This is a genomic window from Acetanaerobacterium sp. MSJ-12, from assembly GCF_018917875.1.
Taxonomy (GTDB): domain Bacteria; phylum Bacillota; class Clostridia; order Oscillospirales; family Ruminococcaceae; genus Bittarella; species Bittarella massiliensis.
On record NZ_JAHLPK010000010.1, the window covers coordinates 1 to 114987 of the forward strand.

Here is a 114987-nt window from a genome sequence, read left to right on the forward strand (position 1 = left end):
GCTTGACCTTGTGAAGCAGTTCTCATTCAGTCTATTCCCCTTTATTCAGTTTTCAAGCTGTATTTTTGCAGAAGGAGCCGGGCGGAAGTCCGGCGGGCTGCGAAGCAGTTTATTTAGGCACCATTAGCTCAGTTGGTAGAGCAACTGACTCTTAATCAGTGGGTCCCGGGTTCGAGTCCCTGATGGTGCACCAAAAGCGATTGTAGAGTGAGTTGACGGGGACATTTTTCGTATTTTGCGAAGCAAAATCAAAGTCCTTGAGACTTTGAGGAAAATGTCAAAATCAATTGCTCTGCAATTGATTTGGCCCGTTGGTCAAGCGGTTAAGACACCGGCCTCTCACGCCGGTAACGGGGGTTCGATTCCCCCACGGGTCACCAGGAATAATGACGGCGAAAGTCGTTCATTATATACAGACAGATGCAGTGCTTTGCGAAAGCAAAGACAAAGTTCGGTGGACTTTGAGGCAGATGTCAAGGCCACTTGCAGAGCAATTGGCGAAGTCGGTGTTGATGGCGCGTAGGATCCACCCGTTCCCATCCCGAACACGGAAGTTAAGCTACGCAGCGCTGAAGATACTTGGTGGGAAGCTGCCTGGGAAAATAGGGCGATGCCGACACAAATATTCCTCCTTAGCTCAGTTGGTAGAGCATGCGGCTGTTAACCGCAGGGTCGTTGGTTCGAGCCCAACAGGGGGAGCCAAAAGTAGAGCACCCAAACAGGTGCTCTTTTTTTGGCTCCGGACCAGTCTCCTTCTGATCAAAAAGGGAAAAGCCCCCGCACTGTCATGACAGTGCGGGGGCTTTTTTGGTGCTGTGCCAATCCGCAGCGCGCCAGTTCAATCTTCTATCTGCCCGCTGTCAGCTTCTCTGTCTTTTGATAGGGGGGCGTGAGGAGCGCCGCTGGACAGTTTTTTTGGAGAGGGTGCCGCCTCACCGCAGTTATGTATAGTGCCGAAAACCCGGCTCAATCCGACCCTTCGCCCCCTCTGTTTATCAGGTACTCTTTACTTTTTGCGGGCCAGGATCAGCAGGAAGCTGGGCTTGTGGTACTCCTTCTCAAAGAAGGGATACTGCGCCACCAACTCGGGAGAGGGAAGGGGCTCTTCCATCCGCTCGACGGCGAGCCCGGCGTCCGTCAGGGCGTTGATGAGCTGTGAAAAGGTGCGGTGGTACTTGACCACTCCGTCCACAAACCAGGTGATCTCTCGCTTTCCCGGGCGGCCGTAGTCGTTTAGAGGATGGTAGAGGGCCCTTCCATCTTCCCCATATACCCAATAAGGGGCGGTCTCGTCGATGTGACAGGTGCCGATGGGGTGTTCTTGAGAGAAGAGGAAAACGCCGTCGGGCCGCAGACAGTCGGCCACACTCTTTGCCAGGGCGGCGAAATCCTCCACATAGTGGACGGCCAGCGAACTGAGGATCAAGTCAAAGCGCTGTCCCAGCTCCCCGATTCGGCTCATGTCCATCTGCTCAAAGCGAATCCCGCGGCCCCCGTTTTCCCGCTCTGCGGCCGCCAGCATCCGTTGGGAGAGGTCGATCCCCGTCACCGAGTGGGCACCCCGCTGCGCGCAGAGGGCGCAGACCTCCCCAAAGCCGCAGCCCAGGTCCAGTACATCCTTTCCCGCGGGATCCGGCAACAGGGAAAGGAGAGCTGGGTGTTCCAGCAGAACATTGTAGTTGACCGGGTTTTCCCGCAGAGAGCGGTATCCCTCGTAAAAATCGGGGTGGTCATAGATGTTTTGCAGCTTGTCCATAACAGCCTCCTCCGTCTTGGTGTTTAGCCGAGTAAAACCAAGTATAGCACAGCGGAAAAGAAAAGGGAAGCGAAAATATCCGATAGGCACAAAAATGAATGTACTAAAAAAGAAAAAATAGTGAATGATTGCACTTGTCCTCTCTTTCCTGTATACTAATTTCTATCGGGCTTTTGGGGGCGCGGCGCTCCAAAAGGCCGAAGGCGATACCTGTCCGGTCCGTGTGCCGGCCCGATCTGCAAGGAGGATACAGATGCAGCTATTCAAACGGCGGCTGGGGGGAGATCCCTCCGCCCACCCGCCCTATATTCCCGGCGACCTCACCACCGGCCCGCCGGGGAAAACCCTCTTTTTCTTCATGATCCCCATCCTCATCGGCAACATCTTTCAGCAGTGCTACAACCTGGCCGACACCATCATTGTAGGGCAGTTTGTGGGGGCGGGCGCCCTGGCGGCAGTCGGCGGGGCCGGCCCCATCTTTTATATGGGAACCATTGTCTCCTCCAGTTTTTCGGTGGGGGTTGCCGTTGTCACCGGCCAGTTTTTCGGTGAAGGCCGCCGCAGAGAAATCAAGGACATCTTCAGCACTTCGGTCCTCTTTACGGTCGTCACCTCCATCCTCATCAGCGTTTTAGGGGTCCTTTTTACCCCTGCACTCCTCCGCTTTCTCAACACACCGGAGGACGTCTTTGCCGACAGCGTCACCTATCTCACCATCATTTTTATCGGCTTTCTCTTCATCTTCCTGGTCAACATCGGCGGCAGTCTTTTCAACGCCCTGGGCGATTCGAAAACGCCCCTTTACTGCATGGCTGCCGGGGGCCTTCTCAACATTGTCCTCAACCTCTGGTTTGTCATTGGCTTTGGCTGGGGGGTCTTTGGCGTGGCCCTGGCCACCGTCATTGGGCAGGTGTTCACCTGCGCCATCGGTTTTCCCCTGCTGATGTGCCGCATCGCCCGCCTGGGCGACGGGCAAACAGGGCTGCGCCACGGGTTCGGCCGCTTTCGGGCCGACCTGCTGGGGCTGATCGTCAAGCTGGGGGCCTCTTCCGCCCTGCAGGGGATCGTCCTCTCGGTGAGCGGGCTGCTCATCCAGGGCATCATCAACAGCTTTGGCAGCCTCTATATGGCGGCCTACACCTCGGCCCAGAAGATCGAGCTCTTCCTCACCCTCCCCATCTACAACCTGCACAACGCCCTCTCCAACTACAGTGCCCAAAACATCGGCGCCGGCCGGCTGAACCGGGTCAAGCAGGGGTATCGGGTGAGCATCCTCTGGTCGATGATCTTCTGTGCCGCCATGGCGGTCATCCTCTTTTTGTTTGGGGGGAATCTCATCGGCATCTTTATCAAGGCCGAGAGCGATGGCGCTGTCATCCAGGTGGGGACCCAGTACCTGCGGATGCTCTGCATCGCCTACTTCCCCATGTCCTTCATGTTTATGAGTGAAGGGCTGCTGCGGGGGGCGGGCGACGTGCTGGCCGTCTCCTTCATCACCGCCGGAGGGATGCTCTTTCGCATGATCGCGGCATACAGCTTTGCCTCCCTCCTCGGGTTTTATACGGTGGCAGTGGCCTACTTTTTCAGCTATACCTCCGAGTCCATCCTGGCCTACATCCGGGTCCGCTCCGGCCGATGGCGGGAGAAAGCCGTCACCGGTGGCGTGTCTCCTGTGGCCGAGGGGAACGACGCCCTCTGACATACCCAAATCTTTAGAAACAACTGTCAAGACAGAGAAAGCCCCCTGCTCATTGCGAGCAGGGGGCTTTCCCCGGAAAGTATGAAAAAGTGGCGCCAAGTGCCATCTGGTCGGCTGGTTTTAGTGGAGGGTCTCCACCGAAATTTTGTCGTAGTTTTTGTTGTAGGTGACCTCCTGCTTGCTGATCTTCTCCTCCAACAGGTCGTTGAAGAGGGCGTCCTTGCAGGCGGTCACCAGGGAGTCGTGGTTCTCGTCGATATAGCTCTGGTCGATGGGCAGCTTTTTGATGATGTGATAGCCGTACGAGGTCTTGACCACGTCGCTGATCTCTCCCTCGGCCAGGGCAAACGAGGCGTCTTCAAACTCCTCCACCATCTCGCCGGGGCCAAAGTAGTAGCCGTCCTCGGTCAGGCCGGGGTCCTCGTTGTACTGGCTCACCAGGGTGGCAAAGTCCTCGCCGCTGCGGGCCCGCTCCAGGATCTCCTGGCTTAAGGCCTCGGCGTTCTCGGTCTCGTTGGTCACCAGGACATGGCTCACGTGGGCGTATCGCTTCTGCAAGAACTCGCCCAGCACCTCGTCGGTGACCTCCATGGTGCCGCCCTCGCCAAAGAGGTGGTTTTCGACCTTTTGTTGCAGGTAGCTGGTCTGCATCAGCTGCAGGTAGAGGTCCTCGGTGAGGTAGGCGGATGTCATCGCCTCCTGAAAGGCCTCTTCCGAGTCGTAGCTCTCTTTGACAGAGGCCAGCTGGCTGTCGGCGCTGGCCTTCTCCTCATCGCTGAGGGAGAGGCCGTACTCGTCCGCCAGGGCGCGGATGGCGCGGTTGGACTGCAGCGCCTTGAGCACGTAGTCGGAGAGCTGGGCCCTGACCTCGTCCTGCCCTTCCCAGGCGGTGTCATCGCCGTTGTCATAGCCGTATTTCATGTTGAGGAAGTAGTAGCGGTACTCGTCCATTGAGACCTTGTCCCCGTCGATGGTCATGACCACCGGCATGGAGACGCCCTTGCCGTCCACCACGAGAGGGGAGTTTTTGGCCCCGCAGCCGGTCAGGGCGGCAAGGGTCAGTAGAGAGGCGGCGCCGACGGCGGCGACGCGCTGAAAATGCTGGGAAAGATGCATGTGGTTTCTCCTTTACTCTGTGGTTGGGTACGCCTTTAGCTTACCCAACCAATGTGTAGACTGTGTGAAAAGTGCGAAAATCCTTTGCGAAATGAGCGTCAATCTGCAAAAAAAGCGGATAAACCCCGAGTAATATCCAATTCTGTGGAATTCTGATGGGTGAGTTTTCCACAGCTGTGGAATTCGATGTTGAAAACACCGGTGCCATGGGAATTGTCGCTGCGAGAATTGCGAAAGTTTTCCACACCCAAAGGGCAATTGCAAGAGAACAAAGTTTTTGGTATACTATTTGTAAATATTGCACCAAGACCACCGGCTCTCTGGCCGGGGGAAAGGACTTTTCATGACGCATTACAAATCGACCAGCCGCTCGCGGCGTTTTGCTCTCGTTCCAGTGCTGCTTGCGCTGTTGGGCTCTTTGGCTTTGGCCCTGCCCGCGCAGGCAGCTGACGCCCTCTACCGCTTCACCCACAACGGGCAGGACCTGTTGGCGGTGGGAACGGTCACCTCGGTGGGGGAGGGGAGCATCACCTTTTCCATCAGCGAGATCCCCAAGAGCTCCTCCTCCATCGGCGGCGGGAGCAGCCCCCTGCCCTCCAGTGAGGTCCGCCGCGAAATCAAGGTGGAGAGGGGAGAGGCCTTGCGGGACCTGCAGCCGGGGGACGCGGCCATCCTCTCTTTAAAAAAGAAGATGTGGGGCGGCTTTGTCCTGGACAACGGCGCCTACCGGCTGGACAGCACCGCCCTGCCGGTCCAGGCCTCCACCCTCGCAGGGGAGGAGAACGCCGAGACGGCGGCGGTGACCTTCTTTGTCAACTCCCGCGGGGTCTTTTGCGAGTTTGCCTTTGAGGGGGACGACGGGCGGGTCGCCCTGACCTACAAGGGGCAGGACTACCTCATCTACGACCGGGCGGCCGGGGGGATCCAAAACCCGCAGATACCGGGCACCCCCAACCGCCTGCCCACCGAGCCCAAGGGGGACGACTGGTTTGCCAACTGGCAGTCTCCGGCCGTTCTCATCGGCATTCTGGCGGTGGCGGCCGGCGGGGCGATCGCCCTGCGCGTCCTCTTTAAAAAGAGAAAGCGCAGGCACACCATCTACCTCAAATAGCGGCGGCTGCCGGGCGGAAAGCGAAAAAATGCCGCCAACCTTGCGGGCGGCGGCATTCAAAAGCCTGAGGGGTGCTTTTGAGGAGGATAGTGCAGTCCTAAAAACATTTGCGGCATTGTCTTTAGGCTTGTTCTTATTATAGCCCTGAAGCCCAATTTGTTGTGAATGATATGTTAATAAAAGGTGAAAAAACCTGAGTGATCATTTGAACTTTAGAGAGAGGTGAGAGACGTGGAAAAGGTGGAGCGAAAAAAGCGGGAGCTGCTGGAATTTTTGTACCGCCAGGTGGGGGAGGGCATCCCCCCCTCGGTGCGGGAAATCTGTGCGGCCATGGGCTTCAAATCGACCTGCACCGCCCACAAGTACCTGAAGATGCTCGAGGAGGACGGCGAGATCGAGGTGGTTCACGGCTCAAACCGGGGCATCCGCATCACTGGGCGGCACACCGCCGCCATCCCTCTGCTGGGCACAGTGGCGGCTGGCACCCCCATCCTGGCCCAGCAGGATATAGAGGACTATATCGTCAGCGACCTGCGGGGCGAAGGGCTCTTTGCCCTGCGGGTCAAGGGAGACAGCATGATTGGCGCCGGCATCTTCGAGGGGGACATCATTCTGGTGCAGCAGACCCCTGAAGCCCGCGACGGGGAGATCGTGGTGGCCCTGATCGAGGACGAGGCCACCGTCAAGCGCTTTTATCGGGAGCCGGGCGGCCGCGTCCGCCTGCAGCCCGAAAATGACCGCCTGTCCCCCATCTACCCCGACACTGTGGCCATCCTGGGCCGGGTGGTGCGGCTCATCCGCAATTACTGAAGAAAGTTGACAGAGGAGAGGCTGCCCCAGTTTGTTGCTGGGGTGGCCTCTGCATTTTTAGTGCGTTGTCTGCCCTTTTGTTACGGGCTTTGCCTGCGCGCCGGACAGCGCCGTCTTCTTGTGCTTTGCTGCGGGGAGAGGGTGCTCTTTGCTCTCCCCCTCAGGCTGCCCTGTCCTGTACCGGTAACGGGGAAAGGGAGGGACTTTTTCCCCGGCGAGCGCTGACCACAGGCAAGCACGGGGTGAAGGGCCCCATCACCTCTGGCGGCTGTCGGGAGAGAGCGGGCCCGTGCTGAGATGGGGAAAGGCACGCCGCCCTCGGTATCTTGGGGGGATGTTGCACTTCTCTTTCCACAGGCTTTGTCCTTTGCCCCTGCGCGGCGTCGATGCCGCCTCCTCGCGCTTCGCTGCGGGGAGAGGATCGCGTTTCCCCTACAGCCGTACTGTGCCGGCAGAGAGGAAAGGCCTTTTCCCATGTTGGACCCTGGCTGCAGACAATCGAGAGAGAAGGGAAGCTTTTCCCCCCTATCGCTCTCGCTGGCCGTCGGAAGAGAGTAGACTTGGACTGAGATGGGAGAAAGCCGCGCTGGCCTCTACATTTCGGGGGCTGTGCTTTCTTTTTTGGGGATTTTGCCCCTGCGCGCTGTCCGCGCTGCCTCTCCGCACTCCACTGCGGGGAGAGGTCGGCCTTTTTCCCCCGTGCCCCTCCTTTCCACCCCATGCCGGCGGTGGGGAAAGAGCCCTTTTCCCGGCGGGTTCTGGCAGCGGGCAATTGCGGGGGAAAGGTGTCGACCCTTTCCCCTCACCGGCTGCCGGGGGGGCGGTATGGCCCCTAGCTGAAATAAGGGGAAAGCAGCACTTCTCCCTGCGCTTTTGAGGCCCGTGCCCGCCTGTGAAAAGACGGTACAGCTGATAAGTGGGTAAAAGGAGAAAAGAGAGGCTAGATTTGGCGCTTGCGATGAATTTTTTGACTATTTTTTGTGAGATATTTTTGCTTTTTTAGGCGTGGCGGTGTATAATAAGACAGTTAAAGGGCTTGTACAGCCGGACGAGGGGAGATCACACTTCCGCCGGCTGCTTTTCCTGCCGCGGGCAGCGAGCCAAAACCGTTTGACAGCCAGCCATTCTTGGGGAGGAACACAGTTTGACTAGAAACGATTTGAGAAATATTGCCATTATTGCCCACGTCGACCACGGCAAGACCACCCTGGTAGACGAGATGCTCAAACAGGGCGGCATCTTCCGCGAAAACCAGGTGGTGCGCGACCGGGTGATGGATTCCGGCGCCCTGGAGCGGGAGCGCGGCATCACCATTCTCTCCAAAAACACCTCGCTCTTTTACAACGGGGTCAAGATCAACATCATCGACACCCCGGGCCACGCCGACTTTGGCGGCGAGGTAGAGCGGGTCTTGCAGATGGTGGACGGCGTGCTGCTGCTGGTAGACGCCTTCGAGGGCCCTATGCCCCAGACCCGGTTCGTTCTGGAGCGGGCGCTGGCCCTGGGCCACACCATCATCGTGGTGGTCAACAAGGTCGACCGCCCCGACGCCCGCCCCGAGGAGATCGAGGACGAGGTGCTGGAACTGCTTTTGGACCTGGACGCCAGCGAGGAGCAGCTGCAGAGCACCTTTGTCTACTGCTCTGGCCGGGAGGGGACCGCTTCCCTGGACTACAGCGACCTGGGGGACAACCTGATCCCCCTCTTCAACGAGATCATTGAAAAGGTGCCCGCCCCCAAGGGCGACCCCGAGCTGCCTCTGCAGATGCTGGTCAGCTCCATCGACTACAACGAGTACGTGGGCCGCATCGCCATCGGCCGCATCAAGCAGGGCACCATCAAACAGGGGCAGGAGGTGGTGGTCACCAACTACCACGGCGACCAGACCCCCCGCCGGGGCAAGGTGGTCAACCTCTACCAGATCGACGGCCTGACCCGCGACGCGGTGGACAGCGCCCAGTTCGGCGACATCGTCTGTGTCTCCGGGGTGGAGAACATCACCATCGGCGACACCATCTGCGCCCCCGATGCGCCGGAGCCGCTGCCCTTTGTCAAGATTTCCGAGCCCACCATCGAGATGACCTTCTCGGTCAACGACAGCCCCTTTGCCGGGAGAGAGGGCAAATACGTCACCTCCCGCCAGCTGCGCGACCGGCTCTTCAAAGAGCTGCTCAAGGACGTCTCCCTGCGGGTGAGCGAGACCGACACCACCGAGAGCTTCAATGTGGCCGGGCGGGGCGAGATGCACCTCTCCATCCTCATTGAGACCATGCGCCGGGAGGGGTATGAGCTGCAGGTCAGCACCCCTCGCGTCCTCTTCCACGAGGAGAACGGCAAGCGGATGGAGCCCGTGGAGCGGGTGACCATCGACGTGCCGGAGGAGTGCGTAGGCAGCGTGATGGAGAAGATGGGCACCCGCAAGGGCCAGCTGGTGGAGATGCACCCCACCGGCAACCGGATGCGGCTGGAGTTCCTGATCCCCTCCCGCGGCCTCTTCGGCTACCGCAGCGAGTTCTTGACCGACACCAAGGGCGAGGGCATCCTCAACACCATCTTCGAGGGGTATGAGGAGTACAAGGGCGAGATCCCCACCCGCCAGGTGGGCAGCTTGGTGGCCTATGAGACCGGGACCGCCGTCACCTACGGCCTCTTCAATGCCCAGGAGCGGGGCACCCTCTTCATCCCCGCCCAGACCGAGGTGTACGAGGGGATGATCATCGGCTCCAACCCCAAGGCCGAGGACCTGGTGGTCAACGTCTGCAAGACCAAGCACCTGACCAACACCCGCGCCTCTGGCTCCGACGACTCGCTGCGGCTGACCCCGCCCCGGGTGATGAGCCTGGAGGAGTCGCTGGAGTTCATCTCCGACGACGAACTGGTGGAGGTCACCCCCGAGTCGATCCGCCTGCGCAAGAAGATCTTGAACAATCAGCAGCGGGCCAAGATCACCCACCGCAAATAAGAGAGCGAGCGATTATCTGCTCCGGCGCACAGAAAATCCTGTGCGCCGGAGCTTTTTCTTGCCCAAAAGGGAGAAATTCTGCCGCCGATGCCCCTTTTGGGAGAGGCATCTTGCCAAGCAGAGGGCTTTTCTGTATGATAGAGAAAGGAAAGGGGAGATCGGTTTGCGTCGGGAAAAATCGTGTGGCGGGGTGGTGTACACCAGGGAGGGCGGCCAGCTTCGCTTCCTACTGATTCGGCATAAAAAGGGCGGCCATTGGGCCTTTCCCAAGGGGCACATGGAGGCCGGCGAGAGCGAGCGGCAGACGGCCCGCCGGGAGATTTTGGAGGAGACCGGCGTACAGGTGAAGATGCAGGGCAAGTTTCGGGAGAGCGTGGCCTATGATATCGGCACCATCATCCACAAGACGGTGGTCTACTTCCTCTGCGAGATCGTGGGGGAACCCGAGGTCACCATCCAGGAGGAGGAGATCTCCGACTACGCGTTTTTCGGGCCGGACGAGGTGCCGGGGCACCTGACCTACTCCAACGACAAGCACACCTTTGCCAAGGCCTTACGATATATAAAATCTCGCAATTTGGCTTGACAACGGTCGGCAGCCGGTGTATTATATATAAGCACGTTACAAGCGCCAATAGCTCAGCTGGATAGAGTGTCTGACTACGAATCAGAAGGTCGGGGGTTCGAGTCCCTCTTGGCGCACCAAGCAAGCCGCTCATGATTTTTTTGTGAGCGGCTTGCTTTTTTGTATCTGCCAAAGGGCGTGCGGCAACGCCTTAACTGCCCTGCCCACTGGCACAGAATAGAGAAAAATGAAAAAGAGCCATAGGTTTTTCTATGGCCTTTTGTTTTTGCAGCGGGTTTGAGGCGCATGTTGCAACGAAACCGCTGGAGGCCGTATCTGCTCCCCTTCAAAACAGAAGGGAGACCGGCCGATGGCTTTTTTAGCGGATCTGGGGGGAGCCGGCAGGGCCCTACCGCCATCGCCTTCAGCAGCCGGAAGGGAGGGGAAGAGGAGGCGATTTTGCCTTATGAGAAGAGGGAGTTTTTTGGAGGAGAAGGGAAAACGAGGAGAGCAGCTGCGCTGCAAATGTCAAGTCTTGTCTGCACAGGGAAAAGTCGGTATACTATCTTCTCGTGGCATCACGCGAAAGGACTGATTTTTGGTTTGCAGTTGATTGAAGAGGTATTTACAAAAGAGGTATACGCGCCCTTTGTGCGCTATTGCCAGCTCCACCACCTGCGGGAGATGGAGGACCTGCGCGGGTTCTCCCCGGCAGAGGCGGCGGGGTGGCCGGGGGTGACGCCGGCCTTGCAAAAGCGGGTGGGGCTGCTGTTGAGCACGTACTGGAGCCGCCACCCCCAAACACCGGCCCCCGCCCCGAAAAGGGAGCCGCTGGAAGAGCGGGTGCGGGCCCATTTTGAGGAGAACGCCCACCGGGTGGTCCGGCTCTCTGAACTGACGCCGATTGCCGGCGGACTTGGGCAAAAGGAACTCGCCCGGATGTTGGAGCGGGTGGACTGGTGCAGCTGCCTGGACAAAAACAGCTATTTTTACACCAGCCCCAAAGGGGAGGCAAGCCGGTAAAACCGGTTGCCATCGGTCTGACCTGCTGGTATGATAGAGGGGAAAACAGAGCGGCGGCAGCGCCGCCTGAACGGAGGGAACAGGATGCAGAGAGTGTACTGGATCCGCCACGCCGAATCGGACCACAGCGTTCACAGCGACGCCCTGCGGCCCCTGACTGCCAGGGGCCTGGAGGGGCGGCACAGGGTGGAGGAGTACCTGGCCGGCCACGCAGTGGGGGCGGTCCTCTCCAGCCCTTACCGGCGGGCCTACGACACGGTACAGCCCTTTGCGGCCAGCCGGGGGCTGCAGGTCCTCTGCGACGACCGCTTTCGGGAGCGCCGGGTGGCGGGCGAAGGGGAGTGGATCGAGGACTTCTCCGACTTTTCCCCCCGCCAGTGGGCCGACTTTTCCTACCATCTGCCGGGGGGAGAGTCCCTCGCCCAGGTGGAGGAGCGGATGGTGGAAGGGCTGCAAGACGCCCTGGCCGCCCATCCCGGAGAGGATCTGGTGATCGGCACCCACGGCACCGCCCTCTGCGTGCTGATCCACCACTTTGTGCCCGCCTTCGGGCTGGAGCAGTTTGCCGAAATGGTGGAAAAGCTGCCCTGGGCGGTCTGCATGACGTTTAAAGAGGGGCGCTTTTCCGGGTGGGAGGTCGCAGACATCTCCTATTGAGAGAGGTCTGTTGTTGCCTGAGCGCAGAAAAAGAGGTCTGGGAATCTTCCCAGACCTCTTTTTTTAGATGTTCCGCCGCCAAGGGGAGGGCACGCAAGGCGTTCTCACGCGGTGACGGAGATTTGTTGCAGGGGATTACTCGGAGACCTTTTTCAGGCCCAGGTCTTTGGCAGCCAGCTCCAGAGCGTCTTCCAGGGTCCCGCAGATGCAGGGGAAGGTGCCGGTCATCATCAGGTTGACCATCTTGCCCCAGTCCTCGATGAAGGCGCCGTCTTTGTCGTAGGCCTTTTTGATGACCTTGCCGTCGGGGGTGGTCTCCTCTTTCCAGGTGACCGGGCCGTAGTACTTGTCGACAGCGGTGATCATGTCCTCCTCGTCGTAGTAGGCGTAGACCTTTTTGCCCTTGGCGTAGGCGTAGACGGCCTCCCACACGGTGCCGGCGTCGGGCTCGGAGCCACGGAAGTGCTTGAAGTTGGCGAAGACCAGCTCGCAGCGCTCCAGCCGCTTGATGTTCATCCAGCAGACTTTGTCGGAGGTGACGGGGGGCTCGATGACATCGGGGAACTCCTCATTGGGCAGGGGGGTCAGGCCGTACTGTTTGCAGAGGGCCTGCTTCTGGGCTTTGACCTCTTCAAAATCGGGGTAGAAGCAGTCGGGGCCGGCAAGGAAGGTGTAGATGGGTTTGTCCATGATAGTGACTCCTTTTCTTTTGTTGTATGTATTTGAAAAGCCCGGAGGGCATTTCAGACGAGATTCAGTTCTGCTCTGAGAAGATGGGGTTTTTGCGCAGGTGCTCCCGCAGCTCTTCCCGGGTGGGGACCTGGGCGCGAATGCCCTCTTTGGCGCGGGAGAGGAAGGCGGCGGCCTGGGCGTAGATGGCGGCGCTGTACAGCTCCTCCCCGCGGTTGAGGGCCAGGGCGAGGGCGGCGATAAAGATGTTGCGGTCGCCGTTTTTGTCGATCTCCATCCCCATTTCGGGCTGCCCCAGGGTCAAGAATTCGTTCCCGGTGGCGATGAGCACCCCGTCGGCCCCGTACTTGAGGATGGCGGTGCGGGCCCCCCGCTCCAAGAGGGTGGAGAGGGCCAGGCGGGCGGTCTTGAGATCGGGCTCCTGCCGGCCGGTGAGGGTGCAGACATCCGCCTCGTTGGGGAGGACGATGTCGACAGAGGGGTAGAGTTCCAGCGGCAGCCGCTCCACCGGGGTGGCGGAGAGGAGGACAAAGGCCCCGTGGCGCTTGGCCATGGTCGCGGCCTCGGTCACCGCACAGGCGGGCAGCCGGTTGGAGATCACCACCGTCTTTCGCCCTTCAAAGAGAGATTCAAATTCTGCCAGATCGCCCGGCCGATAGCTGTCGTTGGCCCCGGCGCTGTAGATGAGGGAGGGGGCCTGTTCCCCGCTGACGCGGTGGACAAAGATCATCCCCGAGGGGACGCCTTCTGCGACGGTGATCCCCCGCACGTCCACCCCGCGACTGCGCAGGGTCTCGGTCATGGTCTGGCCAAAGGCATCGTCGCCCACCCGTCCCAAAACGGCGGCGCGTCCCCCCAGCAGCACCGCGGAAACCGATTCGCGCGAGGCGGTGCCGTCGGTCTCCAGCCGGGTCTCGTCGGCCTTGATGGTGTCCCACAGGGTGGGTGCGGCGGGCAGGTAGAGGGAGACCCCCATATTGATGGTTCCCACAAAGAGTATTTCTTCTTCCATACTTCCTCCTCGGCGGCTTTTCGGCGACCGGTCTGGCCGGGCCTGCCGGCAGTCGGGGCGTTCCCCCTGTTACAGGGTGCTCTTGCGCACGGTCAGGGTGTGGCGGAGGCACTCGCTCTCCACTGGCTGACCCTTGATTTTTAGCAGCAGTTTTTCAGCGGCCTTGGCGCCGATCCGGTACAGGGGCTTGGACATGGTGGTCAGCCCGGGGTAGGTGGCGGTGGCCAGGACGCTGTCCTCCAGGGAGAGGATGGCGCAGTCCTGCGGCACCCGCACCCCCCGGTTTTGCAGGGCGTGCTGCACCCCCAGCGCCTGCCCGTCGCAGACGGCGACGATGCCGGTGGGGCCGTATAACTCGTCGGCCAGGGAGTAGCCCAGGGCGAACCCGGCCTGGTAGGTGTTGGGGCCGGTGAGGACCCGCAGGCGGGCGCCGGTGTCCTTCAGGGCGTCGGCACAGCCCTTGTTGTAGGCCATGTCAAAGCCGGGGACAGTGACCAGCACCACCGTTTTGGCCCCCTTTTGCTGCAGGTAGGCCGCCGCCTCCCGCGCCGCGTCGTAGCGGCTGGAGTAGACCGCGGGGAGCCCGGCCATGGGGAAGCATTCGGCCAGCACGGCGGGCAGGCCGCTGGCCTCGGTCTTGCGCTGGGCCTCCTCGCTCAGGTGCAGGCCCAAAACCGCCCCCGCGGCCCCGGTGGAGATCATCTCGGGGAGGACCCGGTCCAAGTAGTCGGCGTCTGTCTCCGCGCAGTAGAGAAGCACCGGCACTGAGGCGGCGCTGGCGGCGTCGCAGGCCCCGCCGGCCAGGATGTTCCAGACCGGGGACATGATGTCCGACACCACCAGGGCGATGGCGCCGGTCCCCTTGCCGGAGAGGGCACGGGCGCTGAGGTTGGGGCGATACCCCAGCTCCTCAGCCGCCCGGCGCACCCGGGCCTTGGTGGCGGTGGAAATGCTGGGGGAGTCGTTGAGGGCGCGAGAGGCGGTGGAGATATTGACCCCCGCCAGCTTGGCCACCTCTTTTAAGGTTGCCACGGGCACTCCTCCTTTCTCTAGAAACAGTTGCACATCTGTGCAATCAGTTGCATTCTGTTCAAAGGATACTCTTTTTTTGCATTTCCTGTCAAGAGGGCAGGGGGCGTTTTTTGCAAATAGCCGACAAAATCGGCATATTGGTCGGAAAGGCGCAATGTTTTTTGTGAAAATATGTATTGACAAAGGGAAGGGGAGAGTGATAAAGTTGACAAGAATAAAAATTGTGAAAGTTGTGCAATCGGTTGCGCAACCGTGAGGAGTTGTATTGCACGTGACCAATCAAAAGAGAAGGAGTGTGACGGCGGTCTTTGTCATCGTCTTTATGATGGCATTTGCCCTGTCCGGCGGGATGTTCAGCACCGCCCTCCCCAAAATCATTGAAACCTACAACCTGTCCCTGGAACAGGCCTCCCTCTTCTCCATCTTCCAAAGCGGGGGAATGCTGCTGGCCAACTGCTTCACCGCCCTGGTGGTGGACAAACTGGACAAGAACAAGATGCTGGGTGTCATGTTCCTGCTGATGGGCGGCTTCCTCTTCTGCATCGGCTCGGTGCCCCCCTTCGTGTTGATCTTGCTGCTCTTTGTCCTCATGGGCATTGTCTCCAACGTGGTCAACAACGCCTGTTCCTCCTACATGTCCGACCTCTACGGCGACCAGCGGGCCCGCTACATCAGCATCCTCCACGCCTTTTTCGGCCTGGGCTCCCTGATGGGGCCCCTCTTCATCGGCCAGCTCACCCGGATGGGCTTTGTCTGGAACAATGCCTACACCACCCTGGGCCTGGTGATCATCTTCATCTCGGTGGCCTACTTCCTGACCATGCTGGTCATCAAGCGTCCCATCCCCGAGGTGCAGAACATCGACGACTCGGGCAAGCGGCTGAAGACCCCCTATAAAAAGATGCTGCGCTCCCCCAAGATGCTCTCCCTCTGCGCGGTGAGCTTTCTCTACGCCGGCTTTCAGGTGTACAACACCTGGCTGCCCACCTATTTGAACAACAAAAACCCCGACCTGTTCCCCATTTCCTTTTGCTCCACCGTGGTGGCCTGCTTCTCGGTGGGGATGATCGTCAGCCGGCTCATCAACGGCTACATCTCCAAGTTCATCTCTGCCCGCAACTACATCACCCTGGTGAGCATCTGCTCCTCCGGCGTGCTGGTGACCGGGTTGCTGGTGGACCAGAAGTACCTCTGGCCGGTGGTGGGCTTTTTGCTGGGGCTGCTCACCGGCGCCATCTACACCGCCCAGTTTGTCATGGCCTGCGAGTACTTCCCCCGCTTTTCCGCTTCGGCCACCGCCTTCACCGGCTTTTCCTCCGCCATCGGCGGGATGTGCTTCAACGCCCTGGCCGGGCAGGTGGCCCAGAGGGTCAACTTCCTGGCGGCCATGTGCATCCCGGTGGTCGCGCTGCTCATCACCTTCCTGGTGCTCATCACCACCAAGCGGATCGTGGAGCGGGCCGACAGCGGCGAAGAGGAAGAGACCCTGACTGCCCAGTAAGCCCTGTTTTTCCGCGGCATCTGCCGCGGGCCACCCCGCCGCGCCCTCTGCCGGCGGGAGAGAGTAGGAGTTGAACGAATCCGTGAGCAACAAAAAGCGCCGCACCATCGCGGCCATCTACGTCATCACCTTCATGGCGGCCTTCGCCCTTTCCAGCGGGCTGTTCAGCAACGCCATGCCCCGCATCATCGAGGGGTACAAACTGACCTTTGACCAGGCGTCCCTCTTCTCCATCTTCCAGAGCGCAGGCATGATCCTGGCCACCGCCCTCACCGTGTTGGTGGTGGACCGACTGGACAAGAACAAGGCCCTGGGGCTGATGTTTTTGCTGATGGGCGGCTTTTTGGTCTGCATCGGCATGGCGCCCCCCTTTGTGCTGCTGCTGGTGGCCCTCTTTTTGCTGGGCACCGTCTCCGGCGTGTTGGACAACGCCTGCGCGGCCTACATCTCCGACCTGTTTGGGGACGAGCGGGCCAAGTACATCAGCATCCTCCACGCCTTCTTCGGGCTGGGCTCGGTGCTGGGGCCGGTCTTCATCGGCACCCTCTTCAAGATGGGCTTTGAGTGGAACACCGCCTACACCACCTTCGGCCTGGTGGTGGTCTTTCTGGCCCTGGCCTACTTTGTCACCATGGCCGTCATCAAGCGGCCCGAACCCGCCGTCTCCGGGGTGGACGAGGCGGGGGTGCGGGTGAAGATCCCCTACAAAAAGATCGTCACTTCCCCCCAGATGCTGGTCCTCTGCGGGATGGCCATCTTCTCGGCGGCCACCCAGGTCTTCAACACCTGGCTGCCCACCTACCTCAACAACAAAGACGCCCTGCTCTATCCGGTGTCCTTTTGCTCCACCATCATGGCCTGCTACTCGGTGGGGATGATCATCAGCCGGGTACTCAACGGCGCCATCCTGCGCGCCCTCTCCCCCCGCAAGTACATCATCACCATGACCTTTTTGGGGGCGCTGGTGCTGGGGGCGGGGCTGACCATCGACCAGAAGCTCCTCTGGCCGGTGGTGAGCTTCCTGCTGGGGCTGCTGGTCGGCGCCATCTACACGGTGCAGATCATCATGTCCTGCAGCTATTTCCCCCAGTTTTCGGCCACTGCCATCTCCTACGCGGGGCTGGCCTCCTCCGTTGGGGGGATGCTCTTTAACGCCCTGGCCGGCCAGCTGGCCCAGCGGGTCAGCTTCCTCTCGGCCATGTGCATCCCGGTGGCGGGGATGGTGGGCACCTTCCTGCTGATGGGCCTCACCCGCCGGGTGGGCAGCCACACCGAGGCGGTGGAGGAGTAACCCCTTTTCTCTCGACCCTTTATCAGGCGTCCCCCTGCATCCGCTTGCAGAGGGACGCTTTTTTGCGCCGAGGAGGAGAGTGTTTGTAAACTTTTTTAAAAAGGCCCCTTTTTGTCTGGAAAATCGATTGACGGGAGGGGGAGAGGCTCGTACAATAGACAGGTGACTGACCAGTCAGTCACCTGTTCTGCCTCTGGGGCCTTTGCCCGGCGCGCCCCCTGCAAATTTGCGCCGGACCCCCGCCCCTGCGGCAGAGCGCCACAGCCCGAAAGGAGCGCGCGTATGCTTTCCAAATTCAGTGTAAAAAAACCGCTGACTGTCTTTGTGGCAGTCATTTTGGTGATGTTGATGGGGGTCATCTCCTTCACCAACATGCAGACCGACCTGCTTCCCAGCCTGGACCTGCCCTATGTGGCGGTGATCACCGCCTACCCCGGGGCCAGCCCGGAGAAGGTGGAGCAGGCGGTGACCAAGCCCCTGGAGAAGGGGCTCTCCACCACCAGCGGCATCAAAGAGGTGCAGAGCATCTCCAGCGAGAACACCAGCATGGTGATTTTGCAGTTTGCCGACGGCACCAACATGGACAGCGCCATGATCGACCTCAGCGGCAAGGTGGACCTGGTCAAGGGCCAGCTGGCCGACGGGGTGAGCACCCCCACCCTGATGAAGATCAACCCCGATATGCTGCCGGTGATGATCGCCGCGGTGGACGCCGACGGGCAGGACGCCGAGGCCCTCTCCCAGCTGGTGAACGAGACGGTCCTCCCGGCGCTGGAGCGGGTGGACGGGGTGGCCTCGGTCAGCGCCACCGGCGTGCTGGAAAAGGAGATCCAGGTCACCCTCGACCAGCAGAAGATCGACGCCCTCAACGACAAGATGCTCGCCCAGATCGACGCCAAGTTGGCCCAGACCAAGGCCCAGCTGGACCAGGGGGAGGCCCAGATCAAGGCCGCCCAGGAAAAGCTGGACAGCGAGAGTGCCGCCCAGGCCAAGCAGTTGGCCGACAGCGCCGCCCAGCTCTCCGACGGCAAGGCCCAGCTGTCCCAGGGCTTGAGCTACCTGGACACCACCATCGCCCAGACCAAGGCCCAGAGAGAGCAGCTTCTCACCCTGCGGCAGAGCCTGCAGGCCTTCCTCGACGGGGGGGAGCAGGCGGGCCCGGAGGCAGAGGCGGCCCTGACCGCCCTGGTGCAGCGGCTGCAGGACACCGGCGTTCTCTCCCAGCAGGAGGCACAGGCCCTGCTGACCGCCCTCACCCAGCAGAGTGGGCAGCTGGCCCAGCTGTTGGGCGAAGCGGTGACCAAGTTGGACGAGGGGATCGCCGCCGCCGACAGCGGCCTGCGGCAGATGGAGGCCCAGCGGGGCCCCCTGGCCGACAAGTTGGAAGCACTGGCCCCGGCCGAGACCCAGCTGGAGGCGGGGAAGATGCTCTTTGCCCAAAAGATCGCCCAGGCCCAGGGGAAGCTGGACGCCACAGCGCAGCAGTTAAGCCAGGGCCGCACCCAGTTTGAGGAGGCGGAGAAGGCCGCCTACCAGACCGCCGGCCTCAGCGGCAAACTGACCCCCCAGACCATTCAGGGGATCTTGGCGGCGGAGAACTTCTCCATGCCCGCCGGCTCCCTCACCGAAAAGGGGGAGAAGTACGCCGTCAAGGTGGGCGACGCCTTCTCCAGTGTGGAGGAGCTGGCGGGGCTGGAACTCTTCACCGTCGATCTGGAGGGCATCGGCACCATCAAGTTGTCGGACGTGGCCGAGGTGGCCTTTGCGGACAACCGCGACGAGATGTACGCCAAAATCAACGGCAACGACGGCATCCTCCTCACCTTTCAAAAGCAGAGCACCGCATCCACCTCCCAGGTGTCCGCCGACATCCGCGCGGCCATGGCCCAACTGCAGGAGGAGCACAGCGGCCTGCACCTGACCGCCCTCAACGACCAGGGGGTCTACATCGACATTGTGGTGCAGTCGGTGCTGCAAAACCTGCTCATGGGCGGGGCGCTGGCCATCCTCATCATCCTCCTCTTCCTGCGCAACTACCGCCCGACCCTGGCCATTGCCGCCAGCATCCCCATCAGCCTGCTCTTTGCGGTGGCGCTGATGTACTTCTCGGGCGTTACCCTCAACATCATCTCCCTGGCCGGTCTGGCCCTGGGGGTGGGGATGCTGGTGGACAACAGCATCGTGGTCATCGAGAACATCTACCGCCTGCGGGGCGAAGGGATGAGCGCGGCCCAGGCGGCTGTGCGGGGCGCGGCCCAGGTGGCGGGGGCCATTGCCGCCTCCACCCTGACCACCGTCTGCGTCTTCCTGCCCATCGTCTTTACCCAGGGCATCTCCCGGGAGCTGTTTACCGACATGGGTCTCACCATCGCCTACTCCCTGGTGGCCAGCCTGATCGTGGCCCTGACGCTGGTGCCGGCCCTCTCCTCCAAGCTGCTGCGCAGACCCGACCAGACCAAGCACCGGCTCTTTGACCGGTTTGTGAACGGGTATGCCCGGCTGCTGGACAAGGCCCTCTCCCATCGGACGGCGGTCCTCTGCGGGGTAGTGGCGCTGCTGGTGGTCAGTGGCATCGGCGCCACCCGGATGGGCACCGCCTTTATCCCCGAGAGCGACACCAACCAAATCAGCGTCACGGTGGAGATGCCACCCGAGACCACCACTGCCGAGACCCGCGCCATGGGTGACCGGGTGGCCGCCATTGTCGGCGACCTGCCCGGGGTGGAGACGGTGGGCGCCATGGAGGGCGGCGGGATGATGAGTTCTGGCGGCAGCGGCAGTGTCAGCATGTACGTCATCCTTTCCGAGGGGAAGCGGCCGGACAGCAGCCACATCGCCCAGCAGATCAAAGACGCCACTGCCGGCCTCGCCTGCGAGGTCACCGCCCAGAGCTCCATGGGAGATATGTCCTCCATGGGCGGCTCGGGCCTCACGGTGCAGATCCAGGGCGACGACCTGGACACCCTGCGCCGGGTGGGCCAGGAGGTGGCCGCCCTGATGGAGGAGACCGAGGGCACCCAGGACGTGGAGGACGGATCGGAGGACCCGGCCTATGAACTGCGGGTGAGCGTGGACAAGAACAAGGCCATGGGCTACGGCCTCACGGTGGCCCAGGTCTACCAGGAGGTGGCCGCGGCCATCCAGTCCGAGACCACTGCCACCACCCTCTCCCTGGAGGACGGCGACTACCCCGTCGTGGTGGTCAAGGACCCAGAGGCGGCCCTCAGCCGGGCCACCCTGGGCGACCACCAGCTCACCGTCACCAAGGACGGGGAGGAGACCGCCATCCCCCTCTCAGACATCGCCCAAATCAGCCAGGAGGAGGGGCTCTCCTCCATCCGCCACGACGGGCAGGTGCGCACCCTCTCGGTCAGCGCCCAGATCGACGCCGAGCACAACATCGGCTTGGTGAGCCGGGAGCTGCAGTCCAAGTTGGACGGCTACCAGCCCCCGGCCGGCTACACGGTGGAATTGGTGGGGCAGACCGAGACCATCAACTCCACCCTCGTCGAGCTGCTGAAGATGGTGGGGCTCGCCATCGTGCTGATTTACGGCATCATGGTGGCCCAGTTCCAGTCGCTGCTCTCCCCCTTCATCGTCATGTTCACCATCCCCCTGGCCTTTACCGGCGGCCTGCTGGCCCTCTGGCTCTGCGGGATGGAGATCAGCGTCATCTCCATGCTGGGCTTTTTGGTCCTCTGCGGGGTGGTGGTCAACAACGGCATCGTCTTTGTCGACTACGTCAACCAGCTTCGGCTGGAGGGCGCCCCCCTGCGCCAGGCCCTGGTGGAGACCGGCGTCACCCGCGTCCGCCCCATCCTCATGACCGCCCTCACCACCATCTTGGGGCTGGGCACCCTGGCGATGGGGATCGGCTCCGGGGCCGATATGCTCCAACCCATGGCGGTGGTCACCATCGGCGGTCTGGCCTACGCCACCCTGCTGACCCTCTTTGTGGTGCCCATCCTCTATGACCTGTTCCACCGCCGCAAAAAGGGCGGCGAGCGGATGCCCGCCGGCGGGGAGGAGGTAGAGCTGTGACCTACAGCGAAAAGGAGATCGCTATCTTCGAGGGGGTGCGCAAACTGGCTTTACAGGGGGCCGACCTGCGGGCCCTCAAGGCCGACGACATCGCCCGGGCGGCCGGTCTGGGCAAGGGCACCCTCTACAACTACTTCTCCTCCAAGGAGGAGATCATCTCCCACACCGTCCTCTACGACCTCTTCCGCCAGATGGACGAGGTGCTGGCGGCGGTGGAGGGGGCCCAGGGCTTTTTGGATAAGTGCCGGGCCGCCCTCACCCGGCTGGGAGAGGTCAGCCGCCAGTCCATGGGGCCCTTTCAACTGCTCCTCCTCTACGGCGGCGTCCCCGACTGGAAGGGGATGGCCCAGGCCTTCTCCAGCGAGATGCAGGCCCGCCGCGCCCAGGTGGAGGAACTGGCCTGGCAGCTGGCCTGCCTGGGGGCGCAGGAGGGCCTCTTCCCCCAGCCCACCGACCGGACCTATGTCTGGCGGGTGTTCACCAGCGCCACCATGGGCTTTCAGCAGCTCGACTGCGCCCCCTGTATGCAGGGCCGCCAGCCGCTGGACGAGGCGGTGGAGGAGGTCTGCCGCCTGCTGGTGAAGAGTTTATCGTAATAATAGTCAATAGTGGAAACAGGCCTTCTTCCGAAGGCCTGTTTTTTGTGGTGACAAAAAGAAAGTTGTTGACAACATGCTTTGTTTGTTTCGCGTTTTTTGGCTATATTTTAAAAACACGCGCAGTATAATAAAAAATATAAACAAAAAACATTTATTTTTAGCTTAAAATAGTATAAAGACATATTTTTGTTTCAAAAAATGTCGAAATATAGGGAAAAGATGTTATAATATATTTCTAATAAGTATATACAAATAAGAAAAAATAGTATGATTTATATAAGAGAGGCTGTGCCCAAAATGAAAGGAGAAGGAAAGATGAAAACCAAGTTACTGCGTGTATTTGCTGCGGCATTGATGCTCGCGATGGTCTCGACTTGTGTGGCTTTTGGCTACAATACAGCGGATGTCAAGTTTACTGACAGTCAAGTCCACTACACGTCCTCTGTAGGCTATGCGGCCAATGCGCAGACATATGGCAAGGTTGATGGTGGGTATGCTGGTATGAACATCAGTCTTTTTAAAAATTCCAGCAGAGTGACAACAAAGTTTATCGATGCAGGTACTTATGGCTGGACTTCTGTTGCGTATGGAACGGCCACCTATTACGGCTCTGGACAAAAATCTGGATCGATGGACTTCGGCCAGGGAACCATCCGCCTGAGCTATAACTAGCACAAAAAGAGTAGTTCCGACATCTTTTCACACTTTAAATGATCATGAGATAAGGTAATGTGAGGTTTGGGCACAGGTCTTTCTTACTGAATGACAAACAGCGTTTGTTGCTGAAAGGATAAGCAATGAAAAAAGTTACAGCTCTTTTGGTAGCGGTGATGCTTTTGCTTTGCGGCTGTGCAAAGTACGATAAAAATGGCCGCGTCCTCACCACCGGGGGGACGTTATATCCCAATGGCGGTCTGGTTGAGGCGGCGGGTGCTGCCAAACAATCGCCGATCCCGGTTATCTTAGATGTTGATGGCGGAGCAGATGATGTGTTGGCGGTGATTCTGGCCGCCAAATGCGAGGGATTGGACGTTCGGGGGATTGCAGTGACCCAGGGCTGTGTGGATTTACAGACGGCTGGGCGCAATGTGCTAATGGCCTGTGCATTTGCCAATCTGGATGTGCCGGTTGCGCTGGGAGCAGAAAAGCCGATGGAGCGGGAGGCAGTGACCGATCCACAGCACCACGGGGCGGACGGTTTGGCCGGTATGCAGTTGCCGCCGACAGAGCGGGCCTTGAGCGAGCTCACGGCCGAAGAGCTTTATTGCCAGGTGGCTGACGAGTGCAGCGGGAGACTGCAAATCATCACTTTGGGGCCGCTTACTAATTTGGGTCAGGTTTTGAAAAGCCATCCGGAACTGATAGGAAAGATAGAGCGGGTGGTGGCTGGCTGCGGTACGCTGGACGGCTTGCCCGAGTTCAATGCCCAAAACGACCCGGAGGCGCTGCAGATGGTGATGGATAGCGGCGTTTCACTGACCTTTCTCGTCAATAATATCTGCGACCGCAGCTTTGTTGAGTTTACGCCGCTGCGCGATGACTTGATTTCTCGTCAAGGTACCTCTCGCTATATCCTCTGTGCGGAAAACCGCCCTAAGAGCAGACTCTCTCAGCTCTATATGGAGATTGGAAAAACTGAGAAGGGAAACCGAATGTACGGGTATTTGGTAGTCGATTGGGTCAATAATGAACAAGCTGCCCAACCACCCGAACAAATGGTGGTCACCGTCAGTTTGGAGGAGGGGGAAAAGGGCGGACAGATGCAATTTGACACCGCTCTGCGTGCGGACGAAGGCTATCCGGTGGTTTTGGAGTCCACAACGCTGCTTTGGGATAAGTTAGAGGAGCTTGCGGAGTGCTACAACAAATAGGCTGGGAGATTTAGCCCGGGCAAGATGATAGGGGGTGACCAGGATGGGTAAAGCCATAAAAAATGAGATTCGCCTATTTAGGCGGACGATTTATCTCCCCATCTTTGCATCCTTGTTACTGCTGGCCGTTCATCTTTATATGGGGAGTTACTGCGTCTCTCCGCCTGTATGGGTAGAACCCGTTTTGGTTGCCCAGCGCAGCCAGAGCTTGGGGTTGGTTGCATTTTTGGGAATACTGGTGCTCTCCTGCTTTTTTTGCGCCAGGTTGCGGGATTCAGGCCTAGAAGAGGCCGTTCGATCGAGTAAGCACGGCCTGCTGCGGTTGCTGGTGTCGAAAGGCGTTGTTTTGCTCGTCTTTTGTGCATTGGTATGTGTCAGCATCTTGATTTACGATTTGGTTTGGATGGGCCGTTTTCACCTGCCCAATGCATTTTTATACAGTGAGTTCCAAGCGGTTTTGCTGCACTATTTTCTTCCGGGTATTGTCGCGATATTGCTGGGTATGGTGCTTTCGCTCTGTTGTGGGCAGTTGGCGGGATACGGAGTGGTTCTGTTGACTGCCTTTTTGGTCTCGCCAGCCTCCAACTTTCTGTTTGTTCGCTTTGCCGAATTTCTGCCGGTGGGACATTTAAAAGATCTATTGGTGTTGTTCCCGGTAGGAGATGACTACTATCCCGACGCGCTGTACGGTTACCCTGGAGAGGGCTTTCGTTTCTTCCAAAACATATTTTGGATTTCACTGTTGTTGCTTCCGATTTTATGGGCGTTGCGGCCCAAGACCGGGTGGAAATTGGTAGGGAGTACGATTTTGCTTGCCCTTGCCATAGGGGCGTTTCCGGCAGCTTTTTATCAAATCGGCTCTTTGAATAAGGCCAACGACGCCATCGCACGGGAGGCGGAGTACACCCGTAGCAGTTATACATACTATGCGGAGAAAAATGTGCGGCAGGAGGATAGAGCGGCAGATTTCTCCGTCTCCAGCTATCGAATGCGGGCCAAAATAGGGCTTCAATTGGAAATGCAGGTCACGATGACCGTCGATCAAAGGCGGAGTACACTGGACTTTACGCTCAACCACAACTACTGTGTCGAGCGCGTTCAAAGTGGCGGGAAAGACCTTTCCTTCCGGCGGGATGGAGATTACCTTTGGGTCCAGGCGGAGGGGGCACAGGAAATCACCCTTTTTTACAAGGGAAGTAATACCACCTACTATGCCAATGGGCAGGGTTGCCTTTTGCCGGGTTACTTCTCCTACTATCCGATGGCCGGCCTTTGGCCGACCTATGACAGTGGAGCGCAGCAGCTGGCCAAAATTCACCCTGATGAGAAAACCCATTTTGAGTTGCAGGTGAGTGCACCATATCCTGTTTTTAGCAATTTAGCAGAAGAGAACGGCGTTTTTATAGGGGAGGCAGAGGCGCTTACACTGGCGGGCAGTCCCTTCGGTTGCATGGAAGAAAAGGGCGGGCGCGGTCACTTTTTCAGCAGTTTGCAGCAAGGCGGCAACTTTGACTGGAAATTGTTTGAAGAGGCGGTGACTCGCTGTGCCGGACAGATGGGAGTGGAAGCGAGGGAGCTGCCGGAACAGTTTGTGGCGTTTATCCTTCCCATGACCCCGACATTGGGTAACTCAGCAGAAGTGTTTTCTGACAGTTTGGTGGTGACCGGACATTGCGACATGGATGCATTGGCGGTGGCCTACCTCTGCAAACAGTACAATATGCAAGGGGAAAAGCGTCCTCTGCTGAACTTACTTGGCGACATAGAAGGCGTGGACAAAGCGGTCTTTCGCTATCGCACCCGACTGGTCCGGTACAGCATGGCGCCCAAAGAGGTTGTTTACCCATTTTTATACGCCAAAGCACAGCAGAGGGTGGGGCCCCAAGAGGCCCAAAAGCAGGTGTACCGGTTTTTAGTGGATGAAGGTGACCGCAGGGATGTCCAGACATTTTTGGAGGAGCTGTGCGGGTTTGGCGAGGCGGTGAAAGAAGATGAAGAGGCATTACAAGCTCCATAAGTGGAAACCGCTGCTGGGCAGCTTGGCAGCCATTCTTTTGGCGGTTTTTCTGTTTGTGGGAACCGATTTGCGCTTTTTCCTGGGGCGCAAACAGGACGCTTTTCTCCATCTGCTCAAAACGGGGAATCCCACCGCAACTGTTCGGGAAGATCTGGGGTTTACTGTTTCCCTCGACCCAGAAAGAGGGCTGAGCAAAGGTGCGGTTCTCGGTGAAGACGGCGAGGGAATGGCAGTGCGGGTCGTCAGCACCAGAGTGGATCAGTTTGATCTATCAATGCTAGATACCAAAACAGGTAACGAGCACCTGCAGTTTGTCTGTGTACTCGATTTTGTGGGAAAGATGCAAGACGGCAGGGCTGAAGTTTTGGCGCCATTTGCGTTCCCGCAGAAGGGCTCGCCCTTTTATGAGAACACGCAGGTGAAGATGGGCGAAGGCAGTCTCTATCTCCCTCAGAAATTTCGCTATCGCACACCTGACGACCCTGATTTTCCGTGGGAACTAAATAGCGATAACATAGAGCTGGTTGTAGGTGAAGAAGTGTTTCACCCGCGATACCGGTTGATTGAGGTGCAGGCTGCCGGTGGCGAGTTGCAGGTGCGGGTGTACTACTCCTTTTTTAAAACAGAGGACGATTTCAGCCGGCTAATTGCCCGTTCTAGAACCCGGGAAATAGAGTTGCGATGCGACTATCTTTACGTCAGCGAGTACAGGACAAATCCAGTGATAAGGGGGATCCTGCAATGATCAGTGCAAAAGGGGTTGGCAAGCGATTTGGTCGAAAGTGGGCCCTGCGAAATGTGGATTTGGAGTTGAACGAGGGCATTTATGGGTTTTTGGGACCCAACGGCGCGGGGAAAACCACCTTCCTCCGCTGCATGATGGGGGTGTACACGCCGACAGAGGGCACATTTTACTGGGACGACAAGCCGGTTTCCTCCAGAAATGATCCAACTTGTCATATGGGGTACCTGCCGCAAAGGTTTGGCGCCTATGGCGAGCTAAAGCTTTGTGAGGTGCTGGAGCATCTGGCGGGCCTGCGCGGTATGTCAATGCGGGGTCTCAACGGGGAAATTGACCGCTGCCTTGCACTGGTTCACCTGCAAGACCGGGTAGAAAGCAAGGTGCGTACTCTGTCCGGCGGGATGGTGAGAAGACTGGGGATTGCAGCGGCATTGCTCGGAGACCCGGAAATACTTATCTTCGACGAGCCGACGGCAGGACTTGACCCAGAGGAGCGGTTGCGATTCAAAACTATTTTAGAGCTGTCTGCCCCAGGAAAGGCGATTCTTCTTTCAACACATATTCTCAGCGATGTGAATGCGGTAGCTGACAGGATTGTCATCATCAACAAAGGCTCGGTTATCTGTAACCTTCCCTCAAAGGATTTGGCGGAGCTGGCCCGCGGAAAGACCTTTGAAGTGACAGGGGAGCCCGATCCTCAAGAGGTGGTGGAAAGCTGGCGGGAAGGGGATGTGCTGCACAGCATAATTGTGAGCAGCAACCCACCTGCAGAAGCAATCCCCACTGAGCCGAGAATGGAGGATGGCTATGCGGCTGCCATTCAAGGGCTGTGATTGGAGTGGGAAGGGAGCTGCGTCGCCTGTCTGTTGAGCTTCTCTTTATGCATTATCGCCTACTGGTGCCTATTTTGGCACTCGGATTGGGCGTACCGTTGGCGGTACAAGGCGTTTTTATGATGCAGGGGACAGAGGCGGCCACCCTTCATCAAACAGCTCAGTTGCTTCGACAGATTCTGCCGCTCTTTTCAGTGTGGTGCCCTGCGTTTGCCCTGCAAAACTATGTGCAGGGGGACAGCTGTGAGCTGTTTCGCGCATATACGGTGCGGCGCTCCCGTCAATGGCGATTGGTGGCGTGGTGTGGACTGTTCTATTTTACGGCAGAAACGGCTCTGTTTTTATGGGTGTGTAGACATTTTACGGGAAGAGGAGCAGCCTTTGTTCTACTGGTTGAATGGGTCTGGCAGCTGCTGTCGCTTCTGTTTATGAGCGGAGCAGTCTACTTTCTCTCCTATACGCTTCACTCGTCCATGACGGCAATGATTGTCGCTGCACTCTATCATTGCTTCTCTGCGGTCATTTCGGTGCTGCCGAGCACATTTCCTGGAGAAATAGGGTTTCCCCTTCTATCGCAAAAGGGAATGGTGGTTTTAGGGGCGGCTATTTTGCTGTGGATGGCAGGCTGGTTTCAGGACCGGCGCTACTCGATAAAAAATTGAAAGGACTGCTCATCATTGATGAGCAGTCCTTTTTCTGATTTCGCGTCAGGCGGCGTCTTTACCCCTCTTCGATCACCCGCAGGATGTCGGCCATGTAGGGCAGGGTCTTGACCCAGTCGCAGAGGACGTGCCACTCGTCCAGCTTGTGGGTCCGGCGGGCAAAGTACATCCCCACCAGGTTTTCGTAGTTGAGGGTCACGGTGCGCAGCTGGTTGTAGCTCTCGGGCAGCAGCTGGATCATCGAATACCAGCAGGTCTTGTCCTTGTCCGCCAGATAGTCCTGCCGCAGCTGCTCCAGCAGGGCGATGACCCCGTCCAGGCAGGACAGGGTGCGCTCGTCCATCCGGTCGCAGCTGAAATCCTCCCGCGAGAAGGGCTTGGCGTGGATCTTGTGCATGGTGGAGGTGGAGTTGGCCACTGTGCCCACCTTGTAGGTGTCGAACTCCTTCCACCAGTAGAGGGGGGCGGTGATGTCCACCGAGACAAAAATTTGGCGGATGAACTTGCGGTGGTCGCTGCCCGAGCGGCAGAGCCGCAGCGCCAGGGAGAGGTCGTTTTCCCCCAGTTGGTAGCTCCCGTCCTCGCCGTAGCAGCTGTCGCCCCGCGCCCAGCTGTTCATGGGGTTGCGGGCGCCCCGCATGGCGTTTTCCCAGTTCATCACCGCAGTGCGTTCCAATAAAATCATGGCCGTATCCTCTCCGTTTCTCCGCCGCCCTGTCTGGCCGCGCGCTTGTTTCTCCCTATTATACTGTGTTTTCCGCCCCAGCGCAAAGGCGTTTTTGAGAGGGGGGACGGCAGACACCTTTCGCGGGGCGGGGGAATAAGCTGGTGTGCGTGTGAAACCGGCGCAGGCCGCGCGCCCGCTCCCCAAACTTCCACCGCAAAAGGAGGAACCCCATTTGGCTACTGGACAACTGAGCTTTTCCGTCTCAACGGCGCAGCAGGCGCTGCCGGTGGAGGCCGTCCAGGTGGTGATCACCAAGGTGTCCGAGGGACAGGTGGTCTACGACCAGACACTGATTACCGACGAGGACGGAAACACCCCCGCCATCGACCTGGAGGCGCCCGACAAGGCCCTCTCCCTCGACCCCGGCTACGAGGGCTATCCCTACGAGGTCTACGACGTGCAGTTTCGCAAGGAGGGCTATGTCCCCGCCGAAGTGCGCGACATCCAGATCTTCGCCGACACCCTGGCTGTGCAGGTGATCGAAATGATCCCCAACGCCACCGACAACTACACCGGCCCCCGACAGGTGAGCACCGTCCCCCAGCACCACCTGACCTGCGAGTGCCCCTGCTTCTCCACCGCACCGGCGGAGAAAAATGTGGAAAACCGCATCCTGCAGGTGCCGGTCATCCCCACCAACATCACCGTCCACCTGGGCCGGCCCAACAACTCCTCGGCCGAAAACCTGACGGTGCCCTTCAAGTACTACATCAAAAACGTGGCCTCCAGCGAGATCTACCCCACCTGGCCGGAAAACGCCCTGCGGGCCAACATCTACTGCCAGATCTCCCTGGCCCTCAACCGGGTCTACACCGAGTGGTACCGCAGCAAGGGCTACAACTTTCAAATCACCAATTCCACCCAGTACGACCAGTACTTCGTGAAAAACCGCAATATCTTCGACAACATCAGCAGAATCGTGGATGAGATCTTCAACGTCTACATCCGCAAAAACAACCGCGAGGAGCCCTTTTACGCCGAGTACTGCGACGGCCGGCAGGTCACCAACTGCCCCGGCCTCAAGCAGTGGGGCACCGTGAACCTGGCCAACCAGGGGTACAGCCCCATCCAGATTTTGCGCTACTACTACGGCAGCGGGGTGGCCCTTTACGAGTCCAACAACATCCGCGACATCCCCCAGTCCTATCCCGGCACCCCGCTGCGGGTGGGCTCCACCGGCACCAACGTGGCCATCATCCAAAACCAGCTCAACCGCATCCGCCGCAACTACCCCTCCATCCCCCTGATCAACCCGGTGGACGGGGTCTTCGGCCCCTCCACTGAGGCGGCGGTCAAGGCCTTCCAGAGGAGCTTTAAGCTCACCCAGGACGGGATCGTGGGCAAGGGGACCTGGTACCAGATATCTTATATCTACGTGGCGGTGAAAAAGCTGGCCGAACTGGGCAGCGAGGGCGAAGATGTGGATGTGCCCGACACCCCGCCCTCCTCGGTCCTCAAAGAGGGGGATACCGGCGTCGGCGTGCAGGCCATTCAGTACATGCTGCGGGTGGCCTCCCAGTTCTTTGCCGAAATTCCCGACGTGAATATCGACGGCATCTTCGGCCCCATCACCAAAAACGCGGTGAAGTCCTTCCAGAGCTACTTCGGCCTCATCCCCGACGGCATCGTGGGCCACGCTACCTGGCAGCAGATGATCGACATCTACAAGCAGGTGGAGCCCGACGTGCCCGACGGCGGCTGCGGCTGCAAGCCCTACCCCGGCACCCCGCTGCGGCAGGGCTCCACCGGCACCAGCGTCAGCGACCTGCAGTTCTATCTCAACGCCATCGGGGTGGTCAACACCCTGATCCCCCAGCTGGCGGTGGACGGCATCTTCGGCCCCGCCACCACCCAGGCCGTACGGGTCTTTCAGCAGCTCTTTGGCCTGGATGTGGACGGCATCGTCGGCCCCGCCACCTGGGCGGAGGTCTGCAACCAGTTTTGCAACCTGCCGGCCAAACCGCCCTGCCCGCCCTATCCCGGCGGGGTCTACCGCAGGGGCAGCACCGGCAATGCGGTGCGCAACATTCAGTTTATGCTCAACGTCATCGCCCTCAACTACCCGCAGGTGGGCCGCGTGACGGTGGACGGCATCTTCGGCGCGGCCACCGAGGCGTCGGTGCGCACCTTCCAGCAGCTCTTTGGCCTCACCGTCGACGGGGCGGTGGGCCAGGCGACCTGGACGCGCATGTGCCAGGTTTACGCCACCGTGTAGCAGCACTCTGCCCGGCCCTCGGGCCGGCGGGCGCTCTCAATATATAACAGAGGTGAATTGACTATGTCTAGTTGTGTCTGCAAACCCTATCCCGGCTATGTGATCGGCATGGGCTCCTCCGGCAGTGTGGTCAGCAATATCCAGTACTACCTCAATGCCATCAAAACCAGCCTTCCCACCATCCCCGCGGTGACGGTGGACGGGGTCTTCGGCTCCGCCACCGAGCGCTCGGTGGCCGCCTTCCAGCGGGCCGTCGGCCTGGCCGCCGACGGCAAGGTGGGTTCCACCACCTGGTTCGCCCTCTGCCGCAAGCTCTGCGTGGAGTCGGTCCACCCGGTGGCCAAACCCTGGCCCGGCAGCGTCTACCGCCAGGGCAGTTCCGGCAGCCCGGTGCGGGACATCCAGCTCTATTTGAGCAACATCGCCGAGAAGTTCCCCAACGTCCAGCGCGAGCAGGTGGACGGGGTCTTCGGCGCCACCACCGATTACTCGGTGCGCATCTTCCAGCAGGAGTTCGGCCTCACTGTCGACGGCGCAGTCGGCCGGAATACCTGGAACAAACTCGTCGAGATCTACAACACCCTGTAAGTCGCCGGCCAGCTCGCCTTTGGCAGCGGCCAGAGCCCCCGAGGCTGCGGTTTTCCGCCCCTCGGGGGCTCTTTTTGCGCCCGCTTGTCGGCCATGACAGGGCGGGGAAAACGTGCTATACTGAAAGGCGAAACAAGTGGGCCGTCCCGGCCCCCAAAAAAGGAGACCGCCATGCGCTACCACCTGCTGCGAAACCCCGGCCACAACCGGGTCTATTTGAAGGAGTCCACCGCCCTCTGCCTGGGGGAGCTGGCCCTCGCCGTCCGCTCATTTGAAAGCCCCTGCAGCCCCCCCGAGCCGGAGGAGCTGGGAGGCGCCCCCGCCCTGGTGTTGGAGAGCGAGCGCCCCCTCGGGGAGGGGGAGTTGGAGCGGCTCTTTGACCTCTCCTTTTGCTATGCCGTCTTTGCCGGCGAGAACGGGTCCCTGCGGGCCCTCGACCGGCCGGGCGCCCCCTATTTTGGGGAGGAGATCAGCACCATCCTCAAGTATCCCGGCAAGACAAACGAGCTCTTTACCCGCTTTCTCATCAACCTGGCCGCCAGTTCCAGCGCCTTTGCCGGGCAGGGGGGACTGACCCTGTTGGACCCGGTGGCGGGCCGGGGCACCACCCTCTTTGAGGCGCTGCGGCTGGGGTACAGCGCCGCCGGGGTGGAAATCTCGTCCAAGTCGGTGCAGGAGTGCGGCGGTTACCTGAAGAAGTACCTGGAACAGGCCCGCTGCAAGCACACCCTGCAAAAGGACCGCCTCTCCGGGCCGAACCGCTCCTTCACCGCCCAGCGCCAGCGCTTTGAGCTGGCGCGCAGCAAGGAGGAGTACGGCGACCCCGCCGCCCGCCGCTCGGTGACCCTGATTGCCGGGGACTCGGCCTACACCGACCGCTATTTCCCCAAAAATCACTTCCACCTGTTGGTGGGCGACCTGCCCTACGGGGTGGCCCACGGCAACCAGGCCGGCGGCCGCTCACAGGGGCGGGGAAATCCCACCCGCAACCCCAGCGAACTGCTGCGGGCCTGCCTGCCCGGCTGGCGCCGGGTGCTCAAGCCCGGCGGGGCGATGGCCCTGTCCTGGAACACCTTTGTCCTCCCCCGCCCGCAGCTGGAGGGGTTGGTGGAGGCCGCCGGGTTCACCGTGCTGCGGGAGTCGCCCTACGACAGCTTCTGCCACCGGGTGGACCAGGCCATCCGCCGGGATGCCCTGGTGGCCCGCAAAGAGGGGTGAGGGGGAGGCCGAACGGCCGCCCCGCGCCCAAGAGGAGGAGACGCCTGTGTCTGTCAAACTGTCCGTCCTGATCGAAAACCGAACCCTGTCCCCCCAGCTGCAGTGCGAAAACGGCTTTTCTGCCTTTGTGGAGGCAGGGGGGCACTGCATCCTCTTTGACACCGGGGACAGCGGCGCCTTTCTGCAAAACGCCCACGCCATGGGGGTGGACCTCTCCCAGACCGAGGCGGTGGTGCTCAGCCACGCCCACTTTGACCACTCCCGGGGGTTTTTGGCCTGGCGGGAAGACTGCCCGGCGCCCGAGGCGCCCCTCTACATCCACCGCTACTTCTTCACCCCCAAGTACTGGGACCAGGAGGTGTCCTACTACTATGTGGGCAACGCCTTCGGGCAGGAGTGGATCAACGAGAAAAAGGTCCCCTGCGCCATGGTCAGCCGGGAGATCCACCCCCTCTTTGAGGACGCGCCCATCTACCTGCTCTCGGGGTTCGAGCGGGTCTGCCCCTTTGAACAGCCCGACCCCACCGCCCTGATGATGCTCGGCGGGGAGTACCGCACCGACGACTTCCGGGAGGAGATGGCCCTGGCCATAGACGACGGGGAGGGGCTGGTGGTCCTCTCTGGCTGCAGCCACTGCGGTCCGGTGAACATCTGCGAGAGCGCCCGCCGCCGGTTGGGCAAGCCGGTCAGGGCCTTTGTGGGGGGCACCCACCTGGTGGCCTGCGACGAGGAGCGGGCCCGGCAGACGGTCGAGTGGTTCGCCGTCAGCGGCATCCCCTTTGTGGGGGTCTGCCACTGCACCGGGGAGGAGGGGCTGGCCCGGTTTGCCGAGGGCTGCCCCCAGAGCCGGGCCCTGGCCTCGGGGTCGGTGCTCGACCTGTGAGACGAGATGCGCGCCCTGCGCTGAAAAAGGAGGAATTTCTGTGATTTACAAACTGTATGGAGACACCTATGCCGTCCGCCTGGAGCGGGGCGAAGAGGTGGTGGCGTCCATCGCCGAACTCTGCGAAAAAGAGGGGATCCGGGCCGGCACCGTCCAGGGGCTGGGGGCCTCCGATGACGCCACCGTCGGCCTGTACAGCATTGCCGAGAAGAAGTACTACCCCACCGAGTTGAAGGGGGACATGGAGATCACCGCCCTCATCGGCAACATCTCCCGCCAGGAGGGGGCGGATGCGCCCTATCTCCACCTCCACATCACCCTGGCCAAGGCGGGCGGGCAGGCGGTGGGCGGCCACCTGAACCGGGCGGTCATCAGCGCCACCAGCGAGCTGTTTGTCCGCAAGCTGCCCGGGGTCATCGGCCGCTTTGCCGACCCGGAGACCGGCCTCAACCTGACCCGGTTCGACTTGGATTGACCCCCTTCTTCCATCAAAAAAGAGCGCCGCGGCCGACGGGCCGGGCGCTCTTTTTTGATGGGTTTTTAGGCGGGGCCCTCGTCCTCCTGCGGGGGGAGGGGGGCGATGGGGCCTGGCACCTTGTAGTCGTTGGGGTCCAGGGGCATCCCCTTCTCCTGCAGCCGCCCGCGGATAAAGACCTTGAAGAGGGTGTAGATGACCGAAAAGGCGGGCACCCCGACGATCATCCCCAGGGGGCCCATCAGGCCGCCGCCGATGACGATGGCCACCATCACCCAGAAGGCCGAGAGGCCGGTGGACTGGCCGAGGATCTTCGGACCCAGGAAGTTGCCGTCAAACTGCTGCAGGGCGATGACGAAAATCACGAACCAGATGCACTTGATGGGGTCGGCGATGAGGATGATGAAGGCCGAGGGCACTGCCCCGATAAAGGGCCCGAAGAAGGGGATGATGTTGGTGACCCCGACGATGACGCTCACCAGGGGGGCAAAGGGGATCTTGAGGAGGGTGGTCCCAATAAAGCAGATGAGGCCGATGATGAGGGAGTCGTTGATCTTGCCGATGAGGAAGCCGCCGAAGGTGCGGTGGCTCAAGGCGGCGACGTAGACCAGCTGGTCGGCGCGCTTGCGGGAGAAGAGGGAGTAGACCACCCGCTTGGTCTGGGAGCAGAACTTCTCCTTTGAAAAGAGCAGGTAGACCGAGGCCACCACCGCCACCAGGGTGTTGATGACAAAGCTGCCGATGGAGATGGAGACGCTCAACAGCTGGGGGAGGGTGGACTTCAAGAAGTCCAGCGCCTGGGACCAGAGCCCCTCCCAGGACTGAAAGAGGTCGGTGATTTTGGAGGGGTCGATGTCGTAGTGCACCAGGGTGTCGCGGACAAAGGTCTCGATGGCGGCGATGCCGTCGCCGCTCTGGTTGATGAGGGTGCGCACGCTCTCCACGATCTGGGGGATGATAAAGGAGATGAATAGGGTCACCAGGGCCAGCCCCAGCAGGTAGACGATGGCCACCGCCACCGCCCGGCGGACGTTTTTCTTTTCGATCTTCTGCAGCCAGCGGCGCTCGATCAAGTTGAGGGGGGAGGAGGCGATGTAGGCGATGCCGAAGGCCGCAATAAAGGGGGAGAGCAGGGAGACCAGCGCCCGAAAGAGGGAGGCGATCTCCTTGAAGTTGGCAAAGAAGGCGAAGAGCAGCACGCCGGAGAGCACCACCAACATGTTGGGCAGCGCCCGGTAGAGGATGTGATAGGCCCGCTTTTTGTTCATGTGTCGGCCGCCTTTCTCGTGAATTTCCCCGGGCAGCGGGCCCGGGGAAGGAAGTCTCTTTTAGTATAAAGGATGGGGCGGCAAAAAACCACCGCATTTTTATGAAGAATTGCCGCCGCCTCCCATTTGGGTGCGCTCTGCGCCCTTGCCATCCGGCTTCATTTTTGATATGATACCTCTAACTCAAAACCGACACACAGACAGCAAGCGAAAAGGAGCGTGCAATTTTGGAAGAGGGCAGTATATGGCTCTACATCGTCTCGCTGGCAGCGCTGGTGGCGCTGTCGGCCTACTTCTCCGCCTCGGAGACCGCGTTTTCCACCGTCAACCGCATCCGTCTGAAAAAACTCGCCAAAGAGGGGAACAAAAAGGCCTCGCGGGCGCTGAAGATCGCCGACCGGTTTGACAGCGCCATCTCCACCATCCTCATCGGCAACAACATCGTCAACATCGCCGCGGCCTCCATCGGCACCCTGCTCTTCACCGGGCTGATGGGCCCCAGCGGCGCCGGCGTCTCCACCCTGGTGATGACGGTGGTGGTCCTCATCTTCGGCGAGGTGATGCCCAAATCGGTGGCCAACGAGTACTCCGAGAGCTTCGCCATGTTTGCCTCCGGCGTCCTCTCGGCGCTGATGAAGGTCTTTTCCCCCTTTGTCTGGTGCTTTGCCAAGCTGAAAAAGGCCCTGTCCAAAAAGCTGGCCGGCCCCATGGGGGAGGCGGCCAACCAGCCCTCGGTGACCGAGGAGGAGCTGAAGGTCATCATCGACGAGATCCAGGACGAGGGGGTTTTGGAGGAGCAGGAGAGCGATTTGGTGCAGAGCGCCCTGGAATTTGACGAGATCTGCGTCAACGAGGTGCTCACCCCCCGGGTGGACGTGGTGGGGGTGGAGCTGGGCGACAGCATCGAGTCCATCCGCGACCTCTTCTTTGCCGAGCGGTACTCCCGCCTGCCGGTCTACGAGAAGAACATCGACAATATCGTGGGCATCCTCAACCAGCAGGAGTTCATCATGCGCCTGGTCAAGGGCCAGCGCTTTCAGGTGGCCGACATCCTGCAGCGGGCCCTCTACGTTCCCCCCACCAAAAAGATTTCGGTGCTGCTGGGCGAACTGCAGCGGGAGAAGCTGCACATGGCGGTGGTCACCGACCAGTACGGCGGCACACTGGGCATCGTCACCATCGAGGATCTGCTGGAAGAGCTGGTGGGCGACATCTGGGACGAGCACGAGGAGATCACCTACGCCGTCATCCCCCTGGGGGAGCACACCTACGAGGTGGACGGCGACCTGAACGTCTACGACATGCTGGACAAACTGGGCTTTGACAGCAGCCGCTTCGACTTTGAGTCGGGCAGCGTCAGCGGTTGGGTGCTGGAGCGGTTGGAGCACATCCCCACACAGGGAGAGCAGTTCTCCTTTGAAAATCTCGACGTCACCGTCACCCAGGTGGACGAACAGCGCATCAACAAGATCACCGTTCATGTCAACCCCCTCCCCGAGGGGGAAGAGGAGTAGCGGTCAAATAAAAGGAAGAGAGCCGGGGGCCGATCGGCCCCCGGCTCTCTCTCTTTTTGTCCCCTGTCAGCGGGTCGGGTAGGTGGTGTAGATCTCCAGGCTCTCGATGCTGCCGTCCATCCCGAAGGAGAACTGGTAGGTGAAGCTGCCGTCCTGCAGGGCCAGGGAGCCGCCCTGGTCCCGCACCACCTCCATCTCCGCGAGGGTCTGGCGCACGTCCTCAGCGGCCAGGCCCTGAAAGTCCAGCCCGTTGATGAGCAGTTTGCCGGGCAGCGGCTCGCCGCCCACCGCCAGCTGCCAGTAGACCGAGCAGAGGGTGCAGGCCTCGGTGGCCTGGGTCTTGTCGGTGGTGTTGCAGAGGCCCCACCCGGCGTACTCCACCAGCTGGCCGTCCTCCCCGGCGCGGGCCAGGTAGTACAGGTCGCTGCTGAAGGTGTAGGGGGCGATGGTCTCGCCTGCAAAGCCCAGCCGCTCCACCTTCTCAAAGCCGGCGTCCAACACCTCTTGCAGGGTGGTCTGCCCGAGCGTCAGGGTGTAGCCGTCCAGCTCGATTTGAGGCGGGGTGCCCTCCAGGGCGGGGGGCTCTCCGCCCTTGCCGCAGCCGGTAAAGGCCCCCAGAACCAGCGCCGCCGCCAGTGCCAGCGGCAAAAACCGGCTGTTCAGTGATCTCTTCAAAGCCATTCGCTCCTTTTTGCGGGGTAAAATCGGGTCCCGGCCGCAGCCGGGAGAATACCAGTATAGCATTTCCCCCGCCCGGCGGGAAGGGGTCTCTTTGGGGGGCGGGAAAAGGGGACCCGCGCTTGGCAGGTCCCCTTTTTTGAATGTCGGTCAGTTGGTCACGTCCCGCTTGGCAAAGGCCCACAGCCCCAGCAGGTAGAAGAGGGCGACAAAGGCCATCATCATGATCCCGCCGTAGAGGGGGTCCAGCTGGAACCCGTAGTTTTGCAGCAGCATCTTGTTCTGGTAGGCGGCGTTTGGCCCCATCAGACCGCCCATGTCCATGTAGGGCACCGGGGTGAAGCGCACAAAGTAGAGCCGCAGGGCCAGGCAGAGCTGAAAGACCAGGGAGTAGCCCATGTTGGCGGCAATGGGCAGGGCCACCGACACGGCGGTGTTGCGGGTGAGGGCCGACAGGCAGAAGGCCAGGCTCCCGGTGAAGAGGATGCCGATGAAGGCGTAGGCCATTCGCGGCAGGCAGTAGGCCCAGAAGTTGTAGCTCACCACCCGGCCGCCGGCAAAGGCCAACACCGGGGAGGCAAAGCCCCCAAAGCCCAGCTGGAGACCGGAGGAGAGCACCATGGCCAGGAACATGGCCAGGTAGAGACCGGCGCTCACCAGCACCATGGTCAGGTACTTGCCCAAATAGACCTTCCAGCGGCGCACCGGCCGGGTCAGCAGCAGGCGGATGGAGCCGGAGGAGAACTCCCGGGCGATGGAGCTGCCCCCCAGGATGACCGCCACGATGGACACCAGCATCCCCAGGTTGAGGATGTTCATGGCCGCGGTGCGGGGGTCCTTTTGCGACTGGTAGAGGGGCGGGACCCCGTTGTCCAACCCGTACTGGAGCACCTGGTTTTCCTCGGTGGACTCCTGGGCGGCCTTCTCCAGGTTCTCCAGGTACTGCTGGTAGCTCATGTTGGCGGCAAACTGCCCGCCTTTTTGGGAGGAGAGGAACTGCTGTTCATCCAGGGGGATCTCGTACTGCAGGGAGAGGTTTTGCTCCATCTGCTGCAAGCTGGCGGAGCGGTAGTCGTCCTCGCCGTAGCCGATCTTGTGGTCCACCCGGTACTGGTAGAGGGCGACCCGGGCCCGCTGCATCTCGGCGGTCTTTTTGGCCGCCTCCGCCTCGCGGGCCAGAAATTCGTCCTTGGGGTCTGCCTTGGCCGCCGCCTCGGCCGCTTTTTGCTGGTTGAGATCGCTCTGGAGGGCGACCTGCTGGGCTTCCAGGTTGTAGCTGGCCACCTGCATGGGGTCGCCGCTGCGCAGCACGGTGAGCAGCCGCTGCACCTTGGTGGCCATCTGTCCGGCCAGGCCCTTGAGTCCCTCCCTGTCCAGCCCGGCTGCCTCGGGGGGCAGCTGCAGGTAGCTGTCGCCCCCCAGGGAGCCCTGGCTGGCCATCTCCACCGCCTTCTGGCTCTGCAGGAGGGCGCTGTACTGGTTGATGAGGTCCATCCGGTAGTCGGAGTAGCGGGTGACCCCCAGCTCCTTTTGGATCAGCAGGGCGTCCCGCTCGGCCTCAAAGTAGGCGAGCATGGACTTGTCGCCGGTTTTCTTGGCCGTGTCGATGCTCTCCTCGTTCCAGCTCAACTGCCGCTCCAGGTATTCCGAGTCGTCCCCGCCGCCCCAGCTGCGGCTGGAGAGGAAGGGGAAGGCCGCCGCCAGCGCCAGCACCAGGGCCAGGATCACCAGCAGGCTCTTTTTGGAAAACTCCTTGATAAACTCGTTGTGGACGAGTGCCGTTATCTTTTTCATCTCTCGCGTCCCCCTTATTGGATCTGGCCCTTGGAGCCGGTGGTGGTTTCCAAAAACAGCTCCTCAAGGGAGGTGCGGTGGGGGATGACCGAGTAGACCTCGACCCCGCTCTCGCAGAGCTGGCGGACAGCCGCGGCCCGCTGTTTGCGGCTGCAGCTGAGCTGTACCCCACCGGCGGTGGGGGTGATCTCCCCCTGGGGGAAGAGGGCGGCCAGCAATTCGGCGGCCCGCTGGGGGTCGCTCACCTCCCAGAGGGTGGGCACCGACTGGTCGCTCTGCCCCGCCGCGTTGCGCTCGGCCCGCAGGTCCCGCACCGCGACGATCTGTCCGGCGTCCACGATGCAGACCCGGTCGCACATCAGCTCCATCTCGGCGAGCTGGTGGCTGGAGATGAGCACCCCCACCTCTTCCTCGTCGGCCAGCTGGCGCAGGGTGTCCCGCAGTTCTTTGATGCCCACGGGGTCCAGGCCGTTGGTGGGCTCGTCTAAAATCAGCAGCTTGGGCCGGTGGAGGATGGCCTGGGCCACCCCCAGCCGCTGACGCATCCCCAGGGAGTAGCGGCGCACCTTGTCGCCGATGCGGTTTTCCAGTTTGACCTGCCGCACCACCTCGTCGATGCGCTCCCGGCTCACCCCCTGACACATGTTGGCGTAGACTTGCAGGTTCTGCCGGCCGGTCAGGTGGCCGTACATCTCGGGGTTTTCGATGATGCCGCCCACCAGCGAGCGGGCGCGTTCGGGGTCTTTGACCCCGTCGTAGGGGCCGATCTGGATGGAGCCGCTGTCCACCTTGAGTAGTCCGAGGATCATCTTGATGGTGGTGGTCTTGCCGGCCCCGTTGGGCCCCAAAAAGCCCATGATCTCCCCGGGCATCACCGCAAAGCTGGCGTCCCGGATGATGGCTTTCTTGCCGATTTTCTTGTGGAGGTTTTGCACCTGTAAAATGGGTTCCACTTGTTCACTCTCCCGTTCCGGCCCCGCACGGCAGCGCGCCGTGTGGGGCGGCAAAATGGATGTACCGCTCCCGCGCTGTGACCAGTATACCCAATCCCCCGCCGGGGGAGAAGGGGAATCAACGCAAAGTAATAACTTCTTCATCAAATGTTCAGAAACGCCCCTTTCCCCAACTTCTGTGGAGAACTGTGTGGAAAATGTGGAAAACTGGTGGGGTGGGGATGGGGTTTGTGACCGCCAATGTGGAGAAAGCGGTTGAAACGGTGGAATTACCCGATGTATAATTGTGGAGAAAGGGGGGAACGGTGTTGGAAACGGCAATTTCTTGGCTTTTACAGGAAGCCGGGCTGGAGCGGCTGCCCTGGGGGGTGCTGCCCTATCTCCCCGAACTGGTGCGCCCGGAACTGCCCTGCCGCCGGGCGGCCCTCATCCCAGATGAGGCCGCCGCCCTGGCGATCTTCGCCTTCCCCTACAAGGTGGAGGCCGCCTTTGGGGGCAACCTCTCCTGTTACGCGGCGGTGGCCGACTACCACAGGGTCTGCTTCTCCCTCCTCCAGGCGCTCTGCGACCGCCTCACCGCGCGCTGGGGGGGCGTCTCCCTCCCCTTTGTGGACGCCTCCCCCTTTGACGAGGTGGGGCTGGCCGCCGGCTGCGGCCTGGGGGTGCGGGGGGACAACGGCCTGCTCATCACCCCCCGCTGGGGCAGCTATGTCTTTTTGGGGGAGATCGTCACCACCCTTCCCCTGCCGCCCCACAGCGGCCCCGACGGGGGCGACTGCCTCCACTGCGGGCGCTGCAGCCGCGCCTGCCCCGGCAGCTGCCTGGCGGGGGGACGGGTGGAGGCGACAAACTGCCTGTCGGCGATCAGCCAGAAAAAGGGGGAGTTGACCCCGGCGGAGGCGGCGCTGGTGAAGGGGAGCTCCCTCCTCTGGGGGTGTGACCAGTGCCAGCTGTCCTGCCCCCTCAACGCCGGGGCGGAGGAGACCTTTCTCGCCCCCTTTTTGGAGGACTGCCTCCCCCGCGTCAGCCGGGAGGAGATCCGCCCCCTCTGCAAGGGGCGGGCCTTTGGCTTTCGCGGCCCCCGCCCGCTGGAGCGCAACTGGGACCTGCAGCACGAGAAGGGGGAGGGCGGCCCGTCGAATTGACGGGGTTTGGGGCGGGTGGTATAATCGCCTTGAACGGAATGCGGCCCGCGGTGGGCCGACAGAAGGGGGAAACGGGCCATGACAACGCTGATGGTGCAGACCGACCGGGTGCTGCACAACCTGCACACCTTTCAAAAAGCGGTGGGGCGCGCGGCGGTGATCCCGGTGCTCTCGGGCAACGCCTACGGCGCGGGGGACACCCAGATGGCCAAGCTCCTCTTTGCCGAGGGGATCCGGCTGGTGGCCGTCTCCCGGCTGGAGGAGGCGGTGCGGGTGAAAAACGCCATCGCCGGGCTGGATGTGCTGCTGCTCACCCCCTATTCCACCGAGGCCGCGGCCGAGGAGATCGTCCGCCACGACATCGTGGCCACCGTCGGCTCCTACGACAGCGCCGTGGTCCTCTCGGGGATCGCCGGCAAGGCGGGCAAAAAGGTGCGCATCCACTTCAAGTTCGACACCGGCAACGGCCGCTTCGGCTTTTTGCCCGAAGAGGTGAGCAAGGCGGTGCAGGCCGCCAAGTACCTGGACAACCTGGTGCTCACCGGGGTCTACGCCCACATCTCCGGCAGCGAGTGCAAAAAGGAAAAGCAGGTGCGGCGGCAGTACGAGACCCTCAAGGAGATGCTCACCGCTCTGCGGCGGGAGGGGATCTCCTACGGGGTGGTGCACGCCGCCGGCACCCTGCCCGCCCTGCTCTACCCCTGGCTGCGGCTGGACGCGGTGCGCTGCGGCAGCGCCCTCATGGGGCGGCTGAGCGGGGTGAAGGACCGCTGGGGCTTTAAAAAGGTGGGGCGGCTGTGCAGCGAGGTCTGCGACGTGCGCTGGGTGCCCGCCGGCTACCACGTGGGCTATGGCCGCACCTACCGCACCAAGCGGCCCACCAAGATCGCCCTGGTGCCCGCCGGTCTGGCCGACGGCCTCACCGCCGAAAATGCCCGCACCCTCCTCACCGGGCGGGGCTTCTTCTCGGCGCTGCGGGCGGCCATCCGCCGGGTCTCCCGCCAGAAGCGGCTCACCTGCGACGTCAAGGGCCGCCCCGCCCGCATCCTGGGCTATGTGGATTACGAGTCCACCATGGTAGATGTCACCAAGGTGGAGTGCGCGCCCGGGGACATCGTCTCCTTCGACACCGTCCCCTCCTCGGTGGACGGGTCGGTCCGCCGCTCCTACGTCTGATGAAAACGACCAAAAGGCCGGCAGAGAGAATTTTCTCTGCCGGCCTTTTTTGCGCTTGAGCGGAGTTTCCACCCTTTTTTAAGGGGGAGATGGTTTCCCTTTTCCCCCTCGGTCAGGGCGTTGATACGGCCCCGGTCTGCCAACAGCCGGGCGGTGCGGTGGGCAAAATCGCCTCGGCCTGGGGCGACACCTTGCGGGTGGGGTAAGCGGGTCGCACCCCCCGGCCAGCGCCGGGGAGCGGTACAGCACTCCACCCGCTGGGGCCGACGCTGCCGGGCAGCCCCATCTCGGTTTTGACGCAGTCAAAGCTCATCTTTGCCGTCTTTAGGGTGTCGGCATCCAGCGCCGCCTCGGTGATGGGCAGAGGGACGCTTGCCCGACATGGTGGGGATTGCAGGCCAACCGGTACGGAATCAGGGGCGCCGGCATAGCGGCCGCCCCCAGGGCAGAGCGGTTTGAATGCCCGTGACCCCCAGGAGAACGCCCGCTCCCACCTGCTGGGGGGCTGCGCAATCAGTTTGGCCGGCGCCCCAGCGCCGAAGGAGCCGCCCAGACGGCGCATCTGTGCAGATTTCAGCCCAAAACGGCCTGACTGGCCCACCGGTCGCAGGCGGGAAAACTGGCCTCGGCGCCCTTTCCCGGGTGGCCCACGATGTCTACCGCGTATAGGTAAAAGGCACCGGCGAGAAACCGACAGATCAGCGGGTCGTAGGTGGCGGGGTTGTCCCTGTAAAAGACCGGGAGGGGCGGCCCCGACAGCTTGTCGGTCCCCGCTAGATGGGCGCGGCCAAAATCAGCCAGGTACAGATTGCGAAAGGGGGCCCCAGCTTTTGCAGCTGGGCGCCATAGAGGGGACAAAGGGGTACACTTAGCCGCGGAGGGGGATGGAAAATGCCTTCCCGGGGATATCTCCTGCCGCAATGGGAAAACTACTCTCCGATTTGTATATTTTGATTTATTTATACTGTTTGTTTTTAAAAAGGGCGCTGTACAGCCGGGGGAGAAGGGCAGCCGCCAAAACGGCCGCCAGAGGGACCGCCCCGTTCCAGGGGGCGGGCAGCAGGGTGGCGAGGAGGCAGGCCAGGCCGCAGGCAAACCAGACGCGCCCCCCAAAGCGCTGGGTGTGGCGCCAGTTTTCCCGGTCGATGAGGGCGGCGGGGGCCTTGACGCCGCGGCCGCTCTCCCGCCTCGCCTTGGGGAGGCCGTTGCCCAACCAGAGCAGCAGGGAGCCCACCGCCAAGTCCGCCAGGGGCAGCAGCAACCGGCTGTCGGCCCGCGTGATCTCCCAGAGTTCCAGCCCATTTCCGGTGAGGAGGAGCTGTCCCCCAAAGAGGAGGAGGGCCACCCCCCAGGAGGGGCCCATCCCTCCCTGGCTGCCGGGGGAGAGCTGGGCGCGGCGGAGCAGGTGAAAGCCAGCGGCCAGGGCGGGGAAGGCCAGCAGGAGCAGCCGGCTGGCCCACCCGCTCACCCCGCTGTCATTCCACTGGACAGGGATGACGGCGGGCAGTAGGGGCAGGCAGCAGAGGGCGGCCGCCAGCATGAGGGCGATGAGCAGCCAGAACCGCCCGTCGCGCCCCTTCACCCCTCGACCTCCTCGCCTCGAGGGGCGGCGACCTCTCGCCCGGTGAGACCAGCTGCCCAGTGGAGCAGCTCCTCCACCACCGAGAGGTCAGCCTGGTAGTAGATGTACGTCCCCTCCCTCTGGGCGCGGCAGAGACCAGCCTCCCGCAGCACCGACAGGTGGCGGGAGACGGCCGCCCCCGAACAGGCGAAGTGGGCGGCGATCTCCCCGGCGGGGAGGGGGCGGTCCCGCACCAGCTCCAAAATTTCCCGGCGGGTGGGGTCGGCCAGCGCCCGCATCGTCTCCTGCAGTCCCATGAAAACACACCCCTTCTTTGAGCCTTTATTTAACTAAATTGTTAAATATAAGGATACCCCCATTTCTCGCCCCTGTCAAGGCGGAGGAGGCGCGCACCGACCCGGCAAAAAGAGGGGCCGTGTGGGCGAAGAATTTTTGCATTTCTGACAAAAACCTATGGCCTTTTGCAGCGGATGATGGTAGAATGGAGATACCAAAGGAAGCACCTTTTATCACCAGTTAAAGGAGGGCCATATCGTGAAACTGATATTTGCTATCGTAAACAAAGACGATTCCAGCGCGGTCCAAAGCGCATTGACCAAGGAGAAGTTCTCGGTCACCAAACTCGCCACCACCGGCGGCTTCCTGCTGGCGGGCAACACCACCTTCATCATCGGTACAGACGACGAAAAGGTCGAGCAGGTGCTGGGCATCATCGAGGAGAACAGCAAGCGCCGCACCCAGATCGTCCCCTCTTCCATCGCCTATGGCGCGGGACTGTCCTCTGCCTACCCCATCGAGGTGACCGTCGGCGGCGCCACCATCTTTGTGACCGATGTCTCCAGATTTGAAAAGTACTGATTTTACATCCGAATTTAAGGGCAATCCCCTGGTTTTGCAAACGCTGCGCGCCATGATCGACGCGCGGCGTTTGCCCCATGCCATGCTTTTTGAGGGCCAGCAAGGGTGCGGTACATACACCCTTGCTGTTTTGTTTGCCGCCCAGGTCCTCTGCCAGGGCCAGCCGGCCGAGCAGGCGGAGCGGATCCGCCGCCAGGTGGAGGAGGGGAGCCACCCCGACTTGCGGGTGGTCACCTCGGGGGAGCGCAGCAGCATCTCGGTGGACGAGGTGCGCGCCATCATCGAGGACATCTACCTTCGCCCCAACGAGGGGGAGAAGAAGATCATCCTCATCGGGGGCGCGGGGGAGATGACCCCCCAGGCCCAGAACGCCCTGCTCAAGGTGCTGGAGGAGCCGCCGGAACACGCCCTCTTCCTCCTCACCGCCGAGAGCCGGCAGGCCCTGCTGCCCACCGTCCTCTCCCGGGTGGTCTGCTTCTCCGTCCTCCCCCCCTCGCCCGAGGAGTGCATCGAGCACTTTGCGGGCCTGGGCCAGGGCGGCGGGGAGACCGCCTTTGCCGCCCACCTCTTCGGTGGGGCCATCGGCTCGGTCGCCCGCTACTTGAGCGAGGAGGAGGGGCCGGCCCTGCAGGCAAAGGTACAGGCGGCCCTCGATTTGCTGGGGGCGCTGGCCCAGCGCCGCCTGTCGGCGGTGGCGGCCGCCCTTTACCGCCCCAAAAACCGGGATGAGATGAGCGCCCTGCTCGAAGAGCTGACCCAGCTGCTGCCCTATTGCCAGCGCTTGGCTTTGGGCAAGGTCCCCCCCTTCCCCCTGCGGATGAAGGCGGACGGGGAAATTGTCAACCTGAACACCGAGGCCCTCTACCGGGAAATCGCCCGGGGCAGGGTCTCCTTACAGCGAAACTGCAACTTGTCGCTCCTGCAGGCCAGTCTCAGCGACCGGCTGGCCCGGGCGGCACACGAAGGAGGGCAGTGATTGCAAGATGGCAGAAGTAATTGGCGTGCGTTTTAAAAACGTGGGCAAGGTATACTATTTCGACCCCGACGGGGTGCAGATGCCCAAGGGATCCCGGGTGATCGTGGAGACCGCCCGCGGCATCGAGTGCGGACAGGTGGCCATGGCCAACCGCCAGGTGGCCGACGGCACCATCGTCAAGCCCCTGAAAAAGGTGGTGCGCGCCGCCACCCAGGAGGACCTGGACAAGCTCGAGCGCAACCGAAAAAAGGAAAAAGAGGCCTATGCGGTCTGTCTGAAAAAAATCGAGAAGTTCCACCTGGACATGAAGCTCATCGACGTGGAGTACACCTTTGACGGCAGCAAGATCCTCTTTTACTTCACCGCCGACGGCCGGGTCGACTTCCGCGAACTGGTCAAGGACCTGGCCTCGGTCTTTCGCACCCGCATCGAGCTGCGGCAGATCGGGGTGCGCGACGAGAGCAAGATGCTGGGGGGCCTGGGGGTCTGCGGGCGGCCGTTTTGCTGCTCCACCTTCCTGGGCGAGTTCCAGCCGGTCTCCATCAAGATGGCGAAGGAACAGGGCCTCTCCCTCAACCCCACCAAGATTTCCGGCACCTGCGGGCGGCTGATGTGCTGCCTCAAGTACGAGCAGAAGGGGTATGAGGAATTTGGCCGCCTCACCCCCCGCCCCGGCTCCCTGGTCAAGACCGCCGAGGGCCCCGGCGTGGTCACCGAGGCAAACGTCATCACCGGGCGGCTGAAGGTCAGCCTGCAAAAGGACGAGGCCGCGCCTCCCAAGGTTTTCCAGAGGGAGGACGTCACCGTCATCCGCGCCGGAAAGGCCCGGGACGGGGGCCGCCAGGGCGGCCATAAAGGCGACAAAAAAGTTGCCGAATAATTCTTGTAATTTCGCGAAAGTATGTTAGAATAGGGGTAACATGAGGGAGGTGGAATTCCAATGGCTTACAAAATCAATGACGATTGCATCAGCTGTGGCGCTTGCGAGGCGGCCTGCCCCGTAAACGCGATTTCCGAGGGCGACGGCAAGTACGTGATCGACGCAGACACCTGCATCGACTGCGGCTCCTGCGCCGGCGTCTGCCCGGTGGGCGCTCCCCAGGCGGAGTAGGAAACAGCACATCATGCATATCAGCGGGCGGCGGGCAGTGATGTCTGCCGCCCGCTTCTCTATGCCCGAAAAGGGGGGCGGGAAGATGGCGAAAACACAGGGGGAAGAGGCGCTGGGCGGGGGCCTCTTCCTGTCGGTGGACGGCGAGCACCGCTTTGGCCTCGACGCCTTTTTGCTGGCCCGCTTTGCCGCCCCCCGCCGGGGCGACCGGGTGGCCGACCTGGGCTGTGGCTGCGGCATCGTCCCCTTTCTCCTCTGGCGGGACTTCCGCCCCACCCGGGTGGACGGGGTCGAGCTGCAGCCGGCGGCCGTCCGGCTCTTCGCCCGTTCGGTGGCCCGCTCGGGAAACCCGTCCCTCTACCCGCTGGAGGCCGATCTGCGCCAGCTGGAGGGCCTTCTCCCCGCCGGGGCCTTTGACCTGGTCACCTGCAACCCGCCCTATTTCCGGGCGGGCTCCGGGCCGGCCGGGGCCTCTGCCAGCGCCCGCCTGGCCCGGCAGGAGGGGGGCTGTACCCTGGAGGAGGTCTGCCGGAGCGCGGCCCGGCTGCTGCGCAGCGGCGGCCGGTTCTGCCTCTGCCAGCGGCCCCAGCGGCTGGCAGAGGTCTTTGCCGCCCTGCGCGGCGCGGGGCTGGAGCCCAAGCGGCTGCGGCTGGTGTGCGGTCGCCCCGGCAGCGCCCCCTGGCTCGTTTTGGCAGAGGGGCGCAAGGGGGGCCGCCCCTCCCTGCAGGTGGAGGGCTGCCTGTACACCCAGGGGGCGGACGGCGCCCCCGACCCCGCCCTAAACAGCCTTTACAAACCCCTGTGAGGAGGAAAACAACGTGTCAAAATTATATGTGGTGGGCACCCCCATCGGCAACCTGGGAGATTTCTCGCCCCGGGCGCTGGAGGTGCTGCAAACCTGCGATTTCATCGCCGCTGAGGACACCCGGGTCACCCTCAAACTCCTCAACCGCTTCGGGGTGAAAAAGCCGATGGTCAGCTACTACGAGCACAACATCCGCGCCCGGGGGGAGGAGATCGTGGACCGGATCCTCGCCGGGGAGAGCTGTGCCGTGGTCACCGACGCGGGGATGCCCTGTATCTCCGACCCGGGGGAGGACCTGGTGCGCCTCTGCCGGGAGCGGGAGGTGGAGATCGAGGTGGTGCCCGGCCCCAGCGCGGTCATCGCCGCCCTGGCCGTCAGCGGGCTGCCCACCAGCCGCTTCTCCTTTGAGGGGTTTCTCTCCACCACCCGCAAAAACCGGCTGGCCCACCTGGAGGAGATCCGCCAGATGCGCCACACCCTCGTCTTTTACGAGGCGCCCCACAAGCTCCTCACCACCCTGCAGGACCTGAAGGAGGGGCTGGGGGACCGCCGGGTCGCCCTCTGCCGGGAGCTGACCAAACTCCACGAAGAGGTGGTGAGGACCACCTTCAGCGGCGCGCTGGAGCACTATGCCGACCACTCCCCCAAGGGGGAATACGTGCTGGTGGTGGAGGGGTACACCCCGCCCCAGCCCGTCCAGGTCGCCCTGGAAGAGGCCGTTGCCCTGGCCCGCCGCCTGGTGGAGGAGGGGCAGGCCCCCACCGCCGCCTGCAAGGAGGCCGCCCGCCAGACCGGCCACCGCAAATCGCAGATCTACACCGCCCTGCAGGAGGGGCGGTAGCGCCCCCGGCAAAGGGGGGAGGAGCGGGCAGACAAAACCGTCTGCCCGCTCTCTTTGCGCCCTCTGCTTCCCATCGTCCCCGGTTCTGGCCCCGCCGGGGGCGACATATAGTAGGGTGAGCGGCGCCGCGCCGGTGCGCCGCCGCCTTTTGGCGAGAGGGGGGATGGGATGGAGCTGCTCTGTTTTTTGGGCATTGCCGCCGCCGTCTTTATCAACGGCTTTACCGACGCGCCCAACGCCATGGCCACCGCGGTCTGCACCCGGGCCCTCCGCCCCGTCACCGCGGCGGCCTTGGGCGGGGTCTGCAACTTTCTGGGGGTGCTGGTGATGTACCGGCTCAATTCCAGCGTGGCCGACACCATCTCCTCCCTGGTGCGCATCCCCCCTGGGGCAGGGCAGGCGGTGGTGCTGGCCGCCCTTCTCACCATCGCCCTCTGGGGCTTTTTCGGCTGGACGCTGGGGGTCCCCACCTCCGAGAGCCACGGCCTCATCGCCGGTCTCACCGGCGGGGCCCTGGCGGTCAACTGGTCGATGCAGTCGGTGGATCTTGCCCAGTGGGCCAAGGTGCTCAAGGGCTTTGTCATCTCGGTGGCCTTTGGCTTCATCGCCGGGTATCTGGTGGCCGCCATCCTCGCCCTGCTGGCCGACGGCCGGGGGCGCTTTCGCACCGAACGGGCTATCGACCGGGGGCAGGTGGCCTTTCTGTGCTGCACCGCCTTTCTCCACGGCGCCCAGGACGGCCTCAAATTCCTGGGCGCCTACCGCTATGCGGTGGGGGAGATCGGCGCCCTGGCCCTGGTCACCGTCTCGGCGGTGATGACGGTGGGCACCCTGATGGGGGGGTTCAAAATCATCAAAAAGGTGGGGATGGACATGGTGCGGATGGAGAAGTACCAGGGCCTCGCCTCCGATGTGGCCTCCTCGGTGGGGCTGCTCACCGCCAGCCTCACCGGGGTGCCGGTGAGCACCAGCCACATCAAGACCACCGCCATTGTCGGCGCCTGCGCCCGCCAGTCGGTGAAAAAGGTCAACGTATCGGTGGTCGTGGACATCTTCAAGGGCTGGCTCTACACCTTTCCCGTCTGCGGGGTGCTGGGCTTCTTCCTCACCAAATTTCTCATCCGGCTGTGAGCATCTCCCGTCATATCCCGCCTGATGAGGGCATAGAGATAGAGGGTATGCGGGCGGGAAGGCGCTTCTCTGCCCGCCCAGATCGTTTTGGGAGAGGAAAAAACAATGCATCTGAAAAGTGAGAACAGGCTCTTTTCCTGCGTGGAGCAGGTGTTGGAGGAGCTGGCGGCCCTCTGCCGGGGCAAACCCGCCCCCCGGGAGGACGGACAGGGCTACCTGATGATCCAGCGGGCGTTCATCCTGCCGGTGGACAGGGAGGACCTCTGCGCCCTCTACAGCCAGCTGCGCCAGTGCGCGGCCCTGGCCCGGGCCCTGGGGGGGCGGCTGCCCCCGTTGGCCCAACCCCTGCTGGACTGGCAGGGGGCCGCCGTGCAGGCGCTGGAGTGCGCCCGCCAAAACGGCCGGGGCAGCGACATCCTCGCCCACCTGCCGAAGATGGAGCGGGACCTAGAGGCCCTCTACGCCCTGGCCGAGGGCCCGCGGGAGGCCCTGTTGGCCGCTGCGACCGCCCAGGCCACCGAGACCCTGGCCCGCATCGGGGTCAAGAAGAGCTGAGCGCAGGGCAGAGCGAACGCGCCCCGGTGAAAGGAAGCCTCCCTTTTCACCGGGGCGTTTTTGTGTTAGAGTAGGGGTCAGAAAGAGTGTGCCGGGCGCCGCCCGGCAGATGGGGGGCAGGGGTTTGAAGTTCATCGTCTTTTCGGACAACCACGGCAAGCTCGGCGGAATGGAGCGGGTCATCCGCAGCCACCCCGAGTGCGCCGTCTACATCCACCTGGGGGACAGCGAGGGCACCTTGCAGACCCTGCGGCAAAACCACCCACAGCTGCAGTTCTGGGCGGTGCGGGGCAACTGCGATTTCGGCAGCGAGGAGCCGGCGGAACAGACCCGACAGGTGGAGGGACACACCCTCTTTTTTACCCACGGGCACCACTACGGGGCCAAGTTCAGCACCGACCACCTCTGGGACAAGGCCCGGCAGCTGGGGGCGGACGTGGTCCTCTTCGGCCACAGCCACACCCCCTGCCAGGAGTACAGGGAGGGGATCTATCTCCTCAACCCCGGCAGCATCGCCCACCCGAAGGAGGGGCCGCCCACCTACGGGGTGCTGGATGTGCGGGTGAGCGGGGTCCTCTTCAGCGTGGCGGAGGTGCGCGGGTGAGCCGGCTGGAGCGGGCCCCCCGGGTCTTTGCCGAGCTGGGCTCCACCAACACCCACTGCAAGGCCCACCTGGCCGACCTGCCCGACGGGGCGGCGGTGCTGGCGCTGCGGCAGACGGCGGGCCGGGGCCGCCGCGGCAAGAGCTGGGCCGACACCGCCGACAGCGGGATGGCCCTCTCCTTTGTCCTCAAGGGCATCGAGCTGCGGCAGGTGGCGGCCCTGCCCCTCTGCGTCGGCCTGGCGGTGTCCGAGGCGCTGGAGGAGGCCGCCGGCTGCCGGGCGGAGATCAAGTGGCCCAACGACCTGGTGGTGGGGGGAAAGAAGGTCTGCGGCATCCTCTGCGAGGGGGTCGTGGGGGAGGAGACGGCAGCCGTCTGCGGCATCGGGGTCAACCTGACCCAGACGGCGGAGGACTTTGCCCGCCGGCAGCTGCCCCACGGGGGCTCCCTCTTGAGCGAGTGCGGCGTCCGCCTCGCCCCCCGGGAGCTGGCCGTGCAGGTGTTGGCCCACTGCGACCGGCGCGTCGAGCAGTTTCTCGCCCAGGGGCTCCCCTCCCTCCTCCCCGCCTACCGGGCCCGCAGCGCCACCCTGGAGCGCACCGTGCGGGTCCTCTGGGAGGGGCGCGAGGCGGTGGGCCGGGCGGTGGACGTGGGGGAGGACGGCTCGCTCCTGGTGGAGATCGACGGGCAGGTCGTGTCGGTCTGCAGCGGCGAGGCCTCGGTGCGGGGGCTCTACGGCTACCGGTAAAAAAGAGAGAGGGGGGAGCGGCTTTTGCGGCCGCTCCGCCCTCTCTTTTTCATTTTTAGCTCATCTGCCGAAGAGCTCGTTGATGTCGTGAAGGGAGTGGTTTTTGGCGATGACCATCACCTTGTCGCCGCTCTCCAGGGTGGTCTCGCCGCGGGGGATGAGCATCTCCTCCCCCCGGGTGATGGTGACCACCACCACGTCCTTGCTCAGGCCGATCTCGGCCAGGGTCTGCCCGGCCTTGGGGAAGTGGTCGGGGATGACGATCTCGTTGAGGGAGGCCGCCCCGGCGTTGAGGCTCATGAGCAGCTTGATCTGGGCGTTGTCCGCCTCGTGCTCGATGACCCGCACGATGTTGTTGGTGGTGCAGACCGGCACGTCCACCCCCAATTTTTTCATCACCCGCAGGTTGCGGGGGTTGTTGACCCGGGCGACCGTCTTCTTGACCCCGAACTTCATCTTCGCCAGCTGGCAGGAGATGAGGTTGTCCTCGTCCCGCCCGGAGACGCTGATGAGGGCGTCGGCCGTCCCCACGTCAGCGCTCTCCAGCGCCTCGATGGTGGTTCCGTCCCCGCAGATGACGGGGATGTCCAGGGCGTCGGCCAGGTGGGCGCAGGTGCGCTTGTCGATTTCTACCACATGGGGCCGGTGGCCGTGATTGAGCAGTGTTTCGGCGAGATAGAGGCCGATTTTCCCCCCGCCAACGATAACGACGTTCATCTTGTTCCCTCTTCTCTCACATTCAGTCGACGATTTTTACGGCGATCAGGGTGTCCCCCGGGCGCAGGGCGATGGGGTTGCGGCAGCACAGTTCCATGGTGGTGTCGCTGTGCAAAACCCCCAGCAGCTGCAGCCCCGCCTCCAGCGACAGGCAGTCGGTCTGCCGGCCCACCTGGCCGGGTTCCACCGGCAGGTAGACATAGGAGAGGGTGGTGGAGCCAAAGGTGGCGTACTGCCGCGCCGAGCCGGTGGTCAGCGACTGGGTGATGGCGTCCACCGTCAGGTTGGTGGGGCAGACGGTGTGCAGCCCGAAGTGGACGAACACGTCCTTGCGGGCGGGGTCGTAGATGCGGGTGATGACGGTGGGCACCGAAAAGAGCTCCCTCGCCACCTGGCCCACCATGATGTTGATGTTGTCGTCCTGGGTGACGGCGGCCAGGGCGTCGCACCCCTCGATGCCGGCGGCCTTGAGGACCTCCTCATCAAAGGGCACCCCGGCCACGGTGATGCCGTCAAAGCTGTCTCCCAGGCGCTCGAAGCGCTCCTCCACCTCGTCCACAACGGCCACGTCGTGCCCGTCGCGCTGCAGCTTTCTGGCCAGGCTCGAACCGACCTTGCCACAGCCGACCACTACGATATTCATCGCTCAAAGACCCTCTTTCTCATATTGCGCAGTCCCTGCCTTGTCTGCAAGTATCCCAATTATAGCACAGCCCCCAGGGGAAGGAAAGCGGGCTTTTTTCCCGAAAAGGGGCAATTTCTCCCCTGGGGGGCGGCTTCTTTTGCCCAAGATGCGCAAAATGCGGGGACACTTCTCCTCTCTCCACATATACTGAGTCAGAGGGCCGTCCGCGGCCCGCCGAAGGGGGGAAGGGAAAAATGGCGATTTGGATCGGGGTGCTCTGCGCCTGGGGCGGTTTTTTGGTGGGGTTTGTCTGCTGTGCGCTCTTTTGCGGCAGCAAGGAGCGCGGCCGGGGCAAGCGGCCCCGGTAGAGCGGCAGACCGGGCGGCACGGCGGGGCCGCCGTCCTTTTGCCCGCCGGGGGGACAGGCCCTAGCGGGGCTGGGGATGGGCGCGGTAGTAGTCTTCCAGCTGGGAGACCGGCACCGAGAAGAGGCGGCAGAAGTTCTGCCAGAAAATCTTGTCCAGTGTCTCCTGGGGCAGCCGCAGGGCGTAGAGGCGCTCGAGCTCGGCGGCGCAGTCCCACATGGGAAAATCGGTGCCGAAAAAGACCTTGTCGGGGCCAAAGCGGTCGATGAGGGCCCGGGCCTCCTTCCGCCCGAGGGCGAAGAGGCTGCTGGAACAGTCCACGTAGACGTTGGGCAGGCAGAGGGCCTGGGCCGCCTCCTCCCAGCGCTGGTAGCCGCCGAAGTGGGCGCCGATGCAGGTGAGCTCGGGCACCGCCCGCGCCACCCGGGCCAACTTCTCCGGACGGGAGTAGTCGTAGCGGGCGTCCCCGGTGTGAAAGAGGACGGGCAGTCCCCGTTCGGCCAGCCGCCGGTAGACCGGCATCATCCGCTCGTCGTCGATGTCAAAGCACTGAAAGTCCGAGTGGAGCTTGATCCCCCGCAGCCCCAAGGCGATGATCCGCTCGATTTCGGCATAGGGGTCCTTCATCTCCGGGTGCAGGGCCCCTAGGCCGATGAGTCGGTCGGGGTGCAAGTTTACCTTGGAGGCGACAAAGTCGTTGATGGAGGACACCTGCTCGGCCTTGGTGGCCACCGAGCAGACCAGAAAGAGGGCCACACCGCAGCGATCTCCCTCCTCCAACAGCTCGTGGGTCATCCCGTCAAACTGCATGTCCAGACTGTAAAACTCCCCGATGGAAGAGGCCGCCTTGGCGGCGATCTTTCGGGGGAAGATGTGGGTGTGGGCGTCGATGATGTACTGGGGCACAGAAAAAACCTCCTTTGGTTGCTCAGCGCTGGGCGCCGGGGATCTGGGGTCGGGCCAGCCAGGTCTCCTTTTGCACCCAGACCGAGCAGGAGCCGCCGCCGACCGGCAGGGTGACCCAGCCGTCAGCCCCCACGGCGATCTCCTCCCCCCGGCCGCCCAGGCAGTCCACCAGGGTCTTGCCCGCCAGGTGTGGCCCGGCAAAGAGCCGCTTTTGCCCGCCGGGGCCGTCGGTCAGGACCGCGCAGAGGCCGGAGCCGGGGTGAGAGGGGTCGCCCTGGCGGCTCCACCCCACCACGTCCCGGTCGTCAAAGGCGTCGATCTGGGGGCCCCAGGCGCAGGTCTGCCGGGCCCAGAGGAGGGCGGAGAGAGGCTGGCCCATGGGGGCGATCCCGTCGTGGGGGATGCCGTAGTAGTCGCCGTAAAAGACGCAGGGCAGCCCCTCGCTGCGCAGGAGGATGTAGGCGTAGGCCAGGGGTTTGAACCACCCCTCCACCCAGGATTCCAGCGCCTGGCCGGGCTGGGTGTCGTGGTTGTCCACAAAGGTGACCGCCAGCTGGGGCGCCCGCTGCACCAGGGCGTTTTGCCCCAGGGAGCCCATGTCGAAATTCCCCCCGCTGTGGGAGGCCTGGCAGAACTGTTGGTGCAGCGGCACGTCAAAGAGGGAGAGGGAGCCGCCGGTGACCCCGATGTAGTGGCAGAGGGCGTCGGCGCTCTGGTTCCAGTACTCCCCCACGGCAAAGACCGGCTTGCCGGTGAGGCGGCGCAGGGCGTGCAGCCAGTCGCGGAAAAAGGTGAAGCGGATGTGCTTGGCCGCGTCGATGCGAAAGCCGTCCACCCCGGTCTCGCTTAGGTACCACAGCCCCCAGCGGGTCAACTCCTCCACCACCTGGGGGTTGCCCAGGTCGACGTCGGCCCCCATCAGGTAGTCGTAGTTGCCGTTTTCCGAGTCGACCTCGCTGTCCCACTCCTTGCCCTGAAACTTGAAGATGGCCTTTTCGCCGGTGGCGTCGTCCCAGTCGATGCCGTCAAAGTGCTCCCAGTTCCAGCAGAAGTCGGAATAGCGCCCGCCCCGGCCGGGGAAGGTGAAGGAGGTCCAGGCCGAGATGGTGCGGGCCGGGCCGGTCTGGCGGTAGCGGTCCACCCAGTCGTAGGGGGTGGCGGACACCTGTTCGGTGCCGTCGGCGCCCATGCGGTGGTCCAGCACCGCGTCGGCCCAGACGGCGATCCCCTCCCGCTGCAGGGCCTGGATCGCCGCCAGGTACTCGGCCTTGGTGCCGTACTTGGTGGCCACCGTCCCCCGCTGTGCAAACTCCCCCAGGTCGTAGAGGTCGTAGACGCCGTAGCCCACATCCTCCCTGCCGGCGGCCCCCTTGTAGGCAGGGGGGAGCCAGAGGGCGGTGATCCCGTCGGCCGCCAGCCGGGCGGCCTCGGCCTCGGCCTGCCGCCAAAGGCGGCCGTCGGCGGGGAGATACCACTCAAAATACTGCATGGCAGTGGGGTTTTTCACAGGGCAACCTTCCTCTCTTGCCGGGGCGCGCGCCCCGGGAAACAATGAAGATATCATACCCCCATTCCCCGCAAAAGGCAACCGCCCGCCCGTTGACAACCGGGCCGCCCGCCCGTACACTAGAGGCAGCGATCGGTTGAGAGAGGGGAGGGGCACAGGTGAAAAAGACCATTTTGCTGGCCGGGTTCGGCACTGCCCGCTGGGCGGATTACGCCCCCGCCGCCGGCGCGCTGGAAGGGGAGCTGGCCGACGCCTTCCCCGGCTGGTCGGTGCGGCGGGCCTTTGCCAGCAGCCGCTTGGCGGCGGCCCTCACCGAGCAGGGACACCCCACACCCCACCTCCCCGCCGCCCTCGCGGAGTTGGCGGCGGCAGGGGGGGCGCTGGCTGTCCTCCCCACCCACCTGGCCGCCGGGGGGGAGTACGACGGCCTCGCTGCCCAGTTGTCCGCCTTGGCCCCCCGGCTGTCGGCCCTGGCGGTAGCCCGCCCCCTCCTCTCCAGCGGGGAGGACTGTATCCAGGTGGCCCGGGCCCTGCTCGAGGGGATTTTGTTGGAGGAGGGCGAGGGCCTGGTGCTGATGGCCCACGGCAGCCGCGCGGCGGGGATGGGCCCCTACCGGCCCCTGGCGGCGGCCCTGCCCCAGCGGGTGGCGCTGGGCGCCATGGTGAACGGCGGCCCCGAGGCGGCGGGGCGACAGCTGCTGCGGGCGGGGTATCGCCGCTGCGCCCTGGCCCCCCTGCTGGTCTGTGCCGGCGGCCACGCCCGGCGGGAGATGGCCGGCCCGGGCCCCGACAGCTGGCTCTCCCGCCTGCGGGGGATGGGGCTGGCCGTCCGCCCCCTGCACCAGGGGCTGGCCGAGCTGCCCGCCCTGCGCGCCCTCTACTGCCGCCACCTGGCAGAAGCCCTGGCCGCCACCGGGCTCGACTCGGTTTGACAGGGGTCGCCAGCGGGTGGTATGCTGATTTCATATGCCGTGAAAAGGGGTTTTGAGAGATGAAGAAAATGGTGCGGATGCTCTTTCACCGGGTGGTGCTGGTGGGAGCGGCCATCCTCCTGCAGCTGGCGCTGCTGGTGGTGATGTTGGTCCGGTTTGAGCGGTACTTTGTCTATTTTTACGCCGTCTGTTTCCTGCTGAGCTTGGTGGTGGTGCTGGGCATCATCAACGGCCGCAGCAACCCCGGCTACAAGATCGCCTGGCTCATCCCCATCCTCCTCTTTCCCATCTTCGGCGGGCTCTTCTACCTGATGTTCGGGCAAAACCACCTCTCCCGCCGGGAGAGAAAGAAGATGGCCCCCCTGCGGGAAGAGGTGCACCAGCTCCTCCCCGCCGAAAACCCGGTGCTGCGCCAGCTGGAGGAGGAGAGCCCCGAGGCGGCCAATCAGGCCAGATACATTGAAAAGTGGGCCTATGCCCCTCTCACCAAGGACAGTTTCAGCGAGTTCCTCCCCTCGGGCGAGAGCAAGTTCGAGCGGATGAAGGCCGAGTTGGAGCGGGCCGAGCGCTTCATCTTTTTGGAGTACTTCATCATCGAGCCGGGGGTGATGTGGGACAGCATCCTCGAGATTTTGGTCCGCAAGGCCGCCCAGGGGGTGGATGTGCGGGTGATGTACGACGACCTTGGCAGCATCATGACCCTGCCCTACCGCTACGACCGCCAGCTGGAACAGCTGGGCATCAAGAGCTGTGTCTTCAACCCCTTCGTGCCGGTGCTCAGCAGCCGCTTCAACAACCGCGACCACCGCAAGATCTGCGTCGTCGACGGCCACACCGGCTTCACCGGCGGCATCAACCTGGCCGACGAGTACATCAACGCCTACGAGAAGCACGGCCGCTGGAAGGACTCGGCCATCCTCCTGCGGGGCCCGGCGGTGGACAACCTGACGGTGATGTTCCTCACCGTCTGGGCCTTCACCCGGGGCGAGACCGAGGACTTTGCCCCCTACCTCTACGAAGCTGGGCAGGGCGGCCCGGTGTCCGCCGGGGACGGCTATGTGCAGACCTTCTGCGACAGCCCCCTGGACGACGAGGCGGTGGGGGAGACGGTCTATCTAAACCTCATCAACAAGGCAAGGCGCTACGTCTACATCACCACCCCCTACCTCATCATCGACAACGAGATGGTCACCGCCCTCTGCATTGCCGCCAAGAGCGGGGTGGACGTGCGGATCATCACCCCCCACATCGCCGACAAGTGGTATGTCCACGCTGTCACCAGGGCCTACTACGAGTCGCTGGTGGAGTGCGGGGTCCGCATCTACGAGTACACCCCGGGCTTCATCCACTCCAAGACCTTTTCGGTGGACGACGAGTATGGGGTGGTGGGGACCATCAACATGGACTACCGCAGCCTCTATCTCCACTTTGAGTGCGCGGCCTGGCTCTACCGCACCCGCAGCGTCCTTCAAATCAAGGAGGAGTTCCTCCGCACCCTGCTGGAGTGCCAGGAGATCACCCTGGACGACTGCCGCAACGTGCCCTGGCCCAAAAAGCTGGGGCGGGCCTGTCTGCGGGCCTTTGCCCCGCTGATGTGACAGAATGGCCCAAAGGCAAAAGGAAGGCCGGACGACCCGCGGGTCGTCCGGCCTTCTCCCTTTGTCGGGCAGCTATTTTTGGGATCCGCCGCCTCCTGTATGCAGCGCAGGGCGTTCAGGCTGCGGGGTAGCCGATATAGGGCAGGGCGGGCTGTCGACGGGGTGGCGATCAGGGCGCGCTGGCCGGTCCCCAGCCGCCAAGAAGCAGAAGGCGATCAGCTCCCGCTGGCGCAGATCGGACCCTGTTCGGGTGCAGTAGTCGCCAAAGCAGTTGGCCGCCAGCCAGCGGTCGATGTGGCGGCTCTCCTCCGGCCCCGAGCGCCAGAAGTCGGCCATCCCCTCGCCGAAGATGTCCACCTGGGCCTGGGTCCCGGCCTCCCGCCGGGTTTCGGCCGCGGTGGTGGACTGGCCGGGCAGGGGGAGGGGGACCCCCTCTTTGAAGAGCGCCTTATTGTGGGCGCACAGAGAGGGGCCGCCCAATCCCAAATAGGCCGTGGCCTGGCAGGCGACCTCCTTCAGCGGTACCGGGGTGAGCCCGGCGGCCAGAGCGTCGGGGGCGGGGACGGCAAGGCAGTCGCACCCTCGCAGCCCAAAAGGGCGGCCAGCACCGCCGGCATCCGGGTGGCGGTGCTGGCCGCCGGGCGAGCCACCTCGCAAAAGGCAAAGTCTGCAAAGAGGGCGGTGAATTCCGGGTCGCGCTCCCCAGCGAAAAGGGGTCGAAACATTCCCTATGAGACATGGCGTCTCCTCCCTTTCGGCAGCTTGTGTTGCCGCCGCTTTCACCACAGCGCCTGGAGTGCGCTCCAAGTCAAGGGAGAGGGGAGAAGAGCGCTCTATTTTCGGCAGCCGCAATCGCGCTGCGGCCGGCGGCAGCACAGCAGGGCGGCGAGCAGGGTGAAGAGGAGGATCAGCCCGCCGAGGATCAGCCAGATGCTGTCGATGCCCGGCCCCGGGGGAACGGTGGCATCCCAGACCGCCTTGAGGCCGTAGGGCTCCACCGCGCTGTCCTCGGCAAATCCGCCGGTGAGGGAGGAGAGCTCCTCCCCGGTGCGGTTAAGGAGAGAGCTGTCGGGCGCCAGGGCGGTGTCCCCCACAGTGTAGCGGTGGTCGGGGTAGTCGGTAAACCAACCGGCAAAGGGCTGTCCCTGGCTGTTGGGGCCGTAGCTCCTGCGCAGCACCATCACCCCGTTGTCGTTCCAGGCGTCATCCCCGCCGGTGCCCGCCGTGTTGTCGTAGAGCAGGGCCGCGTCGGACATGATGAAGGCCATCCGCCCCACCGAGGTCTGGCGGTCATTGGGGTTGGCAGGGGTGCGCCCCCGGGCGTTGTAGACCCCGCCCCCCAGCCCACCGGCGCTGTTTTGGCGGATGGAGCCCCCCTCAAAGAGGAACTGCACCTGCACCTTGTCGGCGGTGGGGCGGGTGAAATAGGGCATTTCGGCGTTGTAGACGCCGCCCCCGTCGATGGTGGCGGTGTTCTCCTCCACCCGGCCCCCTGTCATCCGCAGGACGGTGTCATTTTGGGAGGAGGCGCGCCCGGCGTTGGCGATCCCCCCGCCGTACTTGGCGCTGTTTTGCAGGATGTCGGTCCCCGCCAGCAGGGGCGGGGTGTCGGTGTCGTTGCTGCCCCAGCAGAAAAGCCCCCCGCCGTAGCAGTTTTCGGCGCTGTTTTGGCGGATGGTGCCGCCGGTGAGCTCCACCTGGCCCACCCCGCCAAAGCCGGTGGCGGTCTCGGCCGAGATGCCGCCGCCCCCGTAGAAGGTGCCGGAAGCGGTGGTCTCCTCGGTGGTCAGCACCCGGTTTTCAGCGACCAGGCCGCCGCTCATCCGCAGCAGCCCCTCCCGGCTGGAGATGCCGCCGCCCCAGTAGAGGGCGGTGTTTCTCTGCACCGTCCCCTGTTTGAGGGAGAGGATCCCCTCGGGATAGGGGGAGGTGGAATAGTAAGTCAGGTAGAGGCCGCCCCCCTCTTTGGCGGCGGCATTCTCCTCCACCACCGCCTCGGGGGAGTCGATGACCAGGTTTCCCCCGGCCTGGTAGACGCCTCCGCCGTAGCCCACCTCAGTTCCGCCGGTGGTGGCGGCGCTGTTGCCCGCAATGCGGGCGCTGCCGAGCAGGGAGAGCTGGGCCCTGCCGGCGGCGGGGTCGACGGCGCTGCCAAAGAGGGCAACGCCGCCCCCGCTGGCAGCGCTGTTGCCGGTCAATTCGCCCCCGCTCATGGAGAAGCCCGCGTCCAGCAGGTAGACCCCGCCCCCGTAGTTGGCGGCGCTGTTCTGGGAGACGCTGCCCCCGCTCATGTTCAGCTGGGCGCCCTGGGTCAGGGCAAGGCCGCCCCCGCCCCGGCCGGTGCAGCTGCAGTTTTGCACCAACGCCCCCTCCTGCACCGCGACGGTGGCGCCGGTCCCGGTGGCAAATACCCCGCCGCCGGTGGTTCCGGCGCCCTGCACTAAGCTGTTTTGCAGGGTGCAGCCGCTGGCCAAGGTCAAGGTGGCAGGGGCGCCGACCTGTACCAGGGCAGCGCTTGCCGCCCCGGCGGCCCGATTGCCGTCAATTTGCAAGTTTTCCAGGGTGAGGGAGGCCCCCGGCTGCACCGCCAGCAGTCCACTGGTGGCCCCGGCGGCCCGGGTCAGCCCGCCCCCCTGGGCCGAAAGGGTCTTCTCCCCATTTACTGGCAACAGCTCGGTCACCTGAATGGTCCCTGTCAGCACGATGTCGTCGCTGCCGGGGGCCGCCAGGGCGGCCTTCAGCTCCTCAAAAGTGCCCACCGCTCGCGCTGTCGCCGGCAGGGGTCCCTCTGCAGCCAGGGCGGTTCCCCCTGCGCCGAGACAGAGACCTGCCGCCGCCAAGACAGCCAGGGCGCGCAGTCTTATTTTCATCGTTTCATCACGCCTTTCCGCCGCTCCTGCCCGCAGGCCGGGCGGCCCGATGGTTCACAGTATGTGAGACGGGGGAGAACGGTGCGGCCCCGGCGGTCGGCCCGGAGAGAAGGGAACACAATTTGGTCACAAATTTTTCGCAGGCAGGTCAAAATTATCCCCTATACTAAAAAATCAGTCGGCCGGTCCGCTGGACCGGCGTGAGAAGGGGGAGACGGAAATGCCGATGGGCGGCCTTTGGGGGCGGATCCGCCAGTTTATGGCTGGGCGGCGGGGGGCGGATGGGCTCTCTCTCTTTCTGGTGGCGGTGGGGGCCCTGCTCTCCTTTGTGGGGCAGCTGTTGGGGCAGCGCTGGGTCCTCTGGATCTGCTGGGCGCTCTGGCTGCTTGCCTTCTGGCGGATGCTCTCCAAAAACACCGGGGCCAGAGAGCGGGAAAACCAGTGGTTTCTCGGCTGGTTTTCCCCGGCGGCCAGGAAGGCGGCCCTCCATGCCGCCGAGGCGCCCCAGCGCCGCGCCGAGAAGGAGGCCCGCCGCGCCTACCGCATCTTCAAATGCCCTGGCTGCGGGCAGAAATTGCGGGTCCCCCGCGGGCGGGGAAAGATCCGGATCCACTGCTCTCGCTGCGGCAGGGACTTCGTCAAAAAGAGCTGAAAGCAAAACTGCCACGGAAATGGGTGGCCGTACTGGCCCAGGACATCACACAGACGTAACCTCTCGAGAGACATCGGGATTTTGTGGCCGCATGGCGTCCCACTGCCCCCGATGAAACGGGGGATTTTGGGTGCAAAAGATTTAAAGAGAGAGCGCCGGACAGACTGTCTGTCCGGCGCTCTCTCTTTTTTCGGTTCCGAGGGGCTGTCACGCCGCTTGTTTGCCAGCGGCCAAAGCCCCACTCCTCCCCCGGCCTCGGGAAAATGTCGTCTCATTCCCGCCGTTGCAGGGGGAAAGGGGTGGGCCTGGGGGGCTTTTGTCGCAGCTGCCTGCAAGCGCCGTTTGCCTCTCTCCGGCGCGGTGGATCGACCAAATCCGGCCGCCGTTTTCCGGCGCTCCCTGCCCCACGAGCGGGCGCGGTGTTTGCCCTGTACGGCCGGGCCGCTTTTCTGCCGTTTTTCGGCAGTTACATGTCGTCGTCCAACAGTTGCAGGCCGGCGCCGATGAGGTGGGGCCCGGTGTGGGAACCCAGGGTGCAGTCCACGATCCCCTCGAAGTGGCGCTGGTAGGCGGGCACCTTCTGCCGCAACAGTTTGGCCGCCTTTGCCCCGTCCTCGGGCGCGTCCCCGTGGGCGGTGGCGATGTTGCAGCGCCGCCCGGGCTGGTAGCAGTCGGCCGCCAACTGGGTCACCTGCTCGATGGACTGGGCCCGCCCCCGCACCTTGGCCACGCTGATGAGCTCCCCCGCCGGGGTGAAGGAGATGATGGGCTTGATCTGCAGCATGGTGCCGGCGATGGCGGTGATCTTGCCGATGCGCCCGCCCTTTTGCAGGTACTCCAGGGTGTCCACGCAGAAAAAGACGGTGGTGTTGGCGATGAGGCGGGGGATCAGGGCGCAGATCTCGTTCCAGGTGCGCCCCTCCTCCACAAAGCGGGCCGCCTCTAACACAGTGAGACCGGTGCCCAAACTGCCGCTGCGGGTGTCAAAGGCCGCCACTTCTAGTCCGGGGAACCCCTCGCCCATCAGCTTGACGGCCTGGTAGGTGCCGCTGAGGCCGCTGGAGAAGAGGATGGCCAGCACCTTTTCATACCCCTGCTCCCGCATCTGGGCGAAGAGGCCGAGGATGGTCTCGCCCGAGGGGAGAGAGGTCTTGGGCAGCTCCTCCGCCATCCGCCGGTAGACCTGGGCGGGGGTGATGTCCACCCCGTCGCGAAAGTGCTCCTCCCCAAAGGAGATGGTCAGGGGGAGGGTGAAGATTTGGTGCTGGGCCGCCAGTTCGGCGGGGATGTCGGCGCAGGTGTCGGTGAGTATGGCAATTTTTTGGGGGTTCAAAGGGGACACATCCTTCTTTCGTCGCGCCCTGGAGCGCGGTGTAAAATCGTTTTGAGGGGGGCGCGGAAAAAGGGCCGTCCAGCCCGGGCGGCCGACGGGGACCGCTCTCCCTCTTCCGGTTCCCATCGGCCGGGCGAAAGGGCGCCCCACAGTTATAATTATTCTATATCATAGCAGGATTTTGGGAAAAATCGAGTCAATTCTTAAAATTTTTTTATTTTTCTGTGGAATTGGTCCCCCTTCCCCTTGGGGTGGGGGGAAGGGCCTCCCCGGCGCGCCGTCCCGGTGAAAGTCGGCCCCTCGGCCCGTCCCGGGCGGTGCGGGAAAAGGGGGACGGTTGCCCTTGCCCCGGGGGCGAAAAGTTGGTATCCTGAGAGGCAAAACAGGGCGGGCCCATCGGGGCGGCCCGGGCGGAGAAAGGCGGAAGGGGACAATGGAGCGGGAGTACATTCACCTGGAAAATCTGCGGGAGCACAACCTGAAGGGGGTCTGCCTGGACATCCCCAAACGGGCAATCACCGTTTTTACCGGGGTGTCGGGGTCGGGCAAGTCCTCTCTGGTGTTTGACACCCTGGGGGCCGAGGCCCAGCGCCAGTTGGGGGAGACCTATTCGGCCTACGTGCAAAACCGGCTGCCCAAGTTCCCCCGGCCCAAGGCCGGGGTCATCTCCCACCTCTCCCCGGCGATCGTGGTGGGACAGAGCCGGTTGGGGGGCAGTTCCCGCTCCACCGTGGGCACCGCCACCGACTTACAGCCCCTGCTGCGCCTCCTCTTCTCCCGGGTGGGGCGCCCCCGCGCCGGGAGCGCGGGCTCCTTCTCCTTCAACGACCCTGAGGGGGCCTGCCCCGACTGCAACGGCCTGGGGGTCAAGACCGCCCTGCGGGAGGAATTGCTGCTGGACTTCGACCGCTCCCTCAACGAGGGGGCAATCCTCTTTCCCGTCTTCCCGGCCGGCTCCTGGTACTGGAAGACCTACGTCCTCTCGGGCCTCTTCGACTGCGACAAGCCCCTGCGCGACTACACCCCCGAGGAACTGCAGACCCTCCTCCACGGCAAGCCGGGGGCCAAGGTGGAACTGCCCTCCAAGTCGGGCCCCTTTGTCTTTGACTACGAGGGACTGGTGGAGAAGATCACCCGCCTCTTCATCCTCCGCAAGCAGGAAAACCTCTCCCAGCGGGTGAAGGAACAGATCGCCCCCTTCCTTCACAGCGGCCCCTGTCCCACCTGCCACGGCGACCGCTACTGCCAGCGGGTGCTCGCCTGCAAGATCGACGGGCGCAACCTGGCCGACTGGTGCCGGATGGAGGTGGACGAGCTCCTCCCCCTGGTGCGCTCCCTCAAAGGCGAGGTGGAGGCCCCTATCGCCGCCGCCATTGCCGAAAAGCTGCAGCAGCTGCAGGACGTGGGGCTGGGCTACCTCAACTTAGGGCGGGAGACCGCGACCCTCTCGGGCGGGGAGAGCCAGCGGGTGAAGATGGTGCGCCACCTGGGCAGCACCCTCTCCGACCTGCTCTACATCTTCGACGAGCCCAGCATCGGCCTCCACCCCCGGGACCTGCCCTTTCTCGGCCGTCTCTTTGCCGGGCTGCGCGACCGGGGGAACACGGTGCTGGTGGTGGAGCACAGCCGCGAGGTGATGGCCATGGCCGACTGGGCGGTGGACATCGGCCCCGGGGCGGGGGAACAGGGGGGCGAGGTGGTCTACCAGGGCCCCCCGGCCGGCCTGGTGGGCTGCGAGAGCGCCGCCGGCCGCGCCCTGCGCCAACCCCTGCGGCTGGCACGGCCCCGCCCGCTGGGGGAGTGGCTGCCCCTGGAAGCGGGGCGGGAAAACAACCTGACTGGCTTTTCCACCGCCTTCCCCAAGGGGGCGGTCACCGCCCTCTGCGGCCCGGCGGGCTCGGGGAAGAGCACCCTGGCGCGGGCCTTCTGCCGCCAGTACCCCGAGGCGGTGCTCATCGACCAGGGGGGGATCGGCGCCTCCCCCCGCTCCACCCCCGCCACCTACACCAAGCTCTTCGACGAGATCCGCGCCCTCTTCGCCGCCGCAAATGGGGTGCCCGCCGCCCGCTTTTCCTTCAACTCCAAAGGCGCTTGCCCCGACTGCAAGGGCGCGGGCTACGTCTACACCGACCTGGCCTTTTTGGAGCCGGTGCGCACCACCTGCAAGACCTGCCAGGGCCGCCGCTTTGGGGAGGAGGTGCTCGCCTACACCCTGCGGGGCAAGAACATCGCCCAGGTGCTGGAACTCTCGGTGGAGGAGGCGCTGGACTTTTTCACCGAGCCCAAGGTGGTCCGCTCCCTGCGGCTGCTGCAGGAGGTGGGGCTGGGCTACCTCTCCCTGGGTCAGCCGGTGAGCACCCTCTCGGGCGGCGAGTGCCAGCGCCTCAAGCTGGCCGCCCAGCTGCGCAAGAAAAGCCCCCTCTACCTCTTCGACGAGCCCACCGCCGGGCTGCACATCTCCGAGGTGGAACGGCTGCTGGCCATCTTCCGCCGGCTGACCGGGCAGGGGAGCACGGTGCTGGTCATCGAGCACGACCTGCAGGTGGTCGCCCAGGCCGACTGGGTGCTGGAACTGGGCCCCGGCAGCGGCAGGCGGGGGGGCGAATTGGTCTTTGCCGGCACCCCCGTCCAGTTGGCAGAAGAGAAGACCGCCACCGGCCTCTGCCTGGGGGAGGCCCTCCTGTAAAAAAGGGGTTGACCTTGCCACTGTGGCAAGGTGTATGCTGGTTCCGCGGTTCGAACCAGTACGACGATCGACAGGAGGATGCCATGTACACCATCGGCGAGTTTTCCAGGCTGACCCGGGTCTCGGCCCGCATGCTGCGCCACTACGACCAGTTGGGGCTGCTCCGCCCCGCCCGGGTGGGGGCGGACAACGGCTACCGCTACTACGAGGCGGCCCAGCTGCGGGACCTGCTGCGGCTGTCCCCGCAGGATCTGTCCGGCCGGGTGCGGGCGCGGTATGCCCAGGCCCTTGCCGAGCTGCGGGAGCTACAGCACTCCCTTCGCCTGATGGAGGCGTGCATCCGCGACGCGGAGGGAACCAATATGAGCCAATCGGTTAGCAAGGTCATTGTCATGGAGACGCCGGCCCAGCGGGTGCTGAGCCTGCGCCGCAAAATCGCCATCGGCGAGGTGCACCAGCTCTTTGCCGACCTCTACCGCCAGGCGGCAGAAAAGGGGCTGCGCCGCTGCGGCGTCACCCAGCTGCTCTTCCACGGCGAGGAGTTTCGCTCCGACGAGATGGACGCCGAGGCCCAGGTGGAGGTCTCCGGTGAGGCCGAGGGGGTGTCGCTGCGGCCGGCCATGCGCTGTGTGGCGGCGACCTACACCGGCCCCTACGAGGGGATCCACGCCGCCTATGACGCGGTCTGCAGCTATCTGGCCGCCCACCCCGAGTGGCGGGTCTGCGGCCCCTCGGTCGAGCGCTACATCCGCGACGAGGGGATGGTCTCCGACCCGGCAGAGCTGGTGAGCGCCGTCCTCTTCCCGGTGGAGCGGGCGGAGTGACCGCCCTTTGAGAGAAGAGAGGGGGGCGGCCCGGCAGTTTTGGCTGGGCCGCCCCCCTCTTTGCCGCCCCCAAAAGCGCCGAAAAACCAGCGCGGGCTGTGGCCGTGTCTTGGCGGCGGGGGTATAATGGAAAAAAGAGACCGCCTGCCCCGGCCAGAGCGGGGCGGGCGGCGAGAAGGGTGGAGTGCGAGATGAAGGTCTTGTATCACGTGGACCAGGTGGAAGCCTGGCAGCTGGCGGCGGGGAACGCCCTGAATATGGAGGACTACTGCCGGCGGGAGGGGATCGCCTGCCAGATGGAGCTGGTGGCCAACGGCCCGGCGGTGAAGGGGCTGGTGGAGGCAGCCGCGCCCTACCTCTCCACCCTGGCGGAGCTGGCCCAGGGGGGAACGGTGGTGGCCGCCTGTCAAAACGCCCTGCGGGCCAACCAGATCGACCCCCAGCAGCTGCCCGACTTTGTGCGGGTGGTCCCCGCCGGGGTGGTGGAGATCGCCCAAAGGCAGGAGGAGGGCTTCTCCTACATCAAGCCCTGACAGGGGTTTTGGGCAAAGAGCGCCCCGACGGCCGCATTTGGTCGCCGGGGCGCTCTCTTTTTGTTTAAAAGGGGTTCAGTCCTCGCGGGGGAGGAGGGAGGGGCGGTACGGCTCCCCCGACATCTCGCCGGTGTAGAGGGCAAACTGGTTTTTGCCCCGACTCTTGGCGGTGTAGAGGGCCCGGTCGGCCCGCTGCAACAGGGATTTATAGCTCTGCCCGTCGGCGGGGTAGCGCACACAGCCCACGCTGGCAGAGATGCCGGGCTCCCGCTCGCCCAGCTCCTCGCAGAAGAAGCGGCAGACTTCCCCCGCCTTTTTGGCCAGCAGGTCCTCCCCGTTCATCCCCTCCAGAAAGACGGCGAATTCGTCGCCGCCGATGCGGGCCACCATGTCGGTGGCCCGCAGCTTTTGGGGCAGCTTGTCGGCGATTTCCTGCAGCAGCCGATCCCCCGCCAGGTGGCCCTTGGTGTCGTTGACCGCCTTGAAGTTGTCCAAATCCACAAAGAGGAGGGAGAAGGGCTGCCCCGCCGGGCTGCAGATGGCCTCGGCCACCCGGGCCTCTAGGGCCTGGCGGTTGTAGAGGCCGGTCAGGTAGTCGTGCATGGCCTGCTGCCGCCAGCGCGCCGACTCCCGCTTGAGCTCGTCGATGCTGGAGAGCTTGCCCATGTAGCCGGTGCAGACCTGGCCGCTCTCCCCCTCCCAGAGGGAGCGCATGTAGAGTTCAAACCAGACCCGCCGCCCGCCCCGCACGGTCAGCTGCACCTCGGTGCGGTAGAGGGCGTTTTCCGGGGTAAGGGCCGCCAGTTCCCCCTCGATGCGCCGCAGGTCCGCAGGAGAGATCTGCCCGGCCCGGCGCAGGTGATCCCTGGCGTGGAGGGTGCGCAGGCTGTCGGAAAACACCTCCTGGTACTTTTCAGTGAACTTCACCGAATCGCTCTGCCGGTCGTAGTCAAAGAGGATCTCCCCCGACATCTCCGAAAGCCAGTGGTACTTCTGTCGCTCCCTCTCCAGCAGGGCCAGGGTGCGGTCGCTGAGCTGCTGTGCCTCGGGCGGGTGGTAGCCGCCGGGCCGCCGCAGGTCAATGGGCGGGGCGGAGGGGGTGGCGTCCGACCCGTCCTGCAGGTAGAGGGCCTGGTGCAATTCGTCCGCACAGCGCAGAAAGAGGCCCAGGAGCAAGGGGTTGAAGGCGCCGCACTCCCCGCTGCGGATCATGGACACCGCCACCGGGTGGGGGTAGGGCTTTTTGTAGACCCGCTCGCTCACCAAAGCGTCGTAGACGTCGACCAGGGAGACCACCTGCGCCCAGAGGGGGATGTCGCCGCCGGCCAGCCCGTCGGGGTAGCCCAGTCCGTCCCACCGCTCGTGGTGGTAGCGGCAGATGTCGTAGCAGTAGCGAAAGAACGCCTGTTCCTGAAAGAAGGGGATCCTCTCGAGGATCTCGCAGCCGTAGACGGTGTGGTTTTTCATCTCCTCGAACTCGTCAGCGGTGAGGCGGCCGGGCTTGTTGAGGATGTAGTCGGGGATGAGGATCTTGCCGATGTCGTGCATGGCGGCCGCGCTGGACACCATCTCGATCTCCTCTGCGGTGAGGCGGTAGCCAGGGGACTCGGCGGCCAGCAGCTGCAAGAGCATCCGGGTGGCCTGGCGGATCCGGCGCACGTGTTGGCCCGACTCGCCGCTGCGAAACTCGATGACCGAGCTGAGCATGTCGATGATGGAGGCGTTGGTGGTGCGCAGTTTTTCCGACTGGGCCTTGATGGTCTGCACCTGCTCCTCCACCAGCTGGGCCAGCTGGTTGCGCCCGCGAAAGAGCTCCACCGCGTTGTCCACCCGCTTGCGCACGATGGAGGGGTCAGTGATGGGCTTGCTGATGACGTCCATCACCCCGCTCTCGTACCCCTGCAGGGCGATGTCGGCCGAGGTTTCGGTGGTGATGAGGAAGACGGGGATGCTCTCCAGCAGCCCCTGGCGGGCCAGCTCTTCCAACACCCCAAAGCCGTCGAGCTCGGGCATCACCAGATCCAGCAGCAGGGCAGCCAGCCGGTCTTTCTGCCGGGCGACGGCCTCCAGGGCCTGGCAGCCGTTCTCCGCCTCCTCGATCCGGTATTCCCGGTAGAAGATCTCTCGCAGGATGGCGCGGTTGAGCTCGGAATCATCGACAATCAAAAGGGTGTCGCGGCAGGGTGTCTGCACGGGCAGTCCCTCCTCTCCAGGCAATTTTGGAGGCAGTTTTAGCAGTCGCAGCGGGCGATGGCCGCCAGGACGTCGCGGTGACGGGCGCACACCCCGTCCAGCAGGGGGGAGAGGTCGCTCCCCGCCGCCCCCTGGCGCAAAGCGGCGACCAGGTCCGCGGCGGCCTGCGCCAGTTCGGCAAAGCCCAGGTTGGCGGCAACCCCCTTTAGGGTGTGGGCGGCCCGCTCGACCGCCGGCCAGTCCTCCCCGGCCGCCGCCTTCTCGAGAAGGGACATGTTTTCGTCCTGGGGGAATTTGAGGACGAATTTCTGGTAGAGGGCGCGATTGCCCATAAACCGGCGCAGGGTCTGTTCTTCGTCCGCCACCACCGGGCGCAGGGCCTCCATCAACTCCATTTGAGCCACTTCCTTTTGCCGCCGGCGTCCAGCCGGCAGCAGTTTGTCACCATTATACATCAGATTGTGACAGGTTTCATCTATTTCTTTTGGTCCCCTTGCCCAGAATGGGGGTGCAGGGCGTGAAAGAGGGCGCGAAAGAGGACGGGCGGGTCCACCGGCTTGGTCAGATAGTCGCTCATCCCCGCCAGTTTGGCCCGCTCCACCTCTTCCCGAAAGGCGTTGGCGGTCATGGCGATGATGGGGACGGCGGCCGCGTCCGGCCGGGGCAGGGCGCGAATGCGCTCGGTGGCCTCCAGCCCGTCCATCACCGGCATGCGGATGTCCATCAGCACCGCCCGGTAAAAGCCGGGCGCGCTCTGGGAAAAGCGCTCCACCGCCTCGGCCCCGTCGGCGGCGGTGTCCACCTTTAGACCCCGGCTGTGCAGCAGGGCCAGGGCGATCTCCCGGTTGATTTCGTTGTCCTCCACCAGGAGAAGGCGCTCCCCGGCAAAGGTGGGCTCTTCCTCGCGGTGGGGGCGGGCCTCCTCGCGGCGGGGCTCTGCCGGCGCCAGGGGCAGGGTGACGGTGAAGGTGGTGCCCCGGCCCAGCTCGCTCTCCACCGAGATTTGGCCGTCCATCAGGTGGGTCAGGTTGCGGGCGATGGTCAGTCCCAGGCCGCTGCTCTCTAAGTTGCGCCCGCCGTCGGGCGCCTCCTGCTCAAAGGGCTCGTACATCCGCTTGAGAAAGTCCTTGGACATCCCCCGACCGCTGTCAGCCACCCGAAAGCGGACCGCCGGCTTGCCGCCGGGCCCCTCGACCGGGGCGGCCTCCAGGGAGACGACGCCCCCCTCGGGGGTGTACTTGAGGGCGTTGGAGAGCAGGTTTATCAGGATCTGGTTGAGGCGCAGGGCGTCCCCCAGGTAGGCTGGGGCCAGCTCCGCGGCCGAGATGGAGAAGCGCTGTCCCCGCTCCCGCGCCTGGGGGGCGCAGACGGCCTCGATCCCCTGCAGGAAGGGGGCGGTGTCGAAGGGCTCGCGCGCGATGTGCATCTTCCCGCTCTCGATTTGGGACATGTCCAGCACGTCGCTGATGAGGGTGAGGAGGAATTTGGCCGAGACGTCGATTTTTTCGAGGCAGTCGGCCACCTTCTCCCCCTCTCCCAGGCTGTCCTTGGCAATGCGGGTCATGCCGATGATGGCGTTCATGGGGGTGCGGATGTCGTGGCTCATCCGCGAGAGGAACTCGGTCTTTGCCCGGTTGGCCCGCTCGGCCAGTTCCAGCGCGTCCATCAGGGCGGTGCGGCGGCGCTCCTCCTGCCGCTTGGCCTCGTCCATGTCCTTGAGGTAGAACATCACCCGGCAGCTCCCGGGCTCCCGGCTGAGCTCCTGTGCCTGCATCGAGTACCAGCGGTAGTCGCCGCCCGGCGAGGGGCGGCGCAGGGCCTCCAGGTAGACCTCCTTCCGGCCGCGGGCAAAGGCCCGCTTGAGGGCATCGGGGGCAAAGGACTGCAGGTAGGCCTCCCGGTCGTTGGGGTGCACCAGGTGTTCCACCGTCCAGTGAAAGTTTTCCGCCAGGGGGCGCGGCAGGGGCGACGGGGTCAGAACGCCGTTTTGCCGGCTCCACAAAAAGACCTGGTCGGTCTCCAAGTCCCCCTCAAAGACCGCGTCGTAAAAGGCGCTCACCGCCGAGGAGAAGCGCAGGTCGGCCTCCCGCTGCTGCTCCTGCGCGGTCTTGAGCTGGTGCACGTCCCGGTAGACCAGCAGCACCTTTCGGTCCTCGTCGACGCGGTTTTCCAGGCGGACCATGGTCATCTCCACCCAGCGGTACCGGCCGTCGCGCCCCTTGCGCCGCAGGGTGCGCATCACCCGCTGGGCCCCCTCCGCCAGCTGGCGGCGGATGTTTGCCAGCGAGAAGGCGGCCAGGAAGAGGGGCTGGTCGTCGGGGTGGATCACCTGCCGGCAGTAGAGCGCGTTGGCCGCCTCAAAGGCCCCTTCGGGGGGGATGGGCCCCCAGGTGGCGTCGGATTTGCGCAGCAGATAGCGGTCCTGGGTGACGTTGAGGGTGACGCACTCCTCAAAGAGGGCGGTCACTCCGGTGGTGAACTCCTCTCTGGCCTGCTCCATCTGCTTGCGCGCGTCGATGGTGGCGGTGAGCAGCAGGGCCACCACCTCGCCCCCGGCCTGGCGCAACAACTGCACCCCTGTCATGGCCACCCAGTGGTAGCGCCCGTCGGTCCCCCTGCGGCGAAATTCGCCCCCGACAGAGGTCTGCCCGGCGGCAAAGGTCGCCAGCAGGCCCTCCGGCCCCAGGGTGTGGGCAAAGGCAGCCCGGTCCGACGGGTGGATGTTGGCGAGCACCTGCCGATAGGCCGTCTCCTCCCCGCGGGCAATTGGAGGGTAGGTGCCGCGGCTCTTGGCGTAGACCATCTGGCGGCGGGAGATGTTGGTGCAGATCACCTCGTCGTAGATCTGGTTGAGGGCCACTTCCAGGCTGCCGTCGGCAATCTGCCCCCGGGTCTCGGCCGCCCGCACCTCCTCCACGTCCTGCAGGGCCATCAACAGGGTGTCTTTTTGCCCCCGGAAGTGGGAGAAGGAGAGCTCCTTCCAGCGAAGGGAGCCGTCTCTCTCCAGGGCCTGCAGGTAGAGGGCGCGCGCCTCCTGCCCCTCAAGCCCCGCCAAAATCGACTCCGGCCGCAGCGCCGCCGCCATCCGCTCCCGGTCCCGGGGGCAGACCGAGCGGGCGACAAAGGCGCGGGCGGCTGGCGCAAAGTTCCCCCCGTCCAGGGCGAAGAGGCCGCTGTCGTCCCGGTAGACGCAGTGGCACTGCCAGCCGGGCAGGTCGATGACCGCCAACAGCTGGTAGTCCCGGCTGCCCACAAAGTTGCAGACTTGCTGCAAGAGGGCGCGGCGGCCCTCCTCCTCTTTCAGGCGGCCGATGTCCTGCAGGGTGCCCACAACCTGCACCGCCCGGCCGCCCTGGTACACGGCGTCCCCCTGGTATAAAAACCAGGAGAAGGCGCTCTCGCCGGGCCGGATCACCCGCACCTCGGCCCGGTGGATTTCTCCGGCCATCATCGCCCGCACCTTTTCCAGGTCGTCGGGGTGAACGGCACCCGCCTCTTCCAGGCCTTTTAGGTAGTGGGGGAGCACCTGTTGGGCCCCATCTGCGCCCCCCTTGCGGGCGGTGAAGGTGTCGCTGTCCAGGTCGTAGACAAAGAGGACGTCCGCCGAACGCTCCACCGCCAACTGGTATTGGGCCTGTTCCCGCTCCCTCTCCTGCTGGGCCTCTCGGCGCAGGGTCACGTCCAGCAAAACCGCCAGGTAGATGGGGAAATCGCCCTCTCCGCCCACCCGGCGCCCCTCCAGGTGCATCCAGAAGGGCTGTCCGTCCTCCCTCGCCATCCGGCACTCGGCGCGCAGGGGAAGCCCCTGGCGATGCTGTGCCTCCAGGGTCTGGCGCAGGGCCTCCCGCTCTTCGGGCAGGGCCAGCGCCAGCAGCCCCCGGCCCGCCGCGTCCGCCGGCAGGCCCAACAGGGTGTGAAAGTCGCGGTTTGTCTCCAGCAGGGGCAGTTCCCCCGCCAGCGCGAACTTGGCGATCCCGCCGGGCAGGCTGTCGTAGGTGGCCTCCCGGTCCCGCTCCAGCTGGCGCCGCTCGGTCACGTCCACCGCGGTGCCGAAGTAGATGGGGCAGCCCCCTTTGTCCCCCACGCAGGAGGCCTGGCCGCGGTACCACCGGGTCTGTCCCTCCTGGCTCACCGGGACCTCCAGCTCCACCGTGGCCCGCCGGGCGGCCGCCCGGCACACCTGTGCGGTGAGTTCGTCCCGCAGGGGCGCGGGCAGCTGGGCGAACATCCCCTCGCGGGACTCCCGCTCCCCGACGCCGAAGAGCTCGCGGTAGCGGCGGCTGGCCTCCAACAGGAGCGCCTGCCCGCCCTCCACCAGAAACTTGGCGGTGAGGCCGCCGGCGTTCTCGGTCGCCACCGCGAAGGAGCTCTCCAGCTCCTCCTGCGCCTGCTTTTCCAAATCGATGTTGCGGCAGAGGGTGATCTGCCACTGGTCCTCCCCCTGGGCGCAGGGGAGGGGGAGGACCCGGGTCTCGGTCCAGTGGTAGACCCCGTCGTCCCCCAGCTGCAGGTGCTGCATATAGCGCTCCTGCGCCCCCTCGGCAAAGGCCTCGAGCAGATTTTCCCGGGAAAAGGTGCGGCGGAACTCCTCCCGGTAGAGGGGGTGCATGGTGGAAGCGCCCACCTCGATGAGCTGGTCAAAGCAGCCCTCCTCGGCGGCCTGGCGGGTGTCAAAGTGCTCGTAGGCCACCATGGCGTAGCGGTTTTGGGTCAGATTCACCGAAATCACCATGGGGTAGACCTTGGCCATGACCGCCGTCAGCCGCTCTCGCTCGGCTGCCGCCTCCCGCTGGGCCGGGGTGGGGACCCGAGGCGAGGCGCAAATCAGGCAGGCGGGCTCCTCCCCCCAGAACAGGGGGGAGAAACTCACCTCCATCTCCGGCCCAAAGGGGGTGTCGGCGACAAGGGAACAGGTCTCTGCCGCCTGCCACCCGGCGGGGCGGCGGTCGGCCAGCGCAGGCCAGAGAGCGGCCAGCGGCGCTCCCTTCCCGGCGGCGGGAAGGGCCTTTTGAAACCGGTCGTTGAGGTAGAGGATGCGCCCGTCCTTCCGGGCGGCAACACAGGCAAATAGGCCTGCCAGTTGGTCGAGCAGCGCAGCTGCAGACAGTCCATCCAAAGAAAACACCCCTTTGCTCCGCCCCTGTGGGCGGCGGACTCTCCGGCGCGCGCGCCGGCTGGTTGGCGGATGAGCGGCAAGTCTGTTGAAAAAGCGGCTGCCCGGCTGTGGCAGACGCCCTGAAAAGGGCCTCACAGTGTTCTGTTCCCATTGTACTTCCCCGCCGCATACACTGTCAATTGACCGCCGCGATTTCCCGCTCGGCAAAGAGGCGGTTGCAGCCCCGCCCCCGCCGGTGCTATACTGGGGCAAAACCGGCCCTTCGCCCGCGGCGGCGGGGGGCGAGAGGGGAGAGAGGGGCAGATGCAGTTTGGCCACACCATTCCGCTTCAACGCCGGTTGGGGGTGCGGGGCCTTCCGCCCCCGGCGGCGCAGGACCTGGCTTTTTGCTGGGACCTGCACCGGGTCCCCCTGGCCGGGCGGGAGGGGCTGCTGGGGGTCAACGCCTCCAGCCGGCTGGCCTTTTTTTGCTGGGGCCTGGGCCCCGGGCAGTGGGGCAATCTTCCCGCCTTTGCCCTGGGGCAGGTGGGCCGCCTTTTGCGGTCTGTCGGCGTCCCGCCCGCGGCGGTGGAGCGCTACTTGGCCCTGGCGGGCCCGCCGGTCTGCACCCGCACCCACGGGCGCCGGCCGGTGGCCTTTTTGAACCGAGCGGTGGACGCGCTCTTTGCCACGGGGGTCCAGCCCGACCCTGCCGATCTGCCCCAACCCCTGCTGGAAGAGGCCCTCAACAGCGGGTGTTGCCGGGCGGCGGGCTTTCCCGAAAAGGGGCGGCCCCGCGATTTTTTTCGCGCCGATCTGGCCCGGCTGTTGGGCGGCCCGGCGGATGGGAGAGAGGGGGAGAGACCATATGTTGGTGTCGACTAGAGGGCGGTACGCCCTGCGGGTGATGATCGACCTGGCCGAGCAGGACGGGGAGGAGTTCACCCCCCTTAAAGAGATTGCCGCCCGGCAGGAAATTTCGGAAAAGTACCTGGAGAGCATTGTCAAGGCCCTTGCCGCAGACGGTCTGCTGCGCGGCCGGCGGGGGAAGGGGGGAGGCTATCGGCTGGCCCACCCGCCGGAGGAGATCTCGGTGGGCAGCATCCTCCGCCTCACCGAGGAGAGCTTGGCCCCGGTGGCCTGTCTGGCCCCCGGCCAACAGCCCTGTCCCCGCGCTGCAGGCTGCCGCACCCTCCCCCTCTGGCAGGCCCTCGACGAGCTGATTGCCGGTTACCTCGACGGGGTCTCGGTGGCCGACCTGGCGGCGGCAAGCCGGCCGGCTGCTCCCTGAAATACCCATTGACAAAGGGCGGTTTCAGCGGGTATACTGACACCACCCAATAAACATACCAAGAAAGTAGGTTGATCTCATGGTTCGATTCGCCCGGTTTGCCACAGCCCCCTCTGCCCCCTGCGCAGGGCGCTGTTGTCGCTGCTGTCGATAGCCCCGACGGGGCAGAGCGAACGCACGCCGCAAACGACGAACGGACACAGGAGGTCTACAAGATGAAAAAAATATACCAGTCCCTCGACCAGCTGGTGGGGCGCACCCCTCTGCTGGAACTCACCCAGATCGAGCGGGAGTACAAATTGGAGGCCAAGCTGGTCGCCAAACTCGAGGGGTTCAACCCCGCAGGATCGGTCAAGGACCGCATTGCCAAGGCCATGATCGAGGACGCCGAGGCCCACGGCCTGCTGGGCCCCGGCTCGGTCATCATTGAGCCCACCTCGGGCAACACCGGCATCGGCCTCGCCTCGGTGGCCGCCGCCAAGGGCTACCGGGTCATCATCGTCATGCCCGAGACCATGTCGGTGGAGCGCCGCCAGCTCATGGCCGCCTACGGGGCCGAGCTGGTGCTCACCGAGGGCGCGGGGGGGATGAAGGCGGCCATCGCCAAGGCCAGAGAGCTGGCGGCCCAGATCGAGGGCAGCTTCCTCCCCGGCCAGTTTGAAAACCCCGCCAACCCGGCCGCCCACCGGGCCACCACCGGCCCCGAGATCTGGGAGGACACCGACGGCCAGGTGGACATTTTCGTCGCCGGGGTGGGCACCGGCGGCACCATCACCGGGGTGGGCGGCTACCTGAAGGAGAAAAATCCCGCCCTGCAGGTGGTGGCGGTGGAGCCCGCCTCCTCCCCTGTGCTGGCGGGGGGGAGCGCCGCCCCCCACAGGATCCAGGGCATCGGCGCGGGCTTTGTCCCCCCGGTGCTGGACACCGCTGTCTACGACGAGATCGTCCCGGTGCAGGACGCCGACGCCTTTGCCGCCGCCCGGGCGGTGGGCCGGCGGGAGGGCCTGCTGGTGGGCATCTCCTCCGGCGCCGCCGTCTGGGCGGCCATCCTCCTGGCCAAGCGGGCGGAGAACCGGGGCAAGACCGTCGTCGCCCTGCTGCCCGACACCGGCGACCGCTACCTCTCCACCCCCCTCTTTGGCGGGGAGGAAACACCCCGGTAGCCACCCGGTCAACAGAGTCAAGTCAAAAGACGAGCGCCGCGCCCCACTGAGGGGGCGCGGCGCTCGTCTGTCGACAGGGGGTGAGAGGGAGGAAGTCCCGCCGCCTGAACCGCCGCGGTCCGGGACCCCCGCTGCGCCGGCAGGACCGGCCGTCGGGGCTATCGCTTCGGCCCCTCCCCGTCGCCGTACAGGGCAAAGCCGCCCTTGCTGCTCTGTTTGACGGCGTAGAGGGCCGTGTCGGCGTGCCGGTAAAGGCTGCCGAAGTCCCGCCCGTCCGCCGGGGCCAGGGCGATGCCGATGCTGGCCGAGAGGGGGCAGGCCCCCTCGTCCAGGGCCAGGGGCTGATTGAGGATCGCCAGGATCTCGCGGGCCTTCTGCTCTGCGGCCGCCCGGTCGGGCAGGGCGAGGAAGACGGCGAACTCATCCCCGCCGATCCGCCCCACCACATCCCCCTCTCGGAAGGCGCCCTTCAGGCTCTGGGCGAAGTGGAGGATCACCCGGTCCCCCACGGCGTGGCCAAAGCGGTCGTTGACCTGCTTGAAGTTGTCGATATCCACAATGAAGAAGGCGCGCGGCTGTCGTCCACCGCCCTCCAGCAGATGTTGGATTTTCGCCTGGGTGGCGGTCTTGTTGAGCAGCCCTGTCATCGGGTCTCGCTGGATCTGGTCGAGCACCTGCTTTTCCTGCCGCTTCATGGTGTCGATGTTTTGCCGGTAGGTGAACATGTGGATGGACTGGTCCTCTTTCCAGAGGACGATCTGGGCCACGATCCGCATCCAGTAGTAGTGCGACCCGTCGGTGGAAATCATAAAGTCGTACTGCAAGCTCTCCTCCCCCCGGCGATAGGTGTCGATCACGTGTTCGGGGGCAAAGGTGTCGATGTACCCCTGGCGAAAGTCCTCCCGTATCTGCTTTTCCGCCACGATTTTCAGCGCCTCGTTGTAGGGGGTGCCGGGGGGGACGCCCAGGCTTTCAAAGTACTGCCGGGTCTCCAGGTTGGCCGCCCGGTTGTGGGTGATGTCCAGCTCGTAGATGTTTTCAAACAGCTGCTCGGTGGCCTCTTGAAAGATGGAGCGCCGCGCCTGTTCGGTGGAGCGGGTCAGCTCCACGATCCGCCGGTTGTAGGTGTGGATGATATAGGTGATGGCCAGGGTCACCGCCGCCACCACCAACAGGGCGATCAGCGCCCCCTCCACCATCTTGCCCTGCAGCTGCCGGGTCTGGACCGAGGTGTCGTTTTCCACCAGCAGGTACCAGGAGAGGCTGGGGATGTAGTGGCTGCCCACATAGAGCCGGCCCTCCTCCCCGTCGTACCAGAAGGCGTTGGCGTTCTCCCGGTCGGTGAGCAGGCTCTCCCGCAAGTCGGAGTAGGGGCGCACCGAAAACAGGTCGGTATGCTCGTAGCCGGTGTGGTCGGTGGCCACCTGGATGACGCCGTCCCTGTCCACCAGACAGGCGCGCAGGGAGAAGCGCTCCTCATATTCGCCCAGCAGCGACTGCAGGGTGGAGATGTCAAATCCCACCCCCACCACCCCCAAAGGGGTGCCGCCGCTGTCGGTGATCAGGCAGTTGATGAAGACGGTGATGGCGTCCCCCGCCGCCTGGTCGTTGTCCACGTTGAGGGAGCAGGGCTCGCCGGCGCGCAAAAAGTCGTAGTACCAGGCGTCCTCTTCGTTGCCGGGGGAGAGGATGCGGTCGATCCCGTCAAAGTGGTAGTAGCGGCCGGTGCGCGTCGAAACCAGAAAGACCGAGTCGTAGCCGTACTTCTCCCGATAGCTGTTGAGATAGGCGGTCAGGGTGGCGATGAACTCGGCGTCGTTCCGGCGCGCGCTTTCCTGGGTCAAAAGATCCTGCAGCAGGGTGTCGTTGGCCATGGTCAGCGACACCCCCATGGGCTTCATGAAAATCGACTCGATCTGGCGGTAGATCCCCTCGGAAGTCAGGGCGGTCACCTTTTCGGTGTCCCCTTCAAATACCCCCAGATTGGATCGGTAGCTCACGATCGAAGTGGCCAAAAAGCCCAAAATGATGATGGCACAGACAAAGAGATTGGTCTTCAGCAGCGCGCGGTTTGACGTCTCCCGCTTCATCGACCCCGCCTCCTCTCTTCCCGCTTTTCCCCATTATACATCAAAATAGGGGCGGCGGCGGATGAAAAAGCAGCGGCTTGAAGAAAAAACCGACAAAACGACAGCCAGATGCGGGTGTCCGGACCCGACTAGGGGGAGGCGACCCCCTCCCCGGCGGCAGAAAAATGGCCCGTGGGCCAGCGTGGGGAGAGGGGGGAGGGCCCCCCGAAGATGGCAAATCAAAAAAGCGGCTTGGTCGACCAAGCCGCTTTTTTTGCTCAAGCAGGGTGCGCCCGCCGGTTTCACCCGCGCGTGTGGGACAATGCCCGCCTGCACGTCATTGGCCTACGGCCAGCCCCTCAAGGGTTGCCGGTACGTCCACGAGGAGGATGACCCCCTCCTCTGTCGCGCAGACCTCGCGAATCAACAGCCGGTCGGAGAGCTCGCCGCAGTCCTCCTCCACGGCCCGGGCGGCGGAGAGGTCCAAGAGCACCGGCTTCTCCTCGGTGAGGATGCCGCAGAGATAGTCCCCGTGGCGAAGGAAGACGGTGACCGCGCGCCCGCCCTCCTCCGACCCGCAGCCCTCTTGCCCCGCCAACCGCCGCAGGCTGATGACCGGCGTGACGGTGCCCTTGTGGCTGCAAACGCCGCAGTAGTAGTCGGGCAGGCAGGGAAAGGGGGTGATCTGCACCCCCTGCACCGTCTCTGCCACGCACTCCAGTGCAATGCCGTAATAAAACCTGCCCAAGGGCAGGCAGAACACCTTGTCAGATGGCCGCTCGTTTGCTTGTATCATGTGTTGTATCCCTCCAGCGCCGCTTTGATTAGGTGCTCCGCGTCCAGAAGGGCGCAGATGCTGCCGTCGCCCAGGACACAGCTGCCGGTCATGCCGGTGCGCTGCTTGAAGTGGGGGCCGAACAACTTGGGCAGGGGTTTGGCCACCACGCTGCGCTGGCCGCCGATCTGGTCCACCAACAGGCAGGCCGAGCGGCTGGCCCCGTGGATGCTGAGAAGCTGTTGCGGGCTGTCTGCCGGGCGCGCCAGGGCGTACAGGTCACAAAGGGGGATGATTTGCCGGCAGCGGTCCTCATAGAGCCAGAGTTTTCGGCCGTTTTGCTCCCGGTAGAAGGGGCTCTCTTCTGAAAAGGAGAAGAAGCGGTCCACCTGATAGGCCGGCAGGGCAAAGGACTGCTTTCCCACCCGAAACAGCACCGCGTCGATGAGGGTCAGGCTCAGCGGCAGGTGCATGGTGACCTTGGTACCCTCCCCCTTTTTGCTCTCCATGCGCAGGTGTCCGCCAAAGCGCTCGATCATGTTGCGCACCACGTCCAGCCCCACGCCGCGGCCGGAATACTCAGAGGCGGTCTCCCGGGTGGAAAAGCCGGGGAGAAAGCAGAGTTCCAGCAGCTCTTCTTCGGTGTAGCTCTCCTCCGCCCGCCGCAACAGCCCCTTTTGGCGGGCGCGCCGCCGCAGCTGCTCCATGTCGATGCCCCGTCCGTCGTCGCTGACGGTGCAGACCACCTCGCCCCCCATGCAGGCAAAGCGGACCTCCACCTGTCCGGCCCTCTTTTTTCCCAGGGCCTCCCGCTCTTCAGGCGGTTCGATGCCGTGGTCGATGGCGTTGCGCAGCAGGTGCATCATGGGCTCGAAGATGCCGTCCACGATGTTTTTGTCCACCTCGACATCCTGGCCGTCGACGACGAAGGAGACCTCTTTTTTCTCTTTGGTGCAGATGTCCCGCACAATGCGGTTGAGCTTGGGCAAAAGGCCGCTGAAGGGCACCATGCGAATGGAGATGACGATGTCCTCCAGCTCGTCCAGCAGCCGCTCCAGCTGGTGGCGGGCGCCTTCGGGCAGGGGGGACTCCCCGCCGCCCCCGACCCCGACCCCAGCGGAGGCGACGAGCAGCTCCCCCATCAGGTTTTGCAGCTCGTCCAGCCGGTCCACCCGAACGCGGATGAACTGGCTGCCCGGCTCTGCCGGCGCGGTTGCCCCCGGCGCGGCGGCCTGCTCCCGCGGCGGGATCTCGTCCACCACCTGGCACTCCTCCACAAACAGGGCATTGCGCAGCCGCTCCATCACCTGTTCTCGATTTTCCGCCAGAAAGCGGATGTAAAACCCCTCTTGGCGGATGTACTCGGCCGTGCCGGGGTCTTTCTCCACGTTTTCGGGGTAGAGGTGGATTTCGCTGCACAGGGGGCGCACCTGTCGGGCCGCCATGAAGGCCCGGATGTTCTCCATCTTGCAGTCCTTTTCAAAGCGCAGGCGGACGATCGTCTGGCTGCCGCTGTTGAGTTTTTGGTGGAGGACCGCGATGCGAATGAGAAGCTCGGTCGCCTTGCTGGGCCGATACGACTCGCTCTGCATGGCCTTGAGCTCGTCGCGCACAAAGTCCGACACTGCAAAGACCAGGTCGAAGGTCTCCTCTTCCACCCCCTGCAGCTTCCCCGCGTCCCCCCGGAAGAGGTCGAACAAATCCTCCAACTTGTGGGCCAACTCCGACAGGTCCTGCAGCCCCATCATGGCGGAGGAGCTCTTGGTGGTGTGCATCACCCGGAAGATGCCGTTGATCTCCTCGCCCGTCAGGCTCCCCCGCTTCTCGGCCTCCAGCAAGATGGCGTCCAGCTGCTCCAAAAGCTGGCTGGTCTCCAGCAGGAACACGTCCAACATGGGCTTCATTTCGCCGTCAAAAAAAGACATGCCCATCCCTACCCTTCACAGTCGCTGTTCCAGACAGTGCAGTTTTTCCCGCTCTTCTTGCCGCAGTAGAGGGCGTGGTCGGCGCACTCCACATTCTGCTTGAAGCTCAAGTCCCTGCGGTAGGCGCAGAGCCCCATGGTCACGGTGCAGAAGAAGGTCACGTCGTTGTAGACGATGGGGAAGTCCGCGATCTCGCTGCGAATCTGCTCGGCCAGTTCCAGGGCTTCCTCCTTGCCGGCGCCCAGCAGGACGATGAGAAATTCCTCCCCGCCCCAGCGGGCCACCTTGTGGCGGCGGCACAGCCCCTCCATGATGCTGGAGAGGCAGACGAGCACCGTGTCCCCCGCGTCGTGGCCGTAGGAGTCGTTGATGCGCTTGAAGTTGTCCACATCCACCATGATCAGGGCGTCCTGCCGGTCGGACTCCGCCAGGTCCTGCGCCACCTTCTCCGAGAGGTAGTGCCGGTTGTAGAGGCCGGTCAGCTCGTCCCGGTAGACCATGGTGTTGAGCTTTTCCATGTTGGCCCGCAGCTCTTCGTTGAGAAGGGCGAGTTCGTCCCGCTGGCACTTGGTGTCCAGGTGGGCGAGGACGCGGGATTTCATCTCCTCCATGCGAAAGGGCTTTTTGATGTAGTCGCTGGCCCCCATGGAAAAGCCGCGGATCACGTCCTGTTCGCCGTCTTTGGAGGTGATGAAGACGATGGCGGCGCTGTTGCGGTCGCGCTCCTTGATCTTTCCGAAGAGCTCGTACCCCTCCATGTCGGGCAGGATGATGTCCAGCAAGATCAAGTCTGGGCAGCACTCTTCCATGCGGTCCAGGGCCTCCTGCCCGCTGTGTGCCACGTGAAGCTCCAGGTCCTCATTTTTCAGCGCGGTCTTGATCTGCTCGCAGACCATAAGGCTGTCGTCCACCGCCAGGACGGTGCGCTGTTTTCTCATTTTCATAGCACCAAACTCGCTTTCTCAACTCGCACTCACCCTCTGCTCTCGGGGGTCAGAGGACGTGCTCGCCCATTCGCACGGTCTTTACGTGCACCATCCCGGTTCGGGCGGAAAAACAGATGCTTCTGCCGTGGGTCTTCCCCACGTCCTGCGCCAAAATGGGGATGCCCTGTTCCTGCAGGGCCTGGCGGGCGGCGTCGATGTTGCGCTCGCCCACGCCGCGCTGCCCGCTGTCCACCTGGAACATCTGCGCCCCGCCCACCAGCTTGGCCGTGATCGCCGCGCGCACCGCCCCCAGCCGCTCCATGGCTCGAATGAGCTCCTCGATCCCGCTGTCGGCAAACTTGTAGGGGTTTGTGCGCTCCACCGCCAGGGCGCGGCTGGGCAGCAGGATGTGGACGAGACCGGCGATGTGGCGCGGGCGGTCATACAGGCAGACCCCGATGCAGGAGCCCAGGGCGTAGGTGGCCAGCTCGCCGTCTCCCCGGGTCACCCTGCCCTCGGCGATGCCCACCACCTGTCTGTCAGGTTTCATAGGGGAGGTCGAGTGCCGTCAGGATCTTTTCAATGGAGTCCACCTCTGGGAGAAAGAGGATGTGGCTGACCACCGACAGCTCCCCCAGGTGGTACTGGTTTTCGATGAACAGCATCTCGTCGCTCAAGTTGGCAAAGCGGATCATGGGCACGCTCAACAGCGCCCCCACCATGTCGCTGCAGACAGAGGGCACAGACACGTGGACCTTCACGTCCATCATCCGGGCCAGGGCATTGATGTAGGAACAACACATGATGTTGCCCACCTCGCAGATGGCGGAGGTACTCATCTCGTCTAACTCGGCGGCGCTCTCGGGGGCCTCGCCCACGAGAGCGCCCAGCAGCTGCCGGGTGAAGGGTTCGCTCAAGAGAAACATGAACATGCCGTTGATGTCGCCGGTGGTCTCCAACAGCACCCCCACCTGAAAGTCCTCGGCTCCGCCCAGCAGGGCGGGCACCTCCTGATAGGGGAGGAGGAGGATGGTGGGCAGCTCCATGTCGATTTGCTGGCCGATCATCCCCGCCAGGGCGGAGACGGCGTTGCCGGTGCCGATGTTGCCCACCTCGGCCAGCACGTCGCGGGTGTCCTCACTCATGTCGGAGTAGCGTCTCACTGCGCACCACCCCCGTCCTGCCGGGCGCTGGCCAGCTCCACCGCCGCCAGGATCTGCTCGGTTTTGAAGGGCTTGACGATGAAGTCCGCCGCGCCGCTGTTCACCGCCTCCAAAATCATGCTCTCCTGCCCGATAGCAGAGCACATCACCACGCAGGCGTCCGCGTCAAAGGCGCGGATGGCCTTGAGCACCTCAATGCCGTTCATGCCGGGCATGGAAATGTCCAGCAGCACCAACATGGGGTGCTGTTCCCGGTACAGCTGAACGGCGGCGGGCCCGTCGGCCGCCTCCAGCACCTCCAAATTCTCCGCCCCGGCCAGTGCCTTGCGCAGCATGGTGCGCATAAACAGGGCGTCGTCTACGATCATGACCTTGCGCTCGCTCATAGTTCAAACTCCTCCACCAACTTTTTGAGCAGCTGCGCCTGAGCGGAGAGCTCTTCGCTGGCGGCGGCGCTCTCCTCGCTGGTGGCTGAGTTGCCCTGTACGATCTCCGAGATGAGGTCGATGCTCTGGCGCACCTGAATGATGGAGTCCGCCTGGCGAATCGACGCGTCTGAGATGCGGTCCATCATGGCGGAGACCCGCTGTACCCCGTCCACGACCTTTTTCAGGGATTCGGTCGTCCTGTCCGCCGCCTGGCTCCCCTCGTCCACCGTCCGGGTGGTCTGCAGGGCCAGTTCCGCGGTCATCTTGGAGGCCTCTGTGGTCTTGGAGGCCAGGTGGCGCACCTCGTTGGCCACCACGGCGAACCCCCGCCCGGCGTCGCCTGCCCGGGCGGCCTCCACCGCCGCGTTCAGGGCCAGGATGTTGGTCTGAAAGGCGATGTCTTCGATCTCCTTCACGATCTCGGTGATCTGGTAGGAGTTTTGCTTGATCTTCTGAATGATCTCGTTCATCTGGGTCATCTGGGCGTCGCTGTCCAGCGCCATGCTCCCCACGCCGTCGGCCAGCTCGCTGGCGCTCACGGCGTCGTCGGCGTTGCCGCGCACGCTGTCGGAGATCTCGTTGACGTTGGCCGCCAGCTCTTCAATGGAACTGGCCTGTTCCACCGCCCCCTGGGAGAGGGCCTGTGCGCCGCCGGCCACCTGTTCGGCGCCCCCTGCCACCTGCTCGGCGCTGTTGCTGATTTGGAGGATGGCGCCGCTCAAAAGGGATGCGATCTGGCCCAGCGATTCGCCCAGCACCTGGAAGTCGCCCTTGAACTCCACCCCGGCCTGATAGCTGAGCTTGCCATTGCCCAGATCCGACATCCCCCGCTCGATTTCAGATATGTAGAGGCGAAGGGTCTCGATGGTGTGGCGCATGCTCTCGGCCAGGGAACCCAGTTCGTCCCCCGACTCGTATTGGATCTGGGCGTCCAGTTCCCCTTCCGACAGCTTGTGGGAGGCGTTCTCCAGCTCCTGCACCGGGCGGGTGATGCCCCGGGTGATCCTGGCGCACAGCACCACCGTGATGCCCAGCGCCGCCAGGGCGAGGACCACTAACATGACGGTCATGTCCTGCTTCAGGTCGTGGCAGTGCCCCAAGAAGGCATCGGCGTCTGCCTTGGCCGCCTTTCCCACGTCCACCAGCAGCTCCCGCACGGTGGAGGCCAGGGGCTCGTACTGGGCCCCGTACAGGTCTATGACCTCCTGCTTTTTCCCCTGCGCCAAGAGATCCAGCATATTGTCGCGGATGGGGGTCAGTTTTTCCATCTTGCTGGAAACTTCGCCCATCAGCACCTCGTCCGCCGTGAAGTCCTTTTTGAGTTTGGCGAGCTCGGCGTCCACCGACTGGGCGTACTGCCGGGCGTCTTCCAGATAGGCGCTCTCATTGTTTATCTGCACATCACTGGCGATGCTGAGGATATTGCGCCCCACCCCCTGAATGCCGGCGCGCACCTCCAGCGCCGAGCTGGTCACCTGGAAGGAGTTGGTGTAGAAGGTGTCCATGGTGTCGGACACGGTGCGAATGCCGAACAGGGCCGCCGCCACAGTGAGGATGTACAGGACGATGATGATCCCGTAGGAGTACATCAGTTTTTTGCCGACGCGCAGATTTTTGAGACTTCCCCGCTTCATAGTTTACGCTCCCCTTTTTCTGTTTTTCCCGCCTCTGGACGCCGGTCGCTCCGCGCCAGTGCCGCGCTGACTGCCTGCAGCAGTTCCGGCCGCGAAAACGGCTTGCGCACAAATCCGCAGGCCCCCGCCCGCCGGGCGCTTTCCATCACTGTTTCCTGGCCCACTGCCGAGCAGATGACGACCCTGGCGGCGGGGTCGATTGCCAGCATTTGAGAGAGGACCGCCATCCCGGGCGTGCCCGGCATGGTGATGTCCAGCAGCACCAGGTCCGGCTGCCTCTCCCGAAATCGGAGGAGGGCCTCGTCGCCGTCGGCCGCCTCCTCAATGTCCCTGTAGCCGCCCTCGCCCAGCATCTGCCGGAGCAGCCGCCGCATGAACTTGGCGTCGTCCACCACCAGAATCTTTGCGTCCATCGTTCCCATCGTCCTCTCCTATCTGTGACCGCCTTCTGAAAATTGCAGAATGCGCAGGGCGATCTCTGCCGGCGTGAGCTGCTCCGCCGCGCCGCCGTGTCGAACGGCTTCCCGCGGCATGCTGGGGACTGCGCAGCTCCTCTCCTCTTGGGCGACCGCCAGGCCGCCCTCCTCCCGCAGGCGTTTGAGACCCCGGGCCCCGTCGTCCCCCATGCCGGTGAGGACCACCCCCATGGCGCTGTTTCCCGCCTGGGCCGCCAGGCTCTCAAACAGGCGGTCCGCCGAGGGACAGAAGCCGTTGACCTTTTCCCCCGGCCGGCTGTGCAGGTAAAAGGCGCCCCCCTGCCGGGCCGCTGTCAGGTGGCGGCCGTCCTCCGCCAGGTAGATCACACCGTCCTCCGCCCGCTCGCCGTCTTCCACCTGTTTGACCTGCATGGCGCACAGGGGGGCGAGGTATTCGCGAAACCGGGAGGAGAAGCCGTGGGTGAAGTGCTGCACCACCAAAATGGCGCAGGTGCTTTGCGGAAGGTCCTGTAAAATGGTCCGCAGCGTCTGGGGGCCGCCGGTGGACGCCCCGATCCCCACCAGCCGCCGCGCGCTCTGCCTGCCGCTCGCCACTCTGCCGCCCGCGTACACCGACTTGATGTGGACGAGCAAGCCCCTGCGAAAGCGCTCCAGCGCCCGGTCGTCCCGCTTTGCGGGCAGGGGGATGGGGTGGCAGTCCGCCGGTCCGGCGCCGACGCAGATGACGCGGTTGGGCGCCAAGTCCCGGCGGGAGAGGAAAAACTGGGGCGACCTGCCCGCCAGGATGAGGGCGTCCGGCCGACAGCCCGGCTCCCCCCGGCAGAGGGCGATCTCCCGCTCCCCCTCCAGGGCGTCCAGAACCAGGCGCTCCAGCTGGGGCGTCTCCGCCGCCAGTGCAACGACAACCACATTCATGACAGCGCGCCCCCGCCCTTTTGATAGATCGCCGGTTCGATATAGGTGAACACCGTCTGCTCCCGGGGCAGCAGTTCGGTGTGCCCGGTGAAGAGGTACCCGCCGGGCTTCAGGCTCTTGCCCAGCCGCTCGGTCAAGCGCCGCCTGGCCGGCTCGCTGAAATAGATCATTACGTTGCGACAGAAGACCAGGTCGTACACGCTGTGCCCCGCGTAGGGGCGCATCAAGTTCATCTTGCGAAAGGCGACCATCCGGCGCAGCTCCTCCCGCACGGCAAGGTGGCCGTCTCCGTCCGCGCGGCAGTAGGCCTGCCGCCAGGCGGTGGGCAGCGCCTCCATGGCCTTGGCCGGGTAGCGGGCCGCCTGCGCCCGGTGCAGCGCCCGCTCGGACAGATCGGTGGCCAAAATCTCCACCGGGGGCAGCCAGCCCCCGCCGTCCCGGTAGGCAGAGAGGACCATGGCCAGGGTGTAGCACTCCTCCCCGGTGGAACAGCCCGCGCACCAGATTTGAAAGGACTTCGCGTCGCTGGGCAGGCGGGGCAGGATCTCCCGGGTCAGAAAGTCAAAGTGGCTCCTCTCCCGCAGGAAGAAGGTGTAGTTGGTGGTCAGGCGATTCATCATGGCGGTGGCCAGCTGCCCGGTCCTGTCCGCCTCTACCCGGTCTAAAAATGCGCCCAGCGAGGGGATCTGCAGTCGGTCCAGCTCCAGGCGCAGCCGGCACTCGGCCAGGGTGCGCTTTTTGGAGAGATCGATGCCGTAGTGGCTCTCCACATGGGCCACCAGCCGGGCAAACTCCTCGTCTGTAAACCTAGTCAAGGCGCGCCTCCTCCGCCGCGGGCCCCTCGTCGATCCCCTCTGCCAACACACCGCAGAGGGCGTCGCCCTCTGCCCGGTACAAAACGGCAAAGGCGGCGTCGCCCCCAGAGCGATCTCCGGCTGCCCGGCGGATGGGGACGACCTGCCCCTGGTAGAGCACCAGCCCAGCCACGCCGGGGGGTGCTTTTGGAACAGGGGTCACCCGGGGGTTGGGCAGGATGCAGGCGATCTCCTCCAGCTTGAGCGGGTACCACTGCCCGCCGATTTGAACCCGCATCACTGTCCCCCTTCCGCCGCGGTCAGGAGCCGCGCTACATCCACCAAGTAGGCCAGACGGCCTTGCCCTTGCAGGGGAAGGACGCCTTGCAAAAACGAATTTGCCTCCCATAAAATGGATGGGGGCATCGCCATCGCCCCGCCGGGCAGAGCGGCGAAGGCGTCCAGCACCTCGTCCACCAACAACCCCACGGCGCCGCCCGCCTCCTTTAGGAGGAGCGCGTGGCGCTCTTTTCCCGGCGGCAAGCCCAGCAGCGCGCGCAGGGAGACCACCCGCACCGCCTGCCCTTCCCAGACGGCCCGGTTCTCCTCATCCACGGCGGCCTGCAGCGCGTCGCTGGAAAGGATGTAGAGCAGCCGCTTCGCGGGCAGTAAAAACAACAGCTCGCCCGAGGCGACGCACAGGCCGATCTCGCCTTTGCCCATGCCGTCACCCCCTCGGTTTTTCACACTGCCAAGCTGTGGAAATGTGCTGAAAAATAGACTTATTTTAGTTTAACACAACAGCTAGATATTGGCAATCATTTTAATCGTTTTTTATGCAAAATGGGATATTTTTGCAGCGCGTCAACCGGTTTGCCCGCTACAAGACAGGGAGGAGGGACAGGGCGGGGAAATGCCTCTCCTCTTGGAGATGAGCGGCAGTCGGCCGGTCGGGCCATGCAACGCAAAAAAAGCGCGGCGAGCCACCCTGAGAGCTGTACCCATATGTACTGCCGACGCCGGGGACAGTTGGGGGAGGGGTCAGTCGGCGTGGGGAAGCAGAGGGGGGCTGGGGGCTGCCCAAACAGAGCGCCGGTGTGGCGGCCCTGTGCGAACGCGGGGGGCGGCGGAGCTGCCGGGACAAGCGCGCTTTAAAATGGTGGGGAATTTTGCGGAGGGGAGTTTGGCAGGGGGGAAGGGAACCAAAGCGTTGAAAAAAGGGGTCAATTTCGTCTTCCCTGCCGCCGGGCAGTTCCCGCTCTGAACTGCGACGAACAGGGAGACGTCGCCTGCCGACCCCACCTGTATCCTTGGGCCCCCTTCCGGGTTGAAAAAGGTTCCAATTATGCCCGCTCTGTCTCCGGGCAGCTCCCGCTCTGAACTGCGACGAACAGGGAGACAGCCGCCTGCCGACTCCATCTGTATTCTTAGCCCCCCCTCCGGGTTGAAAAAGGGGCCAATTTTGCCCTTCCTGCTGCCGGGCAGTCCCTGCCTTGAACCGCGGCGAACGGGGGAGGCGGTGCCTGCCAGCCCCACCTGTGCCCTTGAGTCGTCCCCTTTTTGAGGGTGTGTGGCGCCCCTGTCCCTCAATGCCGGCGCACCTGCCCCCCCAAAAAGTAATCTTTCATCTGTTTTTGGCCGGCGGTCGGCGCTGTCTCGGCCAGGGGGGACGGGGCGGGACAGTCGGCCCGGAAAATCGGTAAAGGTGAACGGAGATGGTCTCGCACGCTCTCTCCCACATTGGCGCGACAAAAATGGACATAAAAAATCCCGGCCATTTTGGCCGGGATTTTTGGGAGGCGTTGACAAATAAGATGCCAAGTAAAAGAGAGAAATGAGGATTTAAGCTTCAGAGCAGAGCCATTTTCACTTTTTCATGATGTTTCTCAAATTTTTGCCTTTTTATATCCCGCTTTTGAAAAACTTCAATCTTTATTTACATATTACTCTACCCTCTTACAGAGTTTTTGTAAAACCACAGTCTGGAAATGATGTACAGCCATAAAAATCCCCGTACAAACCTGATTTTTTCACCAGCAATCCCTTGCAGAATTCACATCGCATTGCTGGGTCATTAGTTTCCTTTATTTTTGCATAATCGTCCAAATCAAGCAGTTCAGTAACTCTTTTCTGCATTTTTTTGCTTGCTATGCGTTGCATTTGTTCTGTAGTGGATTTATAGCTTAACAAATTTAAACTACCTTGCCAGACTAGAGTGTCATCAATTAGAATTACTTTTTCATGCATATTTTTGCGAATCCGTACAATGACCCCTTTTCTTCGCAAATTGTCAATTAAGGCTCTGGCCTTCTTTTGATAAGTTCTCACATGTTCGCTTACTGATCGAGTATAGACGATTACCTCGCCGCCTGCTTCTATGATTTCTTCAAAAATAGGCAGCAAAATCTCAATTCGTCCTTCCCGGACAAACGGACAGAAAATGATTACTCGTCTGCTGGCGTTTTTTAAATCGGGAATCACTTTGGCCCAGAAACTGTTTTGATTATACTGCCCCAGCTCTTCGGCTGACACTCTTTCACTTAACTGCTTGATTTCATTTTCTTCTTCTGTAGTTTGGAAACCAATCCCCAATTCGGAAACTGCTAACGTTGCTCCATATTGATGCAGAATATCCAGCAGATCCTTGAAAATATGTCCTTTGAAATTTTGCTGTACGAATTTTACATTCGCCAATAAAACAAACTTGAACTTTGCCCGTGTAATTGCAACATTCAACATGAGTTGAGCGCTTAGGTTTTCCCTGCTGCCGTCATCAAAAAAGAACCATTTTGTATCTGTACCTTCGCTCTCTACAGAGTCACAGATGATAATATCTTTTTCGCCACCCTGAAAACTATGTACTGTGTTTACTTCGATTCGTTTTCTTTTCGGATTATTTTTTCCCAAAGATTCGTCTAAAATAGTATTAATCAAGTCCTTCTGTGGACGGTATGGAACGACCACACCAACCGTGACCTCTTTACCGCTCTGTGCCTCATTTGCTAAATAGTCTTGTGCCATAGCCGCTACTAATGTTGCATGATACAAATTACACCGGCTTTGCCCATTGGGCCCTCGATTCATCCACGGATCGCCTTCGGAAGTATCCACCAAGAATAGTGGCCGATCTTGTACCCACCGATCGAATAATACCCTGGTTTTGGTGTTGTCTCCGCTTTGTAAAATGCCTCCATAAAACAATCTGTTGGGAATTGAAGCAATGGCGGGGTTCATGCGGTATTGGATGCTTAATGGTTTCACAAATTCACTGCTCCTGGCTTTGGCGACTGAGTTCATTCCAATCATTTCAAAAAAGTTTCTATTCTGCCAATTTCTCAATAATTTGTTTTTGCTTTGGGTGCCAATTGGAGGAAGCTGTAAAAAATCTCCAATTAAGGTGCAGGATGAACGGACTAAACCCATTGCAAAAAATATTGGCAATAATGGAGCCATACTGATTTCATCGATGACCAATGTGTCAAACTGTTGCGTCCGTAAATCGACAGACATATATGTCATTGACAGCGTAGCGCCAACTACTGCCGCTTCTTCAAGCACTTGCCTGCGCATCGCAGCAATCTGTCGCATCAACTCTCTTATCTGTCCTTCAACTTCATCTGCTTTTTTGGACAGTTCTTTAAGTCCTTTTTCCAAGGATAACTCAGTAAGCCCGGCAACTGAGAGCGCAGACTGAATTGTCGATATTTCAAAGTGTGCGATTTTTACCAAATTGGAAATTTCTGAAGCAAAGGCAGATTGCTTGCTTTGCAGCAAGTTGATAGCATCTTGCCTCTTTTTACAAGCGTTTTCAACTTCATCAATTTCTTGACTTACTAATAAAACGGTTGCCTTTGTATGCCCGGTTTGAAAGGCCTTAGTTTCCAGCCGTGACTGTTCTTCTTTCAGAGATTGCAACGTCTTTTCGTCTTGTTCAGTCTCCGCCATAAGTTGTTTAAGTTCTTTCTCCTGTTGATGATATGTTGTTTTTTTCTTTGATATATCAACTTGCTTTTGTCGGTAGCTTTCCCGCATAGACTGTATTTTTAAAAGACCGGCGAACTTAGCTTGTATCGGCAGCAATTCTGTTTCAAGAATCTTTATTTGGGCGCTAAGCTCCTCTAACTTAACCCGAATGATTTCATCCAAGGAAAGCATCGGATACTTATCTAGTTGTGAAACTCCTATTCGAACCAAATGACCTTTTGTATAAACGGGTTCATCATAGAGAAGATCCGCCAGTTCTTCCATAGCGCCATCTACCGCAGTATTTGCATGAGAAAGCAGCAGAACGCGGCGGCCTCGCTTTATTTGTTCATTGATTGCTATTGCAATCGTATGTGTTTTCCCCGTACCCGGAGGCCCCCAAATGATGGTATCCCCCTGAAATGAACGCACCACAGCGGCTTTCTGATACTCGTTTACTTGACTATATCCCCTTAAGTTGGGTATAGAGTTATTATTGACTTGGAATCGACCGTTAAATAGACGTGCCGCAATCGCATACCGCTGATTGGCGTCTTGTAGGCTCTCTTGAAAACATTGCAGAAGTTTCTCAGGTAGAGTAGTGTGGTCAAGAAAAAGCGTTATTTCTTGGTTCAAAGACAAGGTTCGAAATGTTCTCAAATAAATTTGACAATTGTCAGATGAGACATACTCGCAATCGAATTGAGCGGAACCCGTTACCATTTTATATACAACATTGTCCTGATGAAAAAACGGCTGTTCCGTGTCAAATCGATATATGTTGTGCCCATTTTTACTTTCATGGAGTACACCATTGATCAGGATAATATTGTTGTCTTTCGATTTTTTCAGTTCTTCAATCTCTGTTTTTAAGACTTCAATGAATTCCTGAATATAATGCTCATGTACGGTAAGGAAGCAAGCAACCGAAAACAAGAGATAGACCGCCAGCACTACACTATTCCGAACCAAAGACCAAAAGATAAGCATTGTGGGAAAATCTAAACTTTTGGATTTTCCTACAATGCCAACTACGGCGGAATCCCTCCCACTCCTTATATCTTTCTGTATACATTGAATTTGTATTTAGTAAAATGCAGACAACACCACGGATCGGCTTTTGGTTGGACAATTCCAACCAAACACCACAGCAGACAGCAGAAAACATTCTGAACGCTAGGAAGCCGGTATGATTGTTACATATAAGGGGAAGAAAAATTTCTTTTAGGTACTTGCTTTCCTAAAACTGATGTGGTACAATGATTTAATCCAGAAAAGGAGTAAAAAATATGCGGCAAGGTATTCTTAAATAAAACTATAATCAAATAGTGGGAACAAAGGATTATGATAGCTCCTTTTGTAGGGGCTTAGTTTTTTGTACCCAATTTAAGAATACTTTTGCCTTATCAATTTTGACATATCCCCAAAAACAGCAATCACAAACAGGTGTATGCTGTATATGTGTATGTCCGCAACTTATAATCCCCAGTGGTAAAAGTATTTTACTGCTGGGGATTTTTATGCCCTTTGGGGCTGTAAAGGGAGGACAATCACATGAAAATAATCAATATTGGAATTCTTGCCCATGTAGACGCTGGAAAGACGACCTTGACGGAGAGCCTGCTATATGCCAGCGGAGCCATTTCAGAACCGGGGAGCGTCGAAAAAGGGACAACGAGGACGGACACCATGTTTTTGGAGCGGCAGCGTGGGATTACCATTCAAGCGGCAGTCACTTCCTTCCAGTGGCACAGATGTAAAGTTAACATTGTGGATACGCCCGGCCACATGGATTTTTTGGCGGAGGTGTACCGCTCTTTGGCTGTTTTAGATGGGGCCATCTTGGTGATCTCCGCTAAAGATGGCGTGCAGGCCCAGACCCGTATTCTGTTCCATGCCCTGCGGAAAATGAACATTCCCACCGTTATCTTTATCAACAAGATCGACCAGGCTGGCGTTGATTTGCAGAGCGTGGTTCAGTCTGTTCGGGATAAGCTCTCCGCCGATATTATCATCAAGCAGACGGTGTCGCTGTCCCCGGAAATAGTCCTGGAGGAAAATACCGACATAGAAGCATGGGATGCGGTCATCGAAAATAACGATGAATTATTGGAAAAGTATATCGCAGGAGAACCAATCAGCCGGGAAAAACTTGCGCGGGAGGAACAGCAGCGGGTTCAAGACGCCTCCCTGTTCCCAGTCTATCATGGCAGCGCCAAAAATGGCCTTGGCATTCAACCGTTGATGGATGCGGTGACAGGGCTGTTCCAACCGATTGGGGAACAGGGGGGCGCCGCCCTATGCGGCAGCGTTTTCAAGGTTGAGTACACCGATTGCGGCCAGCGGCGTGTCTATCTACGGTTATACAGCGGAACGCTGCGCCTGCGGGATACGGTGGCCCTGGCCGGGAGAGAAAAGCTGAAAATCACAGAGATGCGTATTCCATCCAAAGGGGAAATTGTTCGGACAGACACCGCTTATCAGGGTGAAATTGTTATCCTTCCCAGCGACAGCGTGAGGTTAAACGATGTATTAGGGGACCAAACCCGGCTCCCTCGTAAAAGGTGGCGCGAGGACCCCCTCCCCATGCTGCGGACGACGATTGCGCCGAAAACGGCAGCGCAAAGAGAACGGCTGCTGGACGCTCTTACGCAACTTGCGGATACTGACCCGCTTTTGCGTTGCGAAGTGGATTCCATCACCCATGAGATCATTCTTTCTTTTTTGGGCCGGGTGCAGTTGGAGGTTGTTTCCGCTTTGCTGTCGGAAAAATACAAGCTTGAAACAGTGGTAAAGGAACCCTCCGTCATTTATATGGAGCGGCCGCTCAAAGCAGCCAGCCACACCATCCATATCGAGGTGCCGCCCAACCCGTTTTGGGCATCCATAGGACTGTCTGTTACACCACTCTCGCTTGGCTCCGGTGTACAATACGAGAGCCGGGTTTCGCTGGGATACTTGAACCAGAGTTTTCAAAACGCTGTCAGGGATGGTATCCGTTACGGGCTGGAGCAGGGCTTGTTCGGCTGGAACGTAACGGACTGTAAGATTTGCTTTGAATACGGGCTTTATTACAGTCCGGTCAGCACGCCGGCGGACTTCCGCTCATTGGCCCCGATTGTATTGGAACAGGCATTGAAGGAATCGGGGACGCAGCTGCTGGAACCTTATCTCTCCTTCATCCTCTATGCGCCCCAGGAATACCTTTCCAGGGCTTATCATGATGCACCGAAATACTGTGCCACCATCGAAACGGCCCAGGTAAAAAAGGATGAAGTTGTCTTTACTGGCGAGATTCCCGCCCGCTGTATACAGGCATACCGTACTGATCTGGCCTTTTACACCAACGGGCGGAGCGTATGCCTTACAGAGCTGAAAGGATATCAGGCCGCTGTCGGTCAGCCGGTCATCCAGCCCCGCCGTCCAAACAGCCGCCTGGACAAGGTGCGCCATATGTTTCAGAAGGTAATGTAAAGATACATAATCGTCAAGACGGCAACAATCAGAAGTTATGGAGGGTAACAATGGAATATAGTAAGGAAGATTTAATGGAAGCAAAAAAGCAAATTTGGGGAGTGGGAGAGAACATGGGAACAGAGGAAAGTAAAAAAATCTGGGAGGAGAACGCACAATTTTGGGATAATGCAATGGGTGACGAATCTAATGAATTTCACAGAGAGGTAGTGCGTCCCAAAGTAACGGAACTTCTATCTCCTAATCCTGCGGATTACATTTTGGATATTGCGTGTGGCAATGGAAATTATTCTTCGTATCTTGCACAAAGAGGCGCTTCGGTTGTCGCTTTTGATTACAGCAAAAAAATGATAGAATTGGCTAAAAGACGGCAATCACAATATGCAAAACAAATTGAATTTTGTGTGGCGGATGCGACCGATAGAAAAAGTATATTAGAATTAAAAAGAAATCGAGCCTTTACGAAAGCAGTTTCTAATATGGCAATTATGGATATTACGGATATTGAACCACTTCTTATGGCTGTTTATGAACTGTTGCAGGAAAGCGGAATTTTTGTCTTTGCAACGCAACACCCTTGTTTTGTCACGTTGACTGAAAAATATATGACACCGCACAGTTACTATGATATAGCGATTGAAGGGCAACCGAAAGAGCAGATTTATTATCATCGTTCCATACAAGATATTTTTAACCTTTGTTTTAGAGCTGGATTTGTCATTGATGGATTTTATGAAGAATGTTTTAAAACCAACAAAGAAATTCCTATGGTAATGATAGTAAGGCTTAAGAAGGTAAAACGTGATAGCTTAAAATAAATTCAAGTTTGTCGGGTAAATAGCAAACCCAGCCGAGCCAGTCAACGGTCAAGATGAACGGCGCATATGCGCAGCCGTTGACAGCCCCGCCCGCCTTTGCTGGTAGGCAATCAAGGGGCGACAGCAAGAAGTGCCACCGCCCCGCACTATTATTCAGAAAGGGGAATTTCCATGACCGACCAGATAGCCTATCAAGAATATATCCAGCGCAGGTACAACGCCTTTTGCAAGACTGTTATCCGCTGTGCCGCCTTGGACAAGATTTTGAAGCTTAAACGGCAATGGGAACGGCAAGTTTCCCTTGACTATCTGATGAACGAGAAGTTTGTCCAGTTTGCCGCGTCGGAGCCGGACGAGGAATACCCATTTACCGTCTGCGGTCAGACCGTCCTGCTCTGCAACGCCGCCCTTGCCGACGCGATCTCTGTTTTGCCGGAGCAGACGCGGGAAGAAATCCTGCGCTATTACTTTCTGCGCCAGCCGCAGCGCGTGATCGGCGCGTGTATTGGCCGGTCACGCAGCACAGCGGGGCGGCATATCCAGCTTGCCTTGCAGCGGCTACGCGAAGAAATGGGGGTGAGCCGGTATGAGTAGACTTCTCCCCTATGAAACAATCCTCAAAGCCCGTGAGGGCGACCCAGAAGCCGTGAACGCTGTCCTGCTCCACTACGCCGGATATATCCGCTATTTCTCAAAAGTGAACGGGCAGGTCAACGCCGAGGTGGAGGACTATGTAAAGCAGCGGTTAATTGACTGTCAATTCAAGTTCCGGCTTGACGAACCACCGGACAAGTCATAAAAACTGAATACCAGCCGCCACCGACGCGGCCAGCGAAAGCAGTAAGTCTTGAAAAAGATTTACTGCTTTTTTTGTTGTCCGGCTCCGCTCCCGGCCATTTTGCCCCCTGCCGGTTGTAGTAGTAAGCGAGGAGGGAATTTTTCTGCCCTGGTGTTTGGCATTTGGAGCATTTACCCGTAGTAGAGGGCAAAGAGAAAGGATTTCTCCAACACCGGGTAGAAACCACTGCGTCCGGTGTCATTTTAGCGAAAGCGGGCAGGAATGCCCTTTACAGGATTAGTAGTAGCAGAAAAAGAGAAACAAACTTTTGTGGTTGCAGTTTTCCAAAAAAGTGGCGGACGGAAGTGAGAGAAAGTTTGCAGTCACGGAGAGCAAGTTTCTACCACGGTGCCAAAATCCGCAATTCTGCGGTTTTGCCCCTCGCGGGAAACTTGTTGGGGAGTGCCTTCCCCAAACCCTGCTTTGCGGCTTGCGCCGCTTATCCCCGCCGCGCTCATGCGGCAAGAAAGGAGGTCACGACCATGCGAAAGAAATACAACACACCCCACCGCAGCCGCGTTGTGAAAACCCGGCTGTCCGAAGATGAATACGCCGACTTCACAGCGCGGCTTGCACCCTATGGTATCAGCCAGTCGGAATTTCTCCGGCAGGCGATACGGCGTACCACCATACGCCCCGTTATCCATGTGTCGGCAGTTAATGATGAACTGCTCTCCGCTGTCGGGAAGTTAGCCGCCGAATACGGCAGGATCGGCGGCAACCTCAATCAGATTGCCCGGTATCTGAACGAGTACGGCGCACCCTACAATGCGCTGTCCGGCGAGGTACGCGCCGCCATAGTCGACCTTGCCGCCCTCAAGTATGAAGTCTTACAGAAAGTAGGTGACGCGGTTGGCAACACTCAAGCATATCAACTCTAAAAATGCCGACTACGGAGCCGCCGAACAATACCTGCTTTTTGAGCATGACGAGTTTACCATGAAGCCCGTCCTTGATGAAACCGGCAGGCTTATCCCCCGCGAGGACTACCGGCTGTCCACGCTGAACTGCGGCGGGGAGGATTTTGCCGTTGCGTGTATGCGGGCAAATCTCCGCTATGGGAAGAACCAGCGGCGGGAAGATGTGAAAAGCCACCACTATATCATCAGCTTTGACCCACGGGACGGGCCGGACAACGGCTTGACCGTAGACCGGGCGCAGGAATTGGGCGAGAAGTTTTGCGCCGAGCATTTCCCCGGCCACCAAGCCCTTGTATGCACCCACCCGGACGGGCATAACCACAGCGGCAACATCCATGTGCATATCGTTATCAATTCGCTGCGGATAGAGGAAGTGCCGTTCCTGCCCTACATGGACAGGCCAGCCGATACGAAAGCCGGTTGCAAGCACCGCTGTACCGACGCTGCCATGCGCTACTTCAAGTCCGAAGTCATGGAGATGTGCCACCGGGAGGGGCTTTACCAAATCGACCTCTTGAACGGCAGCAAGAACCGCGTGACCGACCGGGAGTATTGGGCGCAGAAAAAGGGACAGGCCGCGCTGGACAAGCAGAACGCCCCCATGATTGCAGGCGGTATCACACCCCGGCAGACCAAGTTTGAAACGAACAAGGAGAAACTGCGGCAGACCATACGCGCCGCGCTGTCTGCGGCGGCCTCATTCGAGGACTTTTCCTCTCTGCTGCTGCGGGAGGGTGTGACCGTCAAGGAGAGCCGGGGGAGGCTTAGTTACCTCACGCCGGACAGGACGAAGCCCATTACCGCCCGGAAGCTGGGCGACGATTTTGACCGCGCCGCCGTCCTTGCCGTTTTGGAGCAGAGCGCCGCCAGAGCCGCAGAAAAGGCCGCAGCCATACCCGAATATCCCCGGCATGGGGAAACCGGCATACAGCCCACAAAAGCCCCACAAACCACCACGAAACAGGACGGTGTGCAGCGGCTTGTGGACATTGAGCAGAAAATGGCCGAGGGCAAAGGCCGGGGCTATGAACGCTGGGCGACCATGTACAATCTCAAACAAATGGCCGCGACGCTGAATGTGTATCAGGAATACGGCTTCACTTCCCCGGAGCAGTTAGAAGCCGCCGTTGATACCGCCTATCAGGAAATGCGCCAGACCAGCGGCAAGCTGAAAACGCTGGAAACAGAGCTACAAGGGAAAAAGGAGTTGCAGCAACAGGTACTTGCCTATGCCAAGACCAAGCCCGCTCGCGACGGACTGCGGGCGCAGAAATCTGAGAAAGCTCGCGCCGCATACCGGCAGGCAAACGAGAGCGATTTTATCATAGCCGAAGCCGCCGCCCGGTATTTCAAGGCGCATGGCATTACCAAGCTGCCCGCCCGGAAAGCTTTGCAGGTCGAGATCGAGCAGCTTATCTCCGAGAAAGACGGCCTGTATAACACCTATCACGAACAGAAACAGCGGTTCAAGGAATTGCAGACCGTCAAGCGGAACATCGACCAGATTTTGCGCCGGGAGGAACCCCACCGCAGAAAGGAGCAGAGCCATGAACGATAACCTGCCCCGCATGGACTACCGCCAGCACCGGCGGGCGCGGCGGTTGGTACATGAGTGCTGTAACTATGACGGGGGGAACTGCCTGCTGTTAGACGACGGGGAGCCTTGCGTGTGCGTCCAGAGCATTTCCCTTTCCCTCATGTGCCGCTGGTTCCGTGTGGCTGTCCTGCCCCTTGACGGGGAGCTGGCCGCAGCCCTCTTGTACCGGGGGAGCCGGAAACGGTGTGCGGTCTGCGGCGCGGCATTTGTCCCCAAATCCAACCGGGGGAAATACTGCCCCGACTGCGCCGGCCGCATGAAGAAACTCAAAGCCGCCAAGAGAAAGCGGAAACAAAGGCAGAGATGTCACGCTTTAGAGCCTTTCAAACCCGCATAAATCAAGGCTTTTTTCGTGGGTGTCAAAGGGTGTGCGATACATTTATCCTTTTCCCCCGGAAACGGCGTTCTAAATGCGTACAAACGCCCCAAATCCACCCAAAGGAGGAACCATGTCAGACAACCGAAAATACTACTACCTCAAGCTGAAAGAGAATTACTTTGACGAGGACGCTATCGTGCTGCTGGAAAGTATGCAGGACGGTATCCTCTATTCCAACATTCTCTTGAAACTGTACCTGAAATCGCTGAAAAACGGCGGGAAGTTGCAGCTTGATGAAAATATCCCCTACACCGCGCAGATGATTGCCACCATTACCCGCCAGCAAGTCGGCACCGTAGAGCGAGCCTTGCAGATTTTTATGAAGCTGGGGCTTGTGGAGCCGCTGCCAAGCGGCGCGCTGTATATGAGCAACATTGAACTGCTGATCGGCCAATCCTCTACCGAGGGGGAGCGAAAACGGCGGGCAAGGCTGGCTTTGCAGGAGCAAAAAGCCTTGCCAAAGGCCGGGGTGGACAAATGTCCACCATATCAAGCGGACATTTGTCCACCAGAGATAGAGATAGAGAAAGAGATAGAGATAGAAAAAGAGAGAGAGCGAGAGTTAGATACGGGACAGCCCACCCGCGCCGCCTATGGCCGGTATGAAAATGTCTTTCTTTCGCAATCAGAACTGGACGGGCTGAAAGCAGACCTGCCCGACAAATGGAACTACTACATTGACCGGCTATCCTGCCATATCGCGTCCAGCGGCAAGCGATACCGCAGCCATGCCGCCACAATCTACAAATGGGCGCAGGAGGACGCAGCCAAGAAAGCCCCGAAAAAGGGCATACCAGACTACTCATGCAAGGAGGGCGAGAGTTTATGAAGAACGAAATCAACGCTGTTTTGGAGAATATGACGACCACTACCCCGGAGCCGGAGGACTACACCGGCGAGGACGGTTTACTGTACTGCGGCAAGTGCCGCAAGCCGAAAGAAGCCTATTTTGCGCCGGATAAGGCCGCTATCTTCGGGCGCGACCGCCATCCGGCAGAGTGCGACTGCCAGAGAGCCGCCCGCGAGGAACGGGAGGCCGCCGAGAAGCGGCGCAGGCACCTTGACACCGTGGAAGAACTGAAGCGCCGGGGCTTTACCGACCCCACCATGCGGGACTGGACTTTTGAGAACGACAACGGCAGGAACCCGCAGGCCGGGATTGCCCGCCGGTATGTGGAGCATTGGGAGGATATGCGAGCCGACAATATCGGCTGCCTGTTCTGGGGCGGCGTAGGAACCGGGAAAAGCTACCTTGCGGGCTGTATCGCAAACGCCCTCATGGAGAAAGAAATCCCCGTCCACATGACGAATTTTGCCCTTATCCTCAACGACCTTGCCGCCAGCTTTGAGAACCGCAACGAGTACATTTCCCGCCTTTGCCGCTATCCGCTGCTTATCATTGACGACTTCGGCATGGAGCGCGGGACGGAATACGGGCTGGAACAGGTTTTCAATGTGATTGACAGCCGCTACCGCAGCGGCAAGCCGCTGATCGTCACGACCAACCTCACGCTGGACGACCTGCGGAACCCGGAGGACACCGCCCATTCCCGGATTTATGACCGGCTGCTTTCCATGTGCGTCCCGGTACGCTTTACCGGCGACAACTTCCGGCAGGAAGCCGCGCAGCGGAAAATGGAGAACATGAAGAAACTGATTACCGACTGAAAGGAGTATTGCCTATGACAGATAACAAGCAGCACGACACCCGCACCACCCGCCGCCCCGACTGCGTGACGGAAATCCGCATGGGCAATTCCGTCCTTGTCGTGTCCGGCTATTTCAAGAAAGATACCACGACCACCGCCGCCGACAAAATGGCGCGGGTACTGGAAGCGGAAGCCGCTGCTACACAAAAACCGGCAATTTGACAAATCATAAAGAAGCAGATTTTACACTTTTGCCGCTATACAGCCCCCGCTATTCCGTGGTACAATAAAGCTACGGAATAGTGGGGCTGGCTGTCGGAAACGGAGGATTTTATGTTAAGACAAGCCACCCAAAACCTCATTACCGCCCTTTATCCGAGATTGTCCCATGAGGACGAGTTGCAAGGCGAGAGCAATTCCATTTCCAACCAAGAGTTAATATGTAAAGGGTGGTTTCTCCACCCGAATACATGTGACTGCGGCTCATTTGTGGTGAATTGAAAAGCAGTTATAGGAAAGGAGCAGAAAAAGCCTTATAACCGCTGAAAATCAACACAAAAAGGAGCTGATTCTTGTGAAATCTATATTTGAGGAAATGGGCGGTACATACCGTCAAGTGGGAGATTATTTTATCCCCAACCTTGTTCTGACGGATGACGGCGATTATCAGATAGGCAAATACGGACGTATGCGTCGCAGCTATCTGAAAGAACACCGAAAAATCCTCTACACCAACTATGTGGTGGAGGGAACGCTGTTCAAGCACTTAGCCGAAATCGACCAAGCCTGTAATGAGCGTATAGAAATCATCGTATCTGCTATGTCGGAGCAGGAGGGCGTGACCGAGGCACTGAAAGCGGCTGACCAAATGGAATGGGTACGCCGTAAAAACAACATCCGCAACCGTGCGGAGGAAATCATTTTGACTGAACTTGTATATGCTTAAACGAATGCCCGTATCGGCTGTTATGGCTAATAACGGGCATTTTGGCTTTTGTCAGTTATTTTCTTTTGTGCTGGCTACAAGACGGTCAAAATCACTTTGATACAAGCGGTCTTGAATGATCCGGTACTGCTCAAATTCGCTTTCCGCAAATGCTTTTGCAATAGCGGCTGTGACCTTGCCCTTGTTTTGCAGAATCTCCGCATCGTTGAATTGCAGGAACGCATCCAGCTTGGATGCCCAATCTGCCATCGTCATAGGAATATGCCGCCGTGCCTGTCTTGTGGCATAGTCCAGATACATGGTGACGATCTCGTTCAGCTCCTGTATCTCACCCTTGGATAAGTAATTCTTGGCAATCGACACATCCGCTTTCACAATTTTACCATCGGGAGCATTGCGCCACGAGGTCAAGCCCATGTGTTCTTTGGTATGGTCAGCCCGTGCCATAATGACTTCTGCGGCAGTATTGCCATGGACGGCATAGTGCATCTTATTCTGCACCGTAGCAAAGAAATCCTTGGTGAGCTGGCTGTCGAGGGAATAATCCACGGCGGTGGCATAGATGTCCGTGATTTTCTGATAGAAACGGCGCTCACTGGCACGGATTTCCTGAATCTCGGAAATCAGATGTTCAAAATAGTCTTCATCAAAAATCTGACCGTTGATGAGCCTGCTTTTGTCCAGAACATATCCCTGCTTGGTAAAAGTGTCCAGCACCCTGGTTGCCCACTGCCGGAACTGCGTTGCCCTGCCGGAGTTGATACGGTAGCCGACTGCAATAATGGCGGATAGGGAGTAGAACTTATATTGATAGGTTTTTCCGTTATCCGCAACTTGTGCAAAATTTGCACAGGTTGAATCTTCAGACAATTCGCCACTTTCATAGACATTTTTCAAATGCTTCGTCACAACGCTTCTGTCCACATCGAAAAGCTGAGCGATTGCTTTTTGTGTCAGCCATACGTCATGATCCTGCACTCGGACTTCGATACCGTCCTCCTGTGCGTCTTTCGTAAATACGAGGAAATCCACTGTACTGTTCCTGATTTGAAGTTTGTTTTTATTGTCAGCCATTGTATATCACCATCCCATCAATCCTTCTTATCCTTCGCTCTGCTCTTATACACATTATACTTATTCTTACACTGAGGGCTGCAAAATACCGCACTCGGTCTGCTTGCCACAAAGGTCTGCAAACAATGCTTGCAGATGCGGATGGGTTTTTCCGTGTCGGTCAGCATAAAGCTGAACATCATTTGTATCCCAAGCATAAGAGAGTGAAAATCCCACACAATCGTCGGCTTATCCAGTAAAGCAATACGGTAGGTCGGCGCATTGCCGCCGAAGGCTTCCATGCCCTGCTGCATCAAAAGCCGCTGTTCGGGGGTCATCGTGTCGTAATCCTCGTAGAACAGCACAGAGGTCAGATAGGTAAAGGCAATATCAATGAACTGCTGCTTTATCCATTCATAAGGCTCGGCATATTCTCGCTGGAAGCTCATATTGACTGCCATCGGCTTATCCGTCATAGTCATGGCAAGTGCCATCATTGCACGGTCATTCTGTATATTCCACATGGATTCCACGCCACGCTTGACCACATCCGGCTTAACAAAAGGAAAGAACAAATCAAGATAGTCCATCGTGGGCATGGATTCCTCACGGATAAAATGATTCTTCGGCAGATATACCGCCTCATAATCCATAAAATTCGGCGTAGTAGGCAGCGCTGTCATGAGACCAAGCAAGCCATACTTTACTGCAAATACTTGAATTGCCTTTTGTATTTCCTGCGGTGTTTTCTTCTGCGATTCCATCCGACCAATATCAATGGCATCCAGAATAAGGCGTTGGTATTCGCTCAGCGGGTCGTAAATTCCCGGCTGTGCCGTTGCGGTAGGCGTGAGATACAACATACCATTCTCCGCCGTTTTCCATTCATATTCATTATATCGCACCCAATGCGAACTGGTGCGTTGAAACAGGTTCTTCATCGTCAAACCCTCCGCCATGTATTGTAACCTATATTATCCATAATTATATTACGCATCACTGTTGTTTTCAATATCTACACCGTTTTCTCTTAAAAAATCTTTATCGAGCAAGGTCAAGGGCTGCTGTATCTGCACTTTTTCGGTAAGTGCGGCAAGCAGCTTTTTTCGTATCTTTTTGAGCATCGTGTTTCGCACTTTGCGGATGTTACGGTCAGACTGCCCACGAATAGCGGCAATTCTGACAGAACTATACTGCCGCAGTGCCCACAGGAACATAAGGAATTTGCTATCTTCGCTCAATTCCCGCAGGATATTGGATATATCCCCATCCGTCACAAGCTCGTGGATGTCGTAAGGACAGTAGAAAATGGAATCTACGAAATCACCTTTGCGTTCCAGCTTGGACAACACATCGTTGAGAGTGTCGGGAAAGTACAGCCCGCCTTCGGCTGCTCCATAGTCAAGGGGAACATCGTCACCACTTCGGTACAGCTCGTGATAGCGCTCCTTGCGCTGACGGTTGGCATCGAGCCGATCATACCACGCCACAAGGTTTTCGTAATCTTTGAGCGTTCGGGCAGAATCCTCCAACCGTTTCAGAGCCTGCGCCCGAAGCTCACGCTTTAAGAGTTTTCGTTCGGGCTGCTCATCTCCGGTATCGTCCCCGTCATCCTCTATGGGATGTTCCTCTGCATCGGCTTCCAGTTCGTCAATGAGCCGCTGTTCCTTGGCAAGCCTGCGTTGTGCCTGCTCCTGTTCTTCGGCTTCTTCATCCTCAATACTGGAAAATGTTACTTGTTCTCTTCGCTTCTTTCGGGGAGATTCATTGGGATCGGCTTCATCGGTGGTATCTTCCTCGTCATCCCAAAGGGCATTTTCATCTTCTTCATCTTCGTCTATGTAATCGGGAGCGTCCGTGTCGTATTCATCATAATAATCAGTATCTTCATCATAAAGATTGTCATTTTCGTATCGCTTGGGTTCGTCGTACACCGCAGGAACCCCCTTCAAAAATATTTTTCAAATTTTCTTTGATTATTCGAAAAAACAGTTCCGCTAAACACCCCGTATTTCTCCTATTAGTGAGGAAGTAATACATTCTGTCCCTTATTATATTACTTCCAATACTAAAGAAAGGAGGAAACTGCCTATGAGCAAAACCTATCGTGAGCTGACAGGAAAGGAGAAAAGACAGATCAAAAAGTTAGTTGTCTCCAAGTGTGCCAACTACGACAAGGAATACGGCTGCCTGCCATTATCGGGGACCCCGAAAAGTCGTAAGACTTTTTGGGGAGAGGAGGAGCAGCGGAGTGAGCGAGCTTTTCGTGCTTGCACGGAAACGAGCGATACCGAGCTTGCGACGACGAGCAACTGCTATATGCTTGGTATCTGCTATACCAACAGCGCCCTGTGCAGATATTTTCGGGAATCTGTACTGCCCGAAGCACCGAAGCTGGACGCTGTATTCAATCACGCACCAACGGTCAACTGCAAGCTGTGCGGCAAGCCATTCCTCATTGACGGGAAACGGGTGTACTGCTCGAAACGCTGTGCCACCGAAGCACGCCGCCAGCAGACCGCAGCCAGAGTGCGTAAGCACCGTGAAAAGCAGAAACAAACCACAATGTAACCGTTTTGCCCTCGGAAAGCCTTGTACCGCAAGGCTTTTTTGAGGGCATTTCTGCATGGGTAAGGGGTTTATCCCTCTTGTCCTGCTTTAACCGCACAAATGGTTACAGGGAATCGGAACTATCAATAGTATACTCGAAATTTATGAATTATTCAATCTATGGAGGAGATTTGCCTATGGTAAAAAACGAAAGCAAGAATTTTGCTTATACCACCCACCGCATCGGTGGCACAACCTATAAAGTCAAGGTCGTGTTTAACGAAAGCGGTACGGAAACGATGGAGGATAAAATTTTACGAATTATTCGCAATGAAGTTCACACAAGCTGCGAAAAGTATGATATAATGGACGCACCACAAATGAGTCGACAGTCTGAAAGGAGCGCATCATGAGCGTGAAACAGACTGTGGGACAGGATCCCAATAAAATTACGGCATTGTACGAGAGACTTTCCCGTGACGATGACCAGGTTGGCGATAGCAACAGCATTGTCAATCAGAAAAAATACCTCGAAAGCTATGCCCAGCAGAGAGGTTATACAAACTGTCAGCACTATACGGATGACGGTTGGAGTGGAGGAAATTTTGAGCGTCCTGCGTGGAAACAGCTCATTGCAGACATTGAAGCAGGCAAGGTTGCCCATGTTATAGTCAAGGACATGAGCAGGGCGGGCCGTGACTATCTGCAAACAGGCTTTTACACGGAGGTGTTCTTTCGTCAGCACAATGTACACTTTGTGGCGATTGCCAACAGCGTGGACAGCGACGATCAGAACAGCAACGAATTTGCTCCTTTTTTGAATATTATGAACGAATGGTACTTGCGAGATTTAAGCCGCAAGCAGCGCACCGCCATTCGTGTCAAGGGCGAATCGGGCAAGCCCACCACCAACTGCGCCATCTACGGCTACAAGAAAGACCCGGAGGACAAGTATCACTGGCTGATTGATGAGGAAGCGGCAGAGGTTGTCCGCCGCATCTTCCGGTTGACCATCGAGGGCAAAGGTCCGTATGACATTGCCCGCATCCTATTTGATGACAAGATCGAAACCCCTGCGGTCTATGCCGCAAGGCAAGGCCGGGGCGTTTGGAAAAGCAAAGAGGAATTTCCCAATCCCTATAACTGGAGTGGCTATATCGTCGGGAACATCCTTGCAAAGCCGGAGTATATGGGGCATACGGTCAACTTCCGTTCTCACAAGCAGTCCTACAAGGACAAAAGCCCTGTGATGAATCCCAAAGAGGAATGGCTTGTCTTTGAGAACACCCACGAAGCTATCGTGGATAAGGAAACGTGGGAGCTTGCACAGAAGCTCCGAAAGACACCGAGACGCCACGACACGATAGGCGAAGCCAATCCCCTGACGGGACTTCTGTTCTGTGCAGACTGTGGGGCAAAGATGTATAATCAGCGCACAAGAGGTTCCGACACCAAGCCTTATCCATCCGATGCCTATGAGTGTTCCACCTATAAATTGGCGGGTCAGAAACGCTCTGCCGCCTGCCGTAATCACCATATTTCCACAAAAGCACTCCGAGAGCTGATCTTGAACACCATCCGCACCGTCAGCACCTATGCCATTTCCAATCAAGACGAGTTTATGGAAAAGGTGCGCTCCGCTTCTCAGATCAAACAGAAAGAAGCAGCAAAGGAAACCAGGCGTAGGCTGAACAAGGACAAGAAGCGTATTGCCGAGCTTGACAATATCATTAAAAAGCTCTATGAATCCTTTGCTATCGGGCGCATTACCGATGAACGCTTTGATACCCTGCTTGCCGAATATGAAGCCGAGCAGAAAAACTTGCAGGCATCCGTGGAAGAAGCCGAACAGCGGGTATCCTCTTTTGAGGAAGATACCGCTCGTGTGGAGCAGTTTATGGAGCTTGCGAGGAAATACACCGACTTTTCCGAGCTGACCACACCAATGATAAACGAGTTTATCGATAAAATCATTGTCCACGCTCCCGAAAAGGTAGACGGTGACAGAGTGCAGGAGGTTGAAATTTATCTGAAGTTCATCGGGCATTTTGAGCTTCCCGCACCGGAGTTGACCGAGGAAGAAATCAAGCGGCAGGAGTTTTTGAGGAAAGAACGTGCCCGCAGCCGTGAACGCTACCAAAAGCTGAAATCCGGCGAACGCACCGTAGGCGTTCCCATCACGCAGACCTGCAAGTGCTGCGGCAAGACCTTTGAAGCGAGGTCAACGGCAAAGCTGTTCTGCGATGTGAATTGCCGAGCGAAGTATTACCGGCAGGAAGCGGCAAAGGAACGAAGCCGTGAAATCACCTGCGAACACTGCGGCAAGGTTTTTACTACGACACGAAACAGCGTTAAATACTGCTCTGATGATTGCCGGTATGCGGCACAGATCAAGCGGCAGGGCGAACGGAAGAAAGCCTTGCGGGAATCAAAGCAGGAACCGGCATTGCCGGAGAAAGAACAGAAAACAGCATAACGATATTTGAAGCGGATTGATGTATGTCGATCCGCTTCTTTCATTTTCAGGTGGACATTTTGCCCAACACCAAAACTATCAAATTTTTTGTATCGCCGCAAAGCGGCAGGAAGGAAACTCTATGAATTTTACGAACAACTACAACACCAATCCCATCATCATCGGTATCGACCACGGCTACGGTAACATCAAGACCGCCCATTGCTGCTTCAAAACGGGCGTTGCCGCCTATGACAAAGAGCCGACCTTCAAGGGCAATCTACTCGTCTATGAGGGCAGATACTATCTCATCGGCGAGGAACACAAGGAATTTATCTCCGACAAAATGGCAGACAGCGACTACTATATTCTCACTCTTGCCGCCGTTGCCCGTGAGCTGAATATCCGCAAACTGACCTCCGCCCGTGTCCACCTTGCGGCTGGACTTCCTTTGACCTGGGTGAGCGAGCAAAAGGACAGCTTCAAGGCGTATCTTTTGCAGAACGACAGCGCCGACTTCACTTTTAAGGGTGTTGACTATCATGTTGATTTTGTCGGAGCAGATATTTTCCCACAGGGCTTTTCTGCGGTTGCAGACAAGCTCCGTGAGTTCAAGGGTATCAATATGCTCTGCGATATTGGCAACGGCACAATGAACGTCATGTATATCAACGAGTGCCGCCCTCTTGCGAAAAAGTGCTTCACCGAAAAGTACGGCACCAATCAGTGTATGCTTGCGGTTCGTGAAAATCTGATGAAGCAGTTTGGTGTATCGGTAGATGAAACCGTCCTTGAGCGTGTCATCCGTCACGGTACGGCAGACATCAGCCAGCGTTATCTGACCGCCATCCGTGATACTGCAACCGAATATGCGGAGGGCATTTTCCGCAGATTGCGTGAGCATGAATACGATCCCGAACTGATGCGCCTGTATGTGGTAGGCGGTGGAAGCTGTATTCTCAAAAACTTCGGCAGCTATGACAAAGATCGTGTGATTATCAACGATGATATTTGCGCTACTGCAAAGGGCTATGAACTGCTTGCTGAGCAGAAGCAGAGCAGAAAAGGCGGCATCGTATGAAGCAGATCTTCACGACCACCCTGCGCTTAAACCTTGCAGACGAGGATGACCGCCGAGCCTACGAACATTTACAGCGAATGGATAAAAAGCAATATCGGTCTTACAGCAAGGCGATTGTTACCGCAGTCAATGACCATTTTGAACGCCAGGCACGGCTTGAAAGCGATCCGTATCTGGAAACCCGTGCAAAGGAGGATGCTTTTCTTCGGCGTGTGATGGAAGCCATTGAGCAGGGCTTACGGTTTGCGCCCGTCGGTATACTCCCATTCACGCCGCCTACCACCGTTGAAGCTCCGTCTGTCGAAGATGACGAGAACATTTCAGCGGCATTGGACTTTGCTGACAGCTTCTGATACTACTATTGCCCTCGTTTGGTATTACTGTGATACCAAACGGGGGCATTTTTGCTACTACGGAGATTTACAGAAAAAGCATGATACCAAACAGACGGATATTTGGTATCTGTCTGCTATCAAACAAACCACTTTTTACTACCACAGGAGGGTTTTCTATGACCACAGACGAGAAGAAATTACTGCAAGCCAAGCACAGATTGGAGGAAGCCGAGATGCGTGACCGTAATAAGGAGCGAAAAGCGAGGACACGGCGGCTGATCCAGGAGGGAGCGATTTTGGAGAAAGCATTGCCTCATACAACACAGATGACTTTGGAACAGTTAGAGGATTATTTATGCAGTTTGGCACGGCAGAATTGAGACGAGGGGCGTTCGGGCAACCGAGCGTCCCGTTTCTTTTATCCCGAAGGGGCGCACTTACTCACCACCCCGAAGGGGCGGTGGTATTGCCTGCGGCAACCGTGCGCTCTGCGAGGCGGATGCGGCTCCTGCGGGAGCCTTATGGACAATGCCACATCACGGCGGTGCTGCTGTCATAGTCCACGCAGTCGGTGCACAGTGATTGCATCCCTTAATACCGTCGCTTCAACCGACGGTATTCCACCAACTGCCCGCACAAACCTGCCACTGGCAGCTTTGTCAGCGGTAATGACTATCAGCATTAGTGATAGTCATTTTCTCTTTGAAAAGAGAAACAGAAACTTTGCAAAAGGACGGTGAGAACGAATGGCGATCTACCACTTGGAAGCGAAAGTGGTCAGCAGAGGTACGGGACGCTCTGCGGTTGCCGCTTCCGCTTATCTGAGCTGTACCAATATTCTTAACGACTATGACGGGGTACGGCACGACTTTACACGAAAGAAAGGGCTTGTGTGGCAGGATGTGTTTCTGCCGGAGTTTGCGCCACCCGAATGGAAAGACCGAGGTGTACTTTGGAACGCCGTGGAGGAAAACGAAAAGACCAAGGACAGTCGCCTTGCCCGTGAGTTCGTTCCTGCTCTGCCCATTGAAGTGACACCGGCACAATGGCAGGATCTTCTAACCGATTTCATCCAGAACAGTTTTGTTGCCGAAGGAATGTGCGCTGATGTGGCGATCCACGATCCGTACCCGCCCGGTCATAATCCTCACGCTCATATTATGCTGACGGTTCGCCCGTTGGATGAACAAGGAAACTGGCAGTACAAGACCGAGAAAGAATATCTCTGTATCAGAAACGGTGAGGAACGGGGCTTTACCGCCGCTGAGTTCAAGGCGGTACAGGCTGACGGATGGGAGAAACAATATCCTTACAAGGTCGGGCGCAAGAAAGTGTATATGCCGCCATCTGAAGCGGAGAAGCACGGATACGAACGAGCCAACAAGCACCCGAAAAGCACCAAGTTCGGCAGGCAGAATCCCATTGCCGAGCGTTGGAACAGTGAGGAACAGCTTATGGAATGGCGCAAGGCGTGGGCAGATGTGACCAACCGCTATTTGGAGCGATACGGACACGATGAGCGCATCGACCACCGCAGCCATGCAGATCGGGGCTTGACCGAGCAGCCCACCATTCACGAGGGTGTAGTTGCCCGTGCATTGGAGAAAAAGGGCATCATCTCTGAACGCTGTGAAATCAACCGTCAGATCAAGGCAGACAATGCTCTGCTGCGAGAGCTGAAAGCAACGGTTAAGAAGCTGATGCAGGCGGTGAAGAATACCGTTCCTGCCATAGCGGAGGCAATGGAAAAGATACGCAGCAGTATGCTGATTTTCAGTTATCAGCTCCGTCATATAGGTGTAGGCAAACACAACATGGGCAAGCGTGTCAAGGCAGTCAAGCCGGAGCTTGAACGCTATGCGGGATTGGTGCAGCAGATCAAGGAGAAATCCAAGGAACGGAAAGCTCTGCTTGCGGAGAAAAAGGAAACGCCGTTCTATCAGATACCCAAGCTGCATGACCTTACCCGCCGCATTACCGAGCTGACCGAGGAATTGGAGGAACTGAAAACCGAAAAGGAAATGGTGCTTCGCTCTTTGGACTGTGCCGACGATGCGGGCATTTCTGCGGTGAAGAAAGAAATCGCCACATTGGAGGGTGCGCTACAGAAGCTGTCTGAGCAGGAGGCGAAATATTCTGCCGAGCTTGATGAAGCCTTGAAGCAGTACGCCGAGCTGAAAGAGCAAGCCGCCGGTATGGATGCCGCCGAGCTGATGGACGCACGGCTTGCCGTTCGTGATGAAAAGGAACGATCTGCCGTTGATCGAGTAAAATCTGCCTACGGTGAGAAATACGATCCGATGATGATGCACGACAGCAAGCGTGATGTGGCAAATCTGCTCCATGAGGAAGCGGAGACACGGTCTGTTCGAGAGTTTTTGCGGCAGAAACAGAAAGCACAGCAGACACAGCAGCATAAGAAACCCAAACGCCACGAACAGGAACGGTAATGTGCCGTTCCTGTTCTTTTTACTTGTATTTTGATTGAATGGAGGGATAAACACTATGAATATTTACGGATATGTACGGGTATCCAGCACAGACCAGAACGAGGATCACCAGATGGTCGCTCTGCGGGAAGTAGATGTACCCGAAAAGAATATTTTTATGGATAAGCAGTCTGGCAAGGACTTTGACCGTCCAAATTACAAAAAGCTGGTACGGAAACTGAAAGCCGGGGATCTGCTTTATATTCTCAGCATTGACCGCTTGGGGCGAAACTATGAAGAAATCCAGAAGCAATGGCGTGTACTGACCAAAGAAATCGGTATCGACATTTGCGTGCTGGATATGCCGCTGCTGGACACCCGCAACGGTAAAGACCTGATGGGAACTTTTATTGCAGACCTTGTACTGCAAATTCTGTCCTTTGTGGCACAAAGTGAGCGTGAGAATATCAAGAAGCGGCAAGCCGAAGGGATCGCTGCAGCGAAGGCAAAAGGCATCAAATTCGGCAGACCCGAAAAGGCTGTACCCGACGATTTTGGAAAAATCGTGAAAGCATGGGAGCAAAAGAAGCTGTCGCTGGCAGAGGTTTTGAAGCAATGCAATATGAGCGAAGCTACTTTTTACCGTAGATTGCGGGAATACAGACTACTGCAAGCCAAGAAAAAAGTGTGATTTAACGACTTGCGGCTATCAGAAGGTGTACCTTTTGACAAACCTCTCCCCAAAATACATAGTGAAACAGAGAGGTTATAATTTGTATTGAAGATCGAACAATTTTCAATAATTTCAGCGAAATTCTTGATTTATTCATACTTTTCGAGTATAATGTATAAGGGTTTTTATACGAATTTGCGGCTATCAGAAGGTACACCTTTTGATTATTGTTACAGACTATTATGCACCGCCATATCAATATTTCTTGCTCTTCAAAAGGAGGATAAGGATGAACAAAATAGTTTTAATATTCGGAGTTTTATTTATCGTGATTGCCGGTTGCTTAATTGGAACCAGTTTATCCCATTTAGAGGATGAAGATGTCATTGTGATGGATGAAAATGCAGAAACAGTTGAAATGGAACAGCCGTCCAACACAGAATTTTCTGAGGTTTCTACAGATGCTGTGGAAACCTCGGAAGACGATGCGATGTTTGTTGCCGTTGATGCTTTAAAATCACCCAATAATGAGATTCAGCAGTATATTTCTTCACAGGTACAAATTGACGAGACGCATATTCGCATGACTGCTGATAAAATGGGAGAGGTATATCTCTCCGGAAAAGCAGAATCCGTATCTGCTTTTCGTTACGGAAGATTTTCTTTTTGTATCAATACTATGAAAGGCGTAGGATTGTTTCCTGCAATTTGGATGTTGCCATCCAATACCAATACCGATTATCCGGAAGTAGATATTTATGAACTGATTGGGAATGAACCCAACATATTTTATGGAGTGCTACATTACATGGAGGAAAGTGAAAAATCAAGAGATTTTTTTAGACATACCTTTCCAGTTGATAAAATACCGGAAACATACCGTATTACATTTGAATGGACGCCGGAAGAAATGATCTGGTATCTGGAAGATGAAGTAGTCTATACGATTCGGGAGAATGTTCCAGATGAACCGATGTATTTTATTTTTAATCTTGCGGTAGGAGGAGATTGGCCGGGAAGTCCGGACGCTTATACTGAGTTCCCGGCGATGTTTGAGGTGAAAATTCTGGAGTTTGAGCCGCAGGAAATCTATTCGAGATAAGGAAAGAATGATACTATGCAGGTAAAAAGAACCGAGCAAAAATTTATATTAAACAGTCAGGAACGTGTTCTTGCACAAAAGAGCATTGGCGCAGTTATGCCGAAAGACCCCTACTGTGTTTCGGCGGACGGCTATGAGATCCGATCGCTTTATTTTGATACCTTTTCTGATCGAGCTTGCGCTGAAAAAGAAGAAGGCTTGCAAGAGCATGAAAAAATTCGGGCAAGGATTTACGGAACGAATGACCGTATCATAAAGTTGGAAAGCAAAAGGAAGAATGGAGAATTACAAACAAAAGACAGTATGTTGATCGATCGAAACACATTGGAAAATTTATGTGTCGGAAATTACAACGTCCTTTTGCAAAGTAATGATCCGCTGGCCATGTATTTTTACATAAAACTTTCTCAGGGGATGGCACCGAAAGTGATTATACAATACAAAAGAGTGTCCTACTGTGCTGCCGGTAATCATACGAGGATTACATTTGACACCGATATACGAGCCACTGAGAGCAATTTTGATTTGTTTCAAGA

At 60.5% G+C, this 114987-nt stretch carries 105 protein-coding genes, 4 tRNA genes and 1 rRNA gene (1 of these 110 only partly in view); 70 read left to right on the plus strand and 40 right to left on the minus strand.

Annotation, left to right across the window (positions count from 1 at the left end; genetic code table 11):
- Nucleotides 1-117 precede the first annotated feature (117 nt).
- The 4 genes from KQI11_RS10875 (at nt 118) to KQI11_RS10890 (ending at nt 702) form a co-directional block, all read left to right on the plus strand.
- Nucleotides 118-193, plus strand: a tRNA-Lys gene (locus KQI11_RS10875).
- A 112-nt stretch (nt 194-305) separates the two neighbouring features.
- Nucleotides 306-380, plus strand: a tRNA-Glu gene (locus KQI11_RS10880).
- Between the two features lie 122 nt (nt 381-502).
- Nucleotides 503-619, plus strand: a 5S ribosomal RNA gene (gene rrf / locus KQI11_RS10885).
- A gap of 7 nt (nt 620-626) precedes the next feature.
- A tRNA-Asn gene (locus KQI11_RS10890) sits at nt 627-702 on the plus strand.
- A gap of 304 nt (nt 703-1006) precedes the next feature.
- Here the strand turns inward: KQI11_RS10890 and KQI11_RS10895 are convergent.
- A complete protein-coding gene (locus tag KQI11_RS10895) occupies nt 1007-1756 on the minus strand; it encodes a class I SAM-dependent methyltransferase (protein ID WP_216402130.1) in 750 nt (249 codons plus the stop codon).
- A gap of 253 nt (nt 1757-2009) precedes the next feature.
- Here KQI11_RS10895 and KQI11_RS10900 point away from each other — a divergent pair, with 253 nt between their 5' ends.
- A complete protein-coding gene (locus tag KQI11_RS10900) occupies nt 2010-3455 on the plus strand; it encodes an MATE family efflux transporter (protein ID WP_216402131.1) in 1446 nt (481 codons plus the stop codon).
- 120 nt (nt 3456-3575) lie between these two features.
- Here KQI11_RS10900 and KQI11_RS10905 read toward each other — a convergent pair whose 3' ends face one another.
- On the minus strand, nt 3576-4571 hold the full coding sequence (locus KQI11_RS10905) for a peptidylprolyl isomerase (protein WP_216402132.1): 996 nt from the start codon (nt 4569-4571) through the stop codon (nt 3576-3578).
- Nucleotides 4572-4914: 343 nt separating this feature from the next.
- On the opposite strand from KQI11_RS10905, the gene KQI11_RS10910 reads away from it, so the two are divergent.
- The 7 genes from KQI11_RS10910 (at nt 4915) to KQI11_RS10940 (ending at nt 11699) form a co-directional block, all read left to right on the plus strand.
- Nucleotides 4915-5682: a hypothetical protein gene (locus tag KQI11_RS10910; protein WP_216402133.1), complete on the plus strand. Its 768-nt coding sequence runs from the start codon at nt 4915-4917 to the stop codon at nt 5680-5682.
- A 240-nt stretch (nt 5683-5922) separates the two neighbouring features.
- Nucleotides 5923-6492 (plus strand): transcriptional repressor LexA, encoded by a 570-nt coding sequence (gene lexA, locus KQI11_RS10915; RefSeq protein WP_353653974.1) that lies wholly within the window; start codon nt 5923-5925, stop codon nt 6490-6492.
- A 1144-nt stretch (nt 6493-7636) separates the two neighbouring features.
- Entirely contained in the window at nt 7637-9454 is a 1818-nt protein-coding gene (gene typA, locus KQI11_RS10920; RefSeq protein ID WP_185916708.1) for a translational GTPase TypA, read from the plus strand.
- Between the two features lie 193 nt (nt 9455-9647).
- Nucleotides 9648-10040, plus strand: a complete 393-nt coding sequence (locus KQI11_RS10925) for a bis(5'-nucleosyl)-tetraphosphatase (protein WP_353653976.1) — start codon at nt 9648-9650, stop codon at nt 10038-10040.
- Nucleotides 10041-10082: 42 nt separating this feature from the next.
- Nucleotides 10083-10159, plus strand: a tRNA-Arg gene (locus KQI11_RS10930).
- Nucleotides 10160-10670: 511 nt separating this feature from the next.
- Nucleotides 10671-11042 (plus strand): hypothetical protein, encoded by a 372-nt coding sequence (locus KQI11_RS10935; protein ID WP_216402136.1) that lies wholly within the window; start codon nt 10671-10673, stop codon nt 11040-11042.
- A gap of 84 nt (nt 11043-11126) precedes the next feature.
- Nucleotides 11127-11699, plus strand: a complete 573-nt coding sequence (locus KQI11_RS10940) for a histidine phosphatase family protein (RefSeq protein WP_216402137.1) — start codon at nt 11127-11129, stop codon at nt 11697-11699.
- A gap of 135 nt (nt 11700-11834) precedes the next feature.
- On the opposite strand, the gene KQI11_RS10945 is transcribed toward KQI11_RS10940, so the two are convergent.
- From KQI11_RS10945 to KQI11_RS10955, 3 genes are all read right to left on the minus strand, one after another.
- Nucleotides 11835-12389 (minus strand): nucleoside 2-deoxyribosyltransferase, encoded by a 555-nt coding sequence (locus KQI11_RS10945; RefSeq protein WP_216402138.1) that lies wholly within the window; start codon nt 12387-12389, stop codon nt 11835-11837.
- Between the two features lie 64 nt (nt 12390-12453).
- Nucleotides 12454-13401, minus strand: coding sequence for a PfkB family carbohydrate kinase (locus tag KQI11_RS10950; RefSeq protein WP_216402139.1), 948 nt, complete (start codon nt 13399-13401; stop codon nt 12454-12456).
- Between the two features lie 69 nt (nt 13402-13470).
- Entirely contained in the window at nt 13471-14433 is a 963-nt protein-coding gene (locus KQI11_RS10955) for a LacI family DNA-binding transcriptional regulator (RefSeq protein ID WP_216402140.1), read from the minus strand.
- A gap of 271 nt (nt 14434-14704) precedes the next feature.
- Between KQI11_RS10955 and KQI11_RS10960 the strand changes: the two genes are divergently transcribed.
- The 10 genes from KQI11_RS10960 to KQI11_RS11005 all read left to right on the plus strand — a co-directional run bounded on the left by KQI11_RS10960 (nt 14705) and on the right by KQI11_RS11005 (nt 27990).
- The gene (locus tag KQI11_RS10960) at nt 14705-15934 is read left to right on the plus strand and encodes an MFS transporter (protein ID WP_216402141.1); all 1230 of its coding nucleotides are present in this window, start codon (nt 14705-14707) and stop codon (nt 15932-15934) included.
- A gap of 70 nt (nt 15935-16004) precedes the next feature.
- Entirely contained in the window at nt 16005-17225 is a 1221-nt protein-coding gene (locus KQI11_RS10965; protein ID WP_216402142.1) for an MFS transporter, read from the plus strand.
- Between the two features lie 282 nt (nt 17226-17507).
- Nucleotides 17508-21266, plus strand: coding sequence for an efflux RND transporter permease subunit (locus KQI11_RS10970; protein ID WP_216402143.1), 3759 nt, complete (start codon nt 17508-17510; stop codon nt 21264-21266).
- Nucleotides 21263-21862 (plus strand): TetR/AcrR family transcriptional regulator, encoded by a 600-nt coding sequence (locus KQI11_RS10975; protein ID WP_216402144.1) that lies wholly within the window; start codon nt 21263-21265, stop codon nt 21860-21862. Before KQI11_RS10970 ends, KQI11_RS10975 begins: the two co-directional genes overlap by 4 nt.
- 318 nt (nt 21863-22180) lie before the next feature.
- Nucleotides 22181-22537, plus strand: coding sequence for a hypothetical protein (locus tag KQI11_RS10980; protein WP_216402145.1), 357 nt, complete (start codon nt 22181-22183; stop codon nt 22535-22537).
- Nucleotides 22538-22662: 125 nt separating this feature from the next.
- Nucleotides 22663-23736 carry a nucleoside hydrolase gene (locus tag KQI11_RS10985; RefSeq protein ID WP_216402146.1) on the plus strand — a complete coding sequence of 358 codons (1074 nt, stop codon included), beginning with the start codon at nt 22663-22665 and terminating at the stop codon, nt 23734-23736.
- Between the two features lie 43 nt (nt 23737-23779).
- A complete protein-coding gene (locus KQI11_RS10990; RefSeq protein ID WP_216402147.1) occupies nt 23780-25753 on the plus strand; it encodes a M1 aminopeptidase family protein in 1974 nt (657 codons plus the stop codon).
- On the plus strand, nt 25728-26498 hold the full coding sequence (locus KQI11_RS10995) for a hypothetical protein (protein ID WP_216402148.1): 771 nt from the start codon (nt 25728-25730) through the stop codon (nt 26496-26498). Before KQI11_RS10990 ends, KQI11_RS10995 begins: the two co-directional genes overlap by 26 nt.
- Nucleotides 26495-27328 carry an ABC transporter ATP-binding protein gene (locus KQI11_RS11000; RefSeq protein ID WP_216402149.1) on the plus strand — a complete coding sequence of 278 codons (834 nt, stop codon included), beginning with the start codon at nt 26495-26497 and terminating at the stop codon, nt 27326-27328. The genes KQI11_RS10995 and KQI11_RS11000 overlap by 4 nt, the downstream gene beginning before the upstream one ends.
- A 5-nt stretch (nt 27329-27333) precedes the next feature.
- The gene (locus KQI11_RS11005; protein WP_216402150.1) at nt 27334-27990 is read left to right on the plus strand and encodes a hypothetical protein; all 657 of its coding nucleotides are present in this window, start codon (nt 27334-27336) and stop codon (nt 27988-27990) included.
- 58 nt (nt 27991-28048) lie between these two features.
- Here the strand turns inward: KQI11_RS11005 and KQI11_RS11010 are convergent, their stop codons facing one another.
- Entirely contained in the window at nt 28049-28675 is a 627-nt protein-coding gene (locus KQI11_RS11010; RefSeq protein WP_216402151.1) for a hypothetical protein, read from the minus strand.
- A 214-nt stretch (nt 28676-28889) separates the two neighbouring features.
- On the opposite strand from KQI11_RS11010, the gene KQI11_RS11015 reads away from it, so the two are divergent.
- The 5 genes from KQI11_RS11015 to KQI11_RS11035 all read left to right on the plus strand — a co-directional run bounded on the left by KQI11_RS11015 (nt 28890) and on the right by KQI11_RS11035 (nt 34096).
- Nucleotides 28890-30932: a peptidoglycan-binding domain-containing protein gene (locus tag KQI11_RS11015; RefSeq protein WP_243164537.1), complete on the plus strand. Its 2043-nt coding sequence runs from the start codon at nt 28890-28892 to the stop codon at nt 30930-30932.
- Nucleotides 30933-30995: 63 nt separating this feature from the next.
- A complete protein-coding gene (locus KQI11_RS11020) occupies nt 30996-31520 on the plus strand; it encodes a peptidoglycan-binding domain-containing protein (RefSeq protein ID WP_185916695.1) in 525 nt (174 codons plus the stop codon).
- Nucleotides 31521-31691: 171 nt separating this feature from the next.
- Nucleotides 31692-32738: a TRM11 family SAM-dependent methyltransferase gene (locus KQI11_RS11025; RefSeq protein WP_216402152.1), complete on the plus strand. Its 1047-nt coding sequence runs from the start codon at nt 31692-31694 to the stop codon at nt 32736-32738.
- A gap of 46 nt (nt 32739-32784) precedes the next feature.
- Complete coding sequence (locus KQI11_RS11030; RefSeq protein ID WP_216402153.1) at nt 32785-33621, plus strand: MBL fold metallo-hydrolase; 837 nt, start codon at nt 32785-32787, stop codon at nt 33619-33621.
- A 40-nt stretch (nt 33622-33661) separates the two neighbouring features.
- Entirely contained in the window at nt 33662-34096 is a 435-nt protein-coding gene (locus KQI11_RS11035) for a PPC domain-containing DNA-binding protein (protein ID WP_216402154.1), read from the plus strand.
- A gap of 65 nt (nt 34097-34161) precedes the next feature.
- On the opposite strand, the gene KQI11_RS11040 is transcribed toward KQI11_RS11035, so the two are convergent.
- On the minus strand, nt 34162-35364 hold the full coding sequence (locus tag KQI11_RS11040; protein ID WP_185916692.1) for an AI-2E family transporter: 1203 nt from the start codon (nt 35362-35364) through the stop codon (nt 34162-34164).
- 227 nt (nt 35365-35591) lie between these two features.
- Here KQI11_RS11040 and KQI11_RS11045 point away from each other — a divergent pair, with 227 nt between their 5' ends.
- Complete coding sequence (locus tag KQI11_RS11045) at nt 35592-36878, plus strand: HlyC/CorC family transporter (RefSeq protein WP_216402155.1); 1287 nt, start codon at nt 35592-35594, stop codon at nt 36876-36878.
- Between the two features lie 66 nt (nt 36879-36944).
- Here the strand turns inward: KQI11_RS11045 and KQI11_RS11050 are convergent, their stop codons facing one another.
- The 3 genes from KQI11_RS11050 to KQI11_RS11060 all read right to left on the minus strand — a co-directional run bounded on the left by KQI11_RS11050 (nt 36945) and on the right by KQI11_RS11060 (nt 40303).
- Nucleotides 36945-37553 carry a hypothetical protein gene (locus tag KQI11_RS11050; protein ID WP_216402156.1) on the minus strand — a complete coding sequence of 203 codons (609 nt, stop codon included), beginning with the start codon at nt 37551-37553 and terminating at the stop codon, nt 36945-36947.
- A gap of 153 nt (nt 37554-37706) precedes the next feature.
- The gene (locus KQI11_RS11055) at nt 37707-39350 is read right to left on the minus strand and encodes an ABC transporter permease (protein ID WP_216402157.1); all 1644 of its coding nucleotides are present in this window, start codon (nt 39348-39350) and stop codon (nt 37707-37709) included.
- Nucleotides 39351-39364: 14 nt separating this feature from the next.
- Nucleotides 39365-40303, minus strand: coding sequence for an ABC transporter ATP-binding protein (locus tag KQI11_RS11060; protein ID WP_185916688.1), 939 nt, complete (start codon nt 40301-40303; stop codon nt 39365-39367).
- 308 nt (nt 40304-40611) lie between these two features.
- On the opposite strand from KQI11_RS11060, the gene KQI11_RS11065 reads away from it, so the two are divergent.
- Together KQI11_RS11065 and KQI11_RS11070 are read left to right on the plus strand one after the other, a co-directional pair.
- Nucleotides 40612-41448 (plus strand): epoxyqueuosine reductase, encoded by an 837-nt coding sequence (locus tag KQI11_RS11065; protein WP_216402158.1) that lies wholly within the window; start codon nt 40612-40614, stop codon nt 41446-41448.
- A 78-nt stretch (nt 41449-41526) separates the two neighbouring features.
- Nucleotides 41527-42624: an alanine racemase gene (locus KQI11_RS11070; RefSeq protein WP_021661094.1), complete on the plus strand. Its 1098-nt coding sequence runs from the start codon at nt 41527-41529 to the stop codon at nt 42622-42624.
- Nucleotides 42625-42736: 112 nt separating this feature from the next.
- On the opposite strand, the gene KQI11_RS11075 is transcribed toward KQI11_RS11070, so the two are convergent.
- The 3 genes from KQI11_RS11075 to KQI11_RS11085 all read right to left on the minus strand — a co-directional run bounded on the left by KQI11_RS11075 (nt 42737) and on the right by KQI11_RS11085 (nt 44502).
- Nucleotides 42737-42937, minus strand: a complete 201-nt coding sequence (locus tag KQI11_RS11075) for a hypothetical protein (RefSeq protein WP_216402159.1) — start codon at nt 42935-42937, stop codon at nt 42737-42739.
- Between the two features lie 642 nt (nt 42938-43579).
- Nucleotides 43580-44206: an SdpI family protein gene (locus tag KQI11_RS11080; RefSeq protein WP_216402160.1), complete on the minus strand. Its 627-nt coding sequence runs from the start codon at nt 44204-44206 to the stop codon at nt 43580-43582.
- Entirely contained in the window at nt 44203-44502 is a 300-nt protein-coding gene (locus tag KQI11_RS11085; RefSeq protein ID WP_216402161.1) for an autorepressor SdpR family transcription factor, read from the minus strand. Before KQI11_RS11085 ends, KQI11_RS11080 begins: the two co-directional genes overlap by 4 nt.
- A gap of 238 nt (nt 44503-44740) precedes the next feature.
- Here KQI11_RS11085 and KQI11_RS11090 point away from each other — a divergent pair, with 238 nt between their 5' ends.
- The 10 genes from KQI11_RS11090 (at nt 44741) to KQI11_RS11135 (ending at nt 51833) form a co-directional block, all read left to right on the plus strand.
- Entirely contained in the window at nt 44741-45064 is a 324-nt protein-coding gene (locus KQI11_RS11090; protein WP_044993289.1) for a cyclic-di-AMP receptor, read from the plus strand.
- A 34-nt stretch (nt 45065-45098) separates the two neighbouring features.
- Nucleotides 45099-46040: a DNA polymerase III delta subunit-related protein gene (locus tag KQI11_RS11095; protein ID WP_216402162.1), complete on the plus strand. Its 942-nt coding sequence runs from the start codon at nt 45099-45101 to the stop codon at nt 46038-46040.
- Nucleotides 46041-46047: 7 nt separating this feature from the next.
- Nucleotides 46048-46920, plus strand: a complete 873-nt coding sequence (locus KQI11_RS11100) for a PSP1 domain-containing protein (RefSeq protein WP_185916683.1) — start codon at nt 46048-46050, stop codon at nt 46918-46920.
- Between the two features lie 60 nt (nt 46921-46980).
- Nucleotides 46981-47151, plus strand: a complete 171-nt coding sequence (gene fdxA / locus KQI11_RS11105; RefSeq protein WP_021661087.1) for a 4Fe-4S ferredoxin — start codon at nt 46981-46983, stop codon at nt 47149-47151.
- Nucleotides 47152-47236: 85 nt separating this feature from the next.
- Nucleotides 47237-47956 carry a tRNA1(Val) (adenine(37)-N6)-methyltransferase gene (locus KQI11_RS11110; protein ID WP_216402163.1) on the plus strand — a complete coding sequence of 240 codons (720 nt, stop codon included), beginning with the start codon at nt 47237-47239 and terminating at the stop codon, nt 47954-47956.
- 13 nt (nt 47957-47969) lie between these two features.
- Complete coding sequence (rsmI, locus tag KQI11_RS11115; RefSeq protein ID WP_216402164.1) at nt 47970-48797, plus strand: 16S rRNA (cytidine(1402)-2'-O)-methyltransferase; 828 nt, start codon at nt 47970-47972, stop codon at nt 48795-48797.
- A 168-nt stretch (nt 48798-48965) separates the two neighbouring features.
- Nucleotides 48966-49928, plus strand: coding sequence for an inorganic phosphate transporter (locus KQI11_RS11120; RefSeq protein WP_216402165.1), 963 nt, complete (start codon nt 48966-48968; stop codon nt 49926-49928).
- 105 nt (nt 49929-50033) lie between these two features.
- Nucleotides 50034-50483 carry a hypothetical protein gene (locus tag KQI11_RS11125; protein ID WP_216402166.1) on the plus strand — a complete coding sequence of 150 codons (450 nt, stop codon included), beginning with the start codon at nt 50034-50036 and terminating at the stop codon, nt 50481-50483.
- A 124-nt stretch (nt 50484-50607) separates the two neighbouring features.
- Nucleotides 50608-51087: a YfcE family phosphodiesterase gene (locus tag KQI11_RS11130; protein ID WP_216402167.1), complete on the plus strand. Its 480-nt coding sequence runs from the start codon at nt 50608-50610 to the stop codon at nt 51085-51087.
- On the plus strand, nt 51084-51833 hold the full coding sequence (locus KQI11_RS11135; protein WP_216402168.1) for a biotin--[acetyl-CoA-carboxylase] ligase: 750 nt from the start codon (nt 51084-51086) through the stop codon (nt 51831-51833). The genes KQI11_RS11130 and KQI11_RS11135 overlap by 4 nt, the downstream gene beginning before the upstream one ends.
- Before the next feature lie 60 nt (nt 51834-51893).
- Here KQI11_RS11135 and KQI11_RS11140 read toward each other — a convergent pair whose 3' ends face one another.
- The 4 genes from KQI11_RS11140 to KQI11_RS11155 form a co-directional block, all read right to left on the minus strand.
- The gene (locus tag KQI11_RS11140; RefSeq protein WP_185916676.1) at nt 51894-52550 is read right to left on the minus strand and encodes a potassium channel family protein; all 657 of its coding nucleotides are present in this window, start codon (nt 52548-52550) and stop codon (nt 51894-51896) included.
- Nucleotides 52551-52572: 22 nt separating this feature from the next.
- Nucleotides 52573-53193 (minus strand): potassium channel family protein, encoded by a 621-nt coding sequence (locus tag KQI11_RS11145; RefSeq protein WP_207721359.1) that lies wholly within the window; start codon nt 53191-53193, stop codon nt 52573-52575.
- 410 nt (nt 53194-53603) lie between these two features.
- Nucleotides 53604-54446, minus strand: coding sequence for an amidohydrolase family protein (locus KQI11_RS11150; protein WP_216402169.1), 843 nt, complete (start codon nt 54444-54446; stop codon nt 53604-53606).
- A gap of 22 nt (nt 54447-54468) precedes the next feature.
- Complete coding sequence (locus KQI11_RS11155) at nt 54469-55953, minus strand: alpha-amylase (protein ID WP_353653975.1); 1485 nt, start codon at nt 55951-55953, stop codon at nt 54469-54471.
- A 158-nt stretch (nt 55954-56111) separates the two neighbouring features.
- Here KQI11_RS11155 and KQI11_RS11160 point away from each other — a divergent pair, with 158 nt between their 5' ends.
- Entirely contained in the window at nt 56112-56885 is a 774-nt protein-coding gene (locus KQI11_RS11160) for a sirohydrochlorin cobaltochelatase (RefSeq protein ID WP_216402171.1), read from the plus strand.
- A 59-nt stretch (nt 56886-56944) separates the two neighbouring features.
- Nucleotides 56945-58483: a cardiolipin synthase gene (gene cls / locus KQI11_RS11165; RefSeq protein ID WP_216402172.1), complete on the plus strand. Its 1539-nt coding sequence runs from the start codon at nt 56945-56947 to the stop codon at nt 58481-58483.
- Between the two features lie 72 nt (nt 58484-58555).
- Here cls and KQI11_RS11170 read toward each other — a convergent pair whose 3' ends face one another.
- A complete protein-coding gene (locus KQI11_RS11170) occupies nt 58556-59140 on the minus strand; it encodes a hypothetical protein (protein ID WP_216402173.1) in 585 nt (194 codons plus the stop codon).
- 176 nt (nt 59141-59316) lie between these two features.
- Nucleotides 59317-61353, minus strand: coding sequence for a hypothetical protein (locus KQI11_RS11175; RefSeq protein ID WP_216402174.1), 2037 nt, complete (start codon nt 61351-61353; stop codon nt 59317-59319).
- Nucleotides 61354-61573: 220 nt separating this feature from the next.
- Here KQI11_RS11175 and KQI11_RS11180 point away from each other — a divergent pair, with 220 nt between their 5' ends.
- Entirely contained in the window at nt 61574-62005 is a 432-nt protein-coding gene (locus KQI11_RS11180) for a TFIIB-type zinc ribbon-containing protein (RefSeq protein ID WP_216402175.1), read from the plus strand.
- 466 nt (nt 62006-62471) lie between these two features.
- Here the strand turns inward: KQI11_RS11180 and KQI11_RS11185 are convergent, their stop codons facing one another.
- Nucleotides 62472-63338: a DegV family protein gene (locus KQI11_RS11185; protein ID WP_216402176.1), complete on the minus strand. Its 867-nt coding sequence runs from the start codon at nt 63336-63338 to the stop codon at nt 62472-62474.
- A 433-nt stretch (nt 63339-63771) separates the two neighbouring features.
- On the opposite strand from KQI11_RS11185, the gene KQI11_RS11190 reads away from it, so the two are divergent.
- The 3 genes from KQI11_RS11190 to KQI11_RS11200 all read left to right on the plus strand — a co-directional run bounded on the left by KQI11_RS11190 (nt 63772) and on the right by KQI11_RS11200 (nt 67381).
- Nucleotides 63772-66024: an ATP-binding cassette domain-containing protein gene (locus KQI11_RS11190; protein ID WP_216402177.1), complete on the plus strand. Its 2253-nt coding sequence runs from the start codon at nt 63772-63774 to the stop codon at nt 66022-66024.
- Between the two features lie 83 nt (nt 66025-66107).
- Nucleotides 66108-66848, plus strand: a complete 741-nt coding sequence (locus KQI11_RS11195) for a MerR family transcriptional regulator (RefSeq protein WP_216402178.1) — start codon at nt 66108-66110, stop codon at nt 66846-66848.
- 191 nt (nt 66849-67039) lie between these two features.
- Nucleotides 67040-67381 (plus strand): DsrE family protein, encoded by a 342-nt coding sequence (locus KQI11_RS11200; RefSeq protein WP_216402179.1) that lies wholly within the window; start codon nt 67040-67042, stop codon nt 67379-67381.
- 75 nt (nt 67382-67456) lie between these two features.
- On the opposite strand, the gene KQI11_RS11205 is transcribed toward KQI11_RS11200, so the two are convergent.
- The 3 genes from KQI11_RS11205 to KQI11_RS11215 form a co-directional block, all read right to left on the minus strand.
- Complete coding sequence (locus KQI11_RS11205) at nt 67457-69574, minus strand: diguanylate cyclase (RefSeq protein WP_216402180.1); 2118 nt, start codon at nt 69572-69574, stop codon at nt 67457-67459.
- 38 nt (nt 69575-69612) lie between these two features.
- Nucleotides 69613-69969 carry an Hpt domain-containing protein gene (locus tag KQI11_RS11210; RefSeq protein ID WP_185916664.1) on the minus strand — a complete coding sequence of 119 codons (357 nt, stop codon included), beginning with the start codon at nt 69967-69969 and terminating at the stop codon, nt 69613-69615.
- An 80-nt stretch (nt 69970-70049) separates the two neighbouring features.
- Nucleotides 70050-74690 (minus strand): PAS domain S-box protein, encoded by a 4641-nt coding sequence (locus KQI11_RS11215; protein ID WP_216402181.1) that lies wholly within the window; start codon nt 74688-74690, stop codon nt 70050-70052.
- A gap of 303 nt (nt 74691-74993) precedes the next feature.
- Here KQI11_RS11215 and KQI11_RS11220 point away from each other — a divergent pair, with 303 nt between their 5' ends.
- From KQI11_RS11220 to cysK, 3 genes are all read left to right on the plus strand, one after another.
- The gene (locus KQI11_RS11220; RefSeq protein ID WP_216402182.1) at nt 74994-75554 is read left to right on the plus strand and encodes a DUF6933 domain-containing protein; all 561 of its coding nucleotides are present in this window, start codon (nt 74994-74996) and stop codon (nt 75552-75554) included.
- Nucleotides 75538-75960: an RrF2 family transcriptional regulator gene (locus KQI11_RS11225; RefSeq protein WP_185916661.1), complete on the plus strand. Its 423-nt coding sequence runs from the start codon at nt 75538-75540 to the stop codon at nt 75958-75960. The genes KQI11_RS11220 and KQI11_RS11225 overlap by 17 nt, the downstream gene beginning before the upstream one ends.
- 215 nt (nt 75961-76175) lie before the next feature.
- The gene (gene cysK, locus KQI11_RS11230) at nt 76176-77123 is read left to right on the plus strand and encodes a cysteine synthase A (protein ID WP_216402183.1); all 948 of its coding nucleotides are present in this window, start codon (nt 76176-76178) and stop codon (nt 77121-77123) included.
- Nucleotides 77124-77281: 158 nt separating this feature from the next.
- Here cysK and KQI11_RS11235 read toward each other — a convergent pair whose 3' ends face one another.
- The 14 genes from KQI11_RS11235 to KQI11_RS11300 all read right to left on the minus strand — a co-directional run bounded on the left by KQI11_RS11235 (nt 77282) and on the right by KQI11_RS11300 (nt 93106).
- A complete protein-coding gene (locus tag KQI11_RS11235) occupies nt 77282-79213 on the minus strand; it encodes a sensor domain-containing diguanylate cyclase (protein ID WP_216402184.1) in 1932 nt (643 codons plus the stop codon).
- 316 nt (nt 79214-79529) lie between these two features.
- Entirely contained in the window at nt 79530-79988 is a 459-nt protein-coding gene (locus KQI11_RS11240; protein ID WP_216402185.1) for a chemotaxis protein CheW, read from the minus strand.
- Entirely contained in the window at nt 79985-81898 is a 1914-nt protein-coding gene (locus KQI11_RS11245) for a chemotaxis protein CheA (RefSeq protein ID WP_286172742.1), read from the minus strand. The genes KQI11_RS11240 and KQI11_RS11245 overlap by 4 nt, the downstream gene beginning before the upstream one ends.
- A gap of 2 nt (nt 81899-81900) precedes the next feature.
- A complete protein-coding gene (locus KQI11_RS11250) occupies nt 81901-82836 on the minus strand; it encodes a GGDEF domain-containing response regulator (RefSeq protein WP_185916656.1) in 936 nt (311 codons plus the stop codon).
- A 49-nt stretch (nt 82837-82885) separates the two neighbouring features.
- On the minus strand, nt 82886-83368 hold the full coding sequence (locus tag KQI11_RS11255) for a chemotaxis protein CheD (protein ID WP_216402186.1): 483 nt from the start codon (nt 83366-83368) through the stop codon (nt 82886-82888).
- On the minus strand, nt 83358-83981 hold the full coding sequence (locus KQI11_RS11260; RefSeq protein WP_216402187.1) for a chemotaxis protein CheC: 624 nt from the start codon (nt 83979-83981) through the stop codon (nt 83358-83360). Before KQI11_RS11260 ends, KQI11_RS11255 begins: the two co-directional genes overlap by 11 nt.
- A complete protein-coding gene (locus tag KQI11_RS11265) occupies nt 83978-84367 on the minus strand; it encodes a response regulator (RefSeq protein WP_185916654.1) in 390 nt (129 codons plus the stop codon). The genes KQI11_RS11260 and KQI11_RS11265 overlap by 4 nt, the downstream gene beginning before the upstream one ends.
- Entirely contained in the window at nt 84364-86043 is a 1680-nt protein-coding gene (locus KQI11_RS11270) for a methyl-accepting chemotaxis protein (protein WP_216402188.1), read from the minus strand. The genes KQI11_RS11265 and KQI11_RS11270 overlap by 4 nt, the downstream gene beginning before the upstream one ends.
- Nucleotides 86040-86456, minus strand: a complete 417-nt coding sequence (locus KQI11_RS11275) for a response regulator (protein ID WP_216402189.1) — start codon at nt 86454-86456, stop codon at nt 86040-86042. The genes KQI11_RS11270 and KQI11_RS11275 overlap by 4 nt, the downstream gene beginning before the upstream one ends.
- Nucleotides 86457-86474: 18 nt before the next feature.
- On the minus strand, nt 86475-87395 hold the full coding sequence (locus tag KQI11_RS11280) for a CheB methylesterase domain-containing protein (RefSeq protein WP_216402190.1): 921 nt from the start codon (nt 87393-87395) through the stop codon (nt 86475-86477).
- Entirely contained in the window at nt 87392-88210 is an 819-nt protein-coding gene (locus KQI11_RS11285; RefSeq protein ID WP_216402191.1) for a CheR family methyltransferase, read from the minus strand. The genes KQI11_RS11280 and KQI11_RS11285 overlap by 4 nt, the downstream gene beginning before the upstream one ends.
- Nucleotides 88203-88487 (minus strand): chemotaxis protein CheW, encoded by a 285-nt coding sequence (locus KQI11_RS11290; protein ID WP_185916649.1) that lies wholly within the window; start codon nt 88485-88487, stop codon nt 88203-88205. The genes KQI11_RS11285 and KQI11_RS11290 overlap by 8 nt, the downstream gene beginning before the upstream one ends.
- Nucleotides 88487-88912 (minus strand): chemotaxis protein CheW, encoded by a 426-nt coding sequence (locus KQI11_RS11295; protein ID WP_216402192.1) that lies wholly within the window; start codon nt 88910-88912, stop codon nt 88487-88489. The genes KQI11_RS11290 and KQI11_RS11295 overlap by 1 nt, the downstream gene beginning before the upstream one ends.
- Nucleotides 88913-90145: 1233 nt before the next feature.
- Nucleotides 90146-93106: an AAA domain-containing protein gene (locus KQI11_RS11300; RefSeq protein ID WP_216402193.1), complete on the minus strand. Its 2961-nt coding sequence runs from the start codon at nt 93104-93106 to the stop codon at nt 90146-90148.
- A gap of 600 nt (nt 93107-93706) precedes the next feature.
- Here KQI11_RS11300 and tet(W) point away from each other — a divergent pair.
- The 11 genes from tet(W) to KQI11_RS11355 all read left to right on the plus strand — a co-directional run bounded on the left by tet(W) (nt 93707) and on the right by KQI11_RS11355 (nt 102773).
- Complete coding sequence (tet(W), locus tag KQI11_RS11305) at nt 93707-95626, plus strand: tetracycline resistance ribosomal protection protein Tet(W) (protein WP_002586627.1); 1920 nt, start codon at nt 93707-93709, stop codon at nt 95624-95626.
- Between the two features lie 50 nt (nt 95627-95676).
- Nucleotides 95677-96444 (plus strand): class I SAM-dependent methyltransferase, encoded by a 768-nt coding sequence (locus KQI11_RS11310; RefSeq protein WP_002586626.1) that lies wholly within the window; start codon nt 95677-95679, stop codon nt 96442-96444.
- A gap of 171 nt (nt 96445-96615) precedes the next feature.
- Nucleotides 96616-97038: a sigma-70 RNA polymerase sigma factor region 4 domain-containing protein gene (locus tag KQI11_RS11315; RefSeq protein WP_002586616.1), complete on the plus strand. Its 423-nt coding sequence runs from the start codon at nt 96616-96618 to the stop codon at nt 97036-97038.
- A complete protein-coding gene (locus KQI11_RS11320) occupies nt 97031-97243 on the plus strand; it encodes a helix-turn-helix domain-containing protein (RefSeq protein WP_002586615.1) in 213 nt (70 codons plus the stop codon). The genes KQI11_RS11315 and KQI11_RS11320 overlap by 8 nt, the downstream gene beginning before the upstream one ends.
- A 521-nt stretch (nt 97244-97764) precedes the next feature.
- Nucleotides 97765-98163 (plus strand): plasmid mobilization protein, encoded by a 399-nt coding sequence (locus KQI11_RS11325; protein WP_083816615.1) that lies wholly within the window; start codon nt 97765-97767, stop codon nt 98161-98163.
- On the plus strand, nt 98135-99760 hold the full coding sequence (locus KQI11_RS11330; RefSeq protein ID WP_040882696.1) for a relaxase/mobilization nuclease domain-containing protein: 1626 nt from the start codon (nt 98135-98137) through the stop codon (nt 99758-99760). The genes KQI11_RS11325 and KQI11_RS11330 overlap by 29 nt, the downstream gene beginning before the upstream one ends.
- Entirely contained in the window at nt 99750-100136 is a 387-nt protein-coding gene (locus KQI11_RS11335; protein WP_005541343.1) for a cysteine-rich VLP domain-containing protein, read from the plus strand. Before KQI11_RS11330 ends, KQI11_RS11335 begins: the two co-directional genes overlap by 11 nt.
- Before the next feature lie 112 nt (nt 100137-100248).
- Entirely contained in the window at nt 100249-101007 is a 759-nt protein-coding gene (locus tag KQI11_RS11340) for a phage replisome organizer N-terminal domain-containing protein (RefSeq protein ID WP_005541342.1), read from the plus strand.
- Nucleotides 101004-101846 (plus strand): ATP-binding protein, encoded by an 843-nt coding sequence (locus KQI11_RS11345; RefSeq protein WP_005541341.1) that lies wholly within the window; start codon nt 101004-101006, stop codon nt 101844-101846. Before KQI11_RS11340 ends, KQI11_RS11345 begins: the two co-directional genes overlap by 4 nt.
- A gap of 14 nt (nt 101847-101860) precedes the next feature.
- Nucleotides 101861-102049: a transposon-encoded TnpW family protein gene (locus KQI11_RS11350; RefSeq protein ID WP_005541340.1), complete on the plus strand. Its 189-nt coding sequence runs from the start codon at nt 101861-101863 to the stop codon at nt 102047-102049.
- A 352-nt stretch (nt 102050-102401) separates the two neighbouring features.
- A complete protein-coding gene (locus KQI11_RS11355; RefSeq protein ID WP_216402194.1) occupies nt 102402-102773 on the plus strand; it encodes a TnpV protein in 372 nt (123 codons plus the stop codon).
- Nucleotides 102774-102824: 51 nt separating this feature from the next.
- Here the strand turns inward: KQI11_RS11355 and KQI11_RS11360 are convergent, their stop codons facing one another.
- From KQI11_RS11360 to KQI11_RS11370, 3 genes are read right to left on the minus strand one after another with little or no spacing between them, the layout of a single operon-like run.
- Nucleotides 102825-103847: a virulence RhuM family protein gene (locus KQI11_RS11360; protein ID WP_216402195.1), complete on the minus strand. Its 1023-nt coding sequence runs from the start codon at nt 103845-103847 to the stop codon at nt 102825-102827.
- Between the two features lie 17 nt (nt 103848-103864).
- On the minus strand, nt 103865-104767 hold the full coding sequence (locus tag KQI11_RS11365) for a hypothetical protein (protein WP_216402196.1): 903 nt from the start codon (nt 104765-104767) through the stop codon (nt 103865-103867).
- A 48-nt stretch (nt 104768-104815) separates the two neighbouring features.
- Nucleotides 104816-105760, minus strand: a complete 945-nt coding sequence (locus KQI11_RS11370) for a hypothetical protein (RefSeq protein ID WP_216402197.1) — start codon at nt 105758-105760, stop codon at nt 104816-104818.
- A gap of 157 nt (nt 105761-105917) precedes the next feature.
- Here KQI11_RS11370 and KQI11_RS13350 point away from each other — a divergent pair, with 157 nt between their 5' ends.
- From KQI11_RS13350 to KQI11_RS11425, 10 genes are all read left to right on the plus strand, one after another.
- A complete protein-coding gene (locus KQI11_RS13350; RefSeq protein WP_257357913.1) occupies nt 105918-106397 on the plus strand; it encodes a cysteine-rich VLP protein in 480 nt (159 codons plus the stop codon).
- A 176-nt stretch (nt 106398-106573) separates the two neighbouring features.
- Nucleotides 106574-106789 (plus strand): transposon-encoded TnpW family protein, encoded by a 216-nt coding sequence (locus KQI11_RS11385; RefSeq protein WP_216402198.1) that lies wholly within the window; start codon nt 106574-106576, stop codon nt 106787-106789.
- Entirely contained in the window at nt 106786-108852 is a 2067-nt protein-coding gene (locus KQI11_RS11390) for a DUF4368 domain-containing protein (protein WP_216402199.1), read from the plus strand. Before KQI11_RS11385 ends, KQI11_RS11390 begins: the two co-directional genes overlap by 4 nt.
- Before the next feature lie 121 nt (nt 108853-108973).
- Entirely contained in the window at nt 108974-109912 is a 939-nt protein-coding gene (locus KQI11_RS11395) for a ParM/StbA family protein (protein ID WP_216402200.1), read from the plus strand.
- Entirely contained in the window at nt 109909-110265 is a 357-nt protein-coding gene (locus KQI11_RS11400) for a hypothetical protein (RefSeq protein WP_216402201.1), read from the plus strand. The genes KQI11_RS11395 and KQI11_RS11400 overlap by 4 nt, the downstream gene beginning before the upstream one ends.
- A gap of 158 nt (nt 110266-110423) precedes the next feature.
- Nucleotides 110424-110627, plus strand: coding sequence for a DUF3847 domain-containing protein (locus KQI11_RS11405; RefSeq protein WP_216402202.1), 204 nt, complete (start codon nt 110424-110426; stop codon nt 110625-110627).
- 366 nt (nt 110628-110993) lie between these two features.
- Entirely contained in the window at nt 110994-112697 is a 1704-nt protein-coding gene (gene mobQ, locus KQI11_RS11410; RefSeq protein ID WP_216402203.1) for a MobQ family relaxase, read from the plus strand.
- Nucleotides 112698-112752: 55 nt separating this feature from the next.
- Entirely contained in the window at nt 112753-113367 is a 615-nt protein-coding gene (locus tag KQI11_RS11415) for a recombinase family protein (RefSeq protein WP_216402204.1), read from the plus strand.
- 271 nt (nt 113368-113638) lie between these two features.
- Nucleotides 113639-114451: a glycoside hydrolase family 16 protein gene (locus KQI11_RS11420; protein ID WP_216402205.1), complete on the plus strand. Its 813-nt coding sequence runs from the start codon at nt 113639-113641 to the stop codon at nt 114449-114451.
- 15 nt (nt 114452-114466) lie between these two features.
- Nucleotides 114467-114987, plus strand: partial view of a polyphosphate polymerase domain-containing protein gene (locus KQI11_RS11425; protein ID WP_216402206.1) — the 5' portion only. The gene runs 169 nt beyond the window's last position; the window shows 521 of its 690 coding nt (coding positions 1-521); it begins with the start codon at nt 114467-114469; the stop codon falls past the right edge of the window.

Excerpts from the sequence above, each read along its gene's own strand:
- KQI11_RS11225 (WP_185916661.1), top strand. The coding sequence starts at position 75,538 with ATGTTGGTGTCGACTAGAGGGCGGTACGCCCTGCGGGTGATGATCGAC.
- KQI11_RS10985 (WP_216402146.1), top strand. The coding sequence starts at position 22,663 with ATGAAAAAAGTTACAGCTCTTTTGGTAGCGGTGATGCTTTTGCTTTGC.
- KQI11_RS11220 (WP_216402182.1), top strand. The coding sequence starts at position 74,994 with ATGCAGTTTGGCCACACCATTCCGCTTCAACGCCGGTTGGGGGTGCGG.
- KQI11_RS10980 (WP_216402145.1), top strand. The coding sequence starts at position 22,181 with ATGAAAACCAAGTTACTGCGTGTATTTGCTGCGGCATTGATGCTCGCG.
- KQI11_RS11195 (WP_216402178.1), top strand. The coding sequence starts at position 66,108 with ATGTACACCATCGGCGAGTTTTCCAGGCTGACCCGGGTCTCGGCCCGC.
- KQI11_RS11025 (WP_216402152.1), top strand. The coding sequence starts at position 31,692 with ATGCGCTACCACCTGCTGCGAAACCCCGGCCACAACCGGGTCTATTTG.
- KQI11_RS11395 (WP_216402200.1), top strand. The coding sequence starts at position 108,974 with ATGAATTTTACGAACAACTACAACACCAATCCCATCATCATCGGTATC.
- KQI11_RS11345 (WP_005541341.1), top strand. The coding sequence starts at position 101,004 with ATGAAGAACGAAATCAACGCTGTTTTGGAGAATATGACGACCACTACC.
- KQI11_RS11120 (WP_216402165.1), top strand. The coding sequence starts at position 48,966 with ATGGAGCTGCTCTGTTTTTTGGGCATTGCCGCCGCCGTCTTTATCAAC.
- KQI11_RS11250 (WP_185916656.1), bottom strand. The coding sequence starts at position 82,836 with ATGAAAATGAGAAAACAGCGCACCGTCCTGGCGGTGGACGACAGCCTT.
- KQI11_RS11325 (WP_083816615.1), top strand. The coding sequence starts at position 97,765 with ATGCGAAAGAAATACAACACACCCCACCGCAGCCGCGTTGTGAAAACC.
- KQI11_RS10905 (WP_216402132.1), bottom strand. The coding sequence starts at position 4,571 with ATGCATCTTTCCCAGCATTTTCAGCGCGTCGCCGCCGTCGGCGCCGCC.
- KQI11_RS11175 (WP_216402174.1), bottom strand. The coding sequence starts at position 61,353 with ATGAAAATAAGACTGCGCGCCCTGGCTGTCTTGGCGGCGGCAGGTCTC.
- KQI11_RS11000 (WP_216402149.1), top strand. The coding sequence starts at position 26,495 with ATGATCAGTGCAAAAGGGGTTGGCAAGCGATTTGGTCGAAAGTGGGCC.
- KQI11_RS11390 (WP_216402199.1), top strand. The coding sequence starts at position 106,786 with ATGAGCGTGAAACAGACTGTGGGACAGGATCCCAATAAAATTACGGCA.
- KQI11_RS10995 (WP_216402148.1), top strand. The coding sequence starts at position 25,728 with ATGAAGAGGCATTACAAGCTCCATAAGTGGAAACCGCTGCTGGGCAGC.
- KQI11_RS10990 (WP_216402147.1), top strand. The coding sequence starts at position 23,780 with ATGGGTAAAGCCATAAAAAATGAGATTCGCCTATTTAGGCGGACGATT.
- KQI11_RS11400 (WP_216402201.1), top strand. The coding sequence starts at position 109,909 with ATGAAGCAGATCTTCACGACCACCCTGCGCTTAAACCTTGCAGACGAG.
- KQI11_RS11350 (WP_005541340.1), top strand. The coding sequence starts at position 101,861 with ATGACAGATAACAAGCAGCACGACACCCGCACCACCCGCCGCCCCGAC.
- KQI11_RS13350 (WP_257357913.1), top strand. The coding sequence starts at position 105,918 with ATGAGCAAAACCTATCGTGAGCTGACAGGAAAGGAGAAAAGACAGATC.
- KQI11_RS11365 (WP_216402196.1), bottom strand. The coding sequence starts at position 104,767 with ATGAAGAACCTGTTTCAACGCACCAGTTCGCATTGGGTGCGATATAAT.
- KQI11_RS11235 (WP_216402184.1), bottom strand. The coding sequence starts at position 79,213 with ATGAAGCGGGAGACGTCAAACCGCGCGCTGCTGAAGACCAATCTCTTT.
- KQI11_RS11140 (WP_185916676.1), bottom strand. The coding sequence starts at position 52,550 with ATGAACGTCGTTATCGTTGGCGGGGGGAAAATCGGCCTCTATCTCGCC.
- KQI11_RS11245 (WP_286172742.1), bottom strand. The coding sequence starts at position 81,898 with ATGGGCATGTCTTTTTTTGACGGCGAAATGAAGCCCATGTTGGACGTG.
- KQI11_RS10910 (WP_216402133.1), top strand. The coding sequence starts at position 4,915 with ATGACGCATTACAAATCGACCAGCCGCTCGCGGCGTTTTGCTCTCGTT.
- KQI11_RS11040 (WP_185916692.1), bottom strand. The coding sequence starts at position 35,364 with ATGAACAAAAAGCGGGCCTATCACATCCTCTACCGGGCGCTGCCCAAC.
- mobQ (WP_216402203.1), top strand. The coding sequence starts at position 110,994 with ATGGCGATCTACCACTTGGAAGCGAAAGTGGTCAGCAGAGGTACGGGA.
- KQI11_RS11145 (WP_207721359.1), bottom strand. The coding sequence starts at position 53,193 with ATGAATATCGTAGTGGTCGGCTGTGGCAAGGTCGGTTCGAGCCTGGCC.
- KQI11_RS11415 (WP_216402204.1), top strand. The coding sequence starts at position 112,753 with ATGAATATTTACGGATATGTACGGGTATCCAGCACAGACCAGAACGAG.
- KQI11_RS11100 (WP_185916683.1), top strand. The coding sequence starts at position 46,048 with ATGGCAGAAGTAATTGGCGTGCGTTTTAAAAACGTGGGCAAGGTATAC.
- KQI11_RS10945 (WP_216402138.1), bottom strand. The coding sequence starts at position 12,389 with ATGGACAAACCCATCTACACCTTCCTTGCCGGCCCCGACTGCTTCTAC.
- KQI11_RS11255 (WP_216402186.1), bottom strand. The coding sequence starts at position 83,368 with ATGAAACCTGACAGACAGGTGGTGGGCATCGCCGAGGGCAGGGTGACC.
- KQI11_RS11310 (WP_002586626.1), top strand. The coding sequence starts at position 95,677 with ATGGAATATAGTAAGGAAGATTTAATGGAAGCAAAAAAGCAAATTTGG.
- KQI11_RS11085 (WP_216402161.1), bottom strand. The coding sequence starts at position 44,502 with ATGGGACTGCAGGAGACGATGCGGGCGCTGGCCGACCCCACCCGCCGG.
- KQI11_RS11070 (WP_021661094.1), top strand. The coding sequence starts at position 41,527 with ATGACAACGCTGATGGTGCAGACCGACCGGGTGCTGCACAACCTGCAC.
- KQI11_RS11240 (WP_216402185.1), bottom strand. The coding sequence starts at position 79,988 with ATGATACAAGCAAACGAGCGGCCATCTGACAAGGTGTTCTGCCTGCCC.
- KQI11_RS11275 (WP_216402189.1), bottom strand. The coding sequence starts at position 86,456 with ATGGACGCAAAGATTCTGGTGGTGGACGACGCCAAGTTCATGCGGCGG.
- KQI11_RS11110 (WP_216402163.1), top strand. The coding sequence starts at position 47,237 with ATGGCGAAAACACAGGGGGAAGAGGCGCTGGGCGGGGGCCTCTTCCTG.
- KQI11_RS11010 (WP_216402151.1), bottom strand. The coding sequence starts at position 28,675 with ATGATTTTATTGGAACGCACTGCGGTGATGAACTGGGAAAACGCCATG.
- KQI11_RS11125 (WP_216402166.1), top strand. The coding sequence starts at position 50,034 with ATGCATCTGAAAAGTGAGAACAGGCTCTTTTCCTGCGTGGAGCAGGTG.
- KQI11_RS11020 (WP_185916695.1), top strand. The coding sequence starts at position 30,996 with ATGTCTAGTTGTGTCTGCAAACCCTATCCCGGCTATGTGATCGGCATG.
- KQI11_RS11190 (WP_216402177.1), top strand. The coding sequence starts at position 63,772 with ATGGAGCGGGAGTACATTCACCTGGAAAATCTGCGGGAGCACAACCTG.
- KQI11_RS11265 (WP_185916654.1), bottom strand. The coding sequence starts at position 84,367 with ATGAGCGAGCGCAAGGTCATGATCGTAGACGACGCCCTGTTTATGCGC.
- KQI11_RS10900 (WP_216402131.1), top strand. The coding sequence starts at position 2,010 with ATGCAGCTATTCAAACGGCGGCTGGGGGGAGATCCCTCCGCCCACCCG.
- KQI11_RS11360 (WP_216402195.1), bottom strand. The coding sequence starts at position 103,847 with ATGGCTGACAATAAAAACAAACTTCAAATCAGGAACAGTACAGTGGAT.
- cls (WP_216402172.1), top strand. The coding sequence starts at position 56,945 with ATGAAGAAAATGGTGCGGATGCTCTTTCACCGGGTGGTGCTGGTGGGA.
- KQI11_RS11320 (WP_002586615.1), top strand. The coding sequence starts at position 97,031 with ATGAGTAGACTTCTCCCCTATGAAACAATCCTCAAAGCCCGTGAGGGC.
- KQI11_RS11295 (WP_216402192.1), bottom strand. The coding sequence starts at position 88,912 with ATGGGCAAAGGCGAGATCGGCCTGTGCGTCGCCTCGGGCGAGCTGTTG.
- KQI11_RS11280 (WP_216402190.1), bottom strand. The coding sequence starts at position 87,395 with ATGAATGTGGTTGTCGTTGCACTGGCGGCGGAGACGCCCCAGCTGGAG.
- KQI11_RS11075 (WP_216402159.1), bottom strand. The coding sequence starts at position 42,937 with ATGAGCTTTGACTGCGTCAAAACCGAGATGGGGCTGCCCGGCAGCGTC.
- KQI11_RS11405 (WP_216402202.1), top strand. The coding sequence starts at position 110,424 with ATGACCACAGACGAGAAGAAATTACTGCAAGCCAAGCACAGATTGGAG.
- KQI11_RS10970 (WP_216402143.1), top strand. The coding sequence starts at position 17,508 with ATGCTTTCCAAATTCAGTGTAAAAAAACCGCTGACTGTCTTTGTGGCA.
- KQI11_RS11055 (WP_216402157.1), bottom strand. The coding sequence starts at position 39,350 with ATGAAAAAGATAACGGCACTCGTCCACAACGAGTTTATCAAGGAGTTT.
- KQI11_RS11420 (WP_216402205.1), top strand. The coding sequence starts at position 113,639 with ATGAACAAAATAGTTTTAATATTCGGAGTTTTATTTATCGTGATTGCC.
- KQI11_RS11385 (WP_216402198.1), top strand. The coding sequence starts at position 106,574 with ATGGTAAAAAACGAAAGCAAGAATTTTGCTTATACCACCCACCGCATC.
- KQI11_RS11340 (WP_005541342.1), top strand. The coding sequence starts at position 100,249 with ATGTCAGACAACCGAAAATACTACTACCTCAAGCTGAAAGAGAATTAC.
- KQI11_RS11180 (WP_216402175.1), top strand. The coding sequence starts at position 61,574 with ATGCCGATGGGCGGCCTTTGGGGGCGGATCCGCCAGTTTATGGCTGGG.
- KQI11_RS10950 (WP_216402139.1), bottom strand. The coding sequence starts at position 13,401 with ATGGAAGAAGAAATACTCTTTGTGGGAACCATCAATATGGGGGTCTCC.
- KQI11_RS11335 (WP_005541343.1), top strand. The coding sequence starts at position 99,750 with ATGAACGATAACCTGCCCCGCATGGACTACCGCCAGCACCGGCGGGCG.
- KQI11_RS11200 (WP_216402179.1), top strand. The coding sequence starts at position 67,040 with ATGAAGGTCTTGTATCACGTGGACCAGGTGGAAGCCTGGCAGCTGGCG.
- KQI11_RS11315 (WP_002586616.1), top strand. The coding sequence starts at position 96,616 with ATGACCGACCAGATAGCCTATCAAGAATATATCCAGCGCAGGTACAAC.
- KQI11_RS11290 (WP_185916649.1), bottom strand. The coding sequence starts at position 88,487 with ATGCGGGTTCAAATCGGCGGGCAGTGGTACCCGCTCAAGCTGGAGGAG.
- KQI11_RS11210 (WP_185916664.1), bottom strand. The coding sequence starts at position 69,969 with ATGGAGTTGATGGAGGCCCTGCGCCCGGTGGTGGCGGACGAAGAACAG.
- cysK (WP_216402183.1), top strand. The coding sequence starts at position 76,176 with ATGAAAAAAATATACCAGTCCCTCGACCAGCTGGTGGGGCGCACCCCT.
- KQI11_RS10940 (WP_216402137.1), top strand. The coding sequence starts at position 11,127 with ATGCAGAGAGTGTACTGGATCCGCCACGCCGAATCGGACCACAGCGTT.
- KQI11_RS11270 (WP_216402188.1), bottom strand. The coding sequence starts at position 86,043 with ATGAAGCGGGGAAGTCTCAAAAATCTGCGCGTCGGCAAAAAACTGATG.
- fdxA (WP_021661087.1), top strand. The coding sequence starts at position 46,981 with ATGGCTTACAAAATCAATGACGATTGCATCAGCTGTGGCGCTTGCGAG.
- KQI11_RS10895 (WP_216402130.1), bottom strand. The coding sequence starts at position 1,756 with ATGGACAAGCTGCAAAACATCTATGACCACCCCGATTTTTACGAGGGA.